At 64.1% G+C, this 112,620-nt stretch carries 113 protein-coding genes and 3 tRNA genes (1 of these 116 cut by a window edge); 41 read left to right on the top strand and 75 right to left on the bottom strand.

What is annotated here, in order from left to right; all coding sequences use genetic code 11:
* The 16 genes from nuoK to OC450_RS22520 form a co-directional block, all read right to left on the bottom strand.
* Positions 1-168, bottom strand: the 5' portion of a protein-coding gene (gene nuoK, locus OC450_RS22595) for an NADH-quinone oxidoreductase subunit NuoK (RefSeq protein WP_008547737.1). The gene continues 141 nt to the left of window position 1, outside the view; only the first 168 of its 309 coding nucleotides appear in the window; its start codon is at positions 166-168; its stop codon lies beyond the left edge, outside the window.
* Positions 165-803, bottom strand: a complete 639-nt coding sequence (locus tag OC450_RS22590) for an NADH-quinone oxidoreductase subunit J (RefSeq protein ID WP_015685768.1) — start codon at positions 801-803, stop codon at positions 165-167. The genes nuoK and OC450_RS22590 overlap by 4 nt, the downstream gene beginning before the upstream one ends.
* A gap of 9 nt (positions 804-812) precedes the next feature.
* A complete protein-coding gene (gene nuoI, locus OC450_RS22585) occupies positions 813-1,307 on the bottom strand; it encodes an NADH-quinone oxidoreductase subunit NuoI (RefSeq protein WP_014494864.1) in 495 nt (164 codons plus the stop codon).
* An 8-nt stretch (positions 1,308-1,315) separates the two neighbouring features.
* The gene (nuoH, locus tag OC450_RS22580) at positions 1,316-2,383 is read right to left on the bottom strand and encodes an NADH-quinone oxidoreductase subunit NuoH (RefSeq protein WP_211386034.1); all 1,068 of its coding nucleotides are present in this window, start codon (positions 2,381-2,383) and stop codon (positions 1,316-1,318) included.
* 10 nt (positions 2,384-2,393) lie between these two features.
* Positions 2,394-4,469 (bottom strand): NADH-quinone oxidoreductase subunit NuoG, encoded by a 2,076-nt coding sequence (nuoG, locus tag OC450_RS22575; RefSeq protein ID WP_256807199.1) that lies wholly within the window; start codon positions 4,467-4,469, stop codon positions 2,394-2,396.
* A gap of 5 nt (positions 4,470-4,474) precedes the next feature.
* Positions 4,475-5,800: an NADH-quinone oxidoreductase subunit NuoF gene (gene nuoF, locus OC450_RS22570; protein WP_256807198.1), complete on the bottom strand. Its 1,326-nt coding sequence runs from the start codon at positions 5,798-5,800 to the stop codon at positions 4,475-4,477.
* 15 nt (positions 5,801-5,815) lie between these two features.
* Complete coding sequence (locus OC450_RS22565; RefSeq protein WP_262048709.1) at positions 5,816-6,022, bottom strand: hypothetical protein; 207 nt, start codon at positions 6,020-6,022, stop codon at positions 5,816-5,818.
* Entirely contained in the window at positions 6,022-6,633 is a 612-nt protein-coding gene (gene nuoE, locus OC450_RS22560) for an NADH-quinone oxidoreductase subunit NuoE (protein WP_211386030.1), read from the bottom strand. Before nuoE ends, OC450_RS22565 begins: the two co-directional genes overlap by 1 nt.
* Before the next feature lie 12 nt (positions 6,634-6,645).
* Positions 6,646-7,605, bottom strand: coding sequence for an FkbM family methyltransferase (locus tag OC450_RS22555; RefSeq protein ID WP_211386029.1), 960 nt, complete (start codon positions 7,603-7,605; stop codon positions 6,646-6,648).
* The gene (locus OC450_RS22550; RefSeq protein ID WP_211386028.1) at positions 7,605-8,801 is read right to left on the bottom strand and encodes an NADH-quinone oxidoreductase subunit D; all 1,197 of its coding nucleotides are present in this window, start codon (positions 8,799-8,801) and stop codon (positions 7,605-7,607) included. The genes OC450_RS22555 and OC450_RS22550 overlap by 1 nt, the downstream gene beginning before the upstream one ends.
* Positions 8,802-8,803: 2 nt before the next feature.
* Positions 8,804-9,418, bottom strand: a complete 615-nt coding sequence (locus OC450_RS22545) for an NADH-quinone oxidoreductase subunit C (protein WP_211386027.1) — start codon at positions 9,416-9,418, stop codon at positions 8,804-8,806.
* Positions 9,419-9,429: 11 nt separating this feature from the next.
* Positions 9,430-10,017: a NuoB/complex I 20 kDa subunit family protein gene (locus tag OC450_RS22540; RefSeq protein ID WP_256807195.1), complete on the bottom strand. Its 588-nt coding sequence runs from the start codon at positions 10,015-10,017 to the stop codon at positions 9,430-9,432.
* Positions 10,008-10,373, bottom strand: a complete 366-nt coding sequence (locus tag OC450_RS22535; RefSeq protein ID WP_007603535.1) for an NADH-quinone oxidoreductase subunit A — start codon at positions 10,371-10,373, stop codon at positions 10,008-10,010. The genes OC450_RS22540 and OC450_RS22535 overlap by 10 nt, the downstream gene beginning before the upstream one ends.
* 306 nt (positions 10,374-10,679) lie before the next feature.
* Positions 10,680-10,976 carry a hypothetical protein gene (locus tag OC450_RS22530; protein WP_256807194.1) on the bottom strand — a complete coding sequence of 99 codons (297 nt, stop codon included), beginning with the start codon at positions 10,974-10,976 and terminating at the stop codon, positions 10,680-10,682.
* 54 nt (positions 10,977-11,030) lie between these two features.
* Positions 11,031-13,274 (bottom strand): TonB-dependent siderophore receptor, encoded by a 2,244-nt coding sequence (locus OC450_RS22525; protein WP_262048708.1) that lies wholly within the window; start codon positions 13,272-13,274, stop codon positions 11,031-11,033.
* Positions 13,275-13,449: 175 nt separating this feature from the next.
* Positions 13,450-13,965, bottom strand: a complete 516-nt coding sequence (locus OC450_RS22520; protein ID WP_211386023.1) for a MarR family winged helix-turn-helix transcriptional regulator — start codon at positions 13,963-13,965, stop codon at positions 13,450-13,452.
* A 184-nt stretch (positions 13,966-14,149) separates the two neighbouring features.
* Between OC450_RS22520 and OC450_RS22515 the strand changes: the two genes are divergently transcribed.
* Both OC450_RS22515 and OC450_RS22510 read left to right on the top strand, forming a co-directional pair.
* On the top strand, positions 14,150-15,352 hold the full coding sequence (locus tag OC450_RS22515) for an aromatic ring-hydroxylating dioxygenase subunit alpha (RefSeq protein ID WP_262048707.1): 1,203 nt from the start codon (positions 14,150-14,152) through the stop codon (positions 15,350-15,352).
* 112 nt (positions 15,353-15,464) lie between these two features.
* A complete protein-coding gene (locus tag OC450_RS22510; protein WP_256807190.1) occupies positions 15,465-16,757 on the top strand; it encodes a spinster family MFS transporter in 1,293 nt (430 codons plus the stop codon).
* Here OC450_RS22510 and OC450_RS22505 read toward each other — a convergent pair.
* Positions 16,754-17,662, bottom strand: a complete 909-nt coding sequence (locus OC450_RS22505; RefSeq protein WP_262048706.1) for an alpha/beta fold hydrolase — start codon at positions 17,660-17,662, stop codon at positions 16,754-16,756. The two genes, OC450_RS22510 and OC450_RS22505, sit on opposite strands and share 4 nt — an antisense overlap.
* Positions 17,663-17,920: 258 nt before the next feature.
* On the opposite strand from OC450_RS22505, the gene OC450_RS22500 reads away from it, so the two are divergent.
* The 4 genes from OC450_RS22500 to pepT all read left to right on the top strand — a co-directional run bounded on the left by OC450_RS22500 (position 17,921) and on the right by pepT (position 20,233).
* Complete coding sequence (locus OC450_RS22500) at positions 17,921-18,124, top strand: hypothetical protein (protein ID WP_211386021.1); 204 nt, start codon at positions 17,921-17,923, stop codon at positions 18,122-18,124.
* A gap of 159 nt (positions 18,125-18,283) precedes the next feature.
* Positions 18,284-18,360: transfer RNA gene (locus OC450_RS22495), tRNA-Asp, on the top strand.
* Positions 18,361-18,563: 203 nt separating this feature from the next.
* Positions 18,564-18,878 carry an HU family DNA-binding protein gene (locus OC450_RS22490; protein WP_211386020.1) on the top strand — a complete coding sequence of 105 codons (315 nt, stop codon included), beginning with the start codon at positions 18,564-18,566 and terminating at the stop codon, positions 18,876-18,878.
* Positions 18,879-18,982: 104 nt separating this feature from the next.
* Entirely contained in the window at positions 18,983-20,233 is a 1,251-nt protein-coding gene (gene pepT / locus OC450_RS22485) for a peptidase T (protein ID WP_262048705.1), read from the top strand.
* 54 nt (positions 20,234-20,287) lie between these two features.
* On the opposite strand, the gene OC450_RS22480 is transcribed toward pepT, so the two are convergent.
* On the bottom strand, positions 20,288-21,181 hold the full coding sequence (locus tag OC450_RS22480) for a hypothetical protein (protein ID WP_262048704.1): 894 nt from the start codon (positions 21,179-21,181) through the stop codon (positions 20,288-20,290).
* A 428-nt stretch (positions 21,182-21,609) separates the two neighbouring features.
* Here OC450_RS22480 and OC450_RS22475 point away from each other — a divergent pair, with 428 nt between their 5' ends.
* The 5 genes from OC450_RS22475 to OC450_RS22455 are packed head-to-tail and all read left to right on the top strand — an operon-like array spanning position 21,610 to position 28,425.
* A complete protein-coding gene (locus tag OC450_RS22475; RefSeq protein WP_410050521.1) occupies positions 21,610-21,918 on the top strand; it encodes a hypothetical protein in 309 nt (102 codons plus the stop codon).
* Between the two features lie 55 nt (positions 21,919-21,973).
* On the top strand, positions 21,974-23,248 hold the full coding sequence (ihpA, locus tag OC450_RS22470) for a divalent metal ion exporter subunit IhpA (RefSeq protein WP_256807187.1): 1,275 nt from the start codon (positions 21,974-21,976) through the stop codon (positions 23,246-23,248).
* Positions 23,245-24,222 (top strand): divalent metal ion exporter adaptor subunit IhpB, encoded by a 978-nt coding sequence (gene ihpB, locus OC450_RS22465; protein ID WP_211386016.1) that lies wholly within the window; start codon positions 23,245-23,247, stop codon positions 24,220-24,222. The genes ihpA and ihpB overlap by 4 nt, the downstream gene beginning before the upstream one ends.
* Positions 24,215-27,424, top strand: a complete 3,210-nt coding sequence (locus tag OC450_RS22460; protein ID WP_262048703.1) for an efflux RND transporter permease subunit — start codon at positions 24,215-24,217, stop codon at positions 27,422-27,424. The genes ihpB and OC450_RS22460 overlap by 8 nt, the downstream gene beginning before the upstream one ends.
* Before the next feature lie 2 nt (positions 27,425-27,426).
* Positions 27,427-28,425 (top strand): cation diffusion facilitator family transporter, encoded by a 999-nt coding sequence (locus OC450_RS22455; RefSeq protein ID WP_262048702.1) that lies wholly within the window; start codon positions 27,427-27,429, stop codon positions 28,423-28,425.
* Between the two features lie 19 nt (positions 28,426-28,444).
* On the opposite strand, the gene OC450_RS22450 is transcribed toward OC450_RS22455, so the two are convergent.
* The 13 genes from OC450_RS22450 to OC450_RS22390 all read right to left on the bottom strand — a co-directional run bounded on the left by OC450_RS22450 (position 28,445) and on the right by OC450_RS22390 (position 43,266).
* Entirely contained in the window at positions 28,445-30,103 is a 1,659-nt protein-coding gene (locus OC450_RS22450; RefSeq protein WP_262048701.1) for a hypothetical protein, read from the bottom strand.
* 2 nt (positions 30,104-30,105) lie between these two features.
* Positions 30,106-30,954, bottom strand: a complete 849-nt coding sequence (locus tag OC450_RS22445) for a class I SAM-dependent methyltransferase (RefSeq protein ID WP_262048700.1) — start codon at positions 30,952-30,954, stop codon at positions 30,106-30,108.
* Positions 30,955-30,973: 19 nt separating this feature from the next.
* A complete protein-coding gene (asnB, locus tag OC450_RS22440; RefSeq protein WP_262048699.1) occupies positions 30,974-32,878 on the bottom strand; it encodes an asparagine synthase (glutamine-hydrolyzing) in 1,905 nt (634 codons plus the stop codon).
* A 22-nt stretch (positions 32,879-32,900) separates the two neighbouring features.
* Positions 32,901-33,767, bottom strand: coding sequence for a glycosyltransferase family 2 protein (locus tag OC450_RS22435; RefSeq protein ID WP_262048698.1), 867 nt, complete (start codon positions 33,765-33,767; stop codon positions 32,901-32,903).
* Positions 33,764-34,513, bottom strand: a complete 750-nt coding sequence (locus tag OC450_RS22430) for a class I SAM-dependent methyltransferase (RefSeq protein ID WP_256807181.1) — start codon at positions 34,511-34,513, stop codon at positions 33,764-33,766. Before OC450_RS22430 ends, OC450_RS22435 begins: the two co-directional genes overlap by 4 nt.
* A gap of 178 nt (positions 34,514-34,691) precedes the next feature.
* A complete protein-coding gene (locus tag OC450_RS22425; protein ID WP_262048697.1) occupies positions 34,692-35,552 on the bottom strand; it encodes a class I SAM-dependent methyltransferase in 861 nt (286 codons plus the stop codon).
* A gap of 97 nt (positions 35,553-35,649) precedes the next feature.
* Positions 35,650-35,726, bottom strand: a tRNA-Val gene (locus OC450_RS22420).
* 49 nt (positions 35,727-35,775) lie between these two features.
* The gene (locus OC450_RS22415; RefSeq protein ID WP_211386007.1) at positions 35,776-36,180 is read right to left on the bottom strand and encodes a GFA family protein; all 405 of its coding nucleotides are present in this window, start codon (positions 36,178-36,180) and stop codon (positions 35,776-35,778) included.
* A gap of 84 nt (positions 36,181-36,264) precedes the next feature.
* The gene (gene lon, locus OC450_RS22410) at positions 36,265-38,688 is read right to left on the bottom strand and encodes an endopeptidase La (protein ID WP_211386006.1); all 2,424 of its coding nucleotides are present in this window, start codon (positions 38,686-38,688) and stop codon (positions 36,265-36,267) included.
* A 323-nt stretch (positions 38,689-39,011) separates the two neighbouring features.
* Entirely contained in the window at positions 39,012-40,283 is a 1,272-nt protein-coding gene (gene clpX, locus OC450_RS22405) for an ATP-dependent Clp protease ATP-binding subunit ClpX (protein WP_211386005.1), read from the bottom strand.
* A 447-nt stretch (positions 40,284-40,730) separates the two neighbouring features.
* A complete protein-coding gene (locus tag OC450_RS22400; protein ID WP_211386004.1) occupies positions 40,731-41,366 on the bottom strand; it encodes an ATP-dependent Clp protease proteolytic subunit in 636 nt (211 codons plus the stop codon).
* A gap of 279 nt (positions 41,367-41,645) precedes the next feature.
* Positions 41,646-43,007, bottom strand: coding sequence for a trigger factor (gene tig, locus OC450_RS22395; protein ID WP_211386003.1), 1,362 nt, complete (start codon positions 43,005-43,007; stop codon positions 41,646-41,648).
* A gap of 174 nt (positions 43,008-43,181) precedes the next feature.
* Positions 43,182-43,266: transfer RNA gene (locus tag OC450_RS22390), tRNA-Leu, on the bottom strand.
* A gap of 152 nt (positions 43,267-43,418) precedes the next feature.
* Here OC450_RS22390 and OC450_RS22385 point away from each other — a divergent pair.
* The gene (locus tag OC450_RS22385) at positions 43,419-44,735 is read left to right on the top strand and encodes a multicopper oxidase family protein (protein WP_262048696.1); all 1,317 of its coding nucleotides are present in this window, start codon (positions 43,419-43,421) and stop codon (positions 44,733-44,735) included.
* Between the two features lie 4 nt (positions 44,736-44,739).
* On the opposite strand, the gene OC450_RS22380 is transcribed toward OC450_RS22385, so the two are convergent.
* Positions 44,740-46,239, bottom strand: coding sequence for an NAD(P)H-hydrate dehydratase (locus OC450_RS22380; RefSeq protein ID WP_262048695.1), 1,500 nt, complete (start codon positions 46,237-46,239; stop codon positions 44,740-44,742).
* Between the two features lie 381 nt (positions 46,240-46,620).
* Between OC450_RS22380 and OC450_RS22375 the strand changes: the two genes are divergently transcribed.
* Positions 46,621-46,959: a P-II family nitrogen regulator gene (locus OC450_RS22375; protein WP_007603495.1), complete on the top strand. Its 339-nt coding sequence runs from the start codon at positions 46,621-46,623 to the stop codon at positions 46,957-46,959.
* Positions 46,960-47,111: 152 nt separating this feature from the next.
* Complete coding sequence (gene glnA / locus OC450_RS22370) at positions 47,112-48,521, top strand: type I glutamate--ammonia ligase (protein ID WP_211386000.1); 1,410 nt, start codon at positions 47,112-47,114, stop codon at positions 48,519-48,521.
* Between the two features lie 360 nt (positions 48,522-48,881).
* Here the strand turns inward: glnA and OC450_RS22365 are convergent, their stop codons facing one another.
* From OC450_RS22365 to OC450_RS22355, 3 genes are read right to left on the bottom strand one after another with little or no spacing between them, the layout of a single operon-like run.
* Entirely contained in the window at positions 48,882-49,259 is a 378-nt protein-coding gene (locus OC450_RS22365) for a type II toxin-antitoxin system HigA family antitoxin (RefSeq protein ID WP_211385999.1), read from the bottom strand.
* A gap of 10 nt (positions 49,260-49,269) precedes the next feature.
* Positions 49,270-49,653, bottom strand: a complete 384-nt coding sequence (locus tag OC450_RS22360) for a type II toxin-antitoxin system HigB family toxin (RefSeq protein ID WP_262048694.1) — start codon at positions 49,651-49,653, stop codon at positions 49,270-49,272.
* Between the two features lie 43 nt (positions 49,654-49,696).
* The gene (locus OC450_RS22355) at positions 49,697-49,960 is read right to left on the bottom strand and encodes a tautomerase family protein (protein ID WP_211385998.1); all 264 of its coding nucleotides are present in this window, start codon (positions 49,958-49,960) and stop codon (positions 49,697-49,699) included.
* 152 nt (positions 49,961-50,112) lie between these two features.
* On the opposite strand from OC450_RS22355, the gene OC450_RS22350 reads away from it, so the two are divergent.
* From OC450_RS22350 to OC450_RS22340, 3 genes are all read left to right on the top strand, one after another.
* Positions 50,113-51,090, top strand: coding sequence for a GlxA family transcriptional regulator (locus OC450_RS22350; RefSeq protein ID WP_211385997.1), 978 nt, complete (start codon positions 50,113-50,115; stop codon positions 51,088-51,090).
* A gap of 225 nt (positions 51,091-51,315) precedes the next feature.
* Positions 51,316-51,873 carry a cytochrome b gene (locus OC450_RS22345; RefSeq protein WP_211385996.1) on the top strand — a complete coding sequence of 186 codons (558 nt, stop codon included), beginning with the start codon at positions 51,316-51,318 and terminating at the stop codon, positions 51,871-51,873.
* Positions 51,874-52,005: 132 nt separating this feature from the next.
* Positions 52,006-52,416: an EF-hand domain-containing protein gene (locus tag OC450_RS22340; protein WP_256807178.1), complete on the top strand. Its 411-nt coding sequence runs from the start codon at positions 52,006-52,008 to the stop codon at positions 52,414-52,416.
* A gap of 96 nt (positions 52,417-52,512) precedes the next feature.
* On the opposite strand, the gene OC450_RS22335 is transcribed toward OC450_RS22340, so the two are convergent.
* The 6 genes from OC450_RS22335 to OC450_RS22310 all read right to left on the bottom strand — a co-directional run bounded on the left by OC450_RS22335 (position 52,513) and on the right by OC450_RS22310 (position 59,317).
* Positions 52,513-53,286, bottom strand: a complete 774-nt coding sequence (locus tag OC450_RS22335; protein WP_256807177.1) for a gamma-glutamyl-gamma-aminobutyrate hydrolase family protein — start codon at positions 53,284-53,286, stop codon at positions 52,513-52,515.
* 133 nt (positions 53,287-53,419) lie between these two features.
* Positions 53,420-55,087, bottom strand: a complete 1,668-nt coding sequence (locus OC450_RS22330; protein ID WP_262048693.1) for a hypothetical protein — start codon at positions 55,085-55,087, stop codon at positions 53,420-53,422.
* 72 nt (positions 55,088-55,159) lie between these two features.
* Complete coding sequence (locus tag OC450_RS22325) at positions 55,160-55,963, bottom strand: class I SAM-dependent methyltransferase (RefSeq protein WP_262048692.1); 804 nt, start codon at positions 55,961-55,963, stop codon at positions 55,160-55,162.
* A gap of 150 nt (positions 55,964-56,113) precedes the next feature.
* On the bottom strand, positions 56,114-56,980 hold the full coding sequence (locus OC450_RS22320; RefSeq protein WP_211385991.1) for a glycosyltransferase family 2 protein: 867 nt from the start codon (positions 56,978-56,980) through the stop codon (positions 56,114-56,116).
* A complete protein-coding gene (locus OC450_RS22315) occupies positions 56,977-57,726 on the bottom strand; it encodes a class I SAM-dependent methyltransferase (protein WP_262048691.1) in 750 nt (249 codons plus the stop codon). Before OC450_RS22315 ends, OC450_RS22320 begins: the two co-directional genes overlap by 4 nt.
* A gap of 142 nt (positions 57,727-57,868) precedes the next feature.
* The gene (locus OC450_RS22310; protein WP_262048690.1) at positions 57,869-59,317 is read right to left on the bottom strand and encodes a hypothetical protein; all 1,449 of its coding nucleotides are present in this window, start codon (positions 59,315-59,317) and stop codon (positions 57,869-57,871) included.
* A gap of 243 nt (positions 59,318-59,560) precedes the next feature.
* Between OC450_RS22310 and OC450_RS22305 the strand changes: the two genes are divergently transcribed.
* Positions 59,561-60,694, top strand: a complete 1,134-nt coding sequence (locus OC450_RS22305) for an AI-2E family transporter (RefSeq protein ID WP_211385988.1) — start codon at positions 59,561-59,563, stop codon at positions 60,692-60,694.
* A gap of 91 nt (positions 60,695-60,785) precedes the next feature.
* On the opposite strand, the gene OC450_RS22300 is transcribed toward OC450_RS22305, so the two are convergent.
* The 6 genes from OC450_RS22300 to OC450_RS22275 all read right to left on the bottom strand — a co-directional run bounded on the left by OC450_RS22300 (position 60,786) and on the right by OC450_RS22275 (position 64,460).
* Entirely contained in the window at positions 60,786-61,082 is a 297-nt protein-coding gene (locus OC450_RS22300) for an antibiotic biosynthesis monooxygenase family protein (protein ID WP_211385987.1), read from the bottom strand.
* A gap of 101 nt (positions 61,083-61,183) precedes the next feature.
* On the bottom strand, positions 61,184-61,420 hold the full coding sequence (locus tag OC450_RS22295) for a hypothetical protein (protein WP_211385986.1): 237 nt from the start codon (positions 61,418-61,420) through the stop codon (positions 61,184-61,186).
* A gap of 57 nt (positions 61,421-61,477) precedes the next feature.
* Positions 61,478-62,698, bottom strand: a complete 1,221-nt coding sequence (locus OC450_RS22290; protein ID WP_211385985.1) for a sensor domain-containing diguanylate cyclase — start codon at positions 62,696-62,698, stop codon at positions 61,478-61,480.
* A gap of 229 nt (positions 62,699-62,927) precedes the next feature.
* Positions 62,928-63,407 (bottom strand): 30S ribosomal protein S9, encoded by a 480-nt coding sequence (rpsI, locus tag OC450_RS22285; RefSeq protein ID WP_211385984.1) that lies wholly within the window; start codon positions 63,405-63,407, stop codon positions 62,928-62,930.
* A gap of 1 nt (position 63,408) precedes the next feature.
* Positions 63,409-63,873: a 50S ribosomal protein L13 gene (gene rplM / locus OC450_RS22280; RefSeq protein ID WP_091965253.1), complete on the bottom strand. Its 465-nt coding sequence runs from the start codon at positions 63,871-63,873 to the stop codon at positions 63,409-63,411.
* A gap of 158 nt (positions 63,874-64,031) precedes the next feature.
* Positions 64,032-64,460: a PaaI family thioesterase gene (locus tag OC450_RS22275; RefSeq protein WP_211385983.1), complete on the bottom strand. Its 429-nt coding sequence runs from the start codon at positions 64,458-64,460 to the stop codon at positions 64,032-64,034.
* A 100-nt stretch (positions 64,461-64,560) separates the two neighbouring features.
* On the opposite strand from OC450_RS22275, the gene OC450_RS22270 reads away from it, so the two are divergent.
* From OC450_RS22270 to OC450_RS22255, 4 genes are all read left to right on the top strand, one after another.
* Positions 64,561-65,382, top strand: coding sequence for an enoyl-CoA hydratase (locus OC450_RS22270; protein WP_262048689.1), 822 nt, complete (start codon positions 64,561-64,563; stop codon positions 65,380-65,382).
* A 106-nt stretch (positions 65,383-65,488) separates the two neighbouring features.
* Positions 65,489-66,073 carry a CoA-binding protein gene (locus OC450_RS22265; RefSeq protein ID WP_211385981.1) on the top strand — a complete coding sequence of 195 codons (585 nt, stop codon included), beginning with the start codon at positions 65,489-65,491 and terminating at the stop codon, positions 66,071-66,073.
* 138 nt (positions 66,074-66,211) lie between these two features.
* On the top strand, positions 66,212-67,492 hold the full coding sequence (locus tag OC450_RS22260) for an O-acetylhomoserine aminocarboxypropyltransferase (RefSeq protein ID WP_211385980.1): 1,281 nt from the start codon (positions 66,212-66,214) through the stop codon (positions 67,490-67,492).
* 121 nt (positions 67,493-67,613) lie between these two features.
* Entirely contained in the window at positions 67,614-67,958 is a 345-nt protein-coding gene (locus tag OC450_RS22255) for a hypothetical protein (RefSeq protein WP_262048688.1), read from the top strand.
* A gap of 18 nt (positions 67,959-67,976) precedes the next feature.
* On the opposite strand, the gene OC450_RS22250 is transcribed toward OC450_RS22255, so the two are convergent.
* Positions 67,977-69,053 carry a COX15/CtaA family protein gene (locus tag OC450_RS22250; RefSeq protein ID WP_262048687.1) on the bottom strand — a complete coding sequence of 359 codons (1,077 nt, stop codon included), beginning with the start codon at positions 69,051-69,053 and terminating at the stop codon, positions 67,977-67,979.
* A gap of 116 nt (positions 69,054-69,169) precedes the next feature.
* Between OC450_RS22250 and OC450_RS22245 the strand changes: the two genes are divergently transcribed.
* Entirely contained in the window at positions 69,170-69,391 is a 222-nt protein-coding gene (locus OC450_RS22245; RefSeq protein WP_211385977.1) for a DUF2842 domain-containing protein, read from the top strand.
* Here the strand turns inward: OC450_RS22245 and OC450_RS22240 are convergent.
* Positions 69,375-70,424 carry a polysaccharide deacetylase family protein gene (locus OC450_RS22240; RefSeq protein WP_211385976.1) on the bottom strand — a complete coding sequence of 350 codons (1,050 nt, stop codon included), beginning with the start codon at positions 70,422-70,424 and terminating at the stop codon, positions 69,375-69,377. The two genes, OC450_RS22245 and OC450_RS22240, sit on opposite strands and share 17 nt — an antisense overlap.
* A gap of 126 nt (positions 70,425-70,550) precedes the next feature.
* On the opposite strand from OC450_RS22240, the gene OC450_RS22235 reads away from it, so the two are divergent.
* Positions 70,551-71,732, top strand: coding sequence for a GNAT family N-acetyltransferase (locus OC450_RS22235; protein ID WP_211385975.1), 1,182 nt, complete (start codon positions 70,551-70,553; stop codon positions 71,730-71,732).
* A 202-nt stretch (positions 71,733-71,934) separates the two neighbouring features.
* Here the strand turns inward: OC450_RS22235 and OC450_RS22230 are convergent, their stop codons facing one another.
* Positions 71,935-74,235: a GumC family protein gene (locus OC450_RS22230; RefSeq protein WP_262048686.1), complete on the bottom strand. Its 2,301-nt coding sequence runs from the start codon at positions 74,233-74,235 to the stop codon at positions 71,935-71,937.
* A gap of 200 nt (positions 74,236-74,435) precedes the next feature.
* Here OC450_RS22230 and OC450_RS22225 point away from each other — a divergent pair, with 200 nt between their 5' ends.
* The 3 genes from OC450_RS22225 (at position 74,436) to OC450_RS22215 (ending at position 78,572) form a co-directional block, all read left to right on the top strand.
* Entirely contained in the window at positions 74,436-75,569 is a 1,134-nt protein-coding gene (locus OC450_RS22225) for a glycosyltransferase family 4 protein (RefSeq protein ID WP_211385973.1), read from the top strand.
* 118 nt (positions 75,570-75,687) lie between these two features.
* On the top strand, positions 75,688-77,238 hold the full coding sequence (locus OC450_RS22220; RefSeq protein WP_262048685.1) for an undecaprenyl-phosphate glucose phosphotransferase: 1,551 nt from the start codon (positions 75,688-75,690) through the stop codon (positions 77,236-77,238).
* A 71-nt stretch (positions 77,239-77,309) separates the two neighbouring features.
* Positions 77,310-78,572: an O-antigen ligase family protein gene (locus tag OC450_RS22215; protein WP_256807171.1), complete on the top strand. Its 1,263-nt coding sequence runs from the start codon at positions 77,310-77,312 to the stop codon at positions 78,570-78,572.
* 66 nt (positions 78,573-78,638) lie between these two features.
* Here OC450_RS22215 and OC450_RS22210 read toward each other — a convergent pair whose 3' ends face one another.
* A complete protein-coding gene (locus OC450_RS22210; protein WP_211386081.1) occupies positions 78,639-79,109 on the bottom strand; it encodes a MarR family winged helix-turn-helix transcriptional regulator in 471 nt (156 codons plus the stop codon).
* Positions 79,110-79,257: 148 nt separating this feature from the next.
* Between OC450_RS22210 and OC450_RS22205 the strand changes: the two genes are divergently transcribed.
* Positions 79,258-80,454, top strand: a complete 1,197-nt coding sequence (locus tag OC450_RS22205; protein WP_256807170.1) for an FAD-dependent monooxygenase — start codon at positions 79,258-79,260, stop codon at positions 80,452-80,454.
* A 65-nt stretch (positions 80,455-80,519) separates the two neighbouring features.
* On the opposite strand, the gene OC450_RS22200 is transcribed toward OC450_RS22205, so the two are convergent.
* From OC450_RS22200 to OC450_RS22190, 3 genes are read right to left on the bottom strand one after another with little or no spacing between them, the layout of a single operon-like run.
* Positions 80,520-81,698 carry a saccharopine dehydrogenase family protein gene (locus OC450_RS22200; protein ID WP_211385969.1) on the bottom strand — a complete coding sequence of 393 codons (1,179 nt, stop codon included), beginning with the start codon at positions 81,696-81,698 and terminating at the stop codon, positions 80,520-80,522.
* Positions 81,699-81,707: 9 nt separating this feature from the next.
* Positions 81,708-82,490, bottom strand: a complete 783-nt coding sequence (locus OC450_RS22195) for a DUF169 domain-containing protein (RefSeq protein WP_211385968.1) — start codon at positions 82,488-82,490, stop codon at positions 81,708-81,710.
* 52 nt (positions 82,491-82,542) lie between these two features.
* Complete coding sequence (locus tag OC450_RS22190; protein ID WP_262048684.1) at positions 82,543-83,310, bottom strand: YdcF family protein; 768 nt, start codon at positions 83,308-83,310, stop codon at positions 82,543-82,545.
* 190 nt (positions 83,311-83,500) lie between these two features.
* Between OC450_RS22190 and OC450_RS22185 the strand changes: the two genes are divergently transcribed.
* The 3 genes from OC450_RS22185 to OC450_RS22175 all read left to right on the top strand — a co-directional run bounded on the left by OC450_RS22185 (position 83,501) and on the right by OC450_RS22175 (position 85,412).
* Positions 83,501-84,442, top strand: coding sequence for an acetamidase/formamidase family protein (locus OC450_RS22185; protein WP_262048683.1), 942 nt, complete (start codon positions 83,501-83,503; stop codon positions 84,440-84,442).
* Positions 84,443-84,641: 199 nt separating this feature from the next.
* Positions 84,642-84,839 (top strand): hypothetical protein, encoded by a 198-nt coding sequence (locus OC450_RS22180; protein WP_007603456.1) that lies wholly within the window; start codon positions 84,642-84,644, stop codon positions 84,837-84,839.
* Between the two features lie 72 nt (positions 84,840-84,911).
* Positions 84,912-85,412, top strand: a complete 501-nt coding sequence (locus tag OC450_RS22175; RefSeq protein ID WP_262048682.1) for a GcrA family cell cycle regulator — start codon at positions 84,912-84,914, stop codon at positions 85,410-85,412.
* 318 nt (positions 85,413-85,730) lie between these two features.
* Here the strand turns inward: OC450_RS22175 and OC450_RS22170 are convergent, their stop codons facing one another.
* Complete coding sequence (locus tag OC450_RS22170) at positions 85,731-87,206, bottom strand: porin (RefSeq protein ID WP_262048681.1); 1,476 nt, start codon at positions 87,204-87,206, stop codon at positions 85,731-85,733.
* A gap of 406 nt (positions 87,207-87,612) precedes the next feature.
* Here OC450_RS22170 and OC450_RS22165 point away from each other — a divergent pair, with 406 nt between their 5' ends.
* Positions 87,613-88,119 (top strand): MarR family winged helix-turn-helix transcriptional regulator, encoded by a 507-nt coding sequence (locus OC450_RS22165; RefSeq protein WP_211385963.1) that lies wholly within the window; start codon positions 87,613-87,615, stop codon positions 88,117-88,119.
* 10 nt (positions 88,120-88,129) lie between these two features.
* Here OC450_RS22165 and OC450_RS22160 read toward each other — a convergent pair whose 3' ends face one another.
* The 3 genes from OC450_RS22160 to OC450_RS22150 form a co-directional block, all read right to left on the bottom strand.
* Complete coding sequence (locus tag OC450_RS22160; protein WP_262048680.1) at positions 88,130-89,242, bottom strand: alpha/beta hydrolase family protein; 1,113 nt, start codon at positions 89,240-89,242, stop codon at positions 88,130-88,132.
* 265 nt (positions 89,243-89,507) lie between these two features.
* On the bottom strand, positions 89,508-90,479 hold the full coding sequence (locus tag OC450_RS22155; protein ID WP_256807163.1) for an SDR family NAD(P)-dependent oxidoreductase: 972 nt from the start codon (positions 90,477-90,479) through the stop codon (positions 89,508-89,510).
* Between the two features lie 144 nt (positions 90,480-90,623).
* Entirely contained in the window at positions 90,624-91,532 is a 909-nt protein-coding gene (locus OC450_RS22150; RefSeq protein WP_211385960.1) for a dihydrodipicolinate synthase family protein, read from the bottom strand.
* Between the two features lie 318 nt (positions 91,533-91,850).
* On the opposite strand from OC450_RS22150, the gene OC450_RS22145 reads away from it, so the two are divergent.
* Positions 91,851-92,090, top strand: a complete 240-nt coding sequence (locus OC450_RS22145; protein WP_094891819.1) for a hypothetical protein — start codon at positions 91,851-91,853, stop codon at positions 92,088-92,090.
* Between the two features lie 158 nt (positions 92,091-92,248).
* Here OC450_RS22145 and OC450_RS22140 read toward each other — a convergent pair whose 3' ends face one another.
* Positions 92,249-93,106, bottom strand: a complete 858-nt coding sequence (locus OC450_RS22140) for an alpha/beta hydrolase (RefSeq protein ID WP_256807161.1) — start codon at positions 93,104-93,106, stop codon at positions 92,249-92,251.
* Between the two features lie 21 nt (positions 93,107-93,127).
* Here OC450_RS22140 and OC450_RS22135 point away from each other — a divergent pair, with 21 nt between their 5' ends.
* The 4 genes from OC450_RS22135 (at position 93,128) to OC450_RS22120 (ending at position 95,455) form a co-directional block, all read left to right on the top strand.
* Positions 93,128-93,964, top strand: a complete 837-nt coding sequence (locus tag OC450_RS22135; RefSeq protein ID WP_256807160.1) for a TetR/AcrR family transcriptional regulator — start codon at positions 93,128-93,130, stop codon at positions 93,962-93,964.
* Between the two features lie 485 nt (positions 93,965-94,449).
* Positions 94,450-94,662 carry a hypothetical protein gene (locus OC450_RS22130; RefSeq protein ID WP_262048679.1) on the top strand — a complete coding sequence of 71 codons (213 nt, stop codon included), beginning with the start codon at positions 94,450-94,452 and terminating at the stop codon, positions 94,660-94,662.
* A 165-nt stretch (positions 94,663-94,827) separates the two neighbouring features.
* Positions 94,828-95,016, top strand: coding sequence for a type II toxin-antitoxin system HicA family toxin (locus OC450_RS22125; RefSeq protein WP_262048678.1), 189 nt, complete (start codon positions 94,828-94,830; stop codon positions 95,014-95,016).
* A 46-nt stretch (positions 95,017-95,062) separates the two neighbouring features.
* Positions 95,063-95,455, top strand: a complete 393-nt coding sequence (locus tag OC450_RS22120; RefSeq protein ID WP_262048677.1) for a type II toxin-antitoxin system HicB family antitoxin — start codon at positions 95,063-95,065, stop codon at positions 95,453-95,455.
* A gap of 117 nt (positions 95,456-95,572) precedes the next feature.
* Here the strand turns inward: OC450_RS22120 and OC450_RS22115 are convergent, their stop codons facing one another.
* Positions 95,573-97,153: a recombinase family protein gene (locus OC450_RS22115; RefSeq protein ID WP_262048676.1), complete on the bottom strand. Its 1,581-nt coding sequence runs from the start codon at positions 97,151-97,153 to the stop codon at positions 95,573-95,575.
* 169 nt (positions 97,154-97,322) lie between these two features.
* Complete coding sequence (locus OC450_RS22110) at positions 97,323-97,550, bottom strand: hypothetical protein (RefSeq protein ID WP_262048675.1); 228 nt, start codon at positions 97,548-97,550, stop codon at positions 97,323-97,325.
* Positions 97,551-97,975: 425 nt separating this feature from the next.
* On the opposite strand from OC450_RS22110, the gene OC450_RS22105 reads away from it, so the two are divergent.
* The 3 genes from OC450_RS22105 to OC450_RS22095 are packed head-to-tail and all read left to right on the top strand — an operon-like array spanning position 97,976 to position 99,230.
* Positions 97,976-98,674, top strand: a complete 699-nt coding sequence (locus tag OC450_RS22105) for a class I SAM-dependent methyltransferase (protein WP_262048674.1) — start codon at positions 97,976-97,978, stop codon at positions 98,672-98,674.
* A gap of 41 nt (positions 98,675-98,715) precedes the next feature.
* On the top strand, positions 98,716-98,952 hold the full coding sequence (locus OC450_RS22100; RefSeq protein ID WP_262048673.1) for a hypothetical protein: 237 nt from the start codon (positions 98,716-98,718) through the stop codon (positions 98,950-98,952).
* Complete coding sequence (locus tag OC450_RS22095) at positions 98,949-99,230, top strand: hypothetical protein (RefSeq protein WP_262048672.1); 282 nt, start codon at positions 98,949-98,951, stop codon at positions 99,228-99,230. Before OC450_RS22100 ends, OC450_RS22095 begins: the two co-directional genes overlap by 4 nt.
* Positions 99,231-99,243: 13 nt before the next feature.
* On the opposite strand, the gene OC450_RS22090 is transcribed toward OC450_RS22095, so the two are convergent.
* The 11 genes from OC450_RS22090 to OC450_RS22040 all read right to left on the bottom strand — a co-directional run bounded on the left by OC450_RS22090 (position 99,244) and on the right by OC450_RS22040 (position 110,993).
* Positions 99,244-100,785 carry a hypothetical protein gene (locus OC450_RS22090; RefSeq protein WP_262048671.1) on the bottom strand — a complete coding sequence of 514 codons (1,542 nt, stop codon included), beginning with the start codon at positions 100,783-100,785 and terminating at the stop codon, positions 99,244-99,246.
* A 162-nt stretch (positions 100,786-100,947) separates the two neighbouring features.
* Positions 100,948-101,349: a DUF1515 domain-containing protein gene (locus OC450_RS22085; protein ID WP_262048670.1), complete on the bottom strand. Its 402-nt coding sequence runs from the start codon at positions 101,347-101,349 to the stop codon at positions 100,948-100,950.
* Between the two features lie 71 nt (positions 101,350-101,420).
* Positions 101,421-101,711, bottom strand: a complete 291-nt coding sequence (locus OC450_RS22080) for a hypothetical protein (RefSeq protein WP_262048669.1) — start codon at positions 101,709-101,711, stop codon at positions 101,421-101,423.
* Entirely contained in the window at positions 101,708-102,160 is a 453-nt protein-coding gene (locus tag OC450_RS22075; RefSeq protein WP_262048668.1) for a hypothetical protein, read from the bottom strand. Before OC450_RS22075 ends, OC450_RS22080 begins: the two co-directional genes overlap by 4 nt.
* A gap of 44 nt (positions 102,161-102,204) precedes the next feature.
* The gene (locus tag OC450_RS22070) at positions 102,205-102,477 is read right to left on the bottom strand and encodes a hypothetical protein (protein WP_262048667.1); all 273 of its coding nucleotides are present in this window, start codon (positions 102,475-102,477) and stop codon (positions 102,205-102,207) included.
* 67 nt (positions 102,478-102,544) lie between these two features.
* Positions 102,545-103,294, bottom strand: coding sequence for a TIGR02594 family protein (locus OC450_RS22065; RefSeq protein WP_262048666.1), 750 nt, complete (start codon positions 103,292-103,294; stop codon positions 102,545-102,547).
* 32 nt (positions 103,295-103,326) lie between these two features.
* Complete coding sequence (locus tag OC450_RS22060) at positions 103,327-105,201, bottom strand: hypothetical protein (protein ID WP_262048665.1); 1,875 nt, start codon at positions 105,199-105,201, stop codon at positions 103,327-103,329.
* A gap of 27 nt (positions 105,202-105,228) precedes the next feature.
* Entirely contained in the window at positions 105,229-105,837 is a 609-nt protein-coding gene (locus OC450_RS22055) for a hypothetical protein (protein ID WP_262048664.1), read from the bottom strand.
* Positions 105,838-105,847: 10 nt separating this feature from the next.
* The gene (locus OC450_RS22050; protein ID WP_262048663.1) at positions 105,848-108,136 is read right to left on the bottom strand and encodes a hypothetical protein; all 2,289 of its coding nucleotides are present in this window, start codon (positions 108,134-108,136) and stop codon (positions 105,848-105,850) included.
* The gene (locus OC450_RS22045; RefSeq protein ID WP_262048662.1) at positions 108,136-108,951 is read right to left on the bottom strand and encodes a hypothetical protein; all 816 of its coding nucleotides are present in this window, start codon (positions 108,949-108,951) and stop codon (positions 108,136-108,138) included. Before OC450_RS22045 ends, OC450_RS22050 begins: the two co-directional genes overlap by 1 nt.
* Entirely contained in the window at positions 108,951-110,993 is a 2,043-nt protein-coding gene (locus OC450_RS22040; protein WP_262048661.1) for a hypothetical protein, read from the bottom strand. The genes OC450_RS22045 and OC450_RS22040 overlap by 1 nt, the downstream gene beginning before the upstream one ends.
* On the opposite strand from OC450_RS22040, the gene OC450_RS22035 reads away from it, so the two are divergent.
* Complete coding sequence (locus OC450_RS22035) at positions 110,992-111,303, top strand: hypothetical protein (RefSeq protein ID WP_262048660.1); 312 nt, start codon at positions 110,992-110,994, stop codon at positions 111,301-111,303. The two genes, OC450_RS22040 and OC450_RS22035, sit on opposite strands and share 2 nt — an antisense overlap.
* Here OC450_RS22035 and OC450_RS22030 read toward each other — a convergent pair.
* The 3 genes from OC450_RS22030 to OC450_RS22020 form a co-directional block, all read right to left on the bottom strand.
* A complete protein-coding gene (locus tag OC450_RS22030; RefSeq protein WP_262048659.1) occupies positions 111,300-111,689 on the bottom strand; it encodes a hypothetical protein in 390 nt (129 codons plus the stop codon). The two genes, OC450_RS22035 and OC450_RS22030, sit on opposite strands and share 4 nt — an antisense overlap.
* A gap of 10 nt (positions 111,690-111,699) precedes the next feature.
* A complete protein-coding gene (locus OC450_RS22025; protein ID WP_262048658.1) occupies positions 111,700-112,134 on the bottom strand; it encodes a phage tail tube protein in 435 nt (144 codons plus the stop codon).
* A gap of 67 nt (positions 112,135-112,201) precedes the next feature.
* Complete coding sequence (locus OC450_RS22020; RefSeq protein ID WP_262048657.1) at positions 112,202-112,612, bottom strand: hypothetical protein; 411 nt, start codon at positions 112,610-112,612, stop codon at positions 112,202-112,204.
* Positions 112,613-112,620: the final 8 nt, after the last annotated feature.

The following is a 112,620-nucleotide window of genomic DNA, read 5'->3' as shown; positions in this document are numbered from 1 at the left end:
GCCGAGGAAGGTCGAGAACGCCACGAGGTTGATGTTGACCGAGAGCAGGATCAGCTCGATCGACATCAGGATGACGATGATGTTCTTGCGGTTCAGGAAGATGCCGAGGATGCCGAGCGTGAACAGGATCGCGCCGACCGCCAGATAGTGTCCGAGCCCGATCGTCATTTCACCCACTCCGCCGCGTCGCTGTCCTGGAGCCCCTGCCCCGGCGCCACCTTGCGCATCGCCATCGCCATCTCGGGCGTGCGCGCGTTCTGAACGTTGATGTCCTGCCGCTTCACGCTCGCCTTGTGGCGCAGCGTCAGCACGATGGCGCCGATCATGGCAACCAGAAGCACCATGCCCGAGAGCTGGAAGTAGTGGATGTACTTCGTATAGAGCACGAGGCCGAGCGCTTCGGTGTTGCTGACATTGGTCGGGATCGCCGCCGTGATCGTCTTGGCGACGCCGGGATTGATGACCCAGAAGCCCACGGTGAGCAGCAGCTCGAACAGGAAGATGCCGCCGATCACGAGGCCGACCGGCAGGTACTCGATGAAACCCTCGCGCAGCTCGAGGAAGTCGACGTCGAGCATCATGATCACGAACAGGAACAGCACCGCGACCGCGCCGACATAGACGACGATCAGGATCATCGCCAGGAACTCGGCACCCATCAGCACGAACAGGCCGGAGGCGTTGACGAAGGCCAGGATCAGGTACAGCACGGAGTGCACGGGATTGCGCGAGACAATCACCATCACCGCCGAGGCGACGCAGACGCCGGCGAAGAGATAGAAGAACAGCGCGGGAAGGATCATGCTCTCATCTCACCGGTACGGCGCGTCGAGCTCGATCGCTTTGGCGATCTCGCGTTCCCAGCGGTCGCCATTGGCGAGCAGCTTGGCCTTGTCATAGAACAGTTCCTCGCGGGTCTCGGTCGCGAACTCGAAGTTCGGACCTTCGACGATGGCGTCGACCGGGCAGGCCTCCTGGCAGAGGCCGCAATAGATGCACTTCACCATGTCGATGTCGTAGCGCACCGTGCGGCGGGTGCCGTCGTTGCGGCGCGGACCGGCCTCGATGGTGATCGCCTGCGCCGGGCAGATCGCTTCGCACAGCTTGCAGGCGATGCAGCGCTCTTCACCGTTCGGATAGCGGCGCAGCGCGTGCTCGCCGCGGAAGCGCGGCGAGATCGGGCCCTTCTCGAACGGATAGTTCAGCGTCGGCTTCGGCTGGAAGAAATAGCGCATGGCGAGGAAGAACGCCGAGACGAATTCCGACAGCAGAAGCGAGCGTGCAGTGGCGTTGACGTTGATACCCATGACGGCCCTCACTTCGGCGCGATGCCGGCAAAGTGCAGCACACCGGCCACCACGATCACCATCGCCAGCGACAGCGGCAGGAACACTTTCCAGCCGAGGCGCATCAGTTGATCGTAGCGGTAGCGGGGCACGATCGCCTTTGCCATCGCGAACAGGAAGAACATGAAGAACACTTTGAGCGAGAACCAGATGATCCCTGGCACCCAGTTGAAAGGCGGCAGGTCGACCGGCGGCAGCCAGCCCCCGAGGAACAGGATCGTCGCCATCGCACACATCGTGACGATCGCGACATACTCGCCGAGCATGAACAGCAGATACGGCGTCGATCCGTATTCGACCATGAAGCCGGCGACCAGTTCGGATTCCGCTTCGACGAGGTCGAAGGGCGGACGGTTGGTCTCCGCCAGCGCCGAGACGTAGAAGATCACGAACATCGGGAACAGCGGCCAGACGTACCAGTTCAGGATCGTCAGCTGCGGCAGCCCGATCAGGCTGGCCAGGCCGCGGACATGCTGAGCCTCGACCACGGCCGAGAGGTTCAGCGTGCCGGCGCAGAGCAGCACGGTGATGATGACGAAGCCGATCGAGACCTCGTAGGACACCATCTGCGCCGCCGAGCGCAGCGCCGCCAGGAACGGATATTTCGAGTTCGACGACCAGCCGGCCATGATGATGCCGTAGATCGACAGCGACGAGATCGCGAAGATGAACAGGATGCCGACATTGATGTCGGAGATCACCCAGCCGAGATTGGTCGGAATCACCGCCCAGGCCGCGAGCGCCAGGACGCACGAGACCAAGGGAGCAAGGAGAAACACGCCCTTGTTGGCGCCGGCCGGGATGATCGGCTCCTTCAGCACGAATTTCAGCAGGTCGGCGAAGGACTGCAGCAGGCCCCAGGGTCCGACCACGTTCGGGCCACGGCGAATCTGCACCGCCGCCCAGATCTTGCGGTCGGCGAGCAGGATGTAGGCAATCGCGATCAGAAGGACGACGAGCACCAGAACGCTCTCCGCGATCATGATGATCAGCGGCCAGAGGAACCCGGTCCAGAATGCGCTTTCGAAGAATTCCATCAGATCACGCTCACTCCGCTGCGGTCAGCATCTGCCCGGAGGCAAGCCGCGAGCATTCCGCCATCACGGCGGACGCACGCGCGATTGGGTTGGTCAGGTAGAAGTCCTCGACCAGCGGCTTGAACGGCGCCTTCTCGGGCGAGCCGCCCTTCCCCGCCAGCTTCTTGACCTGGTCGGCGGATCCGGCCTCGATCTGGTCGAGACGGATCAGATGCGGCACAGCCTTGAAGATCGCCTGGCGGAGCGCCGACAGCGAGTCATAGCCGAGCTTCTTGCCGAGCGCCTCCGAGAGCGCGCGCACGATCGCCCAGTCCTCGCGGGCCTCGCCCGGCGGGAATGCGGCACGGCCTGTCATCTGCACGCGGCCTTCGGTGTTGACGTAGATCGCGGATTTCTCGGTGTAGGCGGCCGCCGGCAGGATGACGTCGGCGCGATGCGCGCCGCGGTCGCCATGGGTGCCGATATAGACGACGAAAGTGCCGTCCGGCGCCTTGATCTCGTCGGCGCCGAGCAGGAACAAGAGGTCGAGCGTGCCGAACGTCGTCATCTGCGCGGCGTTCAATCCGCCCTGACCGGCGACAAAGCCGATATCCAGCGCTCCGACGCGCGAGGCGGTCTCGTGCAGCACGCCGAAGCCGTTCCAGCCGTCCTTCATCGCACCGACGTCGAGCGCGAGCTTGGCGCTGGCTGCAAGAATGGCGGCGCCGTCGTGACGGGAGGCTGCGCCCGCGCCGACCAGGATGATCGGGTTCTTGGCGTTCTTCAGCACGTCCATGAAGGAGTGCTTCCCGGCGGCAAGTTCGCCGAGCGTCTCGGTACCCGCACCGAGATGGTCATAGTCGTACGTCAGATCGGCTTTCGCGCCGATCACGCCGACCTTGAAGCCGCCGGCACGCCAGCGCTTGCGGATGCGGGCGTTGAACACCGCCGCTTCCTTGCGCGGATTGGCGCCGATGATGAGCAGCGCGTCGGCCTGCTCGACGCCTGCAAGCGTCGGATTGAAGATGTAGGAACCGCGGCCGAGCGCGGGATCGAAGGCGTCGCCGCCCTGCACTGCCAGATTGGCCGAGCCGTATTTGGCGAGCAGATCCTTCAGCGCGAACATCTCCTCGACGCCGGAAAGATCGCCGGCGATGGCGCCGATGCGCTTGCCGTCGGTGCGCGCCGCCTTGGCCGCGATGGTTGCGAAGGCCTCGGGCCAGCTTGCCGCGCGAAGCTTGCCGGCCTCGCGGATATAGGGCCGGTCGAGCCGCTGGGTGCGCAGGCCGTCGACGACGTGACGGGTCTTGTCCGAGATCCACTCCTCGTTCACGGCCTCGTTGATGCGCGGCAGCACGCGCATCACCTCGCGGCCGCGGGTGTCGACGCGGATCGCAGATCCCACGCCGTCCATCACGTCGACCGACTGGGTCTTGCCGAGCTCCCAGGGGCGCGCGGCGAAAGCATAGGGCTTCGAGGTCAGCGCGCCGACCGGGCAGATGTCGACGAGATTGCCCTGCAATTCCGACGTCAGCGCGTGCTCGAGATACGTGGTGATCTCCATGTCCTCGCCGCGGCCGGTGGCGCCCATCTCGGGAGCGCCGGCGACTTCCGCCGAGAAGCGGACGCAGCGCGTGCACTGGATGCAGCGGTTCATCGAGGTCTTGACCAGCGCGCCGAGATATTTGTCCTCGACCGCGCGCTTGTTCTCGGCGAAGCGGCTGGTGTCGACACCATAGCCCATCGCCTGGTCCTGAAGATCGCACTCGCCGCCCTGGTCGCAGATCGGGCAGTCCAGCGGATGGTTGATGAGAAGGAATTCCATCACGCCTTCACGCGCCTTCTTCACCATCGGCGAACGCGTCGAGATTTCCGGCGGCTCGCCCTTGGGGCCCGGACGGCAATCGCGCACGCCCCAGGCGCAGCTCGCGACCGGCTTCGGGCCGCCCTTCACTTCGACGAGGCACATCCGGCAATTGCCGGCGATCGACAGCCGCTCGTGATAGCAGAAGCGCGGAATCTCGGCGCCGGCCGCTTCGCACGCCTGAAGCAGCGTGTACTCCGGCGGGACATCGATCTCTTTGCCGTCGATGATGAGCTTGGTCATTTCTCTTACTCCGCCGCGACCATGTTCACGGGATCGCGGACGCCGATATCGTCGATGTCAGCCTTGTGCGAATACTGGTCGATGCGCGCTTCGATCTCATGACGGAAATGCGCGATCAGGCCCTGGATCGGCCACGCCGCAGCGTCGCCGAGCGCGCAGATGGTGTGGCCTTCGACCTGTTTTGTGACTTCCAGCAGCATGTCGATTTCGCGCTTGTGGGCTCGGCCGTCGGCCATGCGGGTGAGCACACGCCACATCCACCCCGTGCCTTCGCGGCACGGCGTGCACTGGCCGCAGCTCTCGTGCTTGTAGAAGTAGGAGATGCGGGCAATCGCGCGGATCAGGTCGGTGGACTTGTCCATCACGATCACGGCCGCGGTGCCGAGACCCGAGCGCAGCTTGCTCAAGCTGTCGAAATCCATCGGCGTGTCGATGATCTGCTCGGCCGGCACCATGCGCACCGACGAGCCGCCGGGGATCACGGCCTTGAGGTTGTCCCAGCCGCCGCGGATGCCGCCGCAATGCTTCTCGATCAGCTCACGGAACGGAATGCCCATGGCCTCTTCGACGTTGCAGGGCCGCTCGACATGGCCGGAGATGCAGAACAGCTTTGTACCGACATTGTTCGGACGGCCGATGCCGGCGAACCACGCGGCGCCGCGGCGCAGGATGTCGGGCGCAACCGCGATCGACTCGACGTTGTTGACGGTGGTCGGGCAGCCGAACAGGCCGACATTGGCCGGGAATGGCGGCTTCAGGCGCGGCTGGCCCTTCTTGCCTTCGAGGCTTTCGAGCAGCGCGGTTTCCTCGCCGCAGATATAGGCGCCGGCGCCGTGCGCGACGTAGATGTCGAACGGCCAGCCGTTGACGTTGTCCTTGCCGACCAGCTTGGCCTCATAGGCCTGGTCGATCGCGGCCTGGAGATGCTCGCGCTCCCTGATGAACTCGCCGCGGACATAGATGTAGCAGGCATGCGCGTTCATCGCGCAACTGGCGATCAGGCAGCCCTCGATCAACAGATGCGGATCGTGCCGCATGATCTCGCGGTCCTTGCAGGTGCCGGGCTCGGACTCGTCGGCGTTGACGACGAGATAGCTCGGCCGGCCGTCGGTCGATTCCTTCGGCATGAACGACCATTTGAGACCGGTCGGGAAGCCGGCGCCACCGCGGCCGCGCAGGCCCGAGGCCTTCATCTCGTTGATGATCCAATCACGGCCCTTGTCGATGATGTTCTTCGTACCATCCCAGGCGCCGCGGCGCCGCGCGCCCTCGAGCCCCCAATCATGGAGGCCGTAGAGGTTCTTGAAGATGCGGTCCTTGTCCTCGAGCATGTCAGTGCTTTCCGATCAACGATTGGACTGCTTGTAGGCAAGTCCGGCGGCGCAGACGGCGAAGGTCAGCGCCCAGAGCAGGCTGGATTCCAGCGACGCGTTCAGACTGAAACGCTGCAGCAGGAAAATGAATGTGGCCGCCACGGCGGCATGCATGGCGATGAAGCCCCACTTCTTCATGGCAGCACTTCCCTCCACTGCCGGCGGCAAGAGATCACGCATCAGGTGACTTCCTTCAGCGTGGTCGGCCCGCCGGTCGGCGCCGAGAACTGGCGGCCGTTCTGCGGGCCGGGCTTGGGCGGATTGCCCGACGCAAAGCCGTCGAGCACCTTGCCAAAGCTTTCCTTGGTCAAATCCTCATAGGTGTCCTTGCCGATCAGCACCATCGGCGCGTTCACGCAGGCACCGAGGCACTCCACCTCTTCCCAGCTGAAATTGCCGTCCTTGGACAGATGGAACGGATCGTGATGGATGCGGTGCTCGCAGACGTGGATGAGATCCTCGGCGCCGCGCAGGCGGCACGGCGTGGTGCCGCAGACCTGGACGTGGGCCTTCTTGCCCACGGGTGCGAGCTGGAACATCGTGTAGAAGGTCGCCACTTCCAGCACGCGTATATAGGGCATGTCGAGCAAGTCGGCGACGGCGCGGATCGCGGCCTCCGAAACCCAGCCGTCGTGCTGTTCCTGAACGCGCCAGAGGATGGCGATGACCGCGGAGGCTTGCCGGCCGGCAGGATATTTCGCGATCTGCTGCTTGGCGAACGCGAGGTTCTCCTCCGTGAACGCAAAGCTCGCGGGCTGGACTTCCTTCGGTGCTAATCGGCGAACGGACATCTGTTCAATCTCTCACTGCATACGGCGCGCGGTCTTGGCATTCAGGACGTTGATCCTGTCCTGCCAGAATGCGCTTGCTGTGCCGAAAACATTGTAGCCGACGTGGGTCGAGACCTTGATGCGATCGAGGATCGACAGCTCGGTCACCGTTTCCATACGCTTCGAGCTGGGATCGTAGACGATCAGCTTCAGCGGGGTCTGTTCCAGGATGAAGCGCGACACCGCGTGGCTGCGGTCGCTGCCGTGCTCCTCGCACATGATGACGCTGTCGGCCTCGAGCAGCCGGGCGCCGCCCTTGATCGCCTCGATCTCGACGCCTTCGACGTCGAGCTTGATCAGATATTTACCGTTCGGAGCGACCTTGCCGTCATCGATGAGATTGTCGAGCGCGATGACCGGCACTTCCTCGCCGCCGCCGGGACCCGCGATGCTGAACTTCTCGTGCTTGGTGCCGGACAGCCGCGCAGTGCCGCGCGAGGAGCCGATTGCCACGCGCATGCATTCGAAGCGACGGCCATTCACCGCGGCGTTGTTGGACAGTTTTGCGAAATTGTCCGACGACGGCTCGATCGCGATCGCCTTGTGGGCACCGAACGGCGCGCTCGAGACCAATACCGACCAGTAGCCGTAGTTCGCACCGCAATCGATCAGCGTGTAGTCGACATCGGCGGCGTTGGCGAACAAGAGCTCTAGCTCATCTTCGTAATTATAGGAGCGATTGAGCAGCTTGCTCCAGTAACCGTCGCCGTAGGGGAATTCGAACACGGCGTCGGCATTGAGCCTGATCGCGATGTTGCGCTCCGGCAGCGTCTTGCGCAGCAGGTTGGCGCAGGCGATGTAGCCCATATGCGAGAAGTGCGACGAGATCTTCGAGCCCGTCACCAGCGCCAAGGCAGCCGTCCGCTCCCACAGGTTGGCCCCTTCGAGGGCCCCCGAGGCACGGTCAAACTGGATCGGCGCCTGCTGGCCCATTACCGATCGACCTCTCCGAACACGATGTCGAGCGAGCCGAGGATCGCCGAGACGTCGGCGAGCAGATGGCCGCGGCAGATGTGATCCATGGCCTGGAGATGGGCAAAGCCCGGCGCGCGGATCTTGCACTTGTAGGGCTTGTTGGTGCCATCCGAGATCAGATAGACGCCGAACTCGCCCTTGGGCGCCTCGACCGCGGTGTAGACCTCGCCGGCCGGCACGTGAACGCCTTCGGTGTAGAGCTTGAAGTGATGGATCAGCGCTTCCATCGAGCGCTTCATCTCGCCGCGGCGCGGCGGCGCGACCTTATTGTCCTCGACGACGACGGGACCCTTCCCGTCAGGCGCGTTCAGCTTCTGGATGCACTGCTTCATGATGCGCACGGACTGGCGCATCTCTTCCATGCGGATCAGATAGCGGTCGTAGCAGTCGCCGTTCTTGCCGATCGGGATGTCGAAATCCAACTCGGCGTAGCATTCATAGGGCTGCGACTTGCGCAGATCCCAGGCCGCGCCCGAACCGCGCACCATCACGCCGGAGAAACCCCACTCCCAGGCTTCCTTCAGCGGCACCACGCCGATGTCGACGTTGCGCTGCTTGAAGATGCGGTTGGCGGTGAGCAGGCGGTCGAGGTCGTCCACCACCTTCAGGAACGGATCGCACCAGGCCTCGATGTCGTCGACCAGCTTCTGCGGCAGGTCCTGATGCACGCCGCCGACGCGGAAGTAGGCCGCATGCATGCGGCTGCCCGAGGCGCGCTCGTAGAACACCATCAGCTTCTCGCGCTCTTCGAAACCCCACAGCGGCGGGGTCAGCGCGCCGACGTCCATCGCCTGCGTGGTGACGTTGAGCAGATGCGACAGGATGCGGCCGATCTCGCAATAGAGCACGCGGATCAACTGCGCCCGGCGCGGCACCTCGATGCCGAGCAGCTTTTCGGCCGCGAGGCAGAAGGCGTGCTCCTGGTTCATCGGCGCGACGTAGTCGAGGCGGTCGAAATAAGGGATCGCCTGCAGATAGGTCTTCTGCTCGATCAGCTTCTCGGTGCCGCGATGAAGCAGGCCGATATGCGGATCGACGCGCGCGACGACTTCGCCGTCAAGCTCCAGCACCAGGCGCAGCACGCCGTGCGCAGCTGGATGCTGCGGCCCGAAGTTGATGGTGAAATTGCGAAGCTGTTCGGGTTGCTCGTTCATGATCAGACCTTCGGCCCTGCTTTTTCATCGCCCGGAAGGACCGGATAATCGGCCCCCTCCCATGGAGACAAAAAGTCGAACTTGCGGAATTCCTGGTTGAGCCGGACGGGCTCGTACACCACCCGCTTCTCCTGGTCGTCGTAGCGGACCTCGACGAAGCCGGTGGTCGGGAAATCCTTGCGCAGCGGATGGCCCTCGAAGCCGTAGTCGGTGAGAAGGCGGCGCATGTCGGGGTGACCGACGAAGAACACGCCATAGAGGTCGTAGGCCTCGCGCTCGAACCAGTCGGCGCCGGGGAACACCTCGATCAGCGACGGCACCTGCGTGGTCTCGTCGGCCTGGGCCTTGAGCCGGATCCGCGCGTTCAGGGTCGGGGACAGGAAGTGATAGATCACGTCGAAGCGCTTTTCGCGCGACGGATAATCCGCGGCTGTGATGTCGGTGAAGTTGATGAAGCGGCACTTCGGGTCGTCGCGTAGGTACTTGACCACCTCGACGATCCTGCTGACCTCGACATCGACCGTGAGCTGGTTGAAGGCCACCGCGTGACCGATGGCGGCGCCCGGAAGCGCGCTCACGATCGTCTGCCCCAGGGCGTCGAGCTTGGCGTCATCCATGACGTAAAACCTTAGCGTTCGATGGTGCCGGTGCGGCGGATCTTCTTCTGCAGCAGCAGCACGCCGTAGAGCAGCGCTTCCGCCGTGGGCGGGCAGCCCGGCACGTAGATGTCGATCGGCACGATGCGGTCGCAGCCGCGCACGACCGAGTAGGAGTAGTGATAATAGCCGCCGCCGTTGGCGCAGGAGCCCATCGAGATGACGTAGCGCGGCTCGGGCATCTGGTCGTAGACCTTGCGCAGCGCCGGCGCCATCTTGTTGGTCAGGGTGCCGGCGACGATCATGACGTCGGACTGGCGCGGCGAGGCACGCGGCGCGAAACCGAAGCGCTCGACGTCGTAGCGTGGCATCGAGACCTGCATCATCTCGACCGCGCAGCAGGCAAGACCGAAGGTCATCCACATCAGCGAGCCGGTGCGCGCCCAGGTGATGAGGTCGTCGGTCGCGGCCGTGAAGAAGCCCTTGTCGGACAGCTCCGAATTGACCTCGAGGAAGAACGGATCATTGGCCCCGACCGGCTTGCCGGTCGACGGATCGAGGATGCCCTTGGGGGCCGGCGCGAGAACCGGACCGGCGGAGGATGCTGGGTTCAATCCCATTCCAGTGCTCCTTTCTTCCATTCATAGGCGAACCCGACCGTGAGCACGCCGAGGAACACCACCATGGACCAGAAGCCGGTCGCGCCAAGCTTGCCGAACGCCACCGCCCAGGGAAACAGGAACGCCACCTCGAGGTCGAAGATGATGAAGAGGATGGCGACCAGATAGAAGCGGACGTCGAATTTCATGCGGGCATCGTCGAAGGCGTTGAAACCGCACTCATACGCCGACAGCTTTTCCGGGTCCGGCTGCTGGAACGCCACGATGAACGGCGCGATCAGCAACACCAGGCCGATGAGGCCCGCTACCCCTATAAAGACCACGAGTGGAAGATAATTCTGCAGAATGCCGCTCATTGACGAGCCCTTTTTCCCGCAGCCTCGGGACAGCCACGGATTCGTCCGATTTGGAATTGTTCTGAGCCTTAGCGCAGTGCACCAATGGGCGCAAGACACGCTCTTTTTAGGCCCTTTGCCGCCCCCAGAACGGTGAAAATCCCGGAATCACCCCGCGGCTGGTATGGAGCAGATCGACCGCCCCAGCAAGGGCGCCCTGATCAGCCCAAGCGCGCTGGGCCGTGACGTCCACTGTTGGGAAAGCTCACTTTATTCAGGCCGCGCCGCAGCAAAGTCCGGATTGCAACGAGGACAGGTGCCCCACCGTCATCCCAGCGACATGCAGGCAGCCGCATTCCACAGCAATGCGGCAAGCAGGCCGGTGACGGTCGCTGCCGCGCGCGGGCCAGGCTCAGCAAAGACGCGTATCCCCAGGCGGCCGATCCGGGAGCCATGCACCACGATCGGACCGGGGCTCGTCTGGCGAATACATCCACAAATGCGCCGGCCCGGATTGGCCGCGAGCGCGGCTCCGGTGACGTGGAGTGTCGTCACGCGCGCCGCGCTCGCATGAGCTTCGGGCCGGGGGGCAAAGCCCGCGAGCTCACCGATCTCTGGGGTCAAGACCAGCGGCTCGCTGGTCAGGCTCTTACGATGGCCGTTTCCCCTCGCCCGTCCTCACCATTTGTAGGAGACGCTGGCAGTGACGCGCCGGCGATCGCCGTAGAAGCATGCGCTTGCCGACGAGCAGCTTCCCACGAATATCTTGTCCGTGATGTTGGAGACGTTGAGCGCGTACCGCCAGCCCTGCCATTCGTAGTGAACCGCCGCGTCGCCCAACACGTAGGCCGGCACCTCCAGCGTGTTCATATTGTCGGCAAATGATCGGCCAACGTAGCGGATGCCACCACCAAATCCGAGCCCGGTCAACGGACCAGATTGGATCGTGTAGTCGGCCCAGCCCGAAGTGAGCTGGCTCGGCGTATTGGTCGGCAGCTTGCCGATCAGCGCGGCATTGAGGTCGCGGCTGACGAAGATGTCGTAGACCGTGTGGGACGCCATCACCTTCAGGCCGGGCATGACGTTCGCGACCGCCTCGAGCTCGATACCGCGCGAGGTCACTTCGCCGGTCTGCACCGACAGCAGCGCATTATTCGGATCTGTCGTGAGCACATTTTCACGCTTCAGGTCGAAGAACGCGATTCCAAAATGCCCGTCGAAGCCATGTGGCTGGTACTTGACGCCGACCTCGGCCTGCTTGGCCGTCTCCGGCAAATAAAGCTGGTTCAGGGTAAAATTGGTTCCGATGATCGGATTAAAGCTGGTCGCGTAGGAGACGTAGGGCGCAAGGCCGGCATCGAAATTGTAGATCAGTCCGGCGCGGCCCGAGAACGCGCTGTCGTTGCGCCCCATGTTCGCACCGATGTGGTTATCGTTATAGGTGTCGACCCAGTCGTTGCGGCCCGAGAGCACCAGCGTCAGGCGATCGAGCTTGATCTGGTCCTGCGCATAGACGCCGAACTGCTTCTGCGTCAGCGTGGCGTTCTGATACGGAGCGCCGCTGAAAGGCGCTGTCTGCGTGTAGACGGGATCGAGCAGGTTGAGGGAAGTCGCCCCGCCAAAACCCTGATAGTCGTCGATCTTGTAGTGCTTGAGGTCGACGCCGAACAACGAAATGTGCTGGAACGGACCAGTCGAGAAGCGGTACTCGACCTGATTGTCGAGATTGGCCTGATTGGCAACGCCATTGGTGAAGAAGTTGCCGCGTGCCAGATTGGCGGCAGCCGCCGTCGTCGCATAACCGAGGCCGTAGAGCGTTGCATAAGTCACGTCGACATGGGCGAAACGCGCGTTCTGACGGAGGGTGACGCTGTCCGACAAGTTGCGCTCGAACTGATAGCCGACCATCTCCTGCTCGCGCTTGAAGCCATCGACGCTGGGGTCACCGACGAAACGGCTGGTCGGAATCTTCCCCCAGGGCGCGTCGACGACGGTGCCGACATAGGGCAGGAAGCCGATGCCGCGCGTGTCCTGCTTGGAAGCGGAGGCAAGAACCGTCAGTGTGGTGTCCGCATCGGGCTTCCAGGTGAAGGACGGCGCGATGAAGTAGTTGTTGTCGGGGGTGAAGTCGACCTGGGTGCCGCCATTCTTGACCTGACCGACGATGCGATAGAACAGCTTGCCCGGCTCCGTCGCGGTTGCAACCGGTCCGCCGAAGTCGAACGAGAGATAGCCGTTGCCGAAATTGTTGACGCCGACCTCGACATAGCGGATCGGTTCAGCCGGCGGCATCTTCGAAATGGCATTGACGATGCCGCCCTGGCTCGACCCGCCGTACAGCACTGCGGACGGGCCACGCAGGATTTCAACGCGCTCCAGATTGAATGGCTGCAGCTTCCAGCTCGCATAGGACGTGTAGAAGAGCTGTAGCCCGTCGAGGAACAGGCCGGTGTCGTCAGACTTGAATCCGCGGATCAGGAACCAGTCGTTGCGCGTATCGGCGCCGAACGTCTCGCCGCGAACACCGGGCGAATAGCGCAGGACTTCGTCGAACTTGCTCGGCTTCTGGTCGCGGATCTGCTCGGCGCCGATCACCGACACCGACTGCGGCGTCTCCATGATCGGCGTGTTGGTCTTGGTACCGGACGAGCTGCGACCGGCGACATAGCCATTCACCGGTCCGCGCGGCGTCTCGACGAAGCCGACATTGCGCTGTGGCTGCGGCTTGCTTCGATTGGCGCTCTGCACCGAGCGCGGCGCGCGACGCTGCGGCGTCGCGGCAGCACGTCGGCGCGCTTCCGGCGCGGCGACGGTCACCGACGGCAGATTCTGCGCGCCGCCCTGCGCGGAGGATTGTGCGAACGATGCCTGCGGCACCAAAACCCAAGCGGATGCGGTCGCCAGCACGGCCGACCGCAGCATTCCAAGACTGTTCAACGCGCACCCCGAAGCTGCATGTTTGCGACGTCATGCCGTCGTTCCCCCAACGGCATGCGTTTGCGGTGACGCTTATGGGAGCGCGCGCGAATTCCCTAATTGAAAAGGTCTTAGAAAGGCTCTTAGAAACGATCCAACGTTTCCGGGGGTTACCGAGCGATCAGCGCGACACTTTTTCGGCTTCGAGCATCTTCTCGGCGGTCGCCGTGAGACGATCGATCTGCGCAAGGAGAGTCTCGAACTCGTCCTTGCTCAACTGCTCGAGCAATTGCCGATTGCGATCCTGCGCACCTGCGACGATTGCATCATGCGCGGCGAGCCCTGCCGCGGTCAGAGCGACCAGCACCTCGCGGCTGTCATTCGGGTTCGCCGATTTCGCGATCAGCTTGCGCGAAACGAGTTCCGCGAGCGCACGGCTGATCTGTCCCTTGTCCTGCCCGACGGCTTCGGCGAGCCGCGCCACACTCATCGGCGGCCGCCGGCCGAGCGAAGCGACGAGACCGAACTCGACCGAGGACAATCCGGCGAGGCGCTTGTAGCGCAGGATGGCGCCGCGCTTGAGCAGATTGGCCAGCACCATCAGCCGCGACGACAGCATCACCGTGATCGGCGCCGGCGAATGAGTTTCGTCCGCATCGGACGACCCGCGCCCGTCCCTGCTCGATGTATGGCTCATCATCCACCTCTGCCAAGAAAGCCGGGGTGTGCCAAGTGCTGGTAGCGCAACCTCCCCCGCCACTTCCGAAATGCGACCAAAAGGCATTCCAGAAGATCGTTGACATTGTCATCGAATTATTTTTCACTGGGACACCGCACCAAGATGCGAACCGGCCACCAAGGCCCGCGGCGGGAGGAACAGCATGACGACGACCCAGCGGGATCGTGATCTCGGCACGGCCTATGCGATGAAGCCGCCACACACGCGCACCGAGCTCACGTCGGTCGTGCGCGGCACGCCGATGGGCGAATTGCTGCGCCGCTACTGGCATCCGGTCGGGCTCACCAGCGATGCCACCGACACGCCGAAGAAGGTGCGCGCGCTCGGCGAGGATTTGATCCTGTTCCGCGACAAGCACGGCCGCGTCGGCCTGCTGCACGCGCGCTGCTGCCATCGCGGCACCACGCTCTATTACGGCAAGGTCGAGGAAGACGGCATCCGCTGCTGCTATCACGGCTGGAAGTTCGACACCGAAGGCCATTGCCTGGAGCAACCCTGCGAGCCCGACGGCGGCCAGTTCAAGGACAAGGTGCGCCAGCCCTGGTATCCGGTCGACGAGCGCTACGGGCTGATCTTCGCCTATATGGGTCCGGCCGAGAAACGCCCGGTGCTGCCGGCTTACGAATGCCTGGAGACCATGGACGACGGCGAGTTCGTCGAAGCTGATGACTCCTCGATCGGCGGCGGCGGGCCGGCGGTCATCCCATGCAACTGGCTGCAGCATTTCGAGAACGTGGTCGATCCCTATCACGTGCCGGTGCTGCACGGCTCGTTCTCGGGACCCCAATTCACCAACATGATGGCTTCGATGCCCGAGGTGAAATTCGACAAGACGCCGCGCGGCATCGCGGTGCGCTCGATCCGCAAGCAGGATGACGGCAAGGTATTCTACCGCGTCACCGAAGCCGTCCTCCCCACCCTGCGCGTCGTGCCGAACCCGCGCGTGGCGCAATTCGCCCGCGTCGAGTCGATCGGCTGGACGCTGCCGATCGACGACACGTCTTTCCGCATCTACGTCGCCGGCCGCGTGAAAAATTCCGGCGACATCGGCCGCATGCGCTCGAAGTTCAACGGAAAATTCTGGTGGGACATGACCGAGGCCGAGCACCAGCAATTCCCCGGCGACTATGAAGCCCAGGTCGGCCAGGGCCCGCAGACCATCCATTCCGAGGAGCATTTCGGCCAGAGCGACCGCGGCATCCTGATGATGCGGCGCATGCTGACCGAGCAGCTCGACACGATGGCGGCCGATCGCGATCCGATCGGCGTCTCGTTCGACGCAAGCGCGCCCGCGGTCGAATTCGAAGCGGGGAACTACATCCGGGACTCCAGCTCCTTGTCTTGACGCGTTTTCTTTACGCGAACCGGCATCCGCTTCGCTCGAAAACGCTTTCAAGGCCGCCGGCGCGAATAAGGGCTGGACCGACAACGATAACAAAGACAAATTGGGGGGCGCGATGGTCGATGTAACGTCACAAATGTCGGTGCAGACGGCCGCCGCGGCAAAGCCCTCGGCGCGGCGTTATTACGTGCTGGGCCTGCTCACCATCATCTATGCGCTGAACTTCCTCGACCGCACGATCTTCAACGTCCTGATTGAGCCGATCAAGAAGGAGTTTCAGCTCAGCGACACCATGATGGGCCTGCTCGCGGGCTTCGGATTCGCGCTGTTCTATTCCCTGCTGGGCATTCCGATCGCGCGCGTCGCCGACCGGCTCAACCGGCGCAACATCGTCGCCCTCGCCTTCGCGTTCTGGAGCGCGATGACGGCGCTGTGCGGCGCGGCTTCCAGCGTGACCTCGCTGGCGCTGGCGCGTATCGGCGTCGGCATTGGCGAATCCGCCGGCTCGCCCGCCTCGCAGTCGATCGTCGCGGACCTCTTTGCCAAGAACGAGCGTCCGCGTGCGCTCGGCATCTACGCCATCGGCACCTATCTCGGCGTCTTCCTCGGCTATTTCGTCGGCGGCTACGTCAACCAGCATTATGGCTGGCGATCGGCGTTCTATGTCGCGGGCCTGCCGGGCATCCTGCTCGCCGTGCTGCTGTGGATGACGATCTCCGAGCCGAAGCGCGGCGCCATGCAGGAGAGCTTCGTGCCTGAACCGCTCGGGCCGACGCTGCGTTTCCTGGCCTCGCAGCGGAGCTTCGTCATCGTGCTGATCGGCTTCTGCCTCACCACCTACACGAACTACGCGACCGCGGCCTGGATCCCGCCGTTCCTGGCCCGCGTGCACCATCTGTCGAGCGTCGAGATCGGCACCTATGCCGGCACTTTCAAGGGGCTCGCCGGCATGGCCGGCACCCTGCTCGGCGGTTTCGTGGTGGCGCAAGTGAGCCGCCGCGACGATCGCTGGAAGCTGTGGGCGCCCGCGATCACTTCTGGGCTCGCTGGCCCCGTGTTTGCGCTCTGCATGCTGACGCAGGATTTCACGATGATGGTGGCGATGCTGGCGCTGACCTCGTTCCTGGTCGGCTTCCATCTCGGCCCGATCTTCGCAATCGCCCAGACGGTGGCCAAGCCCAGCATGCGCGCGCTCGCCTCCGCCCTGATCGCACTCACCGCGACCTGCTTCGGCCAGGGCGTCGGCCCGCTCGCCGTGGGCGTGGTCAACGACGCCCTGAAGGGCGCTTACGGCGCCGACGCCGTGCGCTATTCGCTGCTCTCGGCGGCCGTCACGACCACGCTGGGCGCTCTCCTGTTCGTCTGGGCGGCGCGAACCATCCGCACTGACATCGAGCGGGCGGGCTAGCCGCCCATGAACGCCAGCATGTCCGCGGTCAGGCGCTCGCCGTGCGTCAGCGGCAGCGGATGCGGGGCGCCTTCGTAGACGGTCAGCTTGCTGCCCTTGATCAGCTTCGCGGTCTTTGCACCGGTCAATGGCAGCGGCGCGCTGGCATCCTTGTCGCCATGGACGATCAGCGTCGGGCGATCGATCCTGGCGGCTGCCGCGCGCAGATCGGCGAAGGCGATGGCCTTGCGGCAGGCCAGCGCCACCGGCAGCGGCACGCTCAGCATCATCTGGCGGATCCAGCTCCGCGTGATCTCGGGTGTCTCGGCAGTGAAGAACGGCGCTTCGTTTGCCGCAATCCATTTCGGGAAGTCGCGCGCGATGGCCGCGTTGTCGGCCTCGATCATCGCCTTGGGAACCGCGTCCGGATTGTCTTCGGTCTTGACCAGGAACGGCGTCGTCGGCGCAACCAGCACCAGCCTTGCGATCCGGTCCGATCCGTATCGTCCGAGATAGTTCACCGCCTCGGCCGTCCCCATCGAGAAGCCGACCAGCGTCACGTCGCGCAGGTCGCGCGCCTCGATCAACGCGGCGACGTCGCCGGTCAGCGTGTCCAGGTCATAACCCGCGGACGGCATCTCGGACCGGCCATGCCCGCGCCTGTCGGGCGCAATACAGCGAAAGCCTTTTGCGTTGAGGGCGTCAATCTGACTGCCCCAGATGCTGGCGTCGAATGTCCAGGCCGACAGCAGCAGCACGGGTTGTCCGCTGCCCCAATCCTGCACGAACAGTTTTGTGCCGTCCCTGGCCGTCACAAAAGACGGCCGTTCATTCTGCTGGGCCGCTGCCGCTGGCGTGCTCGCACCGGACGCTGCCGCGAGGGCAGTCCCAAGCAAAGTGGCTTCGAGGACGGTTCGACGGTTCATCGCGCTTCTCCATTGCCGATTTCTTGGCCGATCGGTCGGCCCATCGGTCGCGGCCGATGGAAACGATCATGACAAGGCGGGATCGCCCCCGCGATTACGCGCCAGGTAAGACCGCGTAAGGCCCTTCGGCCGCCCCCAGGGAGAAACCGGCTAATCGGCCAGATGAAACCATTTTGCGGAACCCGCGAAACCATCCGGAAACAGACGGTCCTTAAGACAAGAGCCATAGACGGCGGCAAAGCCCGTCGGGAGGCTCAGATGAACCACTCAATTCACTCTGCTGATCGCGGTACCCACCTGAAGATCGTGGTGGTGGCACTGGTGGCTGGCATTCTGGTCACCGGCTTCGGGATCGCGGCCCGCACCAATGCCGATCTCAGCCAGACCGCCCAGTCCACCCACGTCATCAAGGCCGGCAAGCCGGTGGCGGTGACCAGCGCGGGGACGTCGGAGATTCGCTGACACGCCCTGTTCCGGGCTGACCAATGGCCGCCTCCGGGCGGCCTTTTCGTTTTCCAAAGCAATACTTAGCCGGGGCACCCCGGCAAAGCGCAACATCCTTGACTTCACCAAGCCCCGCCTTTAAGTCCCCCCTCGTTCCGCGCGCTTTCAGCGAACCACGCGGGAGTAGCTCAGTTGGTTAGAGCGCCGGCCTGTCACGCCGGAGGTCGCGGGTTCGAGCCCCGTCTCTCGCGCCATTTTGGCAATCCCTTCATAGCCTTAGATCAAACTTCTCGACGCCTTTCGCGGCTGTGCCGGCGATTGCCGGCGTCCGTCGGGAACTCGCGGCATAGTCAGCCCGCGCCCGAATCGTCTAGGCCTTCCACGACTTGGAGGGATCCCCACGATTTCCCGGCCTTTCCGGGCTTCCCTTGTCATTGGACCATCGAGGAGGCCAGACATGGCTAAGAAGGATTCGGCGAAGAAAGCAGCCGCTCCCGCCACCATTACGCTGAAACACCTCGCCGCCGACATTGCGGAGAGCCAGGACATGTCGAAGAAGCGCGCCGAGGCCGTCCTGACCGACATGGTCGATCTGATCACCAAGCACCTCAAGAAGGGCGACCGCGTCCGGATCGTGGGTCTCGGCATCCTCCAGGTCCGCAAGCGCGCCGCCCGCACCGGCCGCAATCCGGCCACCGGCGAACCGATCCACATCAAGGCCAGCAAGAAGGTCGCCTTCCGCCCGGTCAAGGAACTGAAAGAGGCGATCTGATATTACGTTTTGTTAAGCCTGATCCGGCGTCGCCCCAGCCGCAACGTGGCCCGCTTTTCTGGTATACCGCCTACTCCCCCTCACGCCCGGCGGTTTGATCAGAAATGTCCTCCCTCCCCTTTTCGCACACCGTGACCGAGCGCTTCCTGCGTTACGTCACCATCGACACCCAGTCCGATCCGGACTCCCCGGCCTCGCCCTCGACCGAGAAGCAGAAGGATCTCGGCCGCGTGCTCGCCGCCGAACTGCAGGCCATGGGCGTCGCGGACGCCCATCTCGACGACTACGGCTACGTCTACGGAACGATCCCGGCCAACACACCGAAGAAGGTGCCGGTGATCTGCTTCTGCTCGCACATGGACACCTCGCCCGACGTCACCGGCAAGGACGTCAAGCCGCAAATCGTGAAGAACTATCGCGGCGGCGACATTACGCTGCCGGGCGACACCAGCCAGGTGATCCGCTTCGCCGAGCACCCCGCGCTTAAGAACCAGATCGGCAACGACATCATCACCACCGACGGCACCACGCTGCTCGGCGCCGACAACAAGGCCGGCGTCGCCGAGATCATAGATGCCGCGCATTTCTTCATCAACAACCCCGACGTGAAGCACGGCACCATCAAGATCCTGTTTACGCCGGACGAGGAGATCGGCCGCGGCGTCGACAATGTCGACATCAAGAAACTCGGCGCCGATTTCGGCTACACCATGGACGGCGAAAGCGCGGGCTCCGTCGAGGACGAGACCTTCTCGGCTGATGGGGCCACCATCACCATCAACGGCGTCAGCGCCCATCCCGGCTATGCCAAAGGGAAGATGGAGCACGCGATCAAGATCGCGGCCGCCATCGTCGAGCGTCTGCCCAAGGAAGGCTGCTCGCCGGAAACGACCTCGGGCAAGCAGGGTTTCCTGCACCCGATCGGAATCGACGGTGCGCTGGAGCAGGCGACGCTCTCCTTCATCGTACGCGACTTCACCGAGGAGGGACTGAAGGAAAAGGAAGTCCTGCTCGAGACCATCGTCAAGGACGTGATGAAGGACTATCCGCGCTCGACCTACAAATTCGAGGTGCGGGAGCAGTACCGCAACATGAAGCAGGTGATCGACCGTCACCCGCACATCCTCGAATACGCCATCGAGGCGATCCGCCGCGCGGGCCTGCGCCCGATGCGCACCGCGATCCGCGGCGGCACCGACGGCTCGCGGCTGTCCTTCATGGGCCTGCCCTGCCCCAACATCTTCGCCGGCGAACACGCGTTCCACTCGCGCCTGGAATGGGTCAGCCGCCAGGACATGGAGAAGGCGGTGCAGACCATCGTGCACCTTGCGATGATCTGGGAGGAGAAGGCGTAGCGCCGCTGGTCAACGCTATGTGGCCGGGATTGCTCCCGGCCATCATCCTGCAGGTTACGGCACCGGCATCGCGCGCGGACTGCGATGGAAGCGGTTCGAGCTTGCCATCCAGTTCGGCAGAGGTTCGCCATCGCGGTGCCGGCCGCCGGCAACTGCAGCAGCCCAGGCCACCGCGGCACCGATCAGCGCCGCCGCCGCAACGGAAAAGGCGACGATGACCGAGTTGCGCCGCGCGCGGCTGATTGCCGTGTGGGCGTCCGCGATCACCGCATCGACCCGCCGTTCGGAGTCCGGCGCAGCCAAGCCCGTCGCCGCGGCGACCTGCTGCACGAGATAGGTTCGATCATCGGTGCTGACGCCGCTATGGCTCGACGATGTCATCAGGATGCGTCCGGCCTCGGCGCGGGTTTCCCGCATGTCGGTGCCGGGAGGCCGCCGCGGCGCGCGGAACAGCTTGTCGAGCTCGTAGCTCAACAGCGGCTCGGCGGGGGTCGCATTCGCGCTCGAGACGCGCATCGGCGAACGGTCGGTCGCCGATGCGCCGATGAGTGCCAGCAGCCCGGCGCCGATCAGCACGGCCAGGGCCCAAGACGTCAGCCCATGAAGACCGTCCCGGCGCTCGCCGTCGTCCTCGATCGTCGCCAGCGCGGGCGCCGGACGCGCTGTTCGGCCGGCGATATAACCGCCGAAGCCGAAGCTGACGATCGCCTGGACGATCAGATACAGCCCGGAAAGCAGAGCGAGCGCCGCCGATGCATCGCGCCAGGTCGGCGAGGCCGAACTGACACCGAGGCCGACTGCAACGCCAAAGCCGACCAGGATGAACGACATCGCACCGGCGGCCAACGCGCCTGCGAGGACCGAGCTCCACTGGATGCTTCGGCGTTCCTCGGCAGCGCCGCCGCCGGCATCCATGATGTCTTCCCGCGCGAGAGTTTCCATCGCCATCGCCGCTCCCTCAGCGCAGGCCGAAGAACGACAAGATCGCCATGATCACGACGATCAAGCCGATCAGATAGATCAATCCGTCCATAGTCCCATCCTCCTCACATGCTCCGGGGCGCTAATGAGAGGGGCTGCCGAACGTTCCTAATTTTTCTGCCGCCGGCAGGAACGAGCCGCCTGGCTGCGGGTTGCCCGTGCGAATCCCAAGGATAAAAATTGTGAGCACAAAAGGCCTCAGCCGGTCAGCCCCGGGCTGGGGCCTTTTTGTATCCAGCAGCGTGCGACATCGAGTTCCCCCGACGTAACACTATTGCGGGTCGACACTGTTCCGGCCGCCATGCTACCGCAGGCGGATCAGGAACCCGAGCGCAACAGTGACTTCGATCCGCCGAGCCTACAGCCTATGTGACCTGCGCCACTGGCGCGGGCTCGTGGCTGTCCTCGTTGCGGCCATGTACCTGCTGTCGGGCGCGCTCCATGGCGCGCACGACATCGATGTCACGAGCCCCTCCGGCGGCTCGGAGATCGCCGCGATCCTCGACGACGGTTCCGCCGGCCATGGCGATCACAAGGGGCTCGGTGGCCATCACTGCCATGGCTGCTTCTCGATCGCTGTCGCACAGCCGCTGCATTCAGGAGCCGCGGGCGACATCGTTGCCGCACCGGTCGCGCAGAAGCAGCCGACGCTCGTCGGCATCGCACCCGACACGACATCCCCACCCCCCAAACATCTGACCTGAACCGATCAGCCGGGCGCCCACGCGCCCATCTTGCTTTTGTTCACAGGTCATCTTCATGTCTTGCAGACGAACTGCCGCGCGCCTTGCGTGCGCGATGGCGATTCTCGTTGGCCCCTGGCTGACGCAGCACGCGCACGCCCAGACCCTGACCATGCGCGCCGCACTGTCGCGCGCTCTGGCGGCCAGCCCGCGCCTGACGGCGGCGGAGCGCGATGTCGGTATCGCCACGGGCCAGCGTATCCAGGCGGGCGCCCTGCTCAATCCGGAACTGTCCTACGAGCAGGACAATTCGCTCGGCTCGGGCATCTATCGCGGCACGAAATCCGCCGAAACAACGCTCCAGATCAGCCAGGCCTTCGAGCTGTTCGGCAAGCGCGATGCGCGGATCGCCGCGGGCGCAGCCGGCATCGAGGTCGCCGCGATCCAGCGCAAGGCTGTCCGGCTCGAGGTGCTGTCGGAGACCGCGATCGCCTTCCTCGGCGTGCTCGGCGCCCAGCGGCGGATCCATATCCTCGACGAGCAGATCGAAGCCATCGACCGGCTGACGCCGCTCTTGCGCCGGCGCGTCGAAGCCGGCGCCTCCTCGCCGGCCGAAACCGGCCGTGCGGAAGTGGCATCCGCACTGGTGAAGGCCGATCGCGAACGCTTCAAGGCGACGCTGGCCAGCGCCCGGCGCGAGCTTGCGGTGCTGATGGGAGACCCTGCCGCAAAATTCGGCGAGGTCTCGGGGCGGCTCGACACCATGGGACGGCCGCCGACGTTCCAGTCGGTCGTCGCCGCCATCGATGCCAATCCGCAGCTGGTGCGCTGGACCGCGATTTATGCCCAGCGCAACGCCGAGCTGCTGATGGCGCGGCTCCGGCCCTATCCCGACGTGCGGATCGCCGCCGGCTGGCGCCATTTCAACGAGACCAATGACGACGCGGTTCGGCTCACCGTCTCGGTGCCGATCCCCGTGTTCGACCAGAACCAGGGCAATATTCTCTCCGCGCAGGAAAGCCTCGCCAAGACCAGGGCCGAGCGCGAGGCCAACCGCAACACTCTGATCGTGGTCGCCGGCCGCGCCTACGACTCGCTCCAGGGCTCGCTGCGCGAGCTCGCGGTGCTGCGCGAGACCGCCATTCCCAAGGCTGCGGAAGCTTCGGAAGCCATTTCCCAAGGCTATGGCCAGGGCCGCTTCACCCTGCTCGAAGTGCTCGACGCCCAGGCGAGCGTCGCCCAGGCGCGGCTGCGCGAGCAGGAAGCGCTGCAGAATTTCCACGCGGGTGTGGCGACCATCGAGGGCCTCGTCGGCAATCCCTTCACGCTGGCGCGGGAGAGCGCACGATGAAGACCTCCTCTGCCATTCTCGTCGCCGTCGTGGCCGCCGCGCTCGGCGCCTACGGCTATTCCCTGCTCGCACCGGTCAGGGTCACGCCCGCCGAGCATGCCGCGGATAAGAAGCCGGAGAAGCCGAACGACCATGTCGAGCAGGACGAGCACGGCGCCGACCGCATCCGCATCTCCGACGTCAAGCTGGCCGCCGCGGGCGTGACGCTGGCGGAAGCCGCCAGCGCGACGCTGACCGACACGCTCGCCTTCAACGGCATTTTGCGCGCCAACCAGGAGGCGGTCGTTCAGGTCACGCCGCGCTTTCCCGGAGTTGCAAAATCGATCCTGAAGCGCATCGGCGACAAGGTCGGCAAGGACGATCTGCTCGCCACCATCGAGAGCAACCAGAGCCTGACCGTCTACGAGCTCAAGGCGCCGCTCGCGGGCACCGTCATCGAGCGGCAGATCTCGCTCGGCGAATACGCCTCCGAACAGAAGCCCGCCTTCGTCGTCGCCGACCTGTCCTCCATCTGGGTCGATCTGTCGATCTACCGGCAGGACCTGAAGCGCGTCCGCCTCAACGACGAGGTGCTGATCGATCCCGACGACGGCCGCGGCGAGATCAAGGGCACGATCTCCTACATGGCGCCGATCGGCAGCAGCGAGACCCAGACCGCACTTGCGCGCGTGGTGCTGCCAAATCCGGACGGGCGCCTGCGGCCCGGACTGTTCGTCACGGCGCGGCTGATCCTCGCAGCGCGCGACGTCGCGGTCGCCGTGCGCAAGAGCGCAATCCAGACGCTGGAAAACAGGACCATCGTGTTCGTTCGCGAGGACGGCGACAAGATCGAGGCGCGCCCGGTGGAAACAGGTGATTCCGACCCGAGATTCGTGGAGATCCGCGCCGGCCTTTCGGCCGGCGAGCGCTACGTCGCCGAGAACAGTTTTGTGGTCAAGGCGGAGATGGGCAAGGGAGACGCCGACCATGATTGACGCGCTCCTCGGCTTCTCCCTTCGCCAACGATGGCTCGTGGTCCTGTTCGCGCTCGCAGCCGGCGCCTTCGGCGCCTGGAATTTCACCCGCCTGCCGATCGACGCGGTCCCTGACGTCACCAACGTGCAGGTCCAGATCAACACGCGCGCGCCGGGCCTGTCGCCGCTCGAATCCGAGCAGCGCATCACCTTCCCGATCGAGACCGCGATGGGCGGGCTGCCCAAGCTCGAATACACCCGCTCGATCTCACGCTATGGCCTGAGCCAGGTCACCGTCGTATTCGAGGACGGCACCGACATCTATTTCGCGCGGCAGCTCGTCAACGAGCGCATCCAGCAGGCAAAGGACCAGCTTCCAGCCGGAACCGAGGTCGCGATGGGGCCGATCTCGACCGGCCTTGGCGAGATCTATGTCTACTCCGTCGAGGCCAAGGCCGGCGCGAAGTCACAGACCGGTGCCGAGTTCACGCCGACGGAGCTGCGCACCATCCAGGACTGGATCATCAAGCCGCAACTGCGCACCATTCCGGGCGTGATCGAGGTCAACTCGATCGGCGGTTACGAGCGGCAGTTCCACGTGCTGCCGATCCCCGGCCGGCTGATGGCCTACAAGCTCGGCTTTCGCGACATCATGACGGCGCTGGCCGCCAACAACGCCAATGTCGGTGCCGGCTATATCGAGCGCAACGGCGGGCAATATCTCGTCCGCGCCCCGGGCCAGGTCGCCAATATCGCGGAAATCCGCGACATCGTGATCGGCTCGCGCGGCGGCGTCCCGGTGCGCATCCGAGACGTCGCGGACGTCCAGGAAGGCCACGACCTGCGCTCGGGCGCTGCGACCGCAAACGGCAGCGAAACCGTGCTCGGCACCGCCATGCTGCTGATCGGCGAGAACAGCCGCACGGTAGCCCAGCGCGTGAAGGCGCGGCTCGCGGAGGTCGCGAAATCGCTCCCTGATGGCGTGATCGCGCGCGCCGTCTATGACCGCACGCACCTGGTGGAAGCCACCATCCAGACCGTCGAGAAGAACCTCATCGAGGGCGCCGCGCTGGTTATCGCGGTGCTGTTCCTGATCCTCGGCAACATCCGCGCTGCGCTGATCACCGCCTGTGTCATTCCCCTTTCCATGCTGTTCACGATCACGGGCATGGTCGAGAGCCAGGTCAGCGCCAATCTGATGAGCCTCGGTGCGATCGACTTCGGCATCATCGTCGACGGCGCGGTCATCATCGTGGAGAACTGTCTGCGGTTGCTCGCTGCCGAGCAGCACCTGCGCAGCCGGCCGCTGTCGCTCGAAGAGCGGATGGAGACGATCCGCGCCGGCAGCAGCGAGGTCATCAAGCCGAGCCTGTTCGGCACGCTGATCATCGCCGTGGTCTACCTGCCGGTCCTGACCCTGACGGGGACCGAGGGCAAGATGTTCACGCCGATGGCGCTCACCGTGCTGATGGCGCTTGCCGGTGCGGCGCTGTTGTCGATCACTTTCGTCCCGGCCGCGGTCGCGATCTTCGTCACCGGCAGGATCTCGGAGAAGGAGAACATCTTCATGCGAGCGGCCAGGCGCTTCTACGTGCCGCTGCTCGATCGCGCCATCCGCTACCGCGGCAGCGTCGCTTTTGGCGCCATGCTGATCGTCGCCGGCAGCGTCTTCGCCGCGACGCGCATGGGCGGCGAATTCATCCCGAGCCTGGATGAAGGCGACATTACCATCGAGACCATCCGGATTCCCGGCACCAGCCTGACCCAGAGCGTCGACATGCAGCTTCGGCTGGAAAAGGCGATCAAGCAGGTACCGGAGGTCGCGACCATCTTCTCCAAGATCGGCACCGCCGAGATCGCCAACGATCCGATGCCGCCGAATATGACCGACACCTATGTCACGCTCAAGCCACGCGACGAATGGCCCGATTCAGGCAAGCCCAAGGACGAGGTGGTCGCCGAGCTCGAACGCGCCGCCAACACCCTGCCCGGCACGGCCTATGGCATGACCCAGCCGATCCAGATGCGCTTCAACGAGCTCATTGCCGGCATCCGCAGCGACGTCGGCGTGAAGATCTTCGGCGACGATCTCGACGTGCTTGCCGGCATCGCCCAGCAGGTCAACGGGGTCGTCCACGCCATCGAGGGCGCGGCCGACGTCAAGACCGAGCAGATCGCGGGCCTGCCGATCCTCACGGTGAAGCTCGACCGCCAGGCGCTGTCGCGTTACGGCCTCAGCCTCAGCGAGGTGCAGAACCTCGTCGAGATCGCGATCGGGGGAAAACCGGTCGGAAAGCTGTTCGAGGGCGATCGCCGCTTCGACATCGTGGTGCGGCTGCCGGAAAGCCTGCGTGCCAACCCTGACACGATCAAGTCGCTACCCATCCCGCTGCCGCCGGGCGAGGATGCACCGGCGGTCACCAAAACCGCATGGCCGGGCGGAAACGCAGCGCTCCGCTACGTGCCCCTGTCCTCCGTCGCGACGATCGAGATCGCACCCGGCCCCAACCAGATCAGCCGCGAGAACGGCAAGCGCCGCGTGGTGGTCATGGCCAACGTTCGCGGGCGCGACCTTCGCTCCTTTGTCGCCGAGACCCAGAACGCAGTGGCAGAGAAGGTCAAGCTGCCGCCCGGCTACTGGATCGGCTGGGGCGGACAGTTCGAGCAGTTGGTCTCCGCGACCAAACGGCTGACGATCGTGGTGCCGGTGGCGCTGCTGCTCGTGTTCCTGCTGCTGTTCATGGGCATGGGATCGGCGGCCGATGCGGCTCTCGTGTTCTCCGGCGTGCCGCTGGCCCTGACCGGCGGCGTGATGGCGCTGCTGCTGCGCGGCATCCCGCTGTCGATCAGCGCCGGTGTCGGCTTCATCGCGCTCTCCGGCGTCGCCGTGCTCAACGGGCTCGTCATCATCACCTTCATCGAGCGGCTGCGCAGCGAGGGGCGTCCCGTCCCGGAGGCCGTTCGCGAGGGCGCGCTGACGCGGCTGCGTCCGGTGCTGATGACGGCGCTGGTCGCCTCGCTCGGCTTCGTGCCGATGGCCCTTGCCACCGGGGCCGGAGCCGAGGTGCAGCGGCCGCTCGCGACCGTGGTGATCGGCGGCATCATCTCCTCGACCGTGCTGACGCTCCTGGTGCTGCCTGCACTCTACCTGCTGTTCCGCCGTGACGCAGGCACCGAAACGCCTACAATGGGACCTGATTTGTTAGCTTCCGGGGAGCGGTAGATTTGGGCAGCCACGACCATCACGGTCATCACCATCATGACCATGCCGGCCACGATCATGGGCACGGTCACGACCGCAGTCATGGTCATGGGCATGATCATGGTTTTGGCCACACGCATGTCCACGCGCCCGCCAGTTTCGGCAGGGCATTCGCGATCGGCATCTCGCTCAACACCGCGCTGGTCGTGGCCGAGGCCGTCTACGGCTATATCGGCAACTCCACCGCCCTCCTTGCCGATGCCGGCCACAACCTTTCCGATGTGCTCGGCCTGGTCGTGGCCTGGGGCGCATCGATCGCGGCAAGGCGCGCGCCGAGCGGACGTTTCACCTACGGCCTGCGCGCCTCCACCATCCTGGCGGCGCTTGCCAACGCAGTCTTCCTGCTGGTCGCGACCGGCGCGATCGGCTGGGAGGCGATCTTGCGACTGCGCGAGCCGGAGCCGATCGCGGGCGTCACCGTGATGGCGGTCGCCGGCATCGGCATCCTCGTCAACGGCTTTACGGCGATGCTGTTCGCGCGCGGACGCAAGGACGACATCAACATCGAAGGCGCCTATCTGCACATGGCCGCCGACGCCGCGGTCTCGCTCGGCGTCGTCATCTCGGCGGCACTGATCATCTGGACCGGCTGGCTCTGGCTCGATCCTGTCACCAGCCTCGTCATCTGCGCCACCATCCTCTGGAGCACGACCAGCCTGCTTTGCGCCTCCATCGACATGTCGATGGCGGCCGCGCCCAAAGGCACCGACCTTGCCGCGATCAGGACGTTCCTGCTGGCGCGCCCGGGGGTTTCCGCGATCCACGATCTCCACGTCTGGCCGATCTCGACCACAGAGACGGCGCTGACCTGCCACCTCGTCATGCCCGCCGGCGCCGGCGACGGATTCCTGATGGAGACCGCGCAGCTGCTGAAGGCCTCCTTCCGCATCGGCCACACCACGCTTCAGGTGGAGACGCATCCCGACAATGGCTGCGCGCTGGCGCCGGATGATGTGGTGTGAGGCCGCTTGCGCCGCAAAGTCACGCGCTCGCCCGGCCCGCCGTGTCCCCGGCGCGGCCGCGAAAAGCCCTGATCCGATCGAACAGCAAGCTCGCCAGCATGGCGCTCGAGCCGCCGAGGAACGGAATGGCGTAATACGCGTAGCGATTAAGCCCATAAATGAGAAACGCCGGCAACGCAGCGCTGACCAGCGCGAGCAGGACCATCAGCGTGCCGACGGCAACGAGGCCGCGAGGGCTCCGGCGAATGAAACCCGCACGGCCCGCCGGGACACCGATCAGCAGGACGAGAGCGAGACACAGTGTCGCCGAGGAGAACCACACGATCGGTCCGGCACGGTCATCGTATTCGGTCGACACCTTCACCCCGCAGCAGAACGCTACCAAGTCCGAACTCGGCGCGTAGCCATGCCCCATGAGTTGGCTCAGTCTGAGCTGCACCTGATCCGCGGTCGGCAGAAGCCGAGACAGCGGCCACCAGGGCTTGTAGTAATCATGAACCAACTGGCCGGATTTGAAGCCGGTCGGACTGCCGAAGAAGGGATACGTATCCCGGTTGACGAAGAACTCGTAAGCTTGCGGATTGGGCGTCCGCCGCGCCACCGAATTCGCATCGAAGAGCAGAAAATACATTTCCCGGAGGAAGTGCCTCGTGACATGCCGATAGAGCGTTGACGGCGTGGTCAGCGTTTCGATGAATATGTCGCGCACGACCCTTTCAAGGTCGGCATCGCTGTCTCCGGACCGCTTCAGCCGCTGCAGGGCGCCGAACGGCCATTGATATTCACCATTGTCGGCCCATCCGTTGCGGGTGTCTGCAGCCCGCATCTTCTGAACGAACTCCCTGGCCTGCTCCTTCCGCTCAAGATGAACGCCGTGATCGAAATCACCGGAATAGCCGACGACGAAAGCCATCACGGCAAGGGTCTCGTTGCCTGCGGCAGGTTTTCCAATCACGAAGTTGACGACAGCCGGGGTGAGATAGACGGCCGAAGCGAGAAAGACCGCAAGTCCAAGCACGCCGAGCCGGCGCAGGAACCGGGTGTCCAGGGTCGAAGCCAGCCACAGCAGAATGACAGCGGCCTGGCCTATCGCCGCCGAGCGGCAAACCATCAGCGCCCCGAGCACCAAGCCCACGCATGCCGAAGCGAGGAACGCCGGCCAATTGCGCAACGCCGCTCCGGCGGCAAAGAAGGCCGCCAGGCTGACCAGAAAATTGGAGATCGTCTCTGCGCCGATAGTGTTGTCATAGTGGATGATGCGGCCATGCAGCGCCGCAAGGGCAAAGGCCAGAAGCGAGAAGAAGCGGGGCGCGCCGGCAAAACGCACGATCGCGGCGACGAGGAGAGCGGTGCCGACGCTCATCAAGTGCTGCGCGATGACGAAGACCAGGATGTGGGGGCCGAACATCTTGGACAGCAGCACAAGGAAGACGGCGACCCCGTACGGACGCTTCACCGCGTCCTCGATATATTGGCCCCTTAGAATCGATTCTGCCTGAATCAGGTAGGGCCCGCCGTCCTCGTGGATGAAGTGATCCGGCCAAGCCACGAGGAAGGCGAGGTGAATCATCAGGGCTAGGCCGATCACGCAGACCCAGACCCAGAACCACGCGACGGAATTCGTCCATCCGAGCCATCCAGGGGAAAACTCCCCGCGCCCGCCCCGTGCTCCATCCATTTTCAATGCCCGCCTTCGCTATCTTTGCTCGCGGATTGATCGGGCGACTGCGCCGGGCGCGTGCCGGACACGGTCCAGCTATAACCATGCCGGTGATAGAGCTCCACACCGGCGAATCCGGCATCGGACAGCAAGGCCTGCGCCTCGTCGCGGGTATAGTATTTCGCATAGGAGGGGTTCAGCTGGTCGTAGATGGTCAGGCGACGAACCGAACGCGGAAACTTTGCCAGGACGGAACGCATGTAGTTCCGCATCGGAAGAGGAAGAATCCGGCAGAGACCGATATAGGTCGTCAGCGCGAATTCCAGCAGATGCGAGAGCGCGACCAGCATCCCGTGCGGCATTCGAACCGTGACCTTGCGCAGCGGGATCGCGATCGACAGATAGGTCTCGTTCCCTTCAAAGCCGTAGAGCCACACGATGCAACGTCCGCCAGGGCGCAGCGCCCCGAACGCAGCCCGGACGACAGGGCTTGGCGCGGGAATGTGGTGCAAGACACCCATCGAGACGACGTAGTCGAGATCCAGACGGGATGGCAGCTGGTCGCCGGGCACATGGAGATAGTCGATGCGGTCAGCACGGGCGACGGTGTTGGTCTTGAGGACCTCGAATGCCGCGGAGGGCTCGACCGCGACGACGCGATCGGCCCCGGCGTCGAGCAGCATGTTGACGATACGTCCCGTGCCGCTTCCGATATCGGCGACCCGCGCGCCCTTGACGTCATCGAGCGTCAGCAGTGGACCGAACAGATCGGCGAGCAGCTCCGCCGAACCATAATAGCCAGGGTTGTCCCGGAAGGCCGTCCACTGCTCTCCGAAATCGTCGATCGTTTGTCGCTTCAGGTCCGGCATCGGCGCTGGTCCGGCTCGCTCAGCGCGGCCGGGGGGCAGCGAGCCCCATCAGCCATATCCCCAGCGTCAGAACGGGCCACAGCGCGAAGGCGTTGTCGCTACGCCGGTCCAGATGGTCCTTCCACAGCAGGCGGATCGCATCCGGATTGAGGTAAGGCGCGAAAACATCCGGCTCCTGATTGAACACACGATCGCAAATTGCCTGCAGACCTCCGCGTCTCATCAATTGCGCAATGGGCACGTTGAACCCGCGCTTGCGCGACCACGCGGCGTCCCGGGGCATTCCCAGGCGCTCGGCGAGCTTGCGCAGGACGTATTTTGGCGCGCCCTTCGGCCAGGGATTGAGGAGGGCGACGTCAATCGTGCCGGCGAGGTCCATGACCCGGCGATCGAGGATCGGAACGCGCACTTCGAGCGAATGCGCCATGCTCATCGCATCGACCTTCTGAAGCACGCTCTGGAGGTGAAAGCGCTGGTCGGCGACCAGCGCCCGATCCAGCACCTTGTCGTGCGGCTCCGAATAGTACTCCGCGTATTCGGCGAACGGGTCGGCCGCCGCAACATCGACCATCTCGCGCGCATAGATCTTCGCGGCGAGAAACCGGGGAACCAGCCGCCGCCATTGCAGATGCGGACGATCCCCTTCCTCGCCGAGACCCAGCGCAAAACGAGCCAGCTGCGCTGCCGCCGGAAGACGTCTTTCATCGCCGCGAACGGCGGCATAGGCTAGCCGACCGGTCATGCCCGCAACGCCCCGCGGCACGACGCGGCGCACGGACTCCGCCATGGCGGTTGCAGCATAAGTCTCGTATCCGGCAAAAAATTCGTCGCCGCCATCGCCCGACAGCACGACGCTGCAATGCTGCCGGACTGCGCCGGCCAGACGATAGAAGCCGAGCGCGCCCGTATCGGCACACTGCCCGTCGAAATGATAGACGACCGCGCGGAGCGCAGTCTCGGCGTCCTCCCCTCCTTCCCCGTCGACCACGCTGACCGACAAGCCGGCAGCGGCGGCGATCTCCTTCGCTGCAGCCGACTCATCATGGCTCTTCTCGGAGACCCCCGCCGTGAACAAAGGCGGCTTCAATCCGAGGCGCTTCAGCGTGAGGCTGATAAGCGAACTGTCGATACCGCCGCTCTGCAGCACGGCGAGCGGAACGTCACTCACCATCTGGCTTTCGACCACCGTCTGGATCGTGGCCTCGAGGCGGTCGACGGCTTCGTCCAGGCGGCTGATCGCTGGCGCGCGGACCGGCCGCCAGAAGCGGCGCTCGGTCCGCTCGCCGGCAGTGAAGCTCATCACCGTACCGGGCGGGACCTGCTTGATCCCGCCAAACAGGCTCTGCCGCGTCCCGGTGTGCCCGGCGGCCAGGAAGGTGTGGAGTGCACCGGGATCGATGCGCGGCGCCTCGCGCCGGCTCGCCGAGATTCCCTTGACTTCGCTCGCGAACAGGACGTCGCTGCGGTCCTCGAAGTAGTAGAGCGGCTTGATGCCGATCCCGTCACGCGCGAGGATCAGGCGGCGCTCCTGACGGTCCCAGAGGCCGAGGGCGAAAAAGCCCTCCAGCCGCTCGAACATCGCCTCGCCCCAGGCGAGATAGGCGTAGGGAAGAATTTCCGTGTCGCAATGTCCCCGGAACCGGAAGCCGAAGGAACGTTCGAGCTCGCGTCGCACTTCGCCGTCGTTGTAGATCTCGCCGTTATAGGTCACGGCGATGCGGCCGGACGCATCGAGCATCGGCTGGTGTCCGGCTTCCGAAAGGTCGCGAATGGCGAGCCGCCGGTGGGCGAAACCGACGGATTGATCCAGCCAGGAGCCCTCGCCGTCCGGTCCGCGGTGGATCAACGCGGCAGACATCGCCGCGACCGTGCCGCGATCGACCGGGCGGCCGTCGCGGTGAAAAATTCCGGCTACGCCGCACATCGCGCTTTGCCGTCAGGAGTCGTCATGGCCGCTGGTTCATGATCTGCTTGAGAAGAACAGCCAGGAGCCCCATCGCGACGACGAGAATGCTGAGGAGGATGGCGCCGACCCCGAGGACAAAACCGCTGACGACCTGCAGAATGATCCCGCCTATCAGCGAAACCACGGCGAGCGCCATGCACATCATCGCCAGCAGCACGAATATCTTCAGCGGATTGTAGTAGGTGCAGGCCTCCAGGACATACTGCAACGTGCGAAGGGAATCGCGGAACAGATTGACCTTGGATCGGCCGATCCGCTCCTTGTAGTCGATGTCGATGTAGTCGACGAATTTCGCGTTCATCATGTAGGCGAGCGTCAGCGAGGTCGTGAAGCTGAAGAGGTCGCTGACGTGCTCGAAATACGAAATGGCGATGCGACGCTGGAAGACGCGAAGCCCGGAATTGATGTCCGGGATTTCGCGATTGGCGGTGAACTCGACGATGGTCTTCAGCACCGCACGAAGCGGCGACTTCAGCATCGACTCCCTGTAGTTCGGGCCGGTTCGGGCGCCGACGACCATGTCGAAACCTTCGTTGAGGCGTGCGATCAATGCCGGGATCGCTTCCATCGGATAGGAGCCGTCCGCGTCGCTGATGACGATCGTGTCGTAGGCCGCGATGCGAATACCGTCCTTCAGCGAGCGCCCGTATCCGATGTTGTGGGCATGCCTCAGGACTTTTGCGCCGGCTTGCTCGGCCAGCGCCCCGGTGCCGTCGTTCGAGCCGTCGTCGACGACGATGATCTCATAAGGAGCGAGCTCGGCGCGATCGAGAACCGATTTCGCCCGCGCGATCGTCTCAACGATGCCGTTGCGCTCGTTCAGAGCTGGAATGACGACGGAAATCATACGCGCCGTGCAATGCAGGTGACGGATTGCCCGAAAAAGCTTCGCGACAGGGGATCAAGCGCCCGCGACAACGGAACCATGTACCTGTCGAACAGCGCAATCTGTCCATTCACGGCGTCGTCGTTCAGCGAGTTATGCCGCTTCAAGCGGTTGGCAAGCCATCCCAGTCCGCCGATCGGGTTGAAATAGCTCAATCGGACGATCTCGACCGGCTGTCCCGTCATGAGATCGCGCAAGCGCGCGGTGCTGTAGCGCCGGAAGTGCCCTGCGAGCCGATCAAGATCGTTGTAGAGCAGCATGAGAGCCGGGACGCTTATGAGAAGATGTCCGCCCGGCTTCAGCACGCCGACCAGATTGGCGACAGCCTTGGCATCGTCCTCGATGTGCTCGAGCACGTTGACGGTGAACACGGCATCGACGCCGTTCGGAAACAGCGAATGCAACTGTTCCGCGGCCAGAATGTCGCAGACGGCAAAGCTGCGGTCAGGCATGGCCTGGGCGGCGCGCTCGACGCTTTCGCGATCGTGGTCCACGCCGCAATAGTCGCCGAGTTCCCCGAGCACTCTGCTGTAGAGGCCATGGCCAAACCCGACTTCGACGATGCGTCCGGTGAGATAGGGGCGGAACTGCTCGATGACCCAGTTCATGTAGTTCTGCGCATCGGCGATGCCGCTAGAATACGTGGCCGCCCCCGTCTTGAGACCGTCCATAGACGCGGGCTGTGGCAGCCGGGAGACCTGGGCCATGGGTCCTGAACCTCTATTAAGGTGCGGGATTAGCAGCAAGAGCAGGGTTTCTCAAGCGCGTCCGGAAGCTGTTTCATCCGCCAGTTGAGTCAGACGTCCGGCTCGACAAATGACCGGGCCCGGCAGCGGTGACGCGCAGACCGCCAACCATGTTTGGTCGGCAGCCAGGCTGAGGTGACTACGTCGCTTTCGCCGTCACGATCCAGATCGCGCCTTGAAGTGCCACCGACTGCCCTTTGAGGAATGGCGCCAGCATGTCGCGGATCGAGGCCTTGGCGGCCTCGTAAGTCTCCGGCGGATGGCCCTGCAGCGCGCGGCTGGCCGGACCGATCTGTAACGCGCCGTCGACCGCGGCATCGATCCCGCCGCCGATCGCGATGTCCATCGGCAGATTATGCGGCTCCATCGCCACATCGACGAAGCCTGCACCGCTGAGGATGCGCATCACGCGCTCTTCCGCGGCAAAGGCGAAAGGCCCGGGCTCCTCGGGCCCGACCGGCGGCATTTTGGGGACGTGTTCGTAGACCGCCATCAGCGGCGCCATCATCCAGGGATTTTCCTTCGGCTCGCGCCAGCAGGCGAAAGCGAGCCGTCCCGACGGCTTCAGCGCACGCCGCAAATTGGTGAATGACGCGACGGGATCGGCGAAGAACATGACGCCGAAGCGCGAGGCCAGGAGATCGAAGCTCGCCGGCTCGAACGGATGCACCGTCGCATCCGCCAGCACGAAATCGAGCGGCAGGCCTTTCGGCGCGAGTGCACGCGCCTGCGACAGCATCGGATCGGAGACGTCGAGGCCGAGCGCGAAGCCATCGGGCGCCACCGTTTTCGCGAACGCGCACGTCGTCGCACCGGAGCCGCAGCCGACGTCGATCACGCGCTCGCCGGGCTTCGGCCTGGCGCGGTCGATCAGCACGTCGGCGATGGGTCCGAGCAGTCTCTCCTGCGCCGCGTGGCGATCGGCCCAGCGCTGTCCGCTCGGGCCGTTCCAATAGGCGATCTGGTCGGCGTTCTGCTCGTGTCCGCTTGGCTGCTGCATAGGGTCTCCGAAAATTTGGGCAGCTCGGGTAGCCGCCAGCGCCCGGATTTGTCGTTGTCCGTCGAGCGAAGCCCCTCTTCCAAAATGCAATTGGGGCTGGTGGGCGGTCACGGATTCGAACCGCGGACCCTCTCGGTGTAAACGAGATGCTCTAACCAGCTGAGCTAACCGCCCCTCGCCGCTTCTTTATCCCTACCCGCCCTTGGTCGGCAAGTATGGAACGTCAGTCCCCCGGCCTCCCCGGCAGTTGCGGTACCGCATCGATCCACACAGCCGCCGACTGGCACCAGATCTGCCGCACCGGCCGCAAGGCGTCGCGCTGGCGGATACTGCCCCAGCGGATCCCCCAATCGCCGGCCTCCTCGCCCTCGCCGCTGGTGAACAGCGGGGAACCGCAATTGCTACAAAAATGCTGGAAGCGCATCCGGCCGTTGTCGCCGCGCTTGCCGTAAACCTTTGGGGTGCCGGCGGTCAGCTTGACGTCGACGCTGGTGCAGATCGCGGTCACCCGGAACGGCGATCCCGTGAGGGTCTGGCAGTCCCGGCAATGGCAGACCGAGACCGCTTCGGGGTCGATCTCGGCTTCAAAGGTGATCCGCCCGCAATGGCATTGCCCGTCGATCTGCATCGTCCTTGTCCCCTTGTCCGCCGCTCCCTGCCCCAAAACAAAAACGGCGCCCGAAGGCGCCGTTTTATCATCTTTCGATGGAGCTTAGTGAGCGGTCAGGCCGCCGGCGGCTTCGTCGCCGTCCGGCTTCACCGTCACCTTGGTGTCTTCTTCCCAGACGATCGGCACCGGCTTCTTCACCAGCGCCCTGGCGACGACGTCGTCGAGACGGGAGACCGGGATGATCTCCATGCCGCCCTTGATCGCATCGGAAATCTCCGTGAGATCCTTGGCGTTGTCCTCGGGGATCAGCACCGTCTTGATGCCGCCGCGGGCAGCAGCCAGCAGCTTCTCCTTCAGACCGCCGATCGGCAGCACGCGGCCGCGCAACGTGATCTCGCCGGTCATCGCGACATCATGGCGGACCGGGATGCCGGTCATGACCGAGATGATCGCGGTGGCCATGGCGACACCCGCGGACGGACCGTCCTTCGGCGTCGCGCCTTCCGGCACGTGCACGTGGATGTCGCGGCGGTCGAACAGCGGCGGCTCGATGCCGTAGACGATCGCGCGCGAGCGGACGTAGGACGCCGCCGCCGAGATCGATTCCTTCATGACGTCGCGCAGATTGCCCGTGACCGTCATCTTGCCCTTGCCGGGCATCATGACGCCCTCGATGGTCAGCAGCTCGCCGCCGACATCGGTCCAGGCAAGGCCGGTGACGATGCCGACCTGCGGCTCGCTCTCGATCTCGCCGTAGCGGTACTTCGGCACGCCCAGAAGCTCTTCGAGAGACTTCTCGGTGACCTTGACCGACTTCTTCTTGGAGATCATCAGCTCCTTCACCGCCTTGCGGGCGAGTGTGGAGAGCTCACGCTCCAGGTTGCGCACGCCCGCTTCGCGGGTGTAGCGGCGGATCAGAAGCAGCAGCGCGTCGTCGTCGATCGAGAACTCCTTGGAGTCCAGGCCGTGCTTTGACACCGCGTTCGGGATCAGATGCTTGCGCGCGATCTCGACCTTCTCGTTCTCGGTGTAGCCCGCGATCCGGATGATCTCCATGCGGTCCATCAGGGGGCCGGGAATATTGAGCGTATTCGCGGTCGTGATGAACATCACGCTGGACAGATCGTAGTCGACCTCGAGATAGTGGTCGTTGAAGGTCGCGTTCTGCTCGGGGTCGAGGACCTCGAGCAGCGCCGAGGACGGATCGCCGCGGAAATCGGCGCCCATCTTGTCGATCTCGTCCAGCAGGAACAGCGGATTGGACGACTTCGCCTTGCGCATCGACTGGATGATCTTGCCGGGCATCGAGCCGATATAGGTGCGGCGGTGACCGCGGATCTCGGCCTCGTCGCGCACGCCGCCGAGCGAGACGCGCACGAATTCGCGCCCCGTCGCCTTCGCGATCGACTTGCCGAGCGAGGTCTTGCCGACGCCGGGAGGCCCGACGAGGCACAGGATCGGGCCCGTCAGCTTGTTGGCGCGCGACTGCACCGCGAGATACTCGACGATACGTTCCTTGACCTTCTCGAGCCCGTAGTGATCGGAGTCCAGGACGGCCTGCGCCGATTCCAGGTCCTTCTTGACCTTGGACTTCTTGTTCCACGGGATCGACAGCAGCCAATCCAGGTAGTTGCGCACGACGGTCGCTTCCGCGGACATCGGCGACATCTGACGCAGCTTCTTCAGTTCATGCTGCGCCTTTTCGCGCGCCTCCTTGGAGAGCTTGGTCTTGGAGATCTTCTCTTCGAGATCAGCGAGCTCGTCGCGACCATCGTCGTCGCCGAGCTCCTTCTGGATCGCCTTCATCTGCTCGTTGAGATAGTACTCGCGCTGGGTCTTCTCCATCTGGCGCTTGACGCGCGAGCGGATCCGCTTCTCGACCTGGAGCACCGAGATCTCGCTCTCCATCAGGCCCAGCACCTTCTCCAGGCGCTGAGTGACCGACAGCGTCTCCAGGATGCCTTGCCGATCCGCGATCTTGACGGCGAGATGCGAGGCGACGGTATCGGCGAGCTTGGCGAAATCGGTGATCGCCTGCACGACGCCGACGACCTCGGCCGAGATCTTCTTGTTGAGCTTCACATAGCTCTCGAAGTCGGACACGACCGAGCGTGCCATGGCCTCGGCTTCGACCGACTTCGCATCGGTGTCGGCGAGCGCAATTGCGGTCGCTTCGTAATAGTCGGCGCGATCGGTGTATTTCTGCACGCGCGCACGCTCGAGCCCTTCGACCAGCACCTTCACGGTGCCGTCGGGAAGCTTCAAGAGCTGCAGCACGCTGGCGAGCGTACCGGTCTCGTAAATCGCATCGGGAGCCGGATCATCGTCGGACGCGTTCTTCTGAGTCGCGAGCATGATCAGCGCGTCGTTCTTCATCACCTCTTCGAGCGCGCGGATCGACTTCTCGCGGCCGACGAAGAGCGGAACGATCATGTGCGGGAAGACGACGATGTCGCGCAGCGGCAGCACGGGATAGGCGTGCGTTTCGCCATGGACGATGGTTGGCCTGGGTTTTGGATTGGTCATGGCCTTTTCCTTTTGCTTTGCCCCCTTGCACGCAGTCCGCCATGCTCATGCGCAACCGCCACAAGGTGCCGAGGTGATCCGCAGAACCGGTCGGTCCTTTTCGAGTTGGACCGGCTTGCCGGATCGGAACTGAGGCGAATCTTGAAGAGAATGCTCGCTCGCCGCCGACATTAGGTGGCTATCGCCCCGGGGGGTGTCAAGTCATTGAAAGACGCGCGCCATCAGGCGCTTACGCACGCAAATAAGCGACGCAACACCGGCTGCGGAGATACCTTCCGCAGCCCTCGAATGATGAGGCGATTGGAGCGTTCCAGCGCCGCAGATCAGGCGCTGGCATTCTCGACGGCGCGATCGGACCGATCGGCGTAGATGTAGAGCGGACGCGCCGTTCCTTCCACGACTTCGCGCGAAATCACGACTTCTTCCACACCTTCGAGGCCCGGCAGGTCGAACATGGTCTCGAGCAGGATCGCCTCGAGGATCGAACGCAGTCCGCGCGCGCCGGTCTTGCGCTCGATCGCCTTGCGGGCAACCGCGCCAAGCGCCTCGTCGGCGAACGTCAGCTCGATATTCTCCATCTCGAACAGCCGCTGGTATTGCTTCACCAGCGCGTTCTTCGGCTCGACCAGGATCTTCTTGAGCGACGTCTCGTCCAGATCCTCCAGCGTCGCGACCACGGGCAGACGGCCGACGAATTCGGGGATCAGGCCGTACTTCAACAGATCCTCTGGCTCGACGTGACGGAAGATCTCGCCGGTACGACGGTCCTCCGGCGCCAGCACCTGGGCGGCGAAACCGATCGAGGTCGACCGTCCGCGGGCGGAGATGATCTTCTCCAGGCCCGAAAACGCGCCGCCGCAGATGAACAGGATATTGGTGGTGTCGACCTGCAGGAATTCCTGCTGCGGATGCTTGCGGCCGCCCTGCGGCGGGACCGAAGCCACCGTGCCTTCCATGATCTTGAGCAGCGCCTGCTGCACGCCCTCACCCGACACGTCGCGCGTGATCGAGGGGTTGTCGGACTTGCGGCTGATCTTGTCGATTTCGTCGATATAGACGATGCCGCGCTGGGCACGCTCGACATTGTAGTCGGCGGCCTGCAGCAGCTTCAGGATGATATTCTCGACGTCCTCACCGACATAGCCGGCTTCGGTCAGCGTCGTCGCATCGGCCATCGTGAAGGGCACGTCCAGGATGCGGGCGAGCGTCTGCGCGAGCAGCGTCTTGCCCGAACCGGTCGGACCGATCAGCAGGATGTTCGACTTCGCGAGCTCGACGTCGTTGTGCTTGGTCTGGTGGTTGAGGCGCTTGTAGTGATTGTGCACCGCGACCGAGAGAACCTTCTTCGCATGGCTCTGGCCGATGACGTAATCGTCCAGCACCTTGCAGATTTCCTTCGGCGTCGGAATCCCGTCGCGCGACTTCACCAGCGAGGACTTGTTCTCCTCGCGAATGATGTCCATGCAGAGCTCGACGCACTCGTCGCAGATGAAGACCGTGGGACCCGCGATCAGTTTGCGGACTTCGTGCTGGCTCTTGCCGCAGAACGAGCAATATAGCGTGTTCTTGGAGTCGCTCGTGCCGACCTTACTCATTCATGTCTCCGTCCGCGGTTCGATCCCGTTCCGCTCGATCGCTCCATTCCGACACGACGGCCGGGATGAAGTTTAAATAGAGCAAATTCCGTACCAAAAAAGACCCTACGCGTTATATCCCGTGCGAATCACGGTCACTCGATTCTCCGCGATCATAGCCGATCGATCGTAGCCAACCATGCTGTCACCCGACTATCAAGAATTCGCTAATCGGGGTTCGCCGGCTACCCGTGACAATACCGTGATTTCAGGTCTTGGTACGGACGAAGTGACCGAAATCACCCCGGCGTTGCTGGATTGACACGAAAAACAAGCACGAAAGCAGAACTTTCTGCCTGTCGCAGGGCGCAAAACTGCTTTTCGCGCCCAGCGGATGCGCCCTTAACGTGAACGCGGCCCTGACGATCCCCTGCCATGCCGGGGATCGCTGTTGCACCGCCGGTAATGCTACGGGGTCTTCGCCGACGCCGGTTCCTCGGCGCGCTTGTCGATGACCTTGTCGACCAAGCCGAACTCCTTGGCGTCGGCCGCGGTGAGGAACTTGTCGCGTTCCAGCGCATCCTCGATCGCCTTGTAGGTCTGGCCGGTGTGCTTCACGTAGATCTCGTTGAGCCGCTTCTTCAGGTTCAGGATTTCCTGCGCGTGCAGCATGATGTCGGTGGCCTGGCCCTGGAAGCCGCCGGAGGGCTGGTGCACCATGATGCGCGCGTTCGGCAGCGAGAAGCGCATGTCCTTCTCGCCGGCGGCGAGCAGCAGCGACCCCATCGAGGCCGCCTGCCCCGTGCAGAGCGTCGAGACCGGCGGACGGATGAACTGCATGGTGTCGTAGATCGCGAGGCCCGACGTCACCACGCCGCCCGGCGAGTTGATGTACATCGAGATTTCCTTCTTCGGGTTTTCCGCTTCGAGGAACAGGAGCTGAGCGACGATCAGCGTCGACATGCCGTCCTCGACCGGTCCGGTCAGGAAGATGATGCGCTCTTTCAGAAGCCGCGAGAAAATGTCGTAGGCGCGCTCGCCACGGTTGGTCTGCTCGACCACCATGGGCACGAGGTTCATGTAGGTTTCAACCGGATCGCGCATGAGTCACCTAGGGTTTTAAGAGGCGGACATCGCCAGTCTTGGCTGCCAGTCGTGGCTGGATCTGCCGGAAGGCCGATGGACGTCCCGTGATGCAGGAACTTGTAGAACGAGAGGGCGTAGCGACAGATATAGCCCAATTCGCGCCTGACAAGTGCGGAGCGAATTAAGGCTTAATCGGTGAAGCACTTGAAGCTGATTCGTGCAAAGAGGCCCAGCCAACCATCTGGCTAGCTCGACCTCTTCGCTGATCATTCTTAATGGAAGACGTTCTCAAACCCTTCAGGCTGCGGTCTTTTCCGCTTCGTCGTCCTTGTAGAGGTCCTCGCGCGAGACCTTCTTCTCGGTCACCTTGGCAAGCTCGAGGATGAAGTCGACGACCTTGTCCTCATAGATCGGTGCACGAAGCTGGGCCAACGCCTGGGCGTTGCTGCGGTAATAGTCCCAGACCTCCTTCTCGCGGCCGGGCATCGAGCGCGCGCGCTCGATCACGGCGCGGCCGACCTCGTCGTCGGTCACGGTGATCTTGTTCTTCTCCCCGATCTCGGAGAGCACGAGACCGAGCCGCACGCGGCGATCGGCGATCTTGCGGTACTCTTCCTTGGCGGCGTCCTCAGTGGTGTCTTCGTCGGCAAAGGTCTTGCCGGCGGAGTCCATCTCGGCCTTCACCGAGTTCCACATCAGATTGAACTCCTCGTCGACCAGCGAGGGCGGTGCCTCGAAGCGATGCGCCTCGTCGAGGCGGTCGAGCAGCGCGCGCTTGACGCGCTGGCGCGTCGCGGTCGTGAACTCGGCGGAGAGACGCTCGCGCGCCGCTTCCTTCAGCTTGTCCAGCGATTCCAGGCCGAGCGTCTTGGCGAACTCGTCATCGATCGCGAGATCCTGCGGCGCCTCGATCAGCGTCGCGGTGGTCTCGAATTCGGCCGGCTGGCCGGCGAGCTTGTCGTTCATGTAGTTCTTGGGGAACGACACCTTCAGTGTGCGGGTCTCGCCCGCGGCGACACCGACGAGCTGCTCCTCGAAGCCGGGGATGAACGTGTTGGAGCCGATCACGACCTGGATGCCGTCGCCGGTACCGCCCTCGAAGGCTTCGCCGTTGATGGTGCCCTTGAAGGCGACGGTGACGCGGTCACCCGATTCGGCCTTGGCGCCCTCGCCCTTGGCGGCATAGCCGCGATTCGAATCGGCGATCCGCTTGATCGCCTCGTCGACGTCGGCGTCGGTGACGTCGACGACGGGCTTCTCGACCTCGAAGGTCTTGAAGTCGGCGAGCGCGATCGACGGCACCACCTCGATCGCGACCGTATAGGTCAGATCGGTCTTGCCGTTCAGCAGCTCCTCGACCTCGGCCTGCTCGGTCGGCATCGTGATCTTCGGCTCGGTCGCAAGGCGGAAGCCGCGCTCGGAGAACAGCTGCGTGTTGGTGTCGCGGATGGTCTGGTCGATGGTCTCGGCCATCACCGAGCGGCCATAGACCTTCTTCAGGTGCGTGACCGGCACCTTGCCGGGACGGAAGCCGTTGATGCGGACCTTGTCCTTGAGGTCGACGAGCTTGGCCCCGGCCTTGGCGTCGAGATCAGACGCGGGAACGCTGATCTTGAACTCGTGCTTCAAACCTTCCGAGAGGGTTTCTGTGACCTGCATGGCGTCCAATCTTCTTCTCGTTCGGTCCCGGCGCGCATGCGTCGGGACGCTGTCATTAATCGATCCGGCGCGAGGCAAACGCCTCAACGCCGGCGGTTGATCGGACCGGCTTCAGGCGGACAAACATCCGCGCCGAAGCAGGCCCTCGTAATCCGTGCAAACGCTGAAAGCGCTTGGTGCGGGCGGAGGGACTCGAACCCCCACAACTTTCGTCACTGGAACCTAAATCCAGCGCGTCTACCAGTTCCGCCACGCCCGCGTAATTTGCATCAAGACCGGCCGCGATGCCGCGGGCGGCGGGCTTATAGCATGTGCCCGCCTGTTCGCAGCAAAAAAATGGCCTGATCGAGGCAGGCATCAAGTAGGCATGGCGACTGGACTTATCCAGCGCGGCGTGGTCCGGATCGCCGCATGAAAACGCGGATCTTCGACCCGACGAGGCGCGAGGTTTTGACCGGCCTTGGCGCCGGATTTGCCGCCTCGGCGGCCGGGCTGATGGCCGGCGGCGCAGCCCCGCTCGTAACCGCCCAGCTCGCCCTTCAGGCGAGGCCGGCAACTCTGGTTCTGACGCCGGGTCAGCCGGCTACACCGATTTGGGAGCTGGCCGCAGTAAGTCACCTTGGGAATGTCCGTCTCAAGCGCGGCGACCGTTGCGAGGTGGTCTTCCGCAATGAGTTACCTGTGCCGCTTGCCCCAGTCTGGTACGGCCTCAATGGCCCGACCGCGGCAGACCCGCTCAGGGGGCGCGCGCCGACCGCACCGGATGCGACTGAAACATCAATTATTTCAATAACAAATGCGGGAACCCTGCTGGCCGACTTCCGTCTCTTCGAGGACGGCCTGAAGCATCCCGCGCGTCCGCTTCCGATCATCGCCGCCGAGTCGGACCGGGTCGCCGTCGATCGTGACGTGGTCCTTTTGATCGAGGAATGGCGCGTGAGGCAGGACGGGACCGCGCTTCCCCCCGGCCGCGAACCGAAGGACACGACACCGCTCTATACCATCAACGGGCAGCCTTCATTCGAACTCTCAACCTCCGCCGGCGAACGGCTGCGGCTGCGCTTCATCAACGGCTCGCAACGGTCTGTTCTGGCGATCAAATTGGAAAACCACGACGTCCGGATGATCGCCCTCGACGGACAGCCGGCCGAACCGTTCCCGGCGCGCAACGGCGCCCTGGTGCTGGCCCCCGGCGCGCGCGCCGACGCGGTCGTGGATGCGGCCACATCGGCCCCATTCCTGCTGCATGACGGCAAGGAGGCGCGCCGTGTCGGCAGTCTCACCATTTCCGGCGAACGGGCGCGGGAACGGCGCGCGCCGATGCTGCAGCCACTTCCTTCGAATGACCTGCCCGAGAAGCTCGATCTGAAGGGGGCCATGCGGTTCGATGTCGCGCTCGGTGCGCCCGAAGCCGGGTGGATCCGGCCCGCAAGCTTCTCCACCGGCTCCGCCCCCGCCTTCCGCGCCAAGGCGGGCCGCACGATCGCGCTGGCGCTCAAGAACCCCGCGCCGGTTACCACCGTCTTTCATCTCCACGGCCACCATTTCCGCCTGCTCGACAAGCTCGACGATGGCTGGAAGCCCTATTGGCTCGACACGCTCGCAATCGAGCCCGGCCAGACCCAGCGCATCGCCTTCGCGGCGACCTCCCCCGGGCGATGGCTGATGGAATCCGTTGCGACCGACTGGGCCGCACCGCGGCTGGTGCGCTGGTACGCGGTGGAGTGAACGCTCAGTATTCGACCCCGAGCGCGCTATAGATCCGCCGGTGCACCGCCGGCAGCGTTTCAGTGAGATCTTCGGCGATCAGCCCCGGCCCCGCCTCGCTTCCCGCTTCGCCATGCATCCACACGGCGATGCTGGCCGCCTCGAACGCCGGCACGCCTTGCGCCAGCAGCCCCGCAATGATGCCGGCGAGCACGTCGCCGGCGCCGGCGGTGGCGAGCCAGGGCGGCGCGTTGGCGGCGATGGTGACACGGCCGTCGGGCGCGGCGATCGTGGTGTCAGGTCCTTTCAACAGCACGACCGCGCCGCAGCGCTCGGCGGCGACGCGCACGCGCTCGAACTTCGAGCGGCCCGGATGTTTGTTGCTGAGATCGGAGAACAGGCGCGGAAACTCGCCCTCGTGCGGCGTCAGCACCACCGCATTGTCCTGCGAGGATTTGATCGATTCAAACAGGCGCTCGGGCGTCGCGGCAAAGCTCGTCAGCGCATCGGCGTCCAGCACCAGGTGCCGCTGCGCCGTGAGCGCGGTGTGAACCATGTCGCAGGTGCGATCCCCAATGCCGGCGCCCGGGCCGATCACGCAGGTGTTGTAGCGCTTGTCGCCGAGCAGCTCGCCGAACTCGATCGCGGTGTCCACGGGACGAACCATCACCGCAGTCAGCGCGGCGGCATTGATCGCAAGCGCATCGCGCGGGCTCGCCAGCGTCACCAGACCCGCGCCTGCGCGCAGCGCGCCGCGCGCGGCGAGCCGCGCCGCACCGGTGGCGGCGGCATCGCCGGAGATCGCGAGCACATGCCCGCGTGCGTATTTGTGGCCGTCGATGCGCGGCACCGGAAAGGCGGCGCCCCAGAAATCCGGATCGTTCTCGAAGATCTGCGGCGCGATCTCGTCCAGCACCTGAGCCTCGATGCCGATGTCGGCGACGCGCACCCGGCCGCAATGCATCCGGCCGGGCAAGAGCAGATGCGCCGGCTTCTTGCGGAAGAAGGTGACGGTTTCGGTGGCGTTCACGGCCGCGCCCATCACCGCCGCATTGGTGCCGTTGATGCCGCTCGGCAGATCGACCGCCAGCACGGGCGCGCTGTTGGAATTGATCGCCTCGATCATCGCACGCGCCTCGCCGTCGACGGGACGGCTGAGGCCTGCGCCGAACAGCGCATCGATGATCAAAGCGGGCTTTCCGATCGCCTGCGGGTTGAACGGCAGCACCGGGAGCTTCCAGCCGCGCGCCGCGGAGGCCGCATCGCCCTGAAGCTGGTCGCGCTCGCACATCAGGATCACCGAGACATCGCGGCCCTGGGCGGCGAGCTCGGCCGCTGCAACAAAACCGTCGCCGCCATTGTTGCCGGGACCGGCGACGATCAGGATCGGTCCCTCCTCCGCCAGCGCATTGGCCGCCTCCGCGACCGCCTGGCCGGCGCTGAGCATCAGCTTGAAGCCGGGCGTGCCTGCCGCGATGCTGAGCTGGTCGGCGCGCTGCATTTCAGCATTGGTCAGAACTTCCATGCCACTTCCCTGTCCAAACGCCTTTTCAACAGGCATCTTCCGTGCCGATGAGGTGACCGGAACGACGATCTGCACACATATTGAACCGATTGCCTATTTCGTAGTCTTAGGTATTTTGTGCCGGTCGGCGCCACCTATCAGGGATGCTCGTTAAAAGGCTGATAACGCTCCAATAATCAGGGCATTTGCAACTTGGCATAGACCCTGCTTTCGAGGAAGCCGCTTCGGTTCGTCGTGCTCACTGGCATTTATCAGGGTGTGGCCGGCCGAGGTTGCCGGTCTCGTCAGGGATCCCGGCATTGCGAAGACAAGATCGTGCGTTAAGAAAAGCGCATCCTGACGAAGACGTTGCTATTTGATCGAAAGGCCGGGAGGCGCGCAGTGAAGAAAATCGAAGCCATCATCAAGCCATTCAAGCTCGACGAGGTGAAGGAAGCGCTTCAGGAAGTCGGCCTGCAAGGCATTACCGTCACAGAAGCCAAGGGCTTTGGCCGGCAGAAGGGTCACGCCGAGCTCTACCGCGGCGCAGAATACATCGTCGACTTCCTGCCCAAGGTGAAGATCGAGATCGTGATCGGCGACGATCTGGTCGAGCGGGCGATCGATGCGATCCGCCGCGCCGCGCAGACTGGGCGCATCGGCGACGGCAAGATCTTCGTCTCCAACATCGAAGAGGCGATCCGCATCCGAACCGGCGAATCCGGGCTGGACGCTATCTGAGCCGGGTGCTATCCCGCGTTTTGCGACACTCTGACAAGAAATAGGCTGCTTCGGCGGCCTGATTTCGTTTGTGCGGTCGCGCAAAACTCGCCGAAAAGCGAGAATAATTTTGCTCATCTGGAAACCGTCCCGCAGAGCCAAAAGGGGTATGCATGAAGACCGCCAAAGACGTCCTGAAATCGATCAAGGACAACGACGTTAAGTACGTCGACCTGCGCTTCACCGATCCGCGCGGCAAGTGGCAGCACGTCACGTTCGACATCAGCATGATCGACGAGGACATTTTCGCCGAAGGGACGATGTTCGACGGCTCCTCGATTGCCGGTTGGAAGGCGATCAACGAGTCCGACATGTGCCTGATGCCCGATCCGGTGACCGCGACGATCGATCCGTTCTTCGCCGAGACCACGATGGTCATCACCTGCGACGTGCTCGAGCCGACCACCGGCGAGCCCTACAACCGCGACCCCCGCGGCATCGCCAAGAAGGCCGAGGCCATGGTGAAGTCGATGGGCGTGGGCGACAGCGTGTTCGTCGGCCCCGAAGCCGAGTTCTTCGTGTTCGACGACGTGCGGTTCTCCGCCAACCCCTACAGCACCGGCTTCCGCCTCGACTCCTCGGAGCTGCCGACCAACTCCGACACCGAATACGAAGGCGGCAATCTCGGCCACCGCGTCCGCACCAAGGGCGGCTATTTCCCGGTCCCGCCGCAGGACTCGGTGCAGGACATGCGTTCCGAGATGCTCGGCGCCATGGCAAAGATGGGCGTCAAGGTCGAGAAGCACCATCACGAGGTCGCCTCCGCCCAGCACGAGCTCGGCATGAAGTTCGACACGCTGACGCTGATGGCCGACCACATGCAGATCTACAAGTACTGCATCCACCAGGTCGCGCACATCTACGGCAAGACCGCCACCTTCATGCCGAAGCCGGTCTTCGGCGACAACGGCTCGGGCATGCACGTGCACCAGTCGATCTGGAAGGACGGCAAACCGGTGTTCGCCGGCAACAAATACGCCGACCTGTCCGAGACCTGCCTCCACTACATCGGCGGCATCATCAAGCACGCCAAGGCGATCAACGCCTTCACCAACCCGTCGACCAACTCCTACAAGCGTCTGGTCCCGGGCTATGAGGCCCCCGTGCTGCTCGCCTATTCCGCGCGCAACCGTTCGGCCTCCTGCCGCATCCCCTACACCGCTTCGCCGAAGGCCAAGCGCGTCGAGGTGCGTTTCCCCGATCCGCTCGCCAATCCCTATCTCGGCTTCGCCGCGATGCTGATGGCCGGCCTCGACGGCATCAAGAACAAGATCGATCCCGGTCCGGCGATGGACAAGGACCTCTACGACCTGCCGAAGGAAGAGCTCAAGCAGATCCCGACGGTGTGCGGCAGCTTGCGCGAGGCGCTGGAAAACCTCGACAAGGACCGCGGCTTCCTCAAGAACGGCGGCGTGTTCGACGACGACTTCATCGATGCTTATATCGAGCTGAAGATGACGGAAGTCGCCCGCTTCGAGATGACCCCGCACCCGGTCGAGTTCGAGATGTACTATTCGGGCTAAGCGGCCCGAACCGACTGCGACAAGCAAAAGGCGCTTCCGAAAGGAGGCGCCTTTTCGTTTTGTGAGACTAATGCTCGTGCTTCTTGGCGATGATCGCTAGCTAATTCTCCGCCTGCGGTCGCAATGATGGATAGCCCCGGAATGCCCTTCTGCCATCCCTCGTAACCAGACGACATGTTGAGAACTTCCAGGACGACATTGCCAGGAAGCGAAATCGACAGGCCTCCTGTGTCCGAGCGGATTGAAACGCGCTCGATGGGTTTCTCTCCGAGAAGACTTAGCGCGACTTTCTCGCCATCGAGCGGTGTCGCCCTCGCAAGAAAACGACGGGTTTCGCTGAAGCGAGGACCATCCCAAATGCTAAACCGCATTCAACCGATACGGCTTGACCAGGAGTTCGGCAGGCACTTTCCAGGCCTCGCTGATCCGAAAGATCATCTCGACCGTCAGCGCGCGTCTTCTGTTCAATATCTCGGACGCACGCGAGCGCGACCCCAATAGCTCCGCGAGTTCTGCTTGAGTGTGTCCGCCTTCGTCGATCAGATAGTTCAGCATATCGATCGGGTCGAGACGCAGCACATCGATCGGCCAATGTGAGGTCTCGTACTTCTCAACGAGCGTTGCGAGAATATCGAGCTTGTCGCCATCATCAGTCCCGGGCTCCGCCCCCCAGAGCCGTTCGATTTCAGCGACAGCAGCATCATAGTCCGCCTCTGTCCGAATGGGATGGATTTCCATGGTTCTTCCCTCAGTACATCGCAACCGCCAACGCATCGATCTTGTCGTACTCTGCATGCGTACCGATGAATTTGATGAACGCAATCTGGTGCTTGAACGCGAATGCCACGATCAGGGGAAAACTGCCGCCCGCGATTTCAAAACGGGCCCGCTCGCCGTTCAGAACGACAACTCCCGGTACAGTCGTCTGAATCTCATTCATCGAAGCCCATCCGGCGGCCCTGACGAGCTTGACCCATCGGGCGATCGCGGGCTTCGCCTTGGGGTTTGCCGCGGCGAATTTGGCCAGCGTGGATTGTTTGATGATCCGCACGAAACGATATTCCCATATTGGGAACATCGCGTGAAGACCGCGCCCGCTGCTGATGTCGCGGCATAGCGAGACGAAGCCCATCTTGCAGACCTGGGACCAGCATGGACTTCGCCTCACCCTCTGGCTACGTCTTCAGCCGCCCGACCCGCACCCCGTCCGCCCCGATCGTGCCGAACGTGCTCGCGATGATCTCGCTGGTCGGCTGCATGCCGCCGAGCGACCAGTGCGAGGGCTCCTGCTCCTCGATCCTGACCCAGACGTTGCGGCGGAATTCCGGGTTGCCCTGCCCTTCGACCTCGACCAGGAGGTCGGTGACGCGTTCGAGCAGGGTCTTCTTCTGCGCGGCATCCAGAATGCCGCGAACGGTGGAAATGGTGATGTAAGGCATGTCTCTCTCCGGTCATGTCGTGTGACGACGGAGCGAGATTGGACCTGACACCGCCCGGACGGCAGTGGCGGACAAGACAGAGATCGGGCAATTTCCGCCACGCGCCATCCGTGCCGATCGGATAGGATCGCGGCATCACCCCCGGAGGTCCCATGAAGCTCGCAATTCTGGCGCTGGAAGGTTGCATGCATTCGGCGATCTCGGGCGTCGCCGACATCCTGTCGCTCGCCAACCACGTGATGCAGCAGAGCGGCGCGAAAACGCGCTTCGCCTGGGAGACGCTCTCGCTCGACGGCAAGGCCGTGCGTGCCGGCGGCGGCCAGATGGTCGCGGTCGACGGCGCGATCGGCGGACGCGCTCGCCATGATGCGATCATCGTCCCCGGCAACCTCGTCGATCACGTCACGGCCGAGCGCCTGCAACCGCAATATGCCCGTGCCGGTGCCTGGCTCCGGCAGCAGCACGCGAATGGCCGGCTGATCGGCGCGTTCTGCAGCGGCGTGTTCCTGCTTGCGGGAGCGGGCCTGCTCGACAACCGCCGCGCAACCATCACCTGGTGGCTGCAAGGCGAGTTGCGGCAGCGCCACCCCACGATCGACCTTGCCGCCGACGCCGTCATCACCGTGGCGGACCGCATCGTCTGCGCGGCCGGACCGATGTCGTGGGTCGACCTCCTGCTCCGGCTGATCGAGATGGTCGACGGCAAGCAGATCGCAAAACTCTGCGCGGACTACGTCGTGATCGACACCGCGCAGCGCAGCCAGTCGATCTTCATGCCCGTCGGCTATTTGCTGTCGCAGGACCCGTTGCTGACCAGGGCCGACCTGCTGGTTCGCCGCACCGGCAAGCGGCCGATGACGGTCAAGCGCCTCGCCGGCGCGCTCGGCCTCAGCGAGCGCACGCTGAACCGGAAGTTTCAGGAGCTCACGCACGAACCGCCGCAAGCCTTCATCACGCGCCGCCGCGTCGAGCACGCGCGCACGCTGCTGGAGACGACGACGCAGCCGGTCAAGACCATCGCACGCACGGCCGGCTACGAGGACGAGAGCAGCTTTCGCAAGGCGTTCCGCAAGCTGACCCTGATGTCACCGCAGGCCTATCGCGCGCGGCGGATGGAGCGAGCCGCGTAGCCGCGCACCAAGGGTGTTCGACCGAGCATGGCAACTTGCTCGCCCGGGATGGAACTCGCCTCAGGGGTCGCAAAATTCAGCCCTCGCCCGATTATCGAGATGCCGCCTCGCGCAAGAAACAGGTCGCGCCATGAGGCGGATCAAAGAGTCGCAGCGAATTTTCTGATGCATTGGTCCTCGAAGGGCTGGCCCGCGCTACCGGATCGAAGATCAACGGAGGCACAATTGACGAATTCGCCCGACCGATACGGGACCGTTCCCCAGTTCTTCCACTGGGCGACGGCGGTCCTGGTGATCGTTGCGTGGACGCTCGGCATATTTGGCGATGACTTGCCCAAGGGTGGCGCTCGCGAGACGGGCCTGCTCGTTCATGTTTCCGCCGGCCTGTTGATCCTGGCCGCGCTGATCATGCGCGTGGCGTGGAGGGCGGCCGTTCCGCCGCCGCCTCCCGAGCCAAACGAATTCCGCAGATGGCTTGGCGCCTTCGCCGACCCAACCGCCCGTCTTTTTCACTATGCGCTCTACGCCTTGCTCGCTGTCGTTCCCATCGCCGGGATCGTCACGCAGTTTGCGCGTGGCGAGGCGTTGCCGCTGCTCGGCATCTACGAAATCTCATCGCCATGGATACGAGATCGAGCCTTTGCCCATTCGGTCAAGGAGATCCACGAAATTGCAGCCCACGCGCTTGTATTCGTCGCGTTCTTTCATGCCGGCGCAGCTCTGATCCATCATGTTGTTTTTCGCGACAATACGCTGAACCGCATGCTGCCTCGCGGCAAATGATGGCGTAGCACAGGACCGCAGACATCCTCGAAACCGAGCGGCGTTCCCTACCCGCCATATTGATCTGCCTCAAGCCGAACCCGGTCCGGATCGGCATCGTCGGGATTTCGGATCAACGTCGGAGAAACAACCATGCGACGTCCAACCATTGCTGCGGCGCTGTTGTTTGCTGCCCTGAACCATCCCGCATTCGCTCAGACGGCATCTGATCACGAGGGCCATCATCCGGGATCGGACCAAGTGTCGACGCCCGCGCAAACGACGCCCCCCGCAAGCCAGTCCGGAGAGCGACAAGGCATGATGGGTGGTGGAGGCATGATGGGTAACGCTATGAAGGGTCGCAGCACGATGGGCGTGGACGCGATGGGGCCTCCGATCATGTTCCGCATGATGTTCGCGCTGATGGACGCCGACGGTGACGGAGCCATCTCGTTGGCAGAGTTTCAGGCAGCCCACGAGCGGATTTTCAAGGCGATGGACAGCAACAAGGATGGCAAGCTCACGCCGGAAGAGATGCAAGCGTTCATACGAGCCAGAAACTAGGCCAGACTGTCCGCCAAACGAACCATCACCCAGGAGGACCTCCGGCCGGCGTGGGTCCCGGATCCGCGCTTCGCCTGTCCGGGACAAGAAAGTGATCTACGCCGCCGCGCGCTGCCGCTCCACCAGCGCTTCGCCGAACGCCTCGAACAGCTTGCGGTTGATCGGATTGCGCTGCGGATCGTATTCGGCGTGCCATTGCACGCCGAGCGCAAAGGTCGGGGCTTCGGCGATCCGGATCGCCTCGATGGTGCCGTCCTCAGCGATGCCTTCGACGAACACGCGTTTGCCGGGCTCCAGGATGCCCTGACCATGCAGCGAATTGACCCGGATCCGCTCACAGCCGAGCAGCGTTGCGAACGCGCCGCCGGGCGTCAGCTCGACGTCGTGACGATCGGCGAACACCACGGTCGGGTCGGGATGGATCTCGCCGTTCTCGAGCCTGGGCATGCGGTGGTTCATCCGGCCAGGGATTTCGCGGATCTCGGGGTGCAGCGACCCGCCGAAGGCGACGTTCATCTCCTGCAGGCCGCGGCAGATGCCGAACAGCGGGATACCGCGGGCCACGCAGGCCACCGAGAGCGCCAGCGCCACCTCGTCGCGGTGGATGTCGTAGGGCTCGTGCTTCTCGCAGGGGTCGACGTTGAAACGGGTCGGGTGCACGTTGGCGCGGGCGCCGGTGAGGATGACGCCGTCGACGGTATCGAGCAACGCCGCGATATCGGTGATGTCGGGCGAGCCCGCGAACATCACCGGCAGGCCGCCGGAAACCTCGGCCACGGCGCGCAGATTACGCTCGCCGACCATCTGGACCTGAAATCGATTTTCGACGCGATGGGCGTTCCCGATCACGCCGACGACCGGCTTTCTCATCTCCCGTTCCGACCTCCGCGTAAGAAGATTCTCCAAACATGCCCTTCTGATGGAGCAAATTCAACCGAAGGGATCGCGGGACGGCAATGCTATTTTCGCGCCACCTGTGCCGCCTCGGCGGCCGGGCGGTCCCTCAGGTACCTGCGCGCCGCAAGGGCCAGGAGCCGGCCAAGAGCCGGATCCGGTCGAGCAGAACGGCCCCCAGGATGGCGCTGGCGCCGCCGAGGAACGGGATGACGTAGTAGGCATAGCGATTGAGCCCATAGATGAGGAATGCCGGAAACGCGGCGCTGACCAGCGCGAGCAGGACCATCAATGTGCCACCCGTCACCAGGTCCGCAGGCAAGGGCGGCGCCCATCCGAGCCGTGCGCCGACGACGCCCGCGAGCAGGACGACTGCGAGGATCAGCATCGCGGCAGACATCCACCGGATCGGTCCTGGGAGGTCATCGTACTCGCTCGAGACGGTCACTCCGCAGCACAGCTTGGCCCGATCCCCGCGCGGCTGGTAGCCGCGCGCCAGCAAGAAATCCAGCCCCTGCTGCAACTGATCCGGCGTCGGCAGGATCCGCCCCTCCAGCCGAGAATATGGCTTGTAATAGTCGTGAACCAGTTGCCCGCGTTTGAACCCGGTCGGACTTCCAAAGAGCGGGTACAGGTCCCGTTGGGCGAAGTACTCGTAACCCTGCGGACTGGACGCACGCCGCGCCACGGTATTTCCATCGAACAGCAGGAAGTACATCTCGCGCAAAAAATGCCTGGTGACATGCCGATACAGCGTCGACGGGGTGGTCAGCGTTTCGATAAAGATATCGCGAACCATCTTTTCGATCTCGGCCTGGCTATCGCCGGGTTTCGGCAGCAATTGGATGGCGCGGAAGGGCCATTGATACACGCCAGGATCGGCCCAGCCGGTCGGGGTGTCGGCCGCCCTCATCTTCTCGACAAACGCCCGCGCGTTGGCTTTCCGGTCGAGATAGATACCGTGGTCGTAGTCGGCGGAATAGCCGACAACGAAAGCCATGACCGCAAGGCTCTCATTGCCGACCGAACGCTTTCCGATCGCGTAATTGACCGCCGTCGGGATCAGATAAACGGCGGTGGCAAGGCCGCTTGCCAGTGCGAGCACGGCCAGTCGGCGGCCCCATCCGGCATCCAGCACCACGGCCAGCCAGAGCAGGATGACGGCGGCCTGTCCGACCGCCGCCGATCTGCAGGTCATGACGGCCCCGAGGGTCACCCCTGCGGCCGCCGCAGCGAGGTACGGCGGCCATTTCCTGAAGGCGATGCCTGCGGCGATGAAGGCCGCAAGGCTGACCAGGAAATTGGAAATGGTCTCGGCGCCAATCGTGTTGTCGTAGTGAACCGTGCGCCCATAGAGCGCGGCGATCAGAAAGGCCAGCACCGACATGATACGGGGCGCACCGGCAAGGCGCACCGTCGCGGCGATGAGCAGGGCCGTGCCGATGCTCAGCAGATGCTGGGCGATGACGAAGACCAGGATATGCGGCCCGAACAGCTTGGAGAGCAGCACCAGGAAGACCGCCACGCCGTACGGCCGCTTCCCCGCATCGTCGAGATAGTGGCCCTTCAGAATGGCGTCCGCTTCGTCCAGATAGGCGCCGCCATCCTCGTGGAGGAAATGGTCCGGCCAGGCCACCAGAAAAGCGAGATGCACCGTCAGCGCGAGGGCGACCACCCAGAACCAGATCCCGAGCCATGCGAGACGGCCGGTCCATGCGGCCAGTGCCGGCCGGCCCGTAGGCGGCGCCCCTGCGCCTTTGATGTCGGTAGCTGGCAATGGCTTCTCCGGATCGATTGACTGCGCGAAGGCGGCGACGGGCCTTCGCCAAGAACGTCAGGGCGGATCACCTCATGCCGGCCGGGTGCCGGACACCGTCCAGCTATAGCCGTGGCGATGGTAGAGCCTGATATCCCCGAATCCGTCATCCGACAGCAGCGCCTCTGCCTCGGCGCGCGTGTAGTATTTCGCGTAAGCGGGATTGAGCTGGTCGTAGATGGTCAAGCGGCGAACGCTGCGCGGAAACTTCGCCAGCACCGAGCGCATGTAGGACCGCATCGGGAGCGGCAATATACGGCACAGCCCGATATAGGCCGTCAGCACCCACTCCAGACCATAGGACAGCGCCACGAGCAGCCGATGCGGCAGCAGAACGGTGAGCTTGCGCAGCGGAATCGCGAGCGACAGATAGGTCTCGTTGCCTTCGTAGCCGTAGAGCCAGACGATGCAGCGTCCACCGGGGCGCAACGCATCGTAGGCCGCGCGGACGACGGGCGCCGGCGCGGGGATGTGATGCAGGACGCCCATCGAAACCACGTAGTCGAGTTCGAGATCGGGCGGCAACTGATCGCCGGGCACCTGCAAATACGCGACGCGGTCGGCGCCCTGGGCCGTGTTTTCCTTCAGGACCATCATGGCGGCGGAGGGCTCGACCGCAACGACATGACCGGCCCCGGCATCGAGCAGCATGTTGACGATGCGCCCCGTGCCGCTGCCGATATCGGCGACCCGCTTGCCCTTGACGTCATCCAGGGCGAGCAACGGCCCGAACAGATCGGCAAGGAGAGCTGCCGACCCGTAATAGCCGGGGTTGTCGCGGAACGCGGTCCATTGCTCCCCGAAATCGCTGATCGTCTGATCCTTCAGGTCCGGCATGCGTTCGTTCCTGGCCAGGTGCCCTCGCCGCCCGGTCCACGATGGAGCAGCGCAGCCGACATCGCCGCCGCCGCACGGCCGTCGGCGGCGCGACCGTCACGATGAACGACGCCCGCTATGCCGCACATCGCGTTCCCTCGCACAGGAAGGTCATGATCGCTGGTTCATGATCTGCTTCAGGAGCACCGCGAGCAGTCCCATCGCGACGACGAGAATGCTGAGCAGGATCGCGCCGACGCCCAGGACGAAGGCACTGACGAGCTGCAGGATGATCCCGCCGACCAGCGAGACCAGTGCGAGCGCCATGCACATCATTGCCAGCAGCACGAAGATCTTCAGCGGATTGTAGTAGGTGCAGGCCTCCAGGACATATTGCAGGGTCCTGACGGAGTCGCGGAACAGGTTCACCTTGGAGCGACCGATCCGCGTCTTGTAGTCGATGTTGACGTAGTCGACGAATTTTGCGTTCATCATGTAGGCCAGTGTCAGCGACGTCGTGAAGCTGAACAGATCGCTGACGTGCTGGAAGTAGGAGATGGCGACCTGCCGGCCGAACACGCGAAGGCCGGAGTTGATGTCGGGAATGTCGCGGTTGGCGGTGAATTCGACGATCGCCTTCAGGACGGCGCGCAACGGCGACTTCAGCATCGACTCCCGGTAGTTGGGCCCGGTCCGGGCGCCGACGACCATGTCAAAACCCTGTCCAAAGCGCGCGACCAGTGCCGGGATCGCCTCCATCGGGTAGGAACCATCCGCATCGCTGATGACGATCGTATCGTAGGATGCGGCGCGAATTCCATCCTTCAGCGAGCGGCCATAGCCGATGTTGTGGGGATGCCTGAGCACCTTTGCCCCCGCCTCCTCGGCGAGCGCGCCAGTCCCGTCGACCGAACCATCGTCGACGACGACGATTTCATAGGGAGTGAGCTGAGCGCCGTCGAGAGCCGCCTTGGCCCGATCAATGGTTTCAACGATGCCGTTGCGCTCGTTGAGTGCGGGAATGACGACTGAGATCATCGGCGACGTGCAATGCAGGTGACGGATTGCCCGAAGAAACTTCGCGAGAGCGGATCGAGCGCCCGCGACAGCGGCACGATATATTTGTCAAATAGCGCAATCTGCCCGTTGACGGCGTCATCGTTCAGCGACTGATGCCGCTTCAGGCGATTGGCAAGCCACCCCAATCCGCCAATCGGATTGAAGTAGCTGAGCCGAACGAGTTCGACCGGCTGATCCGCAAGCAGATCGCCTAGGCGCGTCGTGGTGTAACGGCGGCAGTGCCCCGCCAGGCGGTCGAGGTCGTTGTAGAGCAGCATCAGAGCCGGCACGCTGATCAGGAGGTGCCCTCCCGGCTTCAGCACGTCGACAAGATTGGCGATCGCCGTGGCGTCGTCCTCGATGTGCTCGAGCACATTGATGGTGAAGACGGCATCGACGCCCTGCGGAAACAGTCCGCGCAGTTGCTCTCGCGCCAAGATGTCGCAGACGGCAAACTTCCTGCCGGGCATCGCGGTCCTGGCATGCTCGACGCTCTCGCGATCATGGTCGACACCGCAATAGTCGCCGAATTGGCTAAGCCTGTTGCTGTAGTGACCGTGGCCGAAACCGACTTCGAGAATCTCGCCCTTCAAATAGGGGCGGAACTGTTCGATCACCCAATCCATGTAGTTTTGGGCGTCCGCAATCGCGCTCGAATAGGTATCGGCACCAGTCTTGAGACTGTCAGATGAAACAGGCTGGTGCGGACGAGAGGCTTGAACCATGCGGACCTTGCTTTCCGATCCCTCGATTAGCAGGGCAAATTGCGCTTCTCAAGGGAATACGCGCGTCATGTCGCGCTGCAGTTGCCGCCCAAATCCGTCGGTCCAGGCCGGCAGGTCCCGGTCGACCGACATTGAACGGTTCTCATTGCACGCTGCTGTAACGGGAACAGGTCGGCATTTGGTTGGTGGCAGCGAGGATTTCGGGGGTCCACTGGAAGCCCCACGCTTGCGCGGCCCCTTTCAACTCTTCCAGGGTCACCTTTGAATCATCGCGACAGGCGTCCTGGACCGCCAGCCGATATTTCTTCTCGACGTCGGCCGCGATAGCGACCGTCTTTTTGATTAACCCGACGGAGTTCCGATAGAACGGAACCACCGCCCACCACGACACGACGACCATCACCCCCGCAACACATGTCGAAAGAACCGCGCGCCTAATGCTTCCGCCCGTGAAGCAGGCTCGGGTGGAACTCAGCGCGTCGCAAAGGCGGACAACCGCTTCGGCGATGATCAAGCCAAAGAGCGGGCATATGCCGAGGAAGCTATACATACCACTGAATGAATGGACAAACGTGTGCTGGAGCATCACGAAGTACCAGGACAGGCTTCCAAGCAAGAGAATAAGAGCCGACACAGCAGAGCTGCGCTTGCGGATTGACAGCAAGATCACCGCACAGCCGGCCGCAATCGAGAAGGTTTGCAGGTCAAAGCTATATGCCCATTCCAGTCGGGATGCGACGACATCGGGATAGCGATCCCAATCCGCAGCAGAAACAAACTTGACGCCAGGATACCAATGGCTGTTCGGCATGCGAGCGTCGACGGTTCGAGCCACGAACAGGTCCAGCATCCGCAGAATTCCGCTCGTGAAGCCGCCGACGATGAACATGATCATGGCGGCTGTAAGCGTGGCGGCCGCGACAAGCGGAGCGGAAATCAGCGCAACGTCACGCAGGCGGGGGCGACCTCGATACTGCCACCAGAGACCGACCATCACGATCCACGATGACATATAGTAGAACCAGTAGTTCATGGCCATGAGGAACATGGCCAGCAGCGACCCCACGAGATAGACCCGCTCGCCTCGCTTCAAGTAGAGCAGAAAGAGCAGCAGCGTCAGGTTGAAGAACACGAACTCATAGGGCATCGTGTGCGTGACGCCGGAGAAGAACAGGAAGAACTGCGACAGCACCAGGAATACGGTGGCAAACGTTGCGGCGATAACGTCGCTGAACAGCAAATAGACCCAAAAGAAGAAGCACAAGGCTCCAATATTGAACAGCAGGATGGAAAGAACTTCGAGCGGGAGTGGAGTCGTCGCGCCGGCTCGTATGGCGAGTTCCGCCACCAGCAGGAACAATCCGGGATTTTGCGCGTCGTAGACCGGCAAATATGATTCGCTCGTGCCCGGATCGACGCGCTCCATGGCGCGCTGGTGAAGCATCACAACATGGGCGTTGTATTTCGCCTTCTCATTAATCGATTCCACGGCCGAAACTTCGGGATGCAACCTGAGCCATGCCACGTAGTTGGCGGCCCCAAGCGACGCCACGATGAGCATCGCTGCAAAAAGAGCCTTCATTCTCTTCATCAAACTGCTTCTCGAAACAGGCGTCGAAAAATACGTTGAATCGAGTCTGTGCCAGAACTAGCGGTTGAGTCAATCAACGGGTGCGATCGACACGTTCCTCGCGCAATGCCGCGGCTCGTGACGACGTCTGGGCCAACGAGATCTCAAGGACCGCCATCGTCCCAGCGACGTTGATGCGGCTTGATCCCGGCCGCAATAGAAGAAAGAGTGGCTTCGCAAGGACAGCTTGAAAGAGGAAGCGACGTGCCAGTCTCCGCCGACGAACGAACCCGGATCCGCACCGATCTGGCCTGGTCGATCTCGGTCGGGGGCATCGGTATCGTGCTGTTCACGGCCATGCTGGTCTTCACCTGGTATTTTGCGACCACCCTGCTCCTGATCTTCACCGGCATGCTGCTCGGCGTCGGCCTCAATGCGCTGACCAACGCACTCGGCCGCCGCCTGCACCTGCCGCATGCGGTGCGGCTGGCGATCGTCTGCACGTTGCTGGCCGCGATGCTCGGAGGCGTTGCCTATCTCGGCGGTGCCACCATCGCCGACCAGGCCTCGCTGCTGAGCAAGACCATCAGGTCGCAGATCACCAACGTCCGGTCCTTCCTCGAAAACCACGGCATCGACACCAGCGTGTTCGACCTCGGCAATGCCGCCCCCGCCGCCTCGACCGACACGGGCCCGACACCCGCCTCGAGCCCAGGCTCGCACGGCGGATTGTCGGGCGCAGGCGCGCTCGCCTCCAGCGGCGGAGCGATCGTAAGCCAGACCTTCAAGCTGCTGCTCGGAACTATCAGCGCCGTCGGCAACATCTTCATCGTGCTGTTCCTGGGCCTTGCCTTCGCCGCCCAGCCCAGCGTCTATCACGACGGCCTGCTGTTCCTTGCGCCGGCCAGACACCGCACCCGCGTCACCCTCATCATCGACCGCATCGGCGAGACGCTGGAGCGCTGGCTGATCGCGCAGATCATCGTGATGCTTGCGGTCGGTGTGGTGACCTGGATCGGGCTTGCCGTCATCGGCATTCCCGGCTCCTTCATCCTGGGAATCCAGGCCGGCCTCCTCGCCTTCATCCCGACCGTCGGCGCCATCATTGCCGGCGTCGTCGTGGTGCTCGCGAGCCTCGCCTCGGGCTGGATCCCTGCGCTGTCGGCCTTTCTCCTCTTCATGGGCGTGCACGCCATGGAGAGCTATGTGCTGACGCCGATCCTGCAGCGGCAGGCACTGGACATTCCGCCGGCGACGCTGTTCGCGTTCCAGATCCTCCTCGGCGTCGTGTTTGGAATCTGGGGCCTGGCGCTGGCGCTGCCGCTCGTCGCCATCGCCAAGGTCATGATCGACCATTTCAAGACGTATGAGGCGCCGCCTCTGGCGGAGGCGGCGTAGGACAAGATTGCGGAAAAGTTTGCAGCGGTTTTTCCTCGCGACAAACGCGGAGCGCGTTTGCGCGGAGATCATGCTCCCGACATAAAGCCGCTCAGGTCGTCAGCACGGTCTCGGTGTGCTCGACCTCGGGGGGCGTGGCAAAATACTGGCCGACGAGGCCGCGCCATTCGGTGAAGTTCTCGGAGCCGCGGAAATCGACGGTGTGGTTTTCCAGCGTGTCCCATTTCACCATCAGCCGGTAGCGCTGCGGCTTCTCGATCGACTTGTGCAGTTCGAAACCGTGAAAGCCCTTGGCGCGGCCAAAGGCGGCCTTGGCCTTGGCGACGGCAGCCTCGAAGTCCTTCTCGCTGCCCGGCTTGACGTCGATTTGCGCGATCTCGGTGATCATCGGTTTCCACCCTTCTTTGTTTGATGGGCGTGTCTACCGCAGACGGCGGCAAAGAAAAAGGCGCCGAAACGGCGCCCTGATCGGCCAAAAATGCGGCGCTCTCAGGCGAACAGCAAAGCGGTGCCGGCAACGATCAGAACGCAACCGACGAACAGCGCGGCCGGCCAATAGCTGCGGCCTTGCGCGTAGCGCCCCTGGGCGCGGCGCTCGGTGATCAGCGCACTCTCGTATTCGTCCGCGGTGGAGAACAGGCAGGCGAAGCCGCCGCGTGCCGAGGCTGCAGCGGCTTCGAGCGACATCAGGGCGGCCTGCGGGTTCTGTCGACGGATCGATTCCATGGCCACGATGGTAGGAATCGAATGGTAAACAGGGGATTACCGCAGGGCCCCTTTGCCTCAAGCCGTGACCGGACGCGCCTGCGGCGGACCGATCCGCGCCGCGCTCTGGCGGCGCCAGTTCTCCAGCGACAGCGGCAGCTCCTCGGCCGCCTCGACGCGGTTACGGCCGCCGCGCTTGGCCTGGTAGAGCGCGGTGTCGGCCGAGGCCAGCAGCACCTCGAGCTCGGTGCCGGCCGGACCGCCGGCGACGCCGATGCTGACGGTGGTGTCGACCGGGCCTTCATCGACCACGATACCGGAGGTCTCGAACGCCTCGCGCACGCGCTCGGCGACCAGCACGCCCTCCTCCAGCGAACACGGCAGCAGCGCCGCGAATTCCTCGCCGCCGATACGGCCCGACATGTCGGTCATGCGCAGATTGCTGACGACGACGGTCGAGAACAGTTTCAGCATCTCGTCACCGGCGGGATGGCCGAAGCGGTCGTTGATCGACTTGAAGTGGTCGATGTCGAAGATCATCACGGTCACGGGACGCCCGGCCTTGGCTTCGCGCTCGATCACGCGTCCGCAGGCCTCGGAGAAGCCGCGGCGGTTGAGCATGCCGGTCAACGGATCGGTGGACGCCGCGGTCCGGTGCGCGGTGACGGTGCGCTCCGAGACCAGCATGAAGATCACGAACACGGTGCCGACGGCATAGAGCACCAGCTCGACCGCGAACACGGTGACCCAGATGCTGGTGGAGAAACCGGCATCGTGCGGGCGCAGGAAGCTGCCGAGCAGGATCGGCAGCATCAGGACACAGCCGTGCATCACCGGCACCACGAAGGCCGGCCAGCGCCGTTGCAGGCTCTTGCGCCGCTCGACCCAGAGCTCGCTCGCGGTCAGCGCCGCATAGACCGACACGATGCCGGCGCCGACGATCATGCGCAGCATTGAAGCCGCAGGATCGAGCAGTGTAACGGCGGCGGTCCAAACGAGCGCACCGACGAGGAGCCCTGGCCAGTTCGGCTTGCGGCCGTGGAAGACACGCGCCGCATTCCACACCATGCCGCAGGCGACGAAACCGACCGCGTTCAGCGCGAGGTAAAGATGCGGGCCCAGGCTTTCGCCGGCTGCGGTCCATAGCGCGACCGAGGCGGCGCCGAGAAGATAGGCGGTGCCCCACCATTTCAGCGCAGGGCTGTTCTCCTGCCTGCCAAAGAAAACCATCATGGCGCCGAGCAGTGCGGCAACCATGGTGGCGACCAAATAGAGCGTGATGCTATCGAGCGACATCATGTCGGCCCCCTCTTGAACATAGCAATTACGCGATCGGCTCAGCCGATTTGCGCGCCCTTCCAAATGCGACGCTATGTCTCGCGGGTTCCATTCAGGTTTTCACGCAAGCCCAACTTTTCAGGAAACTCGTCATCAATTTGCGTACAAACGAACAACAAAAAGGGCGCTGAAATCAGCGCCCTTTTGCATCTCATTGAAGCCGCTTTCGCGGCGAATGTGACCGAAGCGATTAACGCTTCGAGAACTGGAAGGACCGGCGGGCCTTGGCCTTACCGTACTTCTTGCGCTCGACGACGCGGGAGTCGCGGGTCAGGAAGCCGCCCTTCTTGAGCACGCCGCGCAGCTCCGGCTCGAAATAGGTGAGCGCCTTGGAGATGCCGTGACGGACCGCGCCGGCCTGGCCGGAGAGGCCGCCGCCGGCAACGGTGCAGATCACGTCGTACTGACCGGAACGCGCAGCCACGGAGAACGGCTGCTCGATCATCATGCGCAGCACGGGACGGGCGAAATAGACCTCGACCTCGCGCGAGTTGACCGTGACCTTGCCGGCGCCCGGCTTGATCCAGACGCGGGCGACCGCGTCCTTGCGCTTGCCGGTGGCATAGGCGCGGTTGAACTTGTCGACCTTCTTCTCGTGCTTGGGCGCGTCGGGCGCTGCCGCCGTCTTGAGCTGCGAGAGCTGATCGAGCGACTGGATGGATTCGGCCATGTTATGCGGCCCTCGTGTTCTTGCGGTTCAACTTGGCGATGTCGATCTTCTCGGGCGTCTGGGCCTCGTGCGGATGATCGGCGCCGCCATAGACGCGGAGGTTGCCCATCTGGACGCGACCGAGGGGACCACGGGGGATCATGCGCTCGACGGCCTTCTCGAGCACGCGCTCGGGATGCTTGCCCTCGAGGATCTGGCGCGCGGTGCGCTCCTTGATATGGCCGACATAGCCGGTGTGCTTGTAATAGGTCTTCTGCTCGCGCTTGCGACCGGTGAGGACCGCATGCTGCGCGTTGATGATGATGACGTTGTCGCCGCAATCAACGTGCGGGGTGTAGGTCGGGAGGTGCTTGCCGCGCAGGCGCATGGCAACGATGGTGGCGAGACGGCCGACGACCAGACCCTTGGCGTCGATCAGTACCCACTTCTTCGTCACCTCAGCCGGCTTTGCCGAAAAGGTTTTCATGTCAGAGTTTCCGTGGACGGGGAGCATCGGCGCGAACACCGCACCGGACTGCGCGGTTTTCTAGAGAAGAGACGCGCAACGGTCAATGCCCGATGGTGGAAATTACATGAGTAAAATCAATAAGTTAAAAATATGGTGCGATATTACCTGCGAAAAGCTCAAACATTTGGAATGGAATAGGTCGAGGTGACGTGGGCAATCGGATCGGGCGACGTGCCGGACAGCAGCTTCACCTCCCCGACCGCCAGGCGCTTGCCGAGCTTGAGCAGCCGGGCTTCCGCCAGCACATCCTGGCCGGGCTGGCCCTTGCGCAGGAAATTGATGTTGAGATTGGTGGTGACGGCGAGCCCGATCGGCCCGATCGCGGACAGAAGCACCACGTACATCGCGAAATCGGCAAGCGCCATCAGGGTCGGGCCGGACACGGTCCCGCCCGGCCGCAGCATCCTTTCGCTGTAGCGCTGGCGCAGCAGGCAGGTCTGGCCGTCCGCGCTCTCGATCGTGATGTCGTCGCCGCCGAAGGCCTGGGGAAATTCCTCACGGAGAAACTGCTCGACCTCCACCACGCTCATTTTCGCTAACGCCATGCTTCGCCTCACCCTCGCTTCACTTCGCCTGCTACATTAGGTTATCTGCATCATCCATCCGCGTCATCCAAGTGCAAGAATCCAACCGGAAACGCTTTCGATGCCCGTCCAGGCCCGCGCCCCCTCCCCGCAACCGCCGATCCTGCTGCGCGAGACCGTCGGCCCCATCGCGGTCCTGACGCTCAATCGCCCGGCCGCGCGCAACAGCCTGTCGGAGGCGATGATCGCAAGCCTGCATGCCGAACTCAACGAGATCGGCGACGACAAGGCGGTCCGCGGCGTCGTGATCGCCGCCAACGGCCCCGCCTTCTCCGCCGGCCACGACATGAAGGAGCTGACCGCGCGCCGCGCCGATCCGGATCGCGGCCGCGCCTTCTTCGCGGAGATGATGACCGCCTGCAGCGCGATGATGCAGGCGATCGTCCACCTGCCGAAGCCCGTGGTCGCCGCCGTCCAGGGCATCGCGACCGCCGCCGGCTGCCAGCTCGTCGCAAGCTGCGATCTTGCGATCGCCTCGGACGCTGCGAGCTTCGCCACCCCCGGCGTCGACATCGGCCTGTTCTGCTCGACGCCGATGGTGGCACTGTCGCGCAACGTGCCGCGCAAGCAGGCGATGGAGATGCTGCTGACGGGCGAGCCGATCCCGGCCGCCCGCGCCCGCGAGATCGGGCTGATCAATCGCGTCGTCGCCGCCGGCACCGAGCGCGACGCCGCGCTTGCGCTGGCCGAACAGGTTGCGCTGAAATCCGCCTACACCGTCAAGCTCGGCAAGGAGGCATTCTACCGCCAGGCCGAGATGAGCCTTGCGGAAGCCTATCGCTATGCGGCAGAGGTCATGACCGAGAACATGATGGCGCGCGACGCCGAGGAAGGCATCGGCGCCTTCATCGAGAAGCGCACGCCGACATGGCGGGGTGAGTAGAATCGTCATTGCGAGCGAAGCGAAGCAATCCAGAAATCCCACCGAGGAAACAGACTGGATGGCTTCGTCGCTGCGCTCCTCGCAATGACAGCAAAAAGAAGAGCCAATGAACCACGACGCCTATCCCGACAATTACATCCGCGCCATCCTCAACAGCGTGAAGTCGATCGCGATGGTCGGCGCCTCGCCGGTCAACGTGAGGCCGAGCTATTTCGCGTTCAAATATCTGGCGCAACGCGGCTACGACATGATCCCCGTCAATCCCGGCCATGTCGGCAAGGAGCTGCTCGGAAAGCCATTCGTCGCCTCGCTGTCCGACATCGGCCATCCCATCGACATGGTCGACATCTTTCGCAATTCCAGCCACATCCTGCCTGTCGTCGAAGAAGCACTCACGCTCGATCCGCTGCCGAAGGTGATCTGGATGCAGCTCGGCGCGCGTGACGATGTCGCCGCGGCAAAGGCGGAATCGGTCGGCATCAAGGTGGTGATGAACCGCTGCCCCAAGATCGAATATGGCCGGCTGTCGTCCGAGATCTCATGGATGGGCGTCAATTCGCGCACGCTGAGTTCCAAGCGCCCGCCGGCACCGACACAAGGCATGCGGCTATCCCTCAATCGGATGAGTGTCGGCGGCGGTGACACCGCGGCGTCCGATCGCGCCGCCAAGAACAAGACCGAGCAGAGCTGACGCACTTGCGAAGGATTCCTTTCGCGAACGCGACAATGCGTAGCGCGATAGTCCTGATGTGAACCGGCGCCTTGACGGCAGACGCTGCGACGATCAGCATGCCGCGCGATTTCAGATCATGAGAACAGGACGCCATCAATGAGCGATCGCCTTCCGGGATTTTCGACCCTCGCCGTGCATGCCGGTGCACAGCCCGATCCCACCACCGGTGCGCGCGCTACGCCGATTTATCAGACGACGTCTTTCGTCTTCAACGACGCCGACCACGCCGCCTCGCTGTTCGGCCTGCAGGCATTCGGCAACATCTATACCCGCATCGGCAATCCCACCAACGCGGTGCTGGAAGAGCGCGTCGCCGCGCTCGAAGGCGGCACGGCCGCGCTGGCCGTGGCCTCGGGCCATGCCGCGCAGGTCGTGGTGTTGCAGCAATTGATGCAGCCCGGCGACGAGTTCATCGCCGCGCGAAAGCTCTATGGCGGCTCGATCAACCAGTTCACGCACGCGTTCAAGAGCTTTGGCTGGAACGTGGTATGGGCCGATCCGGATGACATCGCGAGCTTCGAGCGCGCGGTCACGCCGCGCACGAAAGCGATCTTCATCGAATCCATCGCCAACCCCGGCGGCAGCATCACCGACATCGAGGCGATCTCGACGGTGGCGCGCAAGGCGGGCGTGCCGCTGATCGTCGACAATACGCTGGCCTCGCCCTACCTGATCCGCCCGATCGACCACGGCGCCGACATCGTCGTGCATTCGCTGACGAAGTTTCTGGGCGGCCACGGCAATTCGCTCGGCGGCATCATCGTCGATGCCGGCACGTTCGACTGGTCCACGGGCGGCAAATATCCGATGCTGTCGGAGCCGCGGCCGGAATATCACGGCATCAAGCTCCAGGAGACGTTTGGCAATTTCGCCTTCGCGATCGCCTGCCGCGTTCTCGGCCTGCGCGACCTCGGCCCGGCGCTGTCGCCGTTCAATGCCTTCATGATCCTCACCGGCATCGAGACGCTGCCGCTGCGCATGCAGAGGCATTGCGACAATGCGAAAGCGGTCGCCGAATTCCTCGCCGGTCACCCGGCGGTGGCCTCGGTGAGCTATGCGGGGCTGCCAACCGACAAGTACAACCGGCTCGCGCGCAAATACGCGCCGAAGGGCGCGGGCGCCGTGTTCACCTTCAGCCTGAAGGGCGGCTATGACGCCGGCGTCAGGCTGGTGTCGAAGTTGCAGCTGTTCTCGCATCTGGCCAATGTCGGCGACACCCGCTCGCTGGTGATCCACCCGGCCTCGACCACGCACAGCCAGCTCGACGACGCCGCCAAGATCAAGTCCGGCGCCGGCCCCGACGTGGTCAGGCTCTCGATCGGGATCGAGGACAAGGAAGATCTGATCGCCGATCTGGAACAGGCACTGGGCGCGTAGTTGTTGTCACTCCGGGGCGGTGCAAACAGCCGCCCCGGAACCGCGCCGCCGGTTAATAGTCATTAACCATATTGGCCGCATACATCGTCCTTGGATCGCCCTTTTTGATTCGGAGCCGACGATGCTGCGCTGGATGGTACCTGCCCTTGCGGCAATGCTGACGGTCTCGGGCGCGCTCGCCGCCGATCTGCCGGCCACGCCGAAGCGCCGGGCCGCGGCTCCGCCGCAGGAGCCGCCGAAAGTCTACGTCGAAACCGATCCGGATGCGCTGATCTCGCCGGCCTATGGCATCGGCAGCTACATCCGCAACCTGCCGGGCACGCCGCTGCTGCCCGGCACGCACACGCTGCCGGGCTATTACGGCCGCCCCTGGGACTACGACTATCAGGGCTCGTATTACGGCGGGAAGCAGGTCGACTATTTCTGGCGCCTGCCCTACTCGTGCGGCATCTACGGCTATTGCTGATCAGCCGGCTGATGGTGATCAGCCGGCCTGACCGAGCGGAACCGCGCGCGGCTGCGCTTGCGCAGATTGCCGCGAGGCGAGCCGCTCGGTCTGCATCACCGCGAGTGTCAGCACCACGATGGCGACCGCCTGATGGGCGAGCGCGAGATCGATCGGCACCTGATGGAGCAGCGTGAGGATGCCGAGCACCGCCTGCAGGCTTACCGCGCCCAGCAGCAACAGCGCGCCGCCCGCCGCCGCGCGCGAGCGCACCGCATCGAAGGCGTGCCACGCCGCGAGCACGAACAGCACATAGGCCGTCATGCGGTGCTCGAACTGCACGGTCAGCACATTGTCGAACATGTTGCGCCACCACGGCGTCTCGAACCACAGCCGATCCGCCGAGGGAATGAACGCGCCATCGATCTGCGGCCAGGTGTTGTAGGCGCGGCCGGCGCGCAGGCCCGCGACCAGCGCACCGAAATAGATCTGCACGAAAGTCACGACGAGGAGCAGCACGCTCGTGAATCTCAGCCGCGCAGGCACTGCGATCTGCGGACGTTCCTTGAGCCGCCGCACCGTCCAGACGATGCCGGCGAAGATCAGGAGCGCGAGCACCAGATGCGTCGCCAGCCGATATTGCGAGACCTCGACGCGCTCCGTCAGGCCCGACGCCACCATCCACCAGCCGACCGCGCCCTGGAGCCCGCCGAGCGCGAACAGCAGCCACAGCCGCCGTTTCAATTCACCGGACAGACCGCCGCGCCATAGGAAGAACAGGAACGGCAGCAGATAGGCCACGCCGATGAAACGGCCGAGCAGCCGGTGGCTCCATTCCCACCAGAAGATCTCCTTGAACTCGGACAGGCTCATGCCCGCGTTGAGCTCGCGATATTGCGGGATCTTCTTGTAGGCCTCGAAGGCCTCGGTCCACTGCCGCTCCGAAAGCGGCGGAACGCTGCCTGTGACGGGCTTCCATTCGACGATCGAGAGCCCGGATTCCGTCAGCCGGGTCGCGCCGCCGACCAGCACCATCAGGGCGATCAGCGCGGCCACGGAAATCAGCCACCAGCGCACGGCGCGATACGGCTCGGAGAGGGTGGAAATCGGCGTCATTTCAGGGCGAAACCAAACCTTGTACCTAAGCGACTTGAGGCTTGAACCGGACTGCGCGCCCCTTATAGTCCCCCGCTCCCGCAGCGCAAGTTACGCGAAAGCCGCAGCATTCCGTCATGACGATCCGTACCCGCAAGTTCCTCGGCGCCATCCTCCTCCTGGTGCTCGCCACTGTCTGGGCCCTGCTCGGCATGGCGCTGGCGCAGATGCCGTGGATTGCCGAATCCGGCTGGCGGCAGGCGATCTATTACGTGGTGGTCGGCATGGGCTGGGTGCTGCCGGCGATGCCGATCGTGAGCTGGATGCAGCGGCCCGACCGGGTCAAGTCTGGTTCGTAAGAGTGCCGGTCGGCTTCACCGGCGCAAAGGCAACGCCCGACGCCAGCACGCGCAGCATGCGCAACGAGCGCCCCCTTCCGTCCCAGGAAATCCGCGGCAGTGCGCGCAGGTTGGTGCGCCCCCCGGCATCCACGATGCCCGGGATCGTCGACACCGCGCTGGCAAAGCCGGCCTCCTCCGCCATCACGACGTGGCTGCGCCGGAACGAGGCGCGATCGCCGAACGGAAAGGCCAGATGCTCGATCTCGCGGTGGAACGCCGCTTCCGCCACCGCCTTGCCCATCGTCATCTCGCGCAGCGCGGCGGCGTCTTTCATGTTGGCGAGAACGGGATAGTTCACGGTCGCGCTGCCGATCGTGACGAGCGGATCGGCCGCCAATTTGGCCAGATCCTCCCAATTCATCGACGCCTCGCGCGAAAGCGCGGCAAGGTCGATCCGGTAGCGCGTGCAGAGGTCGGCGATCGCAGCCGACAAATCCGCCGGCGGCAGTGAGAGCAGCCAGCCCTCGACGAACGAAAACAGCGCCTGCTTCTCGGCATTGCCGGTGACGTTGAAGCGTTGCTCCCTCTCGCCCATCATCAGACTGATGCGGCTCTCGCGCGCAATCACCTGCTCCAGTCCGAGCCACCAGGCTTCCCCGACGCCGTCGGGAAACGCGGTGGGCACGTAGATCGTGAAGGGTACGGCGTGGCGGGCCAGCACCGGGTAGGCAAACGTGATGAGATCCTTGGCAGCACCGTCGAAGGTGAGCGCCACGAAGCGCCGCTTTTCCGGCAGCGTCACCGCACGCCGGCACACCTCGTCCATTCCGACAAAATCATATCTCCACCGCTTCAGCGCGCGGATGGCCCGGTCGAGGAAGCGCGGAGTGATCTCGTTCTCGCGCAGCGGCTGAAACCCGCCGCGACGTCGCGGCCGCACATCGGCAAAGCGCAGGATGGCGCCGGCACCACGACTGCGCAGCGCAGCCTGGCCGCTGAACCAGGTCAGCTCGAGCCGCAGCCGTTCCAGCCATCTGTCGTCGGATGCCAATGTCCCACCTGACGCGTTGGCGCCTGTTTCCTCCCCTATAGTCATTACCCTTTGTTGACATTTCTTTGCAAAGGTCGGCCACAGGCCGAATTACGCACATTTTTGATTTCTCGACAGGTTTCGCGAATGACCATGGCTGCGGCGATGCAAAGCCGGACGGCAGAAGCGCCAGCGCGGTCGAAAGCGAGCCGTATCGCGCATGTCGACATCGTTGCCGATCTCGGCGCCGCCGAGGCGGTCTGGCGCACTTTCGAAGAGCCCGGTCACCTCTTCACGCCTTATCAGCGCTTTGATCTGCTGAGTCCCTGGCATGGTCTGGTCGGTGGCTGCGAGGGCGCCCGGCCCTTCATCGTGATCGCCCGCGACGCCGAGCACAGGCCGCTCCTGCTGCTGCCGCTCTCGCTGCGCCAGACCCATGGCGTGCGCACGGCCTGCTTCATGGGCGGCAAACATACCACCTTCAACATGGGCCTGTGGAACGCCGAGTTCGCAGCGCAGGTGATTGCCGCCGATCTCGACGCGCTGCAGGCGCCGCTGCGCGAACATGTCGACGTGCTCGCACTGACGCAGCAGCCGCTGCGCTGGCACGATCAGCAGAACCCGTTTGCCGCTTTCCCGCGGCAGAGCGCGATCAACGGCTGTCCGCTGCTGGTGATGGAGCCCGGCGGTCCGCCCGCATCGCGCATCAGCAATTCCTTCCGCCGCCGCCTCAAGAGCAAGGAGAAGAAGCTCCAGACGCTCGCCGGCTATCGCTATCACCTTGCCACCACCGACGCGGACATCACCCGCCTGCTCGACTGGTTCTTCCGCGTCAAGCCGGTGCGGATGGCCGAGCAGAAGCTCCCCGACGTCTTCGCCGAACCGGGCGTCGAAGCGTTCATCCGCAGCGCCTGCCATGCGCCGCGCGGCGAAGGCCGCGTCATCGACATCCACGCGCTCGAATGCGACGACGAGGTGATCGCGATCTTCGCCGGCGTCGCCGACGGCCAGCGCTTCTCGATGATGTTCAACACCTACACGATGTCCGAGCACGCCCGCTTCAGCCCCGGGCTGATCCTGATGCGCTACATCATCGACCGCTACGCCGAGCGCGGCTACCGCTCGCTCGACCTCGGCATCGGCTCGGACGAGTACAAGCGGATGTTCTGCAAGGATGACGAAGCCATCTTCGACAGCTTCGTGCCCCTGACCTCGCGCGGCAGGCTCGCAGCGATGGCGATGTCCTCGCTGAGCCACGGCAAGCGGCTAGTGAAGCAGAACCAGATGCTGTTCGATCTGGCCCGACGGCTGCGCCAGGCGTTCGGGTAGGTATCCTGCGGTTGGGAGACGCGCTCCCGCGGCGCATCCTTCGAGACGCCCGCCTTCGGCGGGCCCTCAGGATGAGGACGGAATTCGCGGCAGCAGCTTCAACGGACTCCGATCCAGCAAAGCCTCATCCTGTGAGGAGACCGCGAAGCGGTCGTCTCGAAGGACGAGGCGCTCGCTCAGGCCCGCAGCGAAGGCAAGAACGTCACGCTGCCACCACGCGCGGTGCTTCCACCGCATCTGACGGCTGCACGGGCTTGCCCAGCATCGTCACCTCGCCGAAGCCGACGGCCCTCAGCTGCTCGCACATCAGCGCGCGGGCATCCGCGGCCATCGACGCGTCGGGCACCACGACGGCGCGGGCATTCGCCGTCAGCAATTCCGCCGGGAGGTCCGAAGCGCTGCCGGCGTCGAGCAGCACGTGATCGTAGGCGCGAAGCAGCGCGTCGATCGCGAGCGCCACCCGCGGCGACTGCAACAGGCTGCGGTCGAAGCCGGGACGGCCGGCCATGACCAGATGCAGCCGCGAGAGCTTGTCCCGGGTGATGATTTGCGCGAACGACGCCTCGCCTTGCATCAGCTCGGCAAGGCCGGGCGCCGAAGCATCGACGGATATCGCGGCCATTGTCGGCGAGGACGCGGCAAGATCGACCACGACGACCCGCGTATCGCGCGCCAGATGCCGGGCCAGCGTCAGCGTCGAAAGCGTGATGGCTTCGCCCGAGGCGGTGCCGAGCACCGTGACTTTCTTCGCCGCAGTCCCCGCGGTGCGCAGGCTGTCGGCGAGATGTTCGATCTCAGCGAATTCGTCGGCATCGGCATCAGAGGCCATCTCCGGCTGAAGCGGCGCGGACTCCGCCCTGACCGGATCGACGATCGGCTCAGCGGACGCCGGCTGGACAACCGGTTCCTGACGAGCCGGCGCCCGCGTTTGCGCTGGAGCGAACACGGCTGCCGCACGGGGCGCAGTCTGGCGCAACAGCTCTCCGGTGATGACGACGCCGGACGAGAGCAGCAGCGTCGCGATCGTCGCGATCAGCGCGATCGGCAGCTTCTTCGGGTAGGCCGGCATGTTCGAGACGATGGCGCGCGAGATGATGCGGCCGTCCGTCGGCGCGGTGTCGATGGTCTCGCGGGTGTTGGCCTCGCGGTACTTGGCAAGATAAGTCTCCAGCAGGTCGCGCTGCGCCTTGGCCTCGCGCTCGAGCGCGCGGAGCTGCACGTCCTGGCCGTTGGTCGACGTCGCCTGCTTCTTCAACTGCTCGAGGCTCAACGTCAATTCCTGCACACGTCCGCTGGCAAAGCGTGCGTCGTTTTCCAGCGAACGGGCGATCTTGGCGGCTTCGTCGCGGATCTGGGTGTCGAGATCGGCGAGCTGCGCCTTCAATTCCTTGATGCGCGGATGATTGCCGAGCAGTGTCGACGATTGCTCGGCGAGTTGGGCCCGCAACGCCACCCGCTGCTGGGACGGCGTCCGCATCGATTCCGAGTTCAGCACTTCCGATGACTCGATCGGCTTGCCGCTCTGGAGCATCTCGCGGATCAGCCGCGCCTTGGATTCCGCATCCGCCTTCATCGAACGCGCGTTGTTGAGCTGGGTGTTGACCTCGCCCATCTGCTGATTCGACAGCGTCGTGTTGTTGGTGCCGACGAACAGGCTCGATTTGGAGCGGAAATCCTCCGCCTTCGCCTCGGCCTCGGAAACCTTCTTGCGCAAGCTGTCGATCTCGCCGGAGAGCCACTGGCTCGCGTTCCTGGCCTGATCCTGACGGACATTCTGCTGCAGCACCAGATAGCCGTCGGCGATCGAGTTGGCGACGCGCGCGGCAAGATCAGGATCGGCGGACTGGAATTCGACGACGATCACGCGCGACTTGTCGACGGCGTAGGCCTGGAGCCGGTCGTAATAGGCATCGAGCACCCGCTCTTCGGGCGTCATCGAGAACGGGTCTCGGCCGATGCCGATCAGGGCCGCCAGCGACTTCAGCGGAGAAACCCCCTGCAGCACCGGATCGAACTCGGGCCGCTCCGCAAGCTTGTTCTTCTTGATGATCTCACGTGCGAGATCGCGCGACAGCACGAGCTGCACCTGGCTTGTGACGGCCTCGGGATCGAGCGCCTGCCGCTCCTCGGTGCGGTCGCTGTTCGGGCGCAGGAACACGTTCTCGCGGCCGTCGATCAGGATGCGGGATTCGGACTTGTACCGCGGCGTGACGAGATTGACGGCCGCGAGGGACGCGACGAGCGCCAGCACCGTCGGCACGATGATCCAGCCGCGCTTGCGCGCCAGGGCCGCGCCGAGCGCGTGCAGGTCGATGTCGCCGGATTCGGACGGCGCCTGCCTCGGCGCGGCGGATACCGGCCTGGCTTCGATCCTGGGCTCGAGTTCGGCTTGCTTGAAGTCGGCCTGCTTGAATTCGGCTTGCCTGGCTTCGGCTTTGGCCTTCGAAACGGCCCGCTCGACAACCGCCTTGTCCTTGCCGGCACGCCAGAACGCTAAACGCATCGAACACTCCCGCAGGGCAACGCCACGAACCTACCTCAACCGGGGCGATTACACTCCATTAAGGTTGCCGCTGGGTTAATCGCGGCATCCTGCAGCTCGCGCGGGCGCGCTCGTCACCGTTTGTTAACCACGAGGGCCCTTAATCCGTCTCGATATTTCGTGAGCATTGTTCGAGCATTCGCCGAGCGCTGGTTTTGATCATGCCCCCCTCTCCCGACCAGCCGCTTCGCATCCTTCACGCCGTACGCGCTCCGGTTGGCGGTATCTTCCGCCACATCCTCGACGTCGCCAATGGCCAGGTCGATCGCGGCCACCATGTCGGCATCCTCGCCGACAGCCTCACCGGCGGCGATCGCGCCGACAAGGCCCTTGCCGAGCTCGCGCCGCGGCTGAAGCTCGGCGTGCACCGGATGGCGATGCGCCGCGAGCCGTCGCCCGACGATGCGCTGGTGTGGCTTCGCATGCGGCGCCTGATCGCCACACTCAGGCCCGACGTCATGCATGGCCACGGCGCCAAGGCCGGCGCCTTCATCCGCATGCGGCGGCGTTCCGACGACACCATCCGCATCTACACCCCCCATGGCGGCTCGCTGCATTATCCCCTCAACACCTTCAAGGGCGAGTTCTACGCGCGGCTCGAGCGCGCGCTGATGGGCGCGACCGACCTGTTCCTGTTCGAAAGCGCGTTTGCCCGCGACACCTATCAGCGCATCGTCGGCACGCCGAAGGGCGTGGTGCATTGCGTCTTCAACGGCGTGACACCGGAGGAATTCGAGCCGATCGTCATCGCCGACGATGCCACCGACCTCGCTTATGTCGGCGAGTTCAGGCACATCAAGGGCGCCGATCTGCTGGTCGATGCGGTGGCGCGCCTGCACGAGGGCGGCAGGAAGGTCACGCTGACGCTCGGCGGCGATGGCGAGGAGACCGCGGCACTGAAGGCGCAGGTCGAGAGGCTCGGCCTCGCCGGCTCCATCCGCTTCGTCGGCCACGTCAAGGCGCGCTACGGCTTCTCCAAGGGGCGACTGCTGGTCGTTCCCTCGCGCGGCGATTCCATGCCCTATGTCGTGATCGAGGCCGGCGCCGCCGGTATTCCCATGATCGCATCCAGGATCGGCGGCATTCCCGAGATCCTTGGCGCGGAGAGCCCCGCCCTGTTCGCACCGAGCAATCCCGAGGCCATGGCCGGGGCGATTGCTGCGGCTCTGGACGATCCGCAGGTAACCGCGCAGCGCGCGGTGTCCTTGCGCGAGCGCATCTCCGCGCATTTCTCCCAGCAGGCGATGGTCGACGGCGTGCTTGCGGGCTACCGCGACGCATTTGCCAATCATTAACCATTCTTAGGGCCTGCTTTAGAGAATCTTCCGATTTGTTCGATAATCGATGTGCCAGGGGATGCTGCCCGGGACGCAAGGCCGTGCCCACGGGTTTTTGGAATGGACGTGGACACCCGTGGAACCGCTCAACGCACGCTCGATGCTCGACGCCGCGACCAGTGCCGCGGCGAAACCGGTTGACCAGCCCTTTGTCGAGCGCCGCCGCCGGCTGTCGCCCGCCGCGCTCGACGTCGTCAACCAGAAGGTCGCCCGCGCCTATTCGCCGATCGTGATCACCGGCATCGTGCGCCTCGCCGACTTCACGCTGCTGAGCCTCGTCGGCATCGCGGTCTATGTCGGCTATGTCATGCCGCTCGCCGGCGCCTTCAGCTGGGCCTATCCCGCGGAGATCGTCGCCGTCGCCGTCTCCGCCGTGGTCTGCTTCCAGGCCGCCGACATCTATCAGGTGCAGCTGTTCCGCGGTCAGCTCCGCCAGATGACGCGCATGATTTCCTCCTGGTCGTTCGTCTTCCTGCTGTTCATCGGCATCTCGTTCTTCGCCAAGTTCGGCAGCGAAATATCGCGGCTGTGGCTTGCCGCCTTCTACTTCCTCGGCCTCGTCGCGCTGATCTGCGAGCGCCTGGTGCTGCGCTCGCTGGTGCGCGCCTGGGCGCGCCAGGGCCGGCTCGACCGCCGCACCATCATCGTCGGCTCCGACAGCAACGGCGAGCAACTGGTCGAAGCGCTCAAGGCGCAGGAGGATTCAGACATCCACGTGCTCGGCGTGTTCGACGACCGCAACGACAGCCGCGCGCTGGACACCTGCGCCGGCGCGCGCAAGCTCGGCAAGGTCGACGAGATCGTCGAGTTTGCCCGCCGCACCCGCGTCGATCTCGTGCTGTTCGCGCTGCCGATCTCGGCCGAGACGCGCATCCTGGAGATGCTCAAGAAGCTCTGGGTGCTGCCGGTGGACATCCGCCTCTCCGCGCACACCAACAAGCTGCGCTTCCGTCCCCGCTCCTATTCCTATCTCGGCGAGGTGCCGACGCTCGACGTGTTCGAGGCGCCGATCACCGACTGGGACCTGGTGATGAAATGGCTGTTCGACCGCGTCGTCGGCAGCCTGGCGCTGCTCGCGGCGCTACCGGTCATGGCCCTCGTGGCGATCGCAATCCGGCTCGACAGCCCCGGCCCCGTGCTGTTTCGCCAGAAGCGCTTCGGCTTCAACAATGAACGCATCGACGTCTACAAGTTTCGTTCGATGTATCATCACCAGGCCGACCCGACTGCTTCGAAGGTCGTGACCAAGAACGATCCGCGCGTTACCCGCGTCGGCCGTTTCATTCGCAAGACCAGCCTCGACGAGTTGCCGCAGCTCTTCAATGTCTTATTCTCCGGCAATCTCTCTTTGGTCGGCCCGCGTCCGCATGCGGTGCAGGGCAAGCTCCAGAGCCGCCTGTTCGACGAAGCCGTCGACGGCTATTTCGCCCGCCACCGGGTCAAGCCCGGCATCACCGGCTGGGCCCAGATCAACGGCTGGCGCGGCGAGATCGACAACGAAGAGAAGATCCAGAAGCGCGTCGAGTTCGACCTCTATTACATCGAGAACTGGTCGGTGCTGTTCGATCTCGTCATTCTCCTGAAGACGCCGATCGCGCTGCTGACCAAGAACGAGAACGCGTATTGAGTTGCGGTCGCGCCCCGGCCTGACCGGGCGATGACAGCGGTATTCTTGCGTACGAGTGGTGTGAGCGTGTGATGGCGTATGCGGCGACAGCCGGGGAAATGAATGCAGCGGTTCGCGCTGCGCCCGGCGTGCTGGCCCTGCAGCGCGCGATGGTGTGGCTGGTCGGCGCCTCCGGCGCGATCGTCTTCATCGAGCCGAGCCCCTACGAGATCGTGACGCTGCTGGCCACCGTCATCTTCTTCGCCACCGGCCTGCGCCTGCGGCTCGCGCTGATGCCGCTGGTGCTGATGCTGGTCCTGCTCAACGTCGGCTACACCATCAGCGCGATCCCGCTCTTCGAACAATCCGAGGTGGTGAGCTGGATTGCGACCTCCTGGTACATGGCGGTGACGGTCGTGTTCTTCGCCATGGTCACGTCGGAGGACACAGCGGCGCGGCTCGACATGCTCCGCCGCGGACTCGTGGTCGGCGCGATGGTCGCCTCGCTGTCGGCGGTCGCCGGCTACTTCCACCTGGTTCCCGGCGGCGACGACCTTCTCACACTCTACGGACGCGCGCGCGGCACGTTCAAGGACCCGAACGTGCTCGGCGCCTTCCTGATCCTGCCGGCGCTGTTCGCGCTCCAGAGCGTGGTTTCGGACAAGCTCGGCAAGGCGTTCCGCAACGTCATCGCCTTCTGTATCATGTCGCTGGCGATCCTGCTCGCGTTCTCTCGCGCCGCCTGGGGCGGGCTGGTGCTGACATCCGCCTTCATGCTGGCGCTGATGGTGCTGACCAGCCGCACCAACGCGCAGCGCTCGCGCATCATCGTCATGGCGGTCCTGGCCGCGGTGCTGGGCCTCGCGCTGATCGCGGTTTTGATGTCGTTCGATTCCACCGCCGAGATGTTCAAGCAGCGTGCGAGCTTCGACCAGAGCTATGACGAGGGCCGGTTCGGCCGGTTCGGCCGGCACATCCTGGGTGCGGAGATGGCGCTCGACCTGCCCTTCGGCATCGGCCCGCTGCAATTCCACCGCTTCTTTCCCGAGGACACCCACAACTCCTATCTCAACGCCTTCATGTCCGGCGGCTGGCTGTCCGGCGTCTGCTATCCCGCGCTGGTGTTCACCACGATGATCATGGGCTTCCGGCACATCTTCGTGCGAGTCCCATGGCAGCGCGCCTATCTGGCCGTGTTCTCCGCCTTCGTCGGCACCGTCGGCGAAAGTTTCGTGATCGACACCGACCACTGGCGGCATTTCTGGATGATGCTGGGCGCGATGTGGGGCATGATCGCGGCTGCGCAGATCTACAAGATCAGGGACATCACCGTTCCGATAGAATCGGAACGGTGATGTCTGGTTTCTTGTCTTGACGCGTTTTCTTGTCGCGAACCGGTATCCACTTCGCTCGAAAACGCTCTAGCGACGAAGCTTCTTCAGCTTGAGATCCGGACGCTTCTCGGGCGGGGTATCGATCAGGCCCTTGAGTGCCTCGGTCGCCGCGAGCACGCCCTTGTAACCCTCCGTCGCGAAGCGCAACAGCAGCCGGAGTTCCTCGTCGGAATAGACGTTGAACACCTTCTCCATGGCCTGCTGCATCGGCACGTAGAACTGGCCGATCTTCATGGCTGCTTCCGGCACGACGGCAATGAAGACCTTGCGCCGGTCGTTTTCATCCCGCTCGCGGCGCACGAGTCCTGCTTTCTCGAGCCGGTCGACCACGCCGGTGATGGCGCCGGTCGTGAGGCCCGTGACTTCGGCGAGCCGGCCGGCGGTGACGCGGCCTTCGAGATACAGGATGTCCATGCATTCGAGGTCGGAATTGGCAATTCCGGCAACGTTGGCAACGGTCTGGCCATAGAGCACGCCCTGCGCGGACGACCTGCGCATCGCCTCTTCCAGCTCCTGCAACAGCGCAGCGCGCGCCTTCGTCCTTGACAAGGCCGACCTCATATCTTAGTCGATATATATCTTAGTCACTAAGAGATTTAGCGACCGTAATTTCTCCTAGCACCACGGAAACGTCGGGAGCAAGACAATGTCCAACCGTCCCCGCAAGGCCCTGATCATCGGCGCCGGCATCGCCGGACCCGTCACCGCGATCCTGCTGCGCCGCGCCGGCATCGAATCCGCGATCTACGAGGCCTGGCCCTACGCCAAAGGCATCGGCGGCGGCCTTCAGATCGCGCCGAACGGCATGCATGTCATGGACGAGATCGGGCTTTCGAACGAATTGATCAGCCGCGGGTCGATCGCGGAGTCCTTCGACTTCTATTCGCAGGGCGGAGAGAGGCTCGGCTCGATCAACCGCGACATGGCGCGGCGGTTCGGCCAGCCCGCGGTCAATGTCTGCCGCGCCACGCTCAACGAGATGCTGATCGACAAGGCCTGGTGCGCGTGCGTCTCGCTGCATTTCGAGAAGCGCCTGATCAAGATCGAGGACCGCGGCGACCAGCCGATCATCGCCTACTTCGCCGACGGCACCACCGCCGAAGCCGACTTCCTGATCGGTGCCGACGGCGTGCACTCGGTCACAAGGCGGCAGGTCGTGCCCGACGGCCCGCAACCGTTCGACACCGGACTGATCGGTTTCGGCGGCTTCGTGCCGCACGCCGTCCTCGACGGCAGGCCGGTCGGCCGGCACGTCGAGACCACGTTCGGGCAGAGCGGCTTCTTCGGCTACGGCTATTGCAGTCCCGATCCGAACGACGGCGTGATGTGGTGGAGCACGCAGCCCGCGCACGGCATGGACGCGGCGATGTTCCGCGCGCTCGACCCTGCGACGCTGAAGCAGCACCTGCGCGGCTTCCACCGTGGCTGGCATGATCCGATCCCCGGCATCATTGAGGCCGCCGAGAACATCGTGGTCACCGACACGCTCGATGTTGCGACCCTGCCGACCTGGTCGCGCAAGCGCTCGCTGCTGATCGGCGACGCCGCCCATGCGACCAGCCCTCATGCCGGCCAGGGCGCCTCGCTCGCGCTGGAGGATGCGATGCGCCTCGCCCGGCTGATGCAGGACCGCCAGGAACTCGGCGCCACCTTCCAGGCCTTCGAGGCCGAGCGACGGCCGCGCGCCGAAAAGATCGTCGCCATGGCCCGCCGCAACGGCAACAGCAAGCGCGAATTCAGCGCCACCGGCGCATGGATCCGCAATCAGATGATGAAATGGCTGCTGCCGCTGGGGTCGAAGAGCATGGAGTTTATGTACGCCTACGACGCGCGGGCGGTGTAGGGCCCTGCTGCAGGGTGGGCAAAGGCGCAAAGCGCCGTGCCCATCCTGCAATCTGCAATCTGCTGTTAGCTCTCAACTCTGAACGTCAGCCCCGCATTGTCCTGCAGCCGCTTGATCAGCTTGTGCTGCATCGCTGCGCCCGGGGTCCAGAAGCCGGCCGGGACATCCGTCGCCTCGCGCAGCATGCAGATCGCGCATTCGGAGATCATCTTCGAGGTCGAGCCATAGCCGGGATCGCGGTCGCCGGTGACACCTGCACGGACCGTGCGACCGTCGGGCGCGATCGCGACATAGAGCAGATCGAACAGGCCGTTCTCGCGCTCTTCCTTCGACGGCCCCTCGCCCGGCTTCGGTGCGTCGGGACCGGTCTTCCCGGCGTTTGCCGCCATCACGCGCTTGGCGTTGGCCTCGCCCTTCTCGCCGGGGCCGGTCAGGACCATCTCGTCGTAGACGAAGTCCTGGCCGTAAGGGAATCCCATCAGCATGTTGGAGCGGTGAACGTTGCGCGTGTTGATCAGCGCCATCATGAACGGCGCGGCCCAGGATTGCAGGTCCTCCTCGAAGGCCGCCCTGTTGCCCTTCGGCTGCTTCGGGCCGCTGAAGCCGGGCGTCAGTGCAAAGTGGTCGTTGAGAATGGCGACGAGGCTGAGATCCTTGGCCACCGCATCGAAGGTCGCCTTCGCGCTCGCGGCGGTGCCGCCCGAGAGCGTGCCCCGCATGTCGCGCACGCGCCCCTTCACGCGCGAGGCCGGTGCACCGAATACACGCTTGGCCTCTTCCTGGACGAAGAACGCGCCGAGCTCGAACGGCACGGAATCGTAGCCGCACGAAAACACGATGCGCGCGCCGCTCGCCTTGGCCTCCGCCTCGTATTTGTCGATCATCTGCCGCATCCACACCGGCTCGCCGCAGAGATCGAAATAATCGGTGCCCGTGGCCACGCAGGCCGCCAGCAGTTCCTCACCATAAAGCTGGTACGGGCCGACGGTGGTGATCACCGACATCGTCTGCTCCGCCATCGCCTTCAGTGAAGCCGCATCCGACGCATCCGCCACGATCAGCGGCGTGTTCCCGGGCGCACCGATCGCGTCGCGGACCGCTTTCAGCTTCCCGAGGCTCCGGCCCGCCATCGCCCATTTGAGCGCGTGGTCGTTCTTGTACTGCTGAGTCAGATATTCGGCGACGAGCTGGCCGGTGAAACCGGTCGCGCCATAGACGACGATGTCGAATTTCGCAGAACTCATGGTCGGCCTTTACTTCTTCGCGTAACTCACGCCCATGCCGGCGCGGACGTCGCTTTGAATACCATAGGGCGGGATCGGATAGCGCAGGCCGTTCTTGGCCAGCGCCTTCATGCCCAGAACCGCCTTGGCGAGATGCTCGGGCTTCAAGGCCATCAGCATCTCCTCGTCCGGCACGCCGCCATAGCGCCGTTCGGCATAGCATGGCAAGGACAGGCTGGGCTCGCCCGTCTTGAGCGCCCGCCCCCAGGAATCCGCGCAAGCGGTCTCGCCGACCACGCCCCATTCGAACTTCTTGTAGCCGGTATATTGAAGCCCGTTGATCAGGATGATCATCTGCCCGGGCGTCGCATAGACAAGGCAGATGTCGGGCGGATCGAGCCGGCCGCTGGCGAGCGGGCTGACCGCGAGCGCCTGATACTGCCCGAACGGCACCACGTCCAGCGCCTCCTGGCGCTTGCGTGCGTCCTCCGCCGTGCCGTGCCAGACGCCGACATAATTTTCGCCGGCGAGCCATTTTTCGTCCTGCGGCGCAAGGCCGATCACCGCGCGGCACTGGCTACCAACGAGATCCTCGCCGGTGATGCCGACGGTCCAGCCGAGCCGCGAGGCCATGCTGACGATCTGGTCGGTGGTGTGGACCGCATTCGGCCGCCGGATCTTCGCAATCGCCTCCATGTCCGCGGCGCGCGCGAACAGCTTCATGCCGATCACCGTTGTCTTCAGCCGCAACAGGCTGTTGAGATCGGCGACGAGGCCGGCAAGATCGATCCTGTCTGCACTCTGCTCTTGCATGGCGTCCTCCCGGCCGGCGATTGCGCCGATCATCTTCGTCTTGTCGTCGTTTCTAGTCCTTCGCGGGGCCCGGAAGCAAATCGCCGGTCCGGCCCATCAGGCGGTAGGCAACGAGCCCGATCCATTCGCGCACGGCAACCTCGGTTCGGCCGAGCCCGTCCGCGGCGACATTGGTGAAGGAGAGGAGATCGTCACGCCCGCCCATCCGCCAATCCACCGGATAGGCCTCGACATCGAATCCGGCCTTGCGAAAGATCCCCATCGACCGCGGCATATGGAAGGCCGATGTGACCAGAAGCCAGCGCTCGCCCGGTTTCGGCGCCACCAATCGTTTCGTGAAGATCGCATTCTCGTAGGTGTTGCGCGAGTCCCGCTCGAGGATCAGGTGCTCCTTCGCGATGCCCAAATTTTCCAGGACAGGCGCGGAGTAGTCGGCTTCCCTGGCGCCTGTCGACACCAGGTTCGCGGTGCCTCCCGTGAAAACAATGCGAGCATTCGGATAACGGCGCGCGAGCTCGGCCGGCGCGAACAGACGATCGGCCGCATGCGACACGACCGGCGTGCGATGCGCCACCGAAAGATCGGTGTCGACGGAGCCGCCGAGCACGATGATGCCATCAGGCGCACCGCGCGACGGGTCCCACGGCGGAAAGCGCGCCTCCAGCGGATAGAGCAGGAGATTGCCGAGCGGCGAAAATGCGGCGAGCGCCAGCAGGATCAGCGTGGCCGCGGCGAGCTTGCGGCCGAATGCGGCAAAGCGCGTCGCCATCAGGACGACCGAGACGATCCCGAGCTCGATCAGGAAGTTGGTCGGCAGCACCGCGGTGCCGAGGGTCTTGGAAAGGACAAAAAGCAGGGGCGCCTCGCTGGAATGATCGTGCCTGTTGCGCGGGCCTTGACCCGCACCTCGATCTTCAGAAAGCTTCTTGGAAGAGGATCGATTGCCTGGTCAAGCCCGGGCCTCGCAAGTCCTCATGGCAAGTTCAGATGAAACCGACCAGAGGCGGCCAATGACCCATCACCACCTGCGTTCGAGCCCCGAAACGTGCCACTGGGGCTTTTTCGAAGCCAGGCTCGAGCCCGTCCTCACCATCGCGAGCGGCGACGAGGTGACGGTCGACACCATCAGCGGCGGTCCGGACATGCTGCCCGACCGCAGCAAGTTTCACATTCCCCCTGAAATTTTCGAGGTTCATGCCAGAAACGAGCGCATGCTGCCCGGCCACATCCTCACCGGCCCGATCGCGGTCGAGGGCGCCGAGCCTGGCGACGTGCTCGCGGTCGAGATCCTGGACGTCCAGCTCCGGCAGGATTGGGGCTGGAACATGATCAAGCCGCTGTCCGGCACCCTGCCCGACGATTTCCACGAGACGCGCATCCTCAACATCCCGCTCGACCGGACGCGGATGGTCGGCCGCATGCCGTGGGGCCTCGACCTGCCGCTCAAGCCGTTCTTCGGCGTGATGGGCGTTTCGCCGCCTCCCGCCTGGGGCCGAATCTCCTCGCTGGTCCCGCGCGCCATGGGCGGCAATCTCGACAACAAGGAGCTTGGCGCTGGCGCGACACTCTACTTGCCGGTGTTCGTTCCGGGAGCGCTGTTCTCCTGCGGCGACGGCCATGGCGTGCAGGGCGACGGCGAGGTTTGCGTCACCGCGATCGAGACCGCGCTTCAGGGCCGCTTCCGCCTGACGCTGCGCAAGGACCTGCGGTTCGATTATCCCCGCGCCGAGACGGCGACGCACTACATGACCATGGCGATGGACCCCGATCTCGACCAGTGCGTGGTGCGCGCGCTGCGCGACATGATCGCGCTGCTCGGCGAGACGCGAAATCTGTCGCGCGAGGACGCCTATACGCTGTGCAGCCTGGCGGCCGATCTGCGGGTGACCCAGACCGTCAACGGCTCCAAGGGCATCCATTGCATGATCGAAAAGGCGATCGTGCACGGCTGAGCCGGCACGCCTTCCCTGACCTGTCGAGCCACGACGCTGCCCGGCACTCCCGGCGGCGCGCGTTGCCGCGTCCAATTTCTCTTGCGATTCCAACGGGCTGAGCCATGACCTCAGCCGGCATTTGACTTCCACCCCCGAACCTAAATAGAGTCTTAATCGTTACTTTTATGTATCTGAGTATGAGGTTAGCGTTCGGACCATGGCCACCGAAAAAGCCGAGACTGACCGCATTCCCGTAACCTTGGCGCTCTCGACCATCACCTATCTGGAGAAGTTGGTGAGACAGGGCACCCACGGCACCAGCGTTCCCGGCGTCGCACGGACATTGATCGAGGAAGGCATCCGTCTCGCCATCAAGGACGGGCTTTTGTCGATTCGCGACAACGGCAGAACGTGAGCGCGCGCCGGACGTGAGGCGGACGGATCTCGAGAGGCGGATGGCCGACATCTGCAACCTGGGACCGCTACAATGCCTGTTCTCTCAGCGACTTCTTCACCCACTTCTTCACCGACCTGGACCAACGAACGAATTGAACTTCTGAAGCAGCACTTCGAAGCCGGACTTTCGTGCCGCGAGATCGCCGCCGATATCGGCGTCAGCCGCAACGCGGTGATCGGCAAGCTGTCCAGGCTCAATCTGACGCGCAGCCGCGCGGTCGAAGACCGCAGGCTCGAGCGGAGCCTTGCGCCGGCGCGCGCGACGAGAGCGGTGCCGCGGCTGCAATATGAGATGCTCGCCACCATCTATGGCGAGACCGGCGCGCCGGTGGTCGCCGGGCCGATCGACGAAGCCAATCGCTGCTCGCTGCTGGAGCTTGCCGAGAACCGCTGCCGCTGGCCGATCTCGACGCCGGGTGCGGACGATTTCTGCTTCTGCGGCAATTCGGCGCCGGACGGCCAGTCGTATTGCGCCGGCCACAGCCGCCTCGCCTACCGGCCGAACTCGCGCGCCCGTGTCATGCGCGGCTAGATTCTGCTTGACGCGTTTTCTTTACGCGAACCGGTATCCACTTCGCTTGAAAACGCTTTGCTGAAACGAAAAACCTCCGGCAGGGCATTGCCGGAGGTTTCTGGAGGCTTAGCATCAAGCTAAGAGCCGCAACTTTCGAAATCGGCTGAAAGCTATATAGCTTAGTAACTCAGGTAAGTAAATAAGTCTGGGGCCGATCGAACCGCATGGCTCGTCTTCGTCGCCCGCACGGGCTGCCGGATTTTCCGAACGCCCCTCTTGTAAAAAAGCCCCGGCGGTGTCCCGCCGGGGCTCTCTGATCGATCTGCGAGATCGATGTTAGAAGTTGCGCTGGGCGCGCAGGAGCATGCTGACCGAGTTCTGGTCCTTCAGCTCGTACACGGCCGCCGGCTTCGCAGCGCTGGCGATACCCGGGCTTGCAATGGAGCCGGAGTACTTCTGGTCCAGATGCGACCAGCTCACGTCGGCAGTGAGCGCCAGGTTCTTGACCGGAGTCCACACGGTGTTGACACCGACGACCGCGAAGTTGAAGTCCGGATTGCAAGTAGCGCCCGCGACCGCGATAGCAGCGAAGTTGCCGCAGATCAGGCCCTTGCCGGCATCGCCGTACTTCAACTGGGCGTAACCGCCGTAGACGGCGCTCGCCCAGTTCGGGCTCCAGTTGTGGGTATAGCCACCACGCAAGCCCCAGGTCTTGACGGTATCGATGCCGGTACCGGCACCGAAGACGCCGTCGGAAACACCGGCGAAACCGGTGCTCTGATACGCGGTGCCGCTACCGCTGAACATGAAGAAGCTCTGCGGGAACAGGCTCTGGAAGTTGTAACGGGTTGCACCGTCGGTGTAGACGGCCTGGAAGTTGATGTTGTCGCCCGCGCCGGTCGGGATATTCTTGATCGACAAGGCGCCCTGCACAGCCCAACCCCACTTGTCGGAGGGATGACCGGTCGATTCCGTGGCGCCGTAGTAGGCGGCATGGAGGTCATGCGCGGCAACCGAGAGCTGGGCCAGACCCCAGGCCTGGTCGACGCGGACCTGACCGATGATGTCGGGAGAACGCGTGCCACCCCAGGCATTGGCGCCGTAGACGCCCGTCACGAACTGAGCGGCCGTACCCGAGGACACGTTCCAGAGGTTCGACTGACCGTTCGTCGCCGTCGTCTCGTCCTGCAACGCGAATGACGCGGTGATGCCCTGGCCGAAGTCGGCCGTGTAGGCAACCTGATTCACACCGTTGGTATGGTTGCTGCCGCCCGGAATGGTGTCGGGACCGCCAGCCGGATAGCTCTGCCACGGGGCGTCGAAGATCGAGACCGTGCGGCCGAACGTGAAGCCGGCGAACTGGATGAACGCATGGTAGAGGCCGAGCGAGGCGGAACCGGTCGAGAACGTCGAGGGATTGCTGCCGGTGACCGTCTGGGAATCCCAGCTGAAGACCATGTCGGCGTAGGTTCGCACCACGCCATACTCGGTCGCCGTGCGGGTGTCGACGTTGAAGTCGAAACGAGCGCGGCCGGTATAGTAGTTGGTCAGACGGTTGTTCGAGCCCGCGTTCGCGCCCTGCTGGAAGCCATAGTCGCCTGCGCCACCAAGGATCGCGTCAGCGCGCAGATAGCCGCCCAGCTTGATGCAGGTGTCGGTGCCCGGCATGTAGTAGAATCCGGCTCCATACAGGGAGCAGATCTTGACGTACTCGACCGCCTTGGCCTTGACCGGAAGATCAGCCGCCTGGGCTGCACTCACGGCGATCAGACCCGCCGCAGTGCCGAGCAATAGGCTCTTCACCACTCTCATTTAAAACCTCCAAGTTGCACATTTTGCGGAGACCGGACCGTGAGGCCCCCCAGATCCCCGTCTCTTCAAATCCGCTCGGCCGCTTCGCGCTTTCGGACGCACCTGCTTGAACGCGAGGGACGTGAGCGAACCACCTGCAACGGGACGATCGAGAACCCCCCACCGTCACGGATCAATATGCCTGCGCTGTTCCCTTAATCAAAATAGTTTATTTAGTCAGCTTTGTGGTTTCGCTAAACCTGTGCCCCGCGCGCAACACCCCGGCTGAGCCAGTCTGCTGAGCTGATCATCTTTGTAATTTTAGTGACGAAATTACCCTGCCCTGCACTTGCGTCAGAGCAGGCTTGCGTGAACTATGGCCGCGCAAAACACCGGCCGCAGGTATTCAGATCACGGGAGTGACGCTGTGTCAGCCACGAGGAAAGAAGGGGCGCGCCTCCGCTCCGTCGGCAATCTGGATATCATCCGGCGCTTCACCTGGGAGATATCGTCGATCAACATGTATCTGGAGGAGCTGCGTCAGTTCTGGGCGAGGACGCTCGGCATCAGCGGCCCGCAATGGCTGATACTGATGGCGATCTCCGACCTCGACAAGGACGACGGCATTCCCGTCAACGTCGTCTCCAAGCTTCTCCACGTCGATCCCTCGTTCGTCACCACCCAGTCCAAGCTGCTCGAGAAGAAGGCCCTGTTGCGCCGTCGCCCCTCGCCGACCGACGCACGGGTGGTCCGGTTGTCGCTGACCGAGAAGACGCAGAAGCACCTGGCGAGCCTCAACGAGCAGTACAAGACGATCAAGGAATTCGTCTTCCAGGAATTCGACGAGCAGGAACTCACCGAATTCACCACCAAGCTCGCGACCTTGAAGACCCGTCTCGAAAAGGCCTGCGTCCGCCTGACCCTCGACTTCTGAGGCGGCGTGTCTAGATGCGCCCGGCGGCGCCGAGCCGCGTTTCGAGCCAGTCGAAGATGTATTCGTTGGCCAGGCTCGGATTGTCCGCATGGGACTGCGCCGCACCGGTTTCGGCCGCGGTGAACACCTTCAGCATCACATCCGAGCTGCCGAGCCGCGAGGTCTGGACGATCTGCCGCGCCCGGTCGGCCTTGAGCCAGCCGTCCTCACCCAGCGTGATCAGGACCGGACAGTCGGCGCTGGAGGCCATCAGCGGCGCATGCGGCACCGGCACGATGCTGACATCGCTCATGGCGAATCGGCTGGCGAAGAAGGCCCGTTCGTGCAGGTCCCAGAGACCGCCATCGCAGACGGCGGCGGCAAGCCGCGGCTCCTGCAGCACCGCGCGCGCCACGAAGGAAGAGCCCCAGCCGTCGGCCACGATCGCGACGCGCCTGAAATCGACGTCGCTGCGCTTCTCCAGATAGTCCATGACGCTGGGAAGGGCGCTTTCCAGATCCCGGCGCCGCAACAGCGCGTCGAGATAATCATCGCGCTGGTCGCCGAAGAGGTCCAGTGCCAGCATCGAGAAGCCGCGCTCGCGCGCATGCGGCGCGAGCTTGAACAGGAATTCCTCCTTGCGGTGGCCCGGCTCGCCGATGCAGATCACGGTCGGGGCCTGCTCGCCTGCCGACGGCGCCGGCAGGAAGTAGCCCTGCAGCGAGTGTCCGTCGAGCCAGGGTATCGTGACGACGTCGCCGGCCGGGCCGCGCGCCGTGAGGTAGCGGCGGGCGCACTCCTGCATCGCGAGCACGGCAACCCAGCGGCGCTCGTCGGCCTGGTCGAGCGGCATCGCCGCTGCGCCGTAGTAATTCATCGCGCGCAGCCAGTTGCGTTGTGCGCTCGCCATGTGGCCTTCCGCGAACGCGGCCTCGGCGCGATGACGATTGGCCTGCGCCAGCTTTTTCCACTCGCGATGCCAGGATTGGTCTTCGCCGCGCTTCAGCTGCCGCGCGATCATCAGGCATTCGGCGATCGTGGCGCCGCCCTCCTGGGCCGCGGTGAGGAGCCGGGTGAACTCAGCGGAAATGTCCTCTCGCTCCGGGCAAAGGATCCAGTCGTCGGAGAGGCATGCGGGTATCATCGGGAGCTACGCTCTGGTCATCGCCTTACACCTGACTGACTAAACTATTTCGGTTCCCTGACCAAGCTGCCGTGCACCGAATGAGAGCCGTTTAAGATCACCATCGCTTGAACGCATCGACGCGCCGCATGCGTGACATTCCAATTCGTCATGATTGGAGAAAAGCCGGCAACAAAAGCTGGCAGGAGGTGGCACGCAAAATTACATGCGCGCCTCTTGCCATGACGATCATCATACCCATATTCGCGCGCGCTCGTTGACGGCGTCAGCCAAGCCGCCAGCCGACTTCCTGGGTAAAACTTTCATAGAAGGCGCGGTCATAGGCCTGCTCCGGCGTGGCGCGCACGCGCTCGTCGAGTCGGCGGGCGTCCTCGCCCACGAGAATGCGCCAGCGCTCCGCCTTGACGCCGTCGAGAATGATCTTCGCGGCCTGCGCCGCCGTCGTCGGCGCATCCTCGAGGAAGCTGCGCGCGCGCTCGGCGAACGCCGCCTGGATGTCCTCGTCCGACATCCTGTCGGCATCTGGCACGCCGGCCGCGACCATGCGCTTGCGGGTCAGCGCGACCTCGTCGGCGCTGAGCCGCTCCGAGCCGTCGGCGCTCTGCACCTTGCGCGAGTTGGAGACGATCGAGGTGCCGATGTGGCCGGGCATCACCACCGAGCATTTGACGTGCGGCGCGTGCAGGCGGAGATCGTTGATCAGCGCTTCGGAAAATCCCTTCACCGCGAACTTGGCCGAGCTGTAGGCGGTGTGCGCCTGGTTCATGCCGATCGAGGCCCAGAAGCCGTTGACGCTCGCAGTGTTGACGATGTGGGCTTCGTCGGCCGCGACCAGCATCGGCAGGAAGGTACGGACGCCGAGATAGACGCCGCCCCAGCAGATGTTGAAGGTGCGTTCCCACTGCTCGCGCGTGTTGGTGAACAGGCTGCCGCCGCCGCCGATGCCGGCGTTGTTGAACAGGAGATGGATCCGGTCCGTCTTCTGCTGCTCGGCGAGTTCGTCGCGGAAGCGCTTGAGATGATCCTCGATCGAAACATCGGCGACATGGGTCGTGACGCGCAGGCCCTGCGGCAGCTTCTCGACCTCGCACAGCCGCTTCGTCTCGGCCATCGCGGCTTCCGAGACGTCGCACATCGCGACGTTGCAGCCCTCGGCGACGAGCTGCCGCGCGAGCTCGCGCCCCATTCCCGTGCCGCCGCCGGTGATGACGGCGATCTTTCCTGCAAATTCCTTCATGGGACTTTCGGCCCCTCCCCTTGTCCGTCTGTTTCTTCGACGCCGCGCCGCATCGGGACGCACGCAAAATCTAGCAGCGCCGCATCCGCAGGTAAAAGCGGATCGGCGCTGCCGGCTTCGAGATCGATTATTTCGGCGGGCGGACTATTCCGCCGCTTCGACGCGTTGGGCGTTCAACGCGCCGAGACCCTCGAGCGCCTTGCGGATCGCCGCCTGCTGCGCAAGCGATGCCTCCGGCATCGGCGCGCGCGGATAGGTCCTGGGCAGGCCCTGCAGCGTCTGCGCGTAGCGCGTGCAGGCCGGCAGATTGTCGGCGATGGCGGCGTTCCACAGCGTCAGCAGCTTCTTGTGCAAATCCAGCGCGCGCGGATGGTCGCCCGCCTTCACCGCGTCCCACAGCGCGACCGAGGCATGCGGCGCCGCGGTCAAGATTGCCGCGATCGAACCATGGGCGCCCAATGTGTAGGACGGATACATCAGGGCATCGACCGCGCTGTAGATCAGCTTGTCCGGCGCCATCATCATGAGGTCGGCGAACAGCTTGAGATCGCCCGCACTCTGCTTGACGCCGACCACCAGCGGCACCTCGGTCATGATCCGCGTCAGCAGCGCCGGCGACAGATAGGACCACGGCACCACGTTGTAGATGATGATGGGCATGCCGGTCTCGTCGGCCATGGCGCGGAAGTGCGCGACCATCGCCTCGTCGTCGGGCTTGAACAGATAATGCACCGGCGTGACCTGGAGGGCCGCAACGTTCATGTCGCGCACGAGCTTGCCCCGGCGAATCGCATCGCGCGTGGAATCGACGATGATGCCGGCGATCACGGGAATGCGCCCCTTCACCGCCGCCACCGTCGCTTCCATCAGGTCGCGATATTCCTCGTGGTCGAGCGTGTGGCCTTCGCCGGTCGAACCACCGGCGGCGACGCCATGCGCGCCGGCGCCGATCATCCAGTCGACCTGGGGCGCCACGAGCCCAAAGTCGATCTCGCCGTCCTTGCGAAACGGCGTCGTCATCGGCGGAATCACGCCGGTCGGTCGTGCCTTCATGGTCTGCCCTCGCGTTTCCAAAGCCCTTGCTGCGGTCCTGCTCTCCCGGCGGGTATCCGCAGTCTGCGAGCCTATCGGCTGCGAGGGCCCTGTGAAGCGTCACCGGCGCGGCGCTGCCCCCACAATCGGTCATCCCTCGCCCGGTTCCCCGTAGTTGCCCGGCTTCGGTTTATGGGCAATTTTTTTACAATCCGAATCGTCAAATGGACTCCGGACGCTGGGTCGAGTCGGCCAGGCCAGCGTGTTGTTTCAGTCACAGGCTCTGGCACTCCGCTTGCATCCTCTTCGTGGTCAGAAACTACCGATGAGGTGACAGGAATGTTCGTGACCGTCGTTGCCGTGCTCTGCCGGCTTAGTGCAGCCAGCTCAGGCAGTTGCATCGAGGAAATCGTGACCGACAGCAACATGACGCCCGAGATATCGATGATGCAGTGTGCGATCGGCGCACAGGCCCCGCTGGCGAAATGGATGGGCGAGCATCCGATCTACCACGCCAACTGGCGCCTCGATCGCTACAAATGCGTGCCGGGTCATTACGAGATCAAGGGCCACGCCTGACCAATAAGGCCCCGCAAAACTACTGATATCAAGACTACGGATATCAAGACTGAGGATGAGGAAACGCCCCGGAGGCCGCATGGTCCTTCCGCGCGGGCACCGCCAGCGCCAGCCCCCATTGCGGCGGCGCGCTTTGTGACAACGATCACACCTTCCTCTTAAGCCACCGCCTGCAAAATCATCGCCCGCGCGCGCCGTCCTTCCGGCGTCGGCATCAGCGCGTAATTGTGCGGCTGGTCACGGAGCAGATGCAGCTCGACCGGCACGCCCGCCGCCCGCGCGCGCTCCGCAAGATCGACGCTGTCAGGGTAGAGCAGATCGCGCGTGCCCGAGAAGATCGTCATCGGCGCAAGCGCGCGGAAGGCGCCGTTCAGCGGGCTGACGAAGGGATGGCCGACATCGAGCTCACCGGCATAGAGCCGCCCCGCCTCGACGATGCCCGGAATGTCCTGGATCGGATCCCGGGCCGCGATCGCCACCTGCTCCGGGCGGCTGACCGAGGCATCAGCCGCGGGCGAGATCAGCACCAGCCGGTTCGGCTGCCGGTGCCCGCGATCACGCAACCACTGGCACGCAGCGAGCGCGAGGTTGGCTCCGGCCGAATTGCCGACAACCGTGACCTTTGCGGACCCGGCATCCTCGAGCAGCATGCGCAGCAGCTCGGCCGTCTTCGGGACGATATCCTTCGCCGTGGCGCGCGGCGCCAATGGATAGATCGGGACGACGCAGACAACGCCCGCGTTGCGCGTCATCTGCCCGACGAAGCGCCAATGCGCGGGCACGATCTCGTTGATGAAGCCGCCGCCATGCAGGAACATGACGTGGTTGCACCCCTCATGTCCCGACGACGGCGCCGTGTAATAGACCGGCCATCCGCCCATCTTGGTCAGCGTCGCCTCGACGCCGCGCCCCAGCCCCGTCGGCTCGAACGAGGCCGGCTGCAACGCGAGCTTCTGCACATGCGCCTGCACCGCCTCGGCGGACGCCAGCTGTTGCTTATACGGAAGCTGCCGCAATAGCAGATTGAGGGCGCGGCTTTGCAGGCTCGGTGCGGAATCGCGCTGGGATGGCGTATTGAACACGCAACCGCCCGGACAAAAATGCAAGACAGACACGATCCTGGCAACGCTCATGGCCACATCCCCATCGGCTCTTTCGACGCGGCGTCAAAGAGGCTTGCCGACCCGCCGCCACTTGCGGGTATAATGCGAGCATTCACTCGCTTTTCCTACTCGCATTCAGATCACAAGGCCGTGGCCCGCAAACCGCCGACAAAAGCCCGGAAAAATGCCTCGCAGCAGCGATCCCGCGCCACCGTCGACGCATTGGTAGAGGCCACCGCTCGCATTCTGGTCCGCGAAGGTTTCGAGAAAGCGAGCACCAACCGCATCGCCGAAATCGCCGGCGTCAGCGTCGGCTCGCTCTACCAGTATTTTCCAAGCAAGGAGGCGCTGGTCGCCGCCGTGATCAATCGTCACAACGAGGAGATCATGGGCATCGTCCGTTCAGCGCTGACCGAAGTCACCGACATGCCGATCGACAAAGCCGTGCGCCGCCTCGTCACCGTCGCGATCGAGGCGCACCGCATCAACCCCGAACTGCATCGCGTCCTCGCCGAGCAGATCCCGCGCGCCGGAAAGCTCGACGTCGAAGCCTTCAACCGCGAGATCCACGCCCTCGTCCGGGCCTATTTCGACATCCACCGCAAGGAAATGCGCAAGATCGACCTCGACGTCGCAACCTTCATCTGCGTCAGCGCAATCGAAGCGGTCGCGCACAACACGGTGCTGAACCAGGCCGCGATGCGATCGGACAAGACGGTGCGGACGCTGGTGGATGAGACGACGCGGATGGTGGTGGGGTTTTTGAGGTAGTGGGACGTCGCGGAACGCGTGCTTCCAGGGAAGACGACATCACTTCGGCTCGCGAAAATGTCGTCCGATTGCGATTGCCCTCTCCCGCGCCCAAAGCCCCGATCTACAGACTGGCACGATGACATCATGCCCCTGTTTTGCCCGACGCGTCAAACTGTTTCGGAAAAACGTCATCTCGCCGATGGCTTCGCTACTGTGCATGGGGTTGTTTTCGGCATTTTAGTTTGCCGACCACCGAAGCAGCCATCTGCTGCTGATCGTCGCGCATGCGTCACGGGCGGGAGCCGGCTCCACGCCGAAGGTCAGTCCACCCGACAGATGATTTGAGAAAAATGGTCGGAGCGAGAGGATTTGAACCTCCGACCCCTAGTCTCCCAGGCGCGGGTAGATCTTTGAATCTGCTTGCCTTTTTGCGGAAAACGGCAAATCAAACCAGCATTGAATCCCCTTGCCTTTCTGTTTGTTTTGGCAAAGGAATCGCTTGCATGCAAGGCGATGCCGTCCGCATCCTCCGTCATCAGAAGGTGCCCGACACCGGCAGTTTTGAGGTTCGGTTCGCGGACGGCCGGCCGAGCCGCTATTTCTATTGGGACGATCTGCCAGGCCGGCGCCTTCGCTCGGATATTCTCAACAGCGCCGAGGCTGAGGCCCGGGCAAAGGAACTGGCGCGCACCGAACGCGAGAAGCTCCCGCGATGACACGGCCGGAATTCATCCTCGCCGCAATGGCGTTTTGGACCGTAGCCGCGCTGGCCGTGGGAATTGTCGAACTCGTCCGGTGAGTTGCTCGACGTTGCGGAACTATCCATCAGGTGTGTATTTATACACTTGACACCATGTCGCGGCGTGTGTACATGTACACACATGAAATCGGCGGACATCATCAAAGCTCTCAAAGCCGACGGATGGGAACTGGTGGCCCAAAAAGGTAGCCACATTCAGTTTAAGCACCCGACCAAAAATGGCCGAGTCACGGTCCCCCATCCTAAGCGGGGCCTTCCAATTGGAACCTTAAAGAGCATCGAGAAGCAAGCCGGTTTAAAGTTGAAATGACGCTGCATAGAGAGGGCCATCGGCCCACCCAAGGAGGGGAGCTCAAATGCGACACTACATCGCTCTAATCCATAAGGACGCCGACAGCGATTACGGCGTTTCGTTTCCTGACCTTCCCGGCGTGGTCACCGCTGGAACGGACTTGGACGATGCACGCGCGATGGCTGTTGAAGCTTTGGCTCTTCACCTCGAAGGCTTGGCAGAAGACGGCGATGCCGTTCCGGTGCCCTCTTCGCTCGAAGAGATCATGGCAGATGCCGCCAACAAAGATGCTGTTGCCGTGCTGATCCAGGCCCCACCCCAAGAGGTTAAGGTCATGCGTGTCAATGTCACGCTGCCGTCTGACGTGTTACAGGAGATCGACGCCTACGCAGAGAAGCACGGCTTCACGCGATCTGGTTTTCTTGCACAAGCGGCGAAAAAGGCGATCGCAGCCTAAATCAGCTGCGATCACTCTGGCAAACGACTTGGTCGAGCCTCGAGTTGAGCTAGCGCCGGATTTTGCGCGCTTGGCTCTCGGTAAGCTTCCATCGCTGGAACGTGCCGTCACCCTTCCCTATAGCAGTGTCCCGGCAACCTTTGTCATGACGACTCGCAAGACGTCATTCATTGTAGGACAGCGATAGGTCGCAAATCGCGAGCGAGACGTCGCCGTAAGAGCGATCGAATGTTTGGCCATTTCGTTCAACGGTAGGAGGAAGTAGTCAACGACCTGCCTATTTGTCTCCTTGTCCAATCGCAGCGCAAGAATCAGGCCGGCGGGCTCAATCGTGTGCCGGTGAACCAACCAACAAGGCGCGTGGCGCCGCGCTGCGTAGTAGCGCGCGATCCGCACCGAGATGGCGAGTTTGCCGGCAACCGTCATCACTTCAGTGTCAGCATCAAAGACCGCAGTAACGCCGCGAGTCCTGATATGAGTGACAAGAGTTGCTACCTGTCTCGATAGCTCGGCTTCAGATTGTTCCCGCGCGTCGACGTAGTCGAAATTCCGCTCAGAATTGACATAGCCGACACGACGAAAGGCCTCCCTCAAGCTGCCAAACCGGTGTGCATATAGGGCAGCGCTCGGCATATTCTCGGTAGCAGCCAGAATCGAGAAGCTCAGCTTTCCATTCACCGAGAGCGTCTCTCGCAACTTCTTCAGTAGCAGCTCATTCGACCACCTGCCTTGTTGCTCCTTCAACAGATCCTGGGCTTTGAGGAAGATGCTTTTGTCAACGACCGGTTCAAATAGGCCGGTAGCTCGAATCCATTGCTCTGGCGGATTCCGCTTCCTTACCTGCTTCAGCCGGCTCGAGGAACGATTGTAGACGCAATTACCAATGTAGGCCTCATTGCTTAAAACTTGGAGGACCATGGCATAGGACCACGGGCTCCCCCGATGGTTGGGAACTTGGTCATTGTTTAGCCAGCGAACGATAGAGCCTCGAGATCGGCGATGAACGACATACTCCCGAAATATCCGAGCAACGATGCGTTGCTCGTTCTCCGAACCGGGCCGAATCACGACCCGGTCCGTCTGCAAATGCTTGTATTGGCCTCTCAGCAAGATTCCCTTTGAGCACCCATTTTCATCGATCATCTCGCGCCGCAGGCCATACCCCGCGGGGCCGCCCTGCTTGAACCCGAGACTGGCAACGCGGCATGCGCCGGCATAGACCCTTCCCGAGAGCTCCCGAGAGTATTCGGCCGCCATTACGCGCTTCAGATTCTTTACGATGCTCGCGATGACGCTACCGTCGTTGTCGAACTCCTCGGCGCAGTAGCAGACCTTGATTCCCACCTGTCTGCAGGTGAATTCGTAATGGGCGCTTTCATCGACGTCCTGGAATCGTCCCCAGCGGCTCACGTCGTAGACCAAGATGTGGTCGAAGTCCGCACGGCCGCTGCGAACGTCGTCGAGCAGTGTAATCAGCCCATCGCGCCGGGCGATGCAAAGTCCGCTCCTGCCTTCGTCTGCGTACGTCCGAACGATTGTAAGGTCATGCTGCGCGGCATAAACGGCGATGGCAGCAGCTTGGTTCTGCGTGGAAAATCGCTGATGGTCCGTCGACATACGGACGTATTGAGCGGCGCGTCCCGCGCTGCTTGGGGGCACCAGATCGGACCTTGGCCGAACGATCAACTCGTTTGCCATATCGCGTCTCCTGCATGCGTAAGTTACCACAACAGGAGCGATCTGGCATCCAGCAAGCGGCCGGGATCACGCCCGACCGCCTGGGTCGCGGACGCGCTACTTGTCTTCCCTCTTCTTGGCAGCTTCTTTGGCTGCCAACTCCAGCGCGGCCTCGATCTCCTCGGGCGAGCTATTCGGATTGAAGCCGGCCGGCGGGTATCGACCAGCGGCGCGATCCGATCAACTCCGCGGCCTTGAGCGAGAGGCTTTCTAGCTTCGTGTAGATCTCGCGCCGGCCGTCATTGGCGCGGGCTTGCTCGTAGGACCGCCGACGTTTGCGCGCCGAGCGCGCCAAGCTGGTTTTGAACCTGCCCGAGCCGATCGAGGATTGGACGGTGATGCCGTCACCGTTCGACATCAGCGCGCCCCTAATCCCAGCGCACATTCTCGTACCAGCCGGCCGAGGCTTCGAGGCGCTGACGGTGGGCGCTATCGTCGCTCACCGTCAGCTTGAGCATGACGCGAGTGTCCTTGCTTCTTCCCCTGGTTCGGGGTGAAGGGCTGCAAGGGCACACGTTACGTCAAGATGCGGCACCGGCACCTTCGCATGATCCTATGGGGAACCGGCGGCAGCTCGCGCGCGGGCGTCTCCGGCATTTCCGGAGCGTGCGCGCACGCCGACAGGGCCAAGGATCGAAGGCGCAGGCATCCGCATAGCTTCCCCGTTCGTCAATCACTTCGGGAGGGTTCCGGAGCGGCGTTTCCGAACGTTGCCAGGTTATTTCTGTCTGTTGCACTATTTGCGGTTGTGGGCCATGGTGTGCCGGCAAGGGAGGCTCATAGGTGCGCGACGTCGTTACTAGCTTTTATTCTAGTGTTCTTCGCAAGTTGATCGCAGATGGAGAAATTGGTTTATCTGACAGCGTCCTAATCGTCTGCGCTGGGCCGCTCGATGAGCGAGTAGTAAAGGAGCTCGGGTTTGAGGATTACACTCTAACAAACCTGGATCAAGACGCCGCGAACCGTATGCAAGACGCCGAAAACCTGACTTATGAGGACGGATCGTTTGATGTCGTCATGGTGCATGCTGGATTGCACCACTGCTATTCCCCGCACCGTGCTCTGCTCGAGATGTACCGAGTTGCCCGCAAATGTGTTGTGGCGTTCGAATCGCGTGACAGCCTGTTGATCCGATGCGCCGTGAAGCTCGGGATGACGCTCGATTATGAACTCGATTCCGTTATTGACGGGCGAGGCGGCGTCGCCGAAACAGGAACTCCGAATTTTGTCTATCGATGGACCGAGCGGGATATCGTCAAAACGATATCCAGCTACGATCCGAACCGGGTTCCATCAACCCAGTTCTTCTATGATCTTCGATTGCCGATCCAGCGCCTAACACGAAGCGGGAAACCCGCTCTGTTAGCAATTGCACGCCTAGTTGAGCCTGCATCGCGAATTTTTGCGGCATTGCTTCCCAGGCAATGCAACGAATTCGCATTTGCGATCAAGAAGACTGGCGCGACACACCCCTGGATCTAATAATCCGCAAGAGCTTGTTTGCGACAATCGTTGAGGCCGTGATGCTGCTGCCTGTCTTTCCTGTGATGCTCTCGGCGATGTGTATCGCGGCGGTCCAGGACGGCCGCATCTACATCGAGCGGCTCAACGCGCCGTTCTTGTTCACGCTGAAAGGCAGCGGCAGCGAATTCGGCGCCGGCCTCGCCTATGCAATCAGACAGGGCTGGCTCTGGAAGCACGAGAGCGGCACCTATGTGAAGCTGATGGCGCCAGGCGAAGATCCGCTGACGAAGGCATGACCTGGTCGGCCCGGTTCGAGGAGCCGATCGCGCTGCCCGGCGGCCACACGCTGGTGACCTTGCTCGACGTCGGCGACTATATCGCCGCCCTGTCGCCGGCCCTCCAGCGCAGGCCGGAATGGCAGGCGGCCGCTGAGGCGCTGCTGCTGGTCGCCGAGCGCGGCGGGCCCACCATGTTTGCGCGCATCGGCGTGATGCGCGCGCTCAACGCCGGCAAGCCGCCGACGGCGCAACAGCGGCGCCGCAAGCTCGCCAAAAGTTACCGGCTGATAAGGTGACGGCAGATTTGGATCAGTCCTCGCGCCGAAAATATGTCGCCGGCGTCAGATACCAGAGCAGGAACAGCGTGGCGGCGCCGTTGGTCAACAGCATGGTGCTGAAGGGCACACTGAGGAAGCTCTGCAAAACCACACCAGCCGACAGAAACACGTAGCGCTGCGGCCAATGTCGCGACATCGCGTTGGCCATCGCCACGACCAGGCCGCAGCCAAACGCGGCGAGCGGCGCCGCGATCATGCCGAGCGAAGCGATGCCCTCGGTCGCGAACACGGAAGCGTTCAGCATGCCGAACTGATATTCCTGTTTCAGGATCTCGGCGATCTGGTTTGCATAGGGGCAGCTCATCCGCGGCTTCAGCCAGGATATCTGGCAGAATGCTGTCAAAGGATTACGGCTAAAGAAATCGTTGTAGACGTCCAACGAGATCGAGGGCACCGCGAGCATGCGCCAGTTGATGAGGGTGAAGATCGCAGTTGCATGTCCATCGCCGAATCCGAGCAAGCGCGGCGCCATGCTTGCGATGCCGACCAGGAGCGGCAGCAACAGCGACAGCACGACCGCCGTTTTGACGCTCGCAAAGCGCAGCAGGATCGCGAGGATAACCAGCCAGGCCGGAGCCAAAAGCGCCAGCTTCAAGAGGATCACGGGATAGAAACCTACCAGCATCAGCGCCGCAACAACCGCGGCACGCCAGCGCCCACGCGCCACGAACAGCGTGAACGCGTAGGGCAAGAGCGCGCCGATCGTGATGCCGCATCCATAACTCAGAACTTTAGGCAACTCGACCGCGTCGCGGTAGGAGTAGATTTCAAACGGGCTGACCAGTCGGAAATGATACGTCGAGGAGGCCAACAGGATCACGCCGCTCAGCGCGATCATCGCCGTCAGCAGCCGATCGACGGCACCGTCGGAGAGATCCCGGGGCCGCGGCAGCCGAAAGGCGCCGCACACCGCTGGTAACGCGAAAGCTGCGGAGGAGACCAGGATCGACAGCGTCGCCAGATCCTTGTCGTAGCCGAACGTCGAAAACGGGATAAGCCAAGCGTAGCCGGCTGAGATCGTGAGGAGATAGACGCTCAGCGCGTATCCGAAACTGGCTCGCCACCACGCCAAGAGCGGCAGCAGCGCCAGCGATGGCAGCACGTTAACGGCGGCCCTGACCAGCATAGCCGGCTCAAAATGCACGATCGGGAGGTATCTGTAATAGTACTGCACCACGATCAGAGAGATGCAGATCGCGACACCATGCAGAGCCAGTAAGGCCGGAAGCGGCCACCATGATCTGGCGCGTTGCGGCACCTTTACGAAGGCATCGAAATCGCCGAACCGAACCACCTCTCCGGCGCGCACGGCATAGATCACGCCATCGGCCTCCAGCCGGTACGGTTCCCCGTTGAAGAACCCGTGCGGCTCAAAGCCGGCCAGGGTCAGCGGCGCAGAATCGTCGCGTCCAGATGCTTCCATGGTCGGAGGCATGACACAGGTCGATTCAAACTGGCAATACAACCGAAGTAGCGCCCCTGTGGGAAAAGAAAACCCGGCGCGCTGGGTCATGGCGCCGCCGGGCTCGCCAGGCCGCCCCCAGCGGCGGTTCCACCGCCAGCGTGAAGTCGAGATAGAATTTCCGACCAGGCTCGATCATGCCGAGCAGCGCCGGGTTGGCGATTGACGGCGACAACTCGCCGGCAACATTTTGCGGGATCCGCGGCTCGGTTTTCATTTGATCGCCACGTTGATCTTGAGATAGTTGACGACGACCCACGCCGCGCCGCCAGAGGCAACGACCGCGAGCCGATAGAGCCAGACGCTCAATCGGCCGGCGCCGACCGCTTGTTGCTTCACCGTCTCGACAGCCTCCACAACCGGCTTCATTTCGGAAATATCCTTGATCGCATGCGCGAGCTGCGTGCCCATAGCCGTGATCTCGCCCCGCATGCCGTCGACCTTGGCAGAGACCTCATTGCGTAACCCGTCGACTTTCTGATGCAGATCCCGGCGCCCCTGGGACGCACTCTGCTCCTGCTGCTGCCATGTCGCCGTCAGCGTCTTGACCGTCGACTCGAGCGCGCCGATCGAGCGCGCCATTTCGCGCAATGCGCCTTGCACGTCGTCGTTCATTCCCGAAGCTTCCCCAGCCCGATCGCCGCCGCGGGATATCCGCAGCGGCGCAGCCTCTTGCGTGCAGATTTTCAGGCGCCGGCGAACTTGGCGTCCTCGGCGGCCGCGAGCGCCGCAGCTTCCTCGTAGTCGGCGTCGAGCTTGGCCTCGAACGCGTCGAGCTGGTCGAGCGTCGCCGGCATGGTCGCGGGATCCGACCGGAAGGCAGCGATTGCGTTCTTGACGATCGGCTGCAGGTCCTGGAATTCGGCCCTCGCGATCGGATAGAGCGCGACCATGGCCGAGACGCCCTGCGCCACCAGCTTGGCGTTGCCGGCGATCTGCGGGATCGACGACAGCAGATAGGTGAGGATCTCGGTCAAAGCACACCTCCGGTCATGGCAAGCGGCGTCTTGATGCCGTACTGAGTGAAGATCCCGCGCAGCGTCTCGACCGACTGCTTGAGCGCGTCGTAAAACCCCTGCGTGCCCAGCTCGTTCGGGTGATCGCGGAGGAACTGCTTGACGTCGTTGCGGGCCTTGCGGCCGGCGCGCACCGCCTTGTTGAGCGCGATCGTCGCGTCGGGATCGCGGCAGATCGGGCCGTTGGTGCCGTCGCAGCGCTTGTTGAGGCGCGGGTCGACGTAGTTCTTGGCCGTGGCCTCGAACGCGTCATAAGTCGAGGCCAGAAGCACGACGGCCTCCGGCGAGACCTTGGACCGCGTCACGGCCTCGGCGACGTGCTCGATCTTCTGCCAGGTGTCGCGGACCTGGGAGCAGCCGCCGCCGGCGATGGCGAGCGCCATCGCTGCGGCAAGCATCAGCTTGCGCATGGGAGTGTTCCTTATCGGTTTGAAGGTGGAGAGAGAGCCGCGCTTTACGCGGCCGGCTTGGACTCGGTCACGGTAGAGGCATCGGTCACCGTCGTGGTGGTCGCCGGGGCTGCCATCATGTCGGTTTTTTTCCGGCTATCGCTGCTCGAGCCGAGATAGAAGCCGACCGCGACCATGGTGATCGCGAACAGCGTCTGCTTGAAATCGGCGTCGAGCGTGCCGGACTTGAGCATGTTGAACACGCAAGCGAAGCCGAACAGCGCCAGGATGATCAATGCCAGCGCCGCCGGCATCTCGAGCTTGAAGTCTTTCGTCATGGTTGGTCCCTTCAGATGGTCTCGCGCAGGGAATGCCGCCTGCGCCGCGGCACGAAACGATTTGCGATCAGGCCTCGCTCGCCACGGGCTTTCCGGCCGTGCCCACGACCGGCAGCGTGTTGATGCCGACCTGCGCCGGCAGCGCCGCCCCCTTCGGCCAATAGAACCCGACGAAGACGTCGGGCCGGTACGGCGAGACGTTGACCTCGTCGTTCTGGTTGCCGCCGCAGCAGCCCAGCGCCAGGCCCTTGGTGCGGCCGGCCACGAAGGTGACATGGCCGCCGCCGTTGCGGGTTTTGACGGCGATGGCGCCGACCGCCGGCCCCGCCAGGCGCAGCACCGGCTGGTGCTTGGCGTCGGCATAGGACAGTGCCCAGAGCGGCTGGCTCGACGGCTTCTCGCCCGCCCTGGAAAGGCAGAACGACACCCAGCCCGCGCACCAGGGCGTGGCGTCGTGCTGGTAGTCGGCCGCCACCGACTTGATGTCGGCCACCAGCTCGCGGTTGTCGGCGCTGCCGGCGCCCTCCTTGAGGCCGAGATGGGCCAGCGAGACCGACAGCCAGAGCGGGACCGCCGGCGGCGCAGAGACCACCGGGCGATCGAGCAGCGCGGCCATGGCGGCATCGACCGCGCCGGTCACCGGCTGCCCGAGCCGGCGCTGGTAGTCCTCGACCGCGCTGTCGGTCTGCGGGCCGAAATAGCCGGTCCCGGTGAGGGGATAGCCGCGCGCCTTCAGCGCGAGCTGGACGGCTTGCACGGCCGGACCGCTTGCGCCCATGCGCAAGGGACCAGCCGCAATGAGGGCTGCGATCGTCATACTCAATTCTCCGTTTCGAGGGGGTGGTTTTTCTACTGCGTGCCGAAGCATGCGACGTCGACGACAGACGGGTCATAAAGAGAGCCCGCGAAACTCACGACAAACATTGGAAATCCGCCCCCCGTCCGGCCCGACGAAGATCCTTTGACAATGCCATTGGTGGAGCTGTCCTCAATGCTGCCCATGCATGCGTATGTCGTGTTGGCGAAAGCCGTTGGAAAATTGAGCGTATACTGACCGGCGCCGGCGCGAGTGATGCTCGTGACATTGTACGCCTCGAGGATCGCCCCACTCGATCCAGTGAATCGCACCCAGGCCTTGACCGCGCTCGGATGACTCTGCTGCTGCGACGGCGTGACGACATTGACGGCGCTCGAACCCGCTTGCTGGTCCGACTTGGTCGCCACGGTGACGGTGACCGTGCCGCTGGTGGTGATCGGGCCGCCCAAGGCCGCGCCCGCCGTATTCACCTGGGTGACCGTGCCGCTTCCGCCGCCGCCGGAGCCGGAGCCCGTCGTGTTGCGCCAGCGCGATGAATTGCCGTCGTATTTGAGGTGCGCGGCAGCCTTCGAGCCAAGGGCAAAATCTGCGCCGAGGTCGAGCCGATTGGCCACGGTCGACGACGCACTGCCATCCTTCAATGTGATGGTGAAATTCCCGTTATTGAACAGGAACAGGTCGCAGCCAGCCGCGCCTCCGGCAAAGCCGGTGATATCGCGCGCCGCGTCGGAGTTGATGAGCAGCGTCGAACTGCTCGAGCACACGACCGACGACGGATTGTAGTCGTTCTGATTGGAGGTGATCTGCGACGGCGTCGACTGCGTCGAGTCCCTGCGGGCACCGGAAAAGTTCGCGAGACCGCTGATGGTCGGCCCCGAGAAGGTGCCCCCAGTGATAGTCTTGCCGGTAAACGTTAGCGCGGCAGGCAGCGATATGGCCGGGGCACCCGATACGCCGTCGCCATTCGCCACGCTGATTTCGTTCGCGGTGCCGCCGATGGTGCGGCAGAACCAGGTGTCGGTCGCGCTCCGGACTGCTACGCCGGTGCAGGAAAGTCCCTCCACAGCACCAAGGTCATTGGCCAGCACAAAGGTCGGATCGCCGGCCACGCCGGCCGGGTTGGTGATGGTAAACCCAGCCGCCGGCGGCGCCAGGCTTCGCAAAGCCCATGTGTCGGTCGCAGTCCGGGCCGCCAAGCCGGTCGAGGACAATCCTTCGAGCGCCGCAAGATCGTTGGCTAAGACGAACGTCGGATTGCCGGCCGTCCCCGCGGGGTTGGTGATGGTGAAGCCCGCAGCGGGCGCGGCTAGCGTGCGCGCGGCGCCCGTGCCGGCGCCGGTATAGGCCCAGAATCCCGCGGTCGAATTCGCTGCCAACGCCGATAGATCAGCGTCGAACGCCTGGACATCTGTCCCGATCACGACGCCGAGCGTCGAGCGCATCTGCGTGTTGGTCGTGTTAGCGAGCAGAGTCCGCGCCAGGACTGAAAAGTCCGCGACCGCCGCGGTGCCGGATCCCGTAAAATACGGCACCTTATCGGCCGCGCTGGTGAGCCCGGCCAGTGCGACCAGCTCGGCATCGGCCACGTTCAACGTTCCCGCCACGAACGAGAGCATCCCGCCGATGGTCACGGCAGCCCAGGTGCTCGACCCCGATCGATAATAGATCGTATTCGTACCTGATAGTGCCGCCAGCGCGTCGAGATCGGCGTCCCACGCCTGCACCGCCGAGCCGATCGTAAGACCCAACGATGCGCGCGCGGCCGAGGCCGTGGCCGCAGCAGTACCGCCCTTGGCGATCGACAGCGGCGACGTGCCGGGATTGGTCTGTGCCAGCGTCGGCGCGCACATAAGGGAGAGCGCAACAGCCGGCGCAAGCGCCAGCGCGATGATGCCGCGAAGCTTCATGTTCGACGTTCCGTTTTTAGAGAGAGGTCAGACCCAGCCGGTGCCGTCGGCAAGCGGCGTCAGGGTGATCGATCCGCCATTGGAATCGATGACGTAGGACGTTCCGCCCATGATGGTTTTCGACGTGCCGGCCGAGGTGATGGTGATATTGTTGGTGGCGGCGTCATACTTGCGATCGACGACGCGAACCGACCTGGTGGCGGTCGACGGATCCGGCAGGCTGACAGTGGTCGCAGCGCCGACGGACTTTCTAATCAGGATGACGTCGGCGTCTGAATTCGACACCGTAACGTCGCCCGCCGCCGTGACCTCGCGCTCGGAATGACCAGACGCCGCAATATCGCTTTCCTGCGCCAGACCTATCCCGACATAGCGCTGCAGCGGCGCCTCGAATGTCGGCGCGACGCTGGCGCCGGTATAGGCCCGGATCTGGTAGGCGCCGCCGACGACGAAGAAACGGACGAAGCCGTCGGCATCGGTATCGAAGGGATTGCCGAGCCCGGTCGTGCCGGCCCGGTCGCTGTAGACCGCGGCCAGGGGCTGGCCTGGGATCTCCGAGCGCACCTCGATGTGCGCGCCGGAAACGACGTTGCCGGCCCCATCCGTGACCGTGAATTGATGCGCCGCGAGTGTCATGGATCTTGCCTCAATTCACCTGGGAGCCGCGGATGTCGCCGCCGGCAGGGCTGAACGTCACGTAGGAGACGCCGTCGATCGCGCGGCCCGCGGCGCCGCCGGCGCCGCCGGCGAACTCGCCGAACCTCGTCGCCGCGCCATTGAGGCCGGCAAGGCCAGGCCCGCCGCCGTAGGCTCCGAAGCCGCCAAGACCGGCGCCAGGCGAGCCCCCGGCTCCTCCCAATGTCGCGTTGCCGGCAGCGCCACTCGCGGCCGGCGAGGTGCCAAAGCCGGCGGCGCCCGGCGCCACGCCGGCGCCACCGCCGCCGCCGCCGCCGGGATTGCCGTCGAGCCCGCCGCCGCCGCCGCCACCGCCGCCGCCGCCCCACACTTCAGCCGCCGAGGCATCGACCGTGATGGCCTGCCTGGTGTAGAGCGCAGTGCCGCCGGCCGCCCCCGCCGCGCCGTTCTCGCTGTGACTGGCGCCGGAGCCGCCATTGCCGCCGGCCCCCTCGATGCGGCCCCTGATGACCAGGACGACAGTCACGCCGGCCGGCCAGGTGCCGACATCGATCGCGGGAAAGGACGTCGAGCTCGTGCTGATCACCACGCCGGAATTGACGGTGAAGGTGACGGTGTTGCCGGCGACCGGGTCGGGATAGATCGAGTTGTGCGCCGACCTCAAATTCACGGTCGCCGTGTCGGCATCGAAGATGATCTGGCGATCGTTGAGGTCGGTGTCCGGCGCCGTCCAGAGCATTTCCTCGGCCTCGACCGTGAAACGGTCCGGACCAGGATTGACCCGCGTGGTCTGGATCGGAATGTTGCTCTGCGCCCCCGTCGCGCCCTGGACGCAGAACGCCTCGACGCGGTAGCCCTGCCCCAGATCGACATCGGTGTCGGCGTAGCGCGCGGTCGCGAAGGTCAGGCGCCGCGGCGGATTGCGGAAACGGCCGAGCAGGATGGCGCCGAGCCGGTCGGCAACCGAGCGGCCGCCGTTCGGGATCCAGCGCGAATAGATCGTCCTGATCGCCGATGAGCCATAGGCCGCCTCCGCGTCGTCGTCGATCGACAGCGAGGTCGAACCGTAATTGTCCAGGTTCGAAAGCGGCCGGGTCGGATCCTTCTGCCCGAAATAGACCTGCACGCGCGACAGCCGCTGGTCCGGCTGCTCCTTGATGGTAAGCGACTTCTCGGACGTGTTGTCCGGCGTGAAGGTATCGGCATCAGTGAGCACGCCATGCAGCACCTTGAGCCGGACCTGCTGCGCCAGGTTGTCGTCCCAGATCGCAAGGCCCGCCTGCTCGGCCAGTTCCGAGAGCAAAGTCGCGACCGAGGTCGGCTCGCAGATGTACGCCGTATAGACCGTGCCGAGATAGGCCGCGGTTTCGGCCTGCCAATCCGCCAGAGTGATGTAGCTCGCCGGCACGCCGGCGTAGGTCACCAGCAGGTCGTAGACGATGTCGGCGACGTCGGCGCCGGCGTAGCGCAGGACCCGCTGGACCCGATCCTGCGCCTTGTGCGTCGTCGCAACGGTGCCGAGCTGGCCCCGCACGACCGTCAGCGTGTTGCCGGCGCGCGCGGTCAGCTGCACCACCTCGTTGCCGCCAATGCAGAGATAGTCATTGCCGCCGCCCGGATATTCGGCATTGCCGATGCCGGAGGGCAGCAGCGCGATCGAGGTCGCGGCCGCGGTGATGTCCGCCGACAGAAACCCGTTGGACAGCACCGGCCCTTGCGCCCGATCGCCATCCGCGTATTTCAGCACGTCCTTGGCGACGATGGTGTATTTGCCTTCCGGCGTCGGGCCATCAAAGCTGTCGACGACGAAATAGCGCGTCTCCATGTCGGCGAGATCGTCGCCGACCAGGCCGGTGATCCAGCGCAGCTCCTGCCCGCGCAGGAACGGCTGGCGCGCGCGGAACTTGCCCCAAAAGGTGCCCTGCAGATACGGATCGTAGTCGCGGTCCGCCAGATATTTGTCGTAACCGACGCCGGTGTCCGAATGCGGATGGTCCTTGAACGTGACGCTTAGCGTCGCGCGCGTGCCGAGGTTCTTGCCGAGCGATATCGTCGCCGGCGTGTAGGCGACGTCGAGGATCGAGGGAATGCACTCGATCTCGCGCGGAAGGTAGTCGGCCGGCCGGGCAAAGCGCAGCGTCACGTCGGACGGGCTGAAGTTGGCGATGTCCTGGCAGGTGTTGCGGCAATTGAAACACTTGATCGTACCGGTAGTCGGGATCGACGCCGTGCACGGCGCCACGCCATAGACGTGGTCGCAGAACGGAATATCGAGCTCGATGTAGGACAGCGACTGCATCAGGCGATACCCGACACTTTGAGATCGAATGCGAGCAGGTTGCTCGGCCCGACCGGCGCCGGCGCCGGATCGTCGACCAGGTAGCCAAGGCCGATCTCGCGCGGATAGCTCTGCGGCCGCCAGCCGAAGAAGAACGGCAGGTCGCGCCCGTCGCGGAGGAACGGCCGCATATAGGTCCGGAACCAGGCCGGCGAGATCAGCGACAGCGGCACGGTCGATTCCCGCCACTGCCCCAGCACGATGCGGCCGAGGAATTTCCCGGTCTCGCTGCGGCCGTTGGCGACGCTGGTCTTGATGCCGTCGGGCAGCGGCGTATGCCCGACATAGACCCGGCGCTCGATCACCAGCAGCTTGCCTACATAGACCACGGCCGCGCGCGGCAGATGCGAATCCGATGCGACCTGCATCTTGAGGCGGACCTGGCTCAGCGACTGCAGATCGAACCGATACAGCGCCGGACCATCGTCCGGCAGCATGACCTCCTCGACGATCTCGGTCCACACGCCGTCAATGAAGCCCTCGACCGAGGTCGGAATCGCCTCCGAAAAGAAGTTGTGGCCGGCGACGGCGAGGTAATCGATCGGATCGACCTCATTGGTGGTGACGGTCAGATATTGAACGCCGTCATTGTTCGCGCGCCACTCCAGATGCGTCGCCGGGTTGGCGAGGTTCGAGGCCGGATAATTGGCATCTTCGTTGGTGGCGACGATGGTCGCGGACGTCACGACGTTGTGCCACCCGATCACGGGATGATCGAGCGACAGCCCGTCGGCGGCGCCGGCGAGAACCAGCGCGCTTGAGATGACCAGCGACATCAGTTTGCCACCAGATTGAGCCGGTGCCCGTCGCCGAGCGCATCGTTGATGAGCCCGAACAGGTCGCGGACGGCCTCGCGCGTGGTGACGATCGGCACCGCGACGTTGATGACCTTGCCACCGCCACCTCCCCCGCCGCCGCCGCGCGGATCCGCGCCACCGCCCTGCTCCGGCCGCCAGATGTCGATGCGCTCGCCCGGCGAGGCCATCATGTTGACCGGCACGGAGTCGGGACCGCCGCCGCCGCGGACCATCATCGAGCCGCCGGTCATCATGCCGGTCGGCACGGTCTGCGACTTGATCGAGGCGACCAGCGAAGCGCCCTTGGCGAGCACGGCCGCAACCGCGGCGATGTTGGCCGGGAACGGCAGCTCGAGCGCCTTGGCGGCGCCGGTAAACATGGAAATCGTGCCCTGGATCACGCCGAACACCTTTGCGGCCGTCGCCATGGCGCTGCTCTCCTTGGAGAACGAACTGGAGATAGTGGCGAAGCTGCCGGCGATCGACGCGCTGGCCTGACCCCAGGTCGCCTGGGCGGCCTCCGCAATCTGCTGCTGGCGCGCGCCGTAGGTTTCGAGCGAGATCACGCCGGCGTCGTAGAGCTGCTGCAGCTGCGTCATCTGCACGTCGAATTGCTGCGCCGGATTCATCGCCTGCACGGTGGCGTTGGCGCCGGCGACCTTCATCGCCGCCAGCGCCGCCGCGTCGCCGGCAGCGGTGACGCGCGCAGTAAACGCGTCGGTGATGACGATATTGTTCGCCTTGGCGATGGCATCGGCCTCATAGGCGACCTTGAGCTGCGCCTGCATGCCGATGCTCTTGCCGATGGAATCCGCCTGCGCGTTCTGGCTGGCGACGGCCTTGGCCTGGCTGTCGAGAAACTTGTCGAGCGCGTTCTTGGTCGCGGTCGCAGCTTCACCGACAATCGGCGCCGCCGACTTCCACACCTCGCCATAGGACATCACCTCGCGGCTAAGGTTTCTGACCGCGATCCCCTCCATGGTCCAGGTGGTGGAATTGTCCTCCGGCTTTTTGGAAAAGATGCGGTCCTGCACCGAGCCGACCGCGTCCAGCGAGGCGCGGGTCTGGTCGGCGACCTTGATATAGTTTTCCCAGGCACTTTTGAGCGACGGCCAGTCCGGCGCGTTGAGCACGCCCCAGAGCGCAGTCAGCTCGGCCTTGAGACCCTTGAACGCAGCCACGCTCGACAGCACCTCGCCGGTCAAGAACTTCATCGCCGCGGTGATAGCGTCCGCGGCCGTCGAGGTGAATTCGGAATCGCTCTTGAGGGCGAGCAGCTCCTCCGACAACATCTCGAGGTTCGGCAGCAACTTGGCAGCGATGGTGGTGACCAGCCCCTGCTTGATCAAATCCATGCGCCGCAGATTGTCGTTGAAGGCCTCGGCCGCCATGGTGGTTTTCTTGTCGAGCACCAGGCCGAACTTATCTGCCTCGCTCGCCGCCTCCTCGAGTCCGTCGCGCCCCCCGTTGAGCAGCGGGATCATCGCGGCGCCGGCCTTGCCGAACAACGCGATCGCCAGCGCTGTCTTTTCCGCTCCATCGCGGTAGCCGGCGAACCTGTCGGCGAGATCCTTCAGCACCTCGGCGGACGAGCGCAGCGTGCCGTCCTGGTTCTTGACGTCGATGCCCATCGCAGCGAAGGCGCGTCCGGCCTGGCTGGCGGCATCAGTGCCAGCGGCAACCAGGGCCTTGGACAGCTTGCCCATCGACTTGCCGAGGGCCTCGCCGGAGACGTCGGCGAGATCCGCGGCATATGTCAGCCTGGACAGTTCCTCGGTGGTGACGCCGCTGGACTGCGACAGCTTGTTGAGGTGATCGGCGCTGTCGATCGCGGCCTTGACCTGGGAGGCCATCGACGTGGCCGCGGCGAGCGCGGCCGCCGAGACCGCCGCGAAGCCGAGCGCGACCTTGGAGCTGAATGCCGACAGCGCGGCCTGCGACTCCACCAGGCTCTTGTCCAGCCCGGTGGTGTCGCCGCCGAGAACGACTTTCAGCGCGCCGATGACGGAAGCGGTGCCCATGGAATGGCGGTCCCTATTTCGGTTTGTCGATCACCTTGCCGCCGAGCAGCAAGGTCCATTGTTTGGCGACGTCGAGCATTTGCCTCTGCGTCTGGCGCGGCCGCGGGCCGGGCTGGCGCGTCAGCAGCTTGCGCAGCGGCGGCATCTTCCTTGCCCGCTGCAGCGCTGCCGTATGCCAGGCGAGGCCCATCAGCTCGTTGCGGTCGCGGACCAGGCGGGCCTCGCGGGCGCGGAGGATGGCGAGGATCTGGCGCGGCGATTTGCGCCAGAACGCATCGTCGTCGAGCCCGAGCTGCAGCCAGCGATCTAGGAGGGCGAGCCAGTCCCAGCCGCCGCCGGCTGACTCGCCTCCGGAGGGCGCGCCGAGGCGTCCCGCTTCGCGGAGGGGTCGACGAAGGCGCTGACGAAGGCGAGCGTCACCAGCCCGATCGCCTCCATGGCCGGCACCTTGGAGAAGATCGAACCGACATCCTCCAGCTTGAGCCCCTCGTTGGTATCGAGCAGACCGGCCCAGAAGATGGTCCGGATCATCTCCATCTGAAACTTGGAGGGGTCGCGCAGGTCGGCGCCGAGCTGGTCCACGGACACGCCGACCTGCTTCTCCAGCCGGTAGAACGACTCGGCCGAAAACGACAGCCTGCGCTCGATGCCATCGGTGCCGGTAAACGGCACCTCTCCCTTGAGCGGGTTTGACATGGCTGCGGTCTTACGCCTGGACCAGCGTCGGCTCGCCCGTGACCTTGAAGGTCGCGGACGCGGCGAGCTTGTCGTCGATCGGCGCGTCGGGCTCGTAGCCCGTCAGGAACGCGGCGAACGCGAAATAGGAACCGTCCGGAAACTCGATGCGGCGGTTCTTGATGGCGGCGGCGCCGTCCAGGGCGAACTCGGCCATCAGCGCCGCCGCTTCGGCATTGCCCGGCACGAAATTCATGTCGACCGAGACCTCGCCGCCATCCTTCAGCCCCGGAATGAACTCGCGCCAGGAATTCGGGCTCAGCTCGTGGGTGGCGTCGACGCTGTCGCGCGACATCGACGGCGGCGTGATGTTGGTGATCTCCACACCCGTGGTGAAGACCTCCGGCACGGCGCCGTCGCCGGTCTTGAACAGAACGCCAATGCCGACAGTTGCCTCGGTGGTCATGATTTAGCTCTCCTTGAAAAGCGGTTGCGTTGCGGACGGCAGCGCGCGCGAGCGGCGCGCGCCGGGATCAGACGGCGACGCCGGATTCCTCGATGTTGATGTCGAACACCGTCGTCGAGATCGCGATGCCGAGCGTGGTGGCGTAGCCGCCGGCAGCGATGTCCGCGACCGGGCACATGCCGCTGGCGGTCTTGGACAGGTAGTAGGCCAGGCCCGCGGTCAGCGTGCCGCCGATGGTGACCTGGCCCTTTTTCTGGATCACCAGCGGCTGATTGAGCGAGGCGCCATTGAGGGCGAGGCCGCGCGGCTTGCGCACGGACGCGGTCGCGGAGTCGCTGTCGGCCTTGAGCAGCTTGCGGGTGGTCGGGTCCTGGTAGACCCACTGCCCGGCGGTGATGGTCTCGCCGGCAAGCCCGGTCTCGAGCTTGGCGTTGGAACCCTGCACGACATTGGCGGCGGTAATGGCGAGATCGGTCATGACGAAGC

The organism is Bradyrhizobium sp. Bra78, assembly GCF_024519855.1.
Taxonomy (GTDB): Bacteria; Pseudomonadota; Alphaproteobacteria; order Rhizobiales; family Xanthobacteraceae; genus Bradyrhizobium; species Bradyrhizobium japonicum_G.
The sequence above is the reverse complement of the archived record's forward strand: the minus strand, read 5'-3'. Positions and strand labels throughout refer to the sequence as shown.

Bases quoted from the DNA above. Each gene is read 5' to 3' on its own strand.
- OC450_RS22525 (WP_262048708.1), bottom strand. From the start codon at position 13,274: ATGCTGCGGTCGGCCGTGCTGGCGACCGCATCCGCTTGGGTTTTGGTG.
- nuoG (WP_256807199.1), bottom strand. From the start codon at position 4,469: ATGACCAAGCTCATCATCGACGGCAAAGAGATCGATGTCCCGCCGGAG.
- OC450_RS22090 (WP_262048671.1), bottom strand. From the start codon at position 100,785: ATGACCCAGCGCGCCGGGTTTTCTTTTCCCACAGGGGCGCTACTTCGG.
- nuoH (WP_211386034.1), bottom strand. From the start codon at position 2,383: ATGGAATTCTTCGAAAGCGCATTCTGGACCGGGTTCCTCTGGCCGCTG.
- OC450_RS22210 (WP_211386081.1), bottom strand. From the start codon at position 79,109: ATGCGCAGGTCGTCCGCGCAGGGCGTGCTCTATGGCCAGACCGTTGCC.
- OC450_RS22025 (WP_262048658.1), bottom strand. From the start codon at position 112,134: ATGACCACCGAGGCAACTGTCGGCATTGGCGTTCTGTTCAAGACCGGC.
- OC450_RS22415 (WP_211386007.1), bottom strand. From the start codon at position 36,180: ATGCAGATCGACGGGCAATGCCATTGCGGGCGGATCACCTTTGAAGCC.
- OC450_RS22245 (WP_211385977.1), top strand. From the start codon at position 69,170: ATGACGATCCGTACCCGCAAGTTCCTCGGCGCCATCCTCCTCCTGGTG.
- glnA (WP_211386000.1), top strand. From the start codon at position 47,112: ATGAAGACCGCCAAAGACGTCCTGAAATCGATCAAGGACAACGACGTT.
- OC450_RS22555 (WP_211386029.1), bottom strand. From the start codon at position 7,605: ATGGGCCAGCAGGCGCCGATCCAGTTTGACCGTGCCTCGGGGGCCCTC.
- OC450_RS22310 (WP_262048690.1), bottom strand. From the start codon at position 59,317: ATGAAGAGAATGAAGGCTCTTTTTGCAGCGATGCTCATCGTGGCGTCG.
- OC450_RS22200 (WP_211385969.1), bottom strand. From the start codon at position 81,698: ATGAGTTCTGCGAAATTCGACATCGTCGTCTATGGCGCGACCGGTTTC.
- nuoE (WP_211386030.1), bottom strand. From the start codon at position 6,633: ATGTCCGTTCGCCGATTAGCACCGAAGGAAGTCCAGCCCGCGAGCTTT.
- OC450_RS22065 (WP_262048666.1), bottom strand. From the start codon at position 103,294: ATGACGATCGCAGCCCTCATTGCGGCTGGTCCCTTGCGCATGGGCGCA.
- OC450_RS22510 (WP_256807190.1), top strand. From the start codon at position 15,465: ATGGTCGATGTAACGTCACAAATGTCGGTGCAGACGGCCGCCGCGGCA.
- OC450_RS22550 (WP_211386028.1), bottom strand. From the start codon at position 8,801: ATGAACGAGCAACCCGAACAGCTTCGCAATTTCACCATCAACTTCGGG.
- OC450_RS22545 (WP_211386027.1), bottom strand. From the start codon at position 9,418: ATGGATGACGCCAAGCTCGACGCCCTGGGGCAGACGATCGTGAGCGCG.
- OC450_RS22335 (WP_256807177.1), bottom strand. From the start codon at position 53,286: ATGAGAAAGCCGGTCGTCGGCGTGATCGGGAACGCCCATCGCGTCGAA.
- OC450_RS22020 (WP_262048657.1), bottom strand. From the start codon at position 112,612: ATGACCGATCTCGCCATTACCGCCGCCAATGTCGTGCAGGGTTCCAAC.
- OC450_RS22540 (WP_256807195.1), bottom strand. From the start codon at position 10,017: ATGGGATTGAACCCAGCATCCTCCGCCGGTCCGGTTCTCGCGCCGGCC.
- OC450_RS22095 (WP_262048672.1), top strand. From the start codon at position 98,949: ATGACCTGGTCGGCCCGGTTCGAGGAGCCGATCGCGCTGCCCGGCGGC.
- OC450_RS22385 (WP_262048696.1), top strand. From the start codon at position 43,419: ATGAAAACGCGGATCTTCGACCCGACGAGGCGCGAGGTTTTGACCGGC.
- OC450_RS22270 (WP_262048689.1), top strand. From the start codon at position 64,561: ATGCCCGTCCAGGCCCGCGCCCCCTCCCCGCAACCGCCGATCCTGCTG.
- OC450_RS22480 (WP_262048704.1), bottom strand. From the start codon at position 21,181: ATGGCGATGGAAACTCTCGCGCGGGAAGACATCATGGATGCCGGCGGC.
- OC450_RS22315 (WP_262048691.1), bottom strand. From the start codon at position 57,726: ATGGTTCAAGCCTCTCGTCCGCACCAGCCTGTTTCATCTGACAGTCTC.
- OC450_RS22145 (WP_094891819.1), top strand. From the start codon at position 91,851: ATGTTCGTGACCGTCGTTGCCGTGCTCTGCCGGCTTAGTGCAGCCAGC.
- OC450_RS22365 (WP_211385999.1), bottom strand. From the start codon at position 49,259: ATGGAAATCCATCCCATTCGGACAGAGGCGGACTATGATGCTGCTGTC.
- OC450_RS22290 (WP_211385985.1), bottom strand. From the start codon at position 62,698: ATGATGTCGCTCGATAGCATCACGCTCTATTTGGTCGCCACCATGGTT.
- OC450_RS22500 (WP_211386021.1), top strand. From the start codon at position 17,921: ATGAACCACTCAATTCACTCTGCTGATCGCGGTACCCACCTGAAGATC.
- OC450_RS22075 (WP_262048668.1), bottom strand. From the start codon at position 102,160: ATGCGCAAGCTGATGCTTGCCGCAGCGATGGCGCTCGCCATCGCCGGC.
- OC450_RS22230 (WP_262048686.1), bottom strand. From the start codon at position 74,235: ATGCGTTTAGCGTTCTGGCGTGCCGGCAAGGACAAGGCGGTTGTCGAG.
- OC450_RS22320 (WP_211385991.1), bottom strand. From the start codon at position 56,980: ATGATCTCAGTCGTCATTCCCGCACTCAACGAGCGCAACGGCATCGTT.
- OC450_RS22120 (WP_262048677.1), top strand. From the start codon at position 95,063: ATGCGACACTACATCGCTCTAATCCATAAGGACGCCGACAGCGATTAC.
- OC450_RS22380 (WP_262048695.1), bottom strand. From the start codon at position 46,239: ATGGAAGTTCTGACCAATGCTGAAATGCAGCGCGCCGACCAGCTCAGC.
- OC450_RS22430 (WP_256807181.1), bottom strand. From the start codon at position 34,513: ATGGCCCAGGTCTCCCGGCTGCCACAGCCCGCGTCTATGGACGGTCTC.
- OC450_RS22340 (WP_256807178.1), top strand. From the start codon at position 52,006: ATGCGACGTCCAACCATTGCTGCGGCGCTGTTGTTTGCTGCCCTGAAC.
- OC450_RS22255 (WP_262048688.1), top strand. From the start codon at position 67,614: ATGCTGCGCTGGATGGTACCTGCCCTTGCGGCAATGCTGACGGTCTCG.
- OC450_RS22520 (WP_211386023.1), bottom strand. From the start codon at position 13,965: ATGAGCCATACATCGAGCAGGGACGGGCGCGGGTCGTCCGATGCGGAC.
- OC450_RS22490 (WP_211386020.1), top strand. From the start codon at position 18,564: ATGGCTAAGAAGGATTCGGCGAAGAAAGCAGCCGCTCCCGCCACCATT.
- clpX (WP_211386005.1), bottom strand. From the start codon at position 40,283: ATGAGTAAGGTCGGCACGAGCGACTCCAAGAACACGCTATATTGCTCG.
- OC450_RS22100 (WP_262048673.1), top strand. From the start codon at position 98,716: ATGCTGCTGCCTGTCTTTCCTGTGATGCTCTCGGCGATGTGTATCGCG.
- OC450_RS22355 (WP_211385998.1), bottom strand. From the start codon at position 49,960: ATGCCTTACATCACCATTTCCACCGTTCGCGGCATTCTGGATGCCGCG.
- OC450_RS22055 (WP_262048664.1), bottom strand. From the start codon at position 105,837: ATGACACTCGCGGCGCATCAATTCACGGTCACGGATGGGGCCGGCAAC.
- OC450_RS22515 (WP_262048707.1), top strand. From the start codon at position 14,150: ATGACGACGACCCAGCGGGATCGTGATCTCGGCACGGCCTATGCGATG.
- OC450_RS22045 (WP_262048662.1), bottom strand. From the start codon at position 108,951: ATGTCGCTGGTCATCTCAAGCGCGCTGGTTCTCGCCGGCGCCGCCGAC.
- pepT (WP_262048705.1), top strand. From the start codon at position 18,983: ATGTCCTCCCTCCCCTTTTCGCACACCGTGACCGAGCGCTTCCTGCGT.
- OC450_RS22085 (WP_262048670.1), bottom strand. From the start codon at position 101,349: ATGAACGACGACGTGCAAGGCGCATTGCGCGAAATGGCGCGCTCGATC.
- OC450_RS22450 (WP_262048701.1), bottom strand. From the start codon at position 30,103: ATGGATGGAGCACGGGGCGGGCGCGGGGAGTTTTCCCCTGGATGGCTC.
- ihpB (WP_211386016.1), top strand. From the start codon at position 23,245: ATGAAGACCTCCTCTGCCATTCTCGTCGCCGTCGTGGCCGCCGCGCTC.
- OC450_RS22360 (WP_262048694.1), bottom strand. From the start codon at position 49,653: ATGGGCTTCGTCTCGCTATGCCGCGACATCAGCAGCGGGCGCGGTCTT.
- OC450_RS22115 (WP_262048676.1), bottom strand. From the start codon at position 97,153: ATGGCAAACGAGTTGATCGTTCGGCCAAGGTCCGATCTGGTGCCCCCA.
- OC450_RS22265 (WP_211385981.1), top strand. From the start codon at position 65,489: ATGAACCACGACGCCTATCCCGACAATTACATCCGCGCCATCCTCAAC.
- OC450_RS22535 (WP_007603535.1), bottom strand. From the start codon at position 10,373: ATGAGCGGCATTCTGCAGAATTATCTTCCACTCGTGGTCTTTATAGGG.
- OC450_RS22175 (WP_262048682.1), top strand. From the start codon at position 84,912: ATGCCTGTTCTCTCAGCGACTTCTTCACCCACTTCTTCACCGACCTGG.
- OC450_RS22195 (WP_211385968.1), bottom strand. From the start codon at position 82,490: ATGCAAGAGCAGAGTGCAGACAGGATCGATCTTGCCGGCCTCGTCGCC.
- nuoI (WP_014494864.1), bottom strand. From the start codon at position 1,307: ATGGGTATCAACGTCAACGCCACTGCACGCTCGCTTCTGCTGTCGGAA.
- OC450_RS22070 (WP_262048667.1), bottom strand. From the start codon at position 102,477: ATGACGAAAGACTTCAAGCTCGAGATGCCGGCGGCGCTGGCATTGATC.
- OC450_RS22445 (WP_262048700.1), bottom strand. From the start codon at position 30,954: ATGCCGGACCTGAAGCGACAAACGATCGACGATTTCGGAGAGCAGTGG.
- lon (WP_211386006.1), bottom strand. From the start codon at position 38,688: ATGACCAATCCAAAACCCAGGCCAACCATCGTCCATGGCGAAACGCAC.
- OC450_RS22035 (WP_262048660.1), top strand. From the start codon at position 110,992: ATGGAATGGCGGTCCCTATTTCGGTTTGTCGATCACCTTGCCGCCGAG.
- OC450_RS22110 (WP_262048675.1), bottom strand. From the start codon at position 97,550: ATGTCGAACGGTGACGGCATCACCGTCCAATCCTCGATCGGCTCGGGC.
- OC450_RS22295 (WP_211385986.1), bottom strand. From the start codon at position 61,420: ATGGAATCGATCCGTCGACAGAACCCGCAGGCCGCCCTGATGTCGCTC.
- rpsI (WP_211385984.1), bottom strand. From the start codon at position 63,407: ATGGCCGAATCCATCCAGTCGCTCGATCAGCTCTCGCAGCTCAAGACG.
- nuoF (WP_256807198.1), bottom strand. From the start codon at position 5,800: ATGCTCGAGGACAAGGACCGCATCTTCAAGAACCTCTACGGCCTCCAT.
- OC450_RS22205 (WP_256807170.1), top strand. From the start codon at position 79,258: ATGTCCAACCGTCCCCGCAAGGCCCTGATCATCGGCGCCGGCATCGCC.
- OC450_RS22590 (WP_015685768.1), bottom strand. From the start codon at position 803: ATGATCCTTCCCGCGCTGTTCTTCTATCTCTTCGCCGGCGTCTGCGTC.
- OC450_RS22180 (WP_007603456.1), top strand. From the start codon at position 84,642: ATGGCCACCGAAAAAGCCGAGACTGACCGCATTCCCGTAACCTTGGCG.
- OC450_RS22260 (WP_211385980.1), top strand. From the start codon at position 66,212: ATGAGCGATCGCCTTCCGGGATTTTCGACCCTCGCCGTGCATGCCGGT.
- OC450_RS22155 (WP_256807163.1), bottom strand. From the start codon at position 90,479: ATGAAGGAATTTGCAGGAAAGATCGCCGTCATCACCGGCGGCGGCACG.
- OC450_RS22185 (WP_262048683.1), top strand. From the start codon at position 83,501: ATGACCCATCACCACCTGCGTTCGAGCCCCGAAACGTGCCACTGGGGC.
- OC450_RS22050 (WP_262048663.1), bottom strand. From the start codon at position 108,136: ATGCAGTCGCTGTCCTACATCGAGCTCGATATTCCGTTCTGCGACCAC.
- OC450_RS22150 (WP_211385960.1), bottom strand. From the start codon at position 91,532: ATGAAGGCACGACCGACCGGCGTGATTCCGCCGATGACGACGCCGTTT.
- OC450_RS22400 (WP_211386004.1), bottom strand. From the start codon at position 41,366: ATGCGCGATCCGGTTGAAACCTACATGAACCTCGTGCCCATGGTGGTC.
- OC450_RS22030 (WP_262048659.1), bottom strand. From the start codon at position 111,689: ATGTCAAACCCGCTCAAGGGAGAGGTGCCGTTTACCGGCACCGATGGC.
- OC450_RS22435 (WP_262048698.1), bottom strand. From the start codon at position 33,767: ATGATTTCCGTCGTCATTCCAGCTCTGAACGAGCGCAACGGCATCGTT.
- OC450_RS22250 (WP_262048687.1), bottom strand. From the start codon at position 69,053: ATGACGCCGATTTCCACCCTCTCCGAGCCGTATCGCGCCGTGCGCTGG.
- OC450_RS22505 (WP_262048706.1), bottom strand. From the start codon at position 17,662: ATGAACCGTCGAACCGTCCTCGAAGCCACTTTGCTTGGGACTGCCCTC.
- OC450_RS22235 (WP_211385975.1), top strand. From the start codon at position 70,551: ATGACCATGGCTGCGGCGATGCAAAGCCGGACGGCAGAAGCGCCAGCG.
- rplM (WP_091965253.1), bottom strand. From the start codon at position 63,873: ATGAAAACCTTTTCGGCAAAGCCGGCTGAGGTGACGAAGAAGTGGGTA.
- tig (WP_211386003.1), bottom strand. From the start codon at position 43,007: ATGCAGGTCACAGAAACCCTCTCGGAAGGTTTGAAGCACGAGTTCAAG.
- asnB (WP_262048699.1), bottom strand. From the start codon at position 32,878: ATGTGCGGCGTAGCCGGAATTTTTCACCGCGACGGCCGCCCGGTCGAT.
- OC450_RS22040 (WP_262048661.1), bottom strand. From the start codon at position 110,993: ATGGGCACCGCTTCCGTCATCGGCGCGCTGAAAGTCGTTCTCGGCGGC.
- OC450_RS22170 (WP_262048681.1), bottom strand. From the start codon at position 87,206: ATGAGAGTGGTGAAGAGCCTATTGCTCGGCACTGCGGCGGGTCTGATC.
- OC450_RS22160 (WP_262048680.1), bottom strand. From the start codon at position 89,242: ATGATACCCGCATGCCTCTCCGACGACTGGATCCTTTGCCCGGAGCGA.
- OC450_RS22325 (WP_262048692.1), bottom strand. From the start codon at position 55,963: ATGCCGGACCTGAAGGATCAGACGATCAGCGATTTCGGGGAGCAATGG.
- OC450_RS22060 (WP_262048665.1), bottom strand. From the start codon at position 105,201: ATGAAGCTTCGCGGCATCATCGCGCTGGCGCTTGCGCCGGCTGTTGCG.
- OC450_RS22130 (WP_262048679.1), top strand. From the start codon at position 94,450: ATGCAAGGCGATGCCGTCCGCATCCTCCGTCATCAGAAGGTGCCCGAC.
- OC450_RS22125 (WP_262048678.1), top strand. From the start codon at position 94,828: ATGAAATCGGCGGACATCATCAAAGCTCTCAAAGCCGACGGATGGGAA.
- OC450_RS22275 (WP_211385983.1), bottom strand. From the start codon at position 64,460: ATGGCGTTAGCGAAAATGAGCGTGGTGGAGGTCGAGCAGTTTCTCCGT.
- OC450_RS22425 (WP_262048697.1), bottom strand. From the start codon at position 35,552: ATGCAGCAGCCAAGCGGACACGAGCAGAACGCCGACCAGATCGCCTAT.
- OC450_RS22215 (WP_256807171.1), top strand. From the start codon at position 77,310: ATGGCGTATGCGGCGACAGCCGGGGAAATGAATGCAGCGGTTCGCGCT.
- OC450_RS22225 (WP_211385973.1), top strand. From the start codon at position 74,436: ATGCCCCCCTCTCCCGACCAGCCGCTTCGCATCCTTCACGCCGTACGC.
- OC450_RS22565 (WP_262048709.1), bottom strand. From the start codon at position 6,022: ATGCGTGATCTCTTGCCGCCGGCAGTGGAGGGAAGTGCTGCCATGAAG.
- OC450_RS22350 (WP_211385997.1), top strand. From the start codon at position 50,113: ATGAAGCTCGCAATTCTGGCGCTGGAAGGTTGCATGCATTCGGCGATC.
- OC450_RS22300 (WP_211385987.1), bottom strand. From the start codon at position 61,082: ATGATCACCGAGATCGCGCAAATCGACGTCAAGCCGGGCAGCGAGAAG.
- ihpA (WP_256807187.1), top strand. From the start codon at position 21,974: ATGTCTTGCAGACGAACTGCCGCGCGCCTTGCGTGCGCGATGGCGATT.
- OC450_RS22460 (WP_262048703.1), top strand. From the start codon at position 24,215: ATGATTGACGCGCTCCTCGGCTTCTCCCTTCGCCAACGATGGCTCGTG.